At 70.6% G+C, this 115,343-nt stretch carries 81 protein-coding genes, 1 pseudogene and 1 CRISPR repeat array (1 of these 83 cut by a window edge); of the genes and pseudogenes, 36 read left to right on the top strand and 46 right to left on the bottom strand.

What is annotated here, in order from left to right; genetic code table 11:
• The 4 genes in view from C3V41_RS12215 to C3V41_RS12200 are tightly spaced (each overlapping or abutting the next) and all read left to right on the top strand, a layout consistent with a single transcriptional unit that may run on beyond the window.
• A protein-coding gene (locus C3V41_RS12215; protein ID WP_106110854.1) for a metal ABC transporter substrate-binding protein crosses the window boundary here: on the top strand, positions 1-955 show its 3' portion. 254 nt of this gene lie to the left of the window's left edge; 955 of the gene's 1,209 nt are visible here — the last part of the coding sequence; its start codon lies off the left edge, out of view; it ends in the stop codon at positions 953-955.
• A complete protein-coding gene (locus C3V41_RS12210) occupies positions 952-1,764 on the top strand; it encodes a metal ABC transporter ATP-binding protein (protein WP_106110478.1) in 813 nt (270 codons plus the stop codon). The genes C3V41_RS12215 and C3V41_RS12210 overlap by 4 nt, the downstream gene beginning before the upstream one ends.
• A complete protein-coding gene (locus C3V41_RS12205; protein WP_106110477.1) occupies positions 1,761-2,804 on the top strand; it encodes a metal ABC transporter permease in 1,044 nt (347 codons plus the stop codon). The genes C3V41_RS12210 and C3V41_RS12205 overlap by 4 nt, the downstream gene beginning before the upstream one ends.
• The gene (locus C3V41_RS12200) at positions 2,801-3,673 is read left to right on the top strand and encodes a metal ABC transporter permease (protein WP_106110476.1); all 873 of its coding nucleotides are present in this window, start codon (positions 2,801-2,803) and stop codon (positions 3,671-3,673) included. Before C3V41_RS12205 ends, C3V41_RS12200 begins: the two co-directional genes overlap by 4 nt.
• 103 nt (positions 3,674-3,776) lie before the next feature.
• Here the strand turns inward: C3V41_RS12200 and C3V41_RS12195 are convergent, their stop codons facing one another.
• Positions 3,777-5,516 carry a phospho-sugar mutase gene (locus C3V41_RS12195; protein ID WP_106110475.1) on the bottom strand — a complete coding sequence of 580 codons (1,740 nt, stop codon included), beginning with the start codon at positions 5,514-5,516 and terminating at the stop codon, positions 3,777-3,779.
• A gap of 246 nt (positions 5,517-5,762) precedes the next feature.
• Between C3V41_RS12195 and dapE the strand changes: the two genes are divergently transcribed.
• The 5 genes from dapE (at position 5,763) to C3V41_RS12170 (ending at position 12,458) form a co-directional block, all read left to right on the top strand.
• Positions 5,763-7,049 carry a succinyl-diaminopimelate desuccinylase gene (gene dapE, locus C3V41_RS12190; protein ID WP_106110853.1) on the top strand — a complete coding sequence of 429 codons (1,287 nt, stop codon included), beginning with the start codon at positions 5,763-5,765 and terminating at the stop codon, positions 7,047-7,049.
• A 162-nt stretch (positions 7,050-7,211) separates the two neighbouring features.
• A complete protein-coding gene (locus C3V41_RS12185) occupies positions 7,212-10,550 on the top strand; it encodes a UPF0182 family protein (protein WP_441299708.1) in 3,339 nt (1,112 codons plus the stop codon).
• Between the two features lie 101 nt (positions 10,551-10,651).
• A complete protein-coding gene (locus C3V41_RS12180; RefSeq protein WP_106110474.1) occupies positions 10,652-11,410 on the top strand; it encodes a TIGR00730 family Rossman fold protein in 759 nt (252 codons plus the stop codon).
• A 156-nt stretch (positions 11,411-11,566) separates the two neighbouring features.
• Positions 11,567-11,734 carry a DUF3117 domain-containing protein gene (locus tag C3V41_RS12175; protein WP_106110473.1) on the top strand — a complete coding sequence of 56 codons (168 nt, stop codon included), beginning with the start codon at positions 11,567-11,569 and terminating at the stop codon, positions 11,732-11,734.
• A gap of 145 nt (positions 11,735-11,879) precedes the next feature.
• Positions 11,880-12,458: a PPA1309 family protein gene (locus C3V41_RS12170; RefSeq protein ID WP_106110472.1), complete on the top strand. Its 579-nt coding sequence runs from the start codon at positions 11,880-11,882 to the stop codon at positions 12,456-12,458.
• 80 nt (positions 12,459-12,538) lie between these two features.
• On the opposite strand, the gene C3V41_RS12165 is transcribed toward C3V41_RS12170, so the two are convergent.
• Complete coding sequence (locus C3V41_RS12165; protein WP_106110471.1) at positions 12,539-13,969, bottom strand: zinc-dependent metalloprotease; 1,431 nt, start codon at positions 13,967-13,969, stop codon at positions 12,539-12,541.
• Positions 13,970-14,147: 178 nt separating this feature from the next.
• On the opposite strand from C3V41_RS12165, the gene C3V41_RS12160 reads away from it, so the two are divergent.
• The gene (locus C3V41_RS12160; RefSeq protein ID WP_246742011.1) at positions 14,148-15,335 is read left to right on the top strand and encodes a YlbL family protein; all 1,188 of its coding nucleotides are present in this window, start codon (positions 14,148-14,150) and stop codon (positions 15,333-15,335) included.
• A gap of 183 nt (positions 15,336-15,518) precedes the next feature.
• Positions 15,519-16,610 (top strand): thiamine biosynthesis protein ThiF, encoded by a 1,092-nt coding sequence (locus C3V41_RS12155; RefSeq protein WP_174714780.1) that lies wholly within the window; start codon positions 15,519-15,521, stop codon positions 16,608-16,610.
• Here the strand turns inward: C3V41_RS12155 and C3V41_RS12150 are convergent.
• Both C3V41_RS12150 and nudC read right to left on the bottom strand, forming a co-directional pair.
• Entirely contained in the window at positions 16,546-18,723 is a 2,178-nt protein-coding gene (locus C3V41_RS12150) for an ATP-dependent helicase (RefSeq protein ID WP_106110469.1), read from the bottom strand. The two genes, C3V41_RS12155 and C3V41_RS12150, sit on opposite strands and share 65 nt — an antisense overlap.
• A 169-nt stretch (positions 18,724-18,892) precedes the next feature.
• Positions 18,893-20,098: an NAD(+) diphosphatase gene (nudC, locus tag C3V41_RS12145; RefSeq protein ID WP_106110468.1), complete on the bottom strand. Its 1,206-nt coding sequence runs from the start codon at positions 20,096-20,098 to the stop codon at positions 18,893-18,895.
• Between the two features lie 35 nt (positions 20,099-20,133).
• Between nudC and C3V41_RS12140 the strand changes: the two genes are divergently transcribed.
• From C3V41_RS12140 to C3V41_RS14075, 10 genes and pseudogenes are all read left to right on the top strand, one after another.
• Complete coding sequence (locus tag C3V41_RS12140; RefSeq protein WP_106110467.1) at positions 20,134-21,471, top strand: cysteine desulfurase family protein; 1,338 nt, start codon at positions 20,134-20,136, stop codon at positions 21,469-21,471.
• A 731-nt stretch (positions 21,472-22,202) separates the two neighbouring features.
• Entirely contained in the window at positions 22,203-25,154 is a 2,952-nt protein-coding gene (locus C3V41_RS12135) for a CRISPR-associated helicase/endonuclease Cas3 (protein WP_106110466.1), read from the top strand.
• Positions 25,151-26,812 carry a type I-E CRISPR-associated protein Cse1/CasA gene (gene casA, locus C3V41_RS12130; RefSeq protein WP_106110465.1) on the top strand — a complete coding sequence of 554 codons (1,662 nt, stop codon included), beginning with the start codon at positions 25,151-25,153 and terminating at the stop codon, positions 26,810-26,812. The genes C3V41_RS12135 and casA overlap by 4 nt, the downstream gene beginning before the upstream one ends.
• Positions 26,813-26,898: 86 nt before the next feature.
• On the top strand, positions 26,899-27,492 hold the full coding sequence (gene casB / locus C3V41_RS12125; RefSeq protein ID WP_254423606.1) for a type I-E CRISPR-associated protein Cse2/CasB: 594 nt from the start codon (positions 26,899-26,901) through the stop codon (positions 27,490-27,492).
• 2 nt (positions 27,493-27,494) lie between these two features.
• The gene (gene cas7e / locus C3V41_RS12120) at positions 27,495-28,622 is read left to right on the top strand and encodes a type I-E CRISPR-associated protein Cas7/Cse4/CasC (RefSeq protein WP_106110463.1); all 1,128 of its coding nucleotides are present in this window, start codon (positions 27,495-27,497) and stop codon (positions 28,620-28,622) included.
• On the top strand, positions 28,622-29,380 hold the full coding sequence (cas5e, locus tag C3V41_RS12115; RefSeq protein WP_106110462.1) for a type I-E CRISPR-associated protein Cas5/CasD: 759 nt from the start codon (positions 28,622-28,624) through the stop codon (positions 29,378-29,380). The genes cas7e and cas5e overlap by 1 nt, the downstream gene beginning before the upstream one ends.
• Positions 29,371-30,057: a type I-E CRISPR-associated protein Cas6/Cse3/CasE gene (gene cas6e, locus C3V41_RS12110; protein WP_106110461.1), complete on the top strand. Its 687-nt coding sequence runs from the start codon at positions 29,371-29,373 to the stop codon at positions 30,055-30,057. The genes cas5e and cas6e overlap by 10 nt, the downstream gene beginning before the upstream one ends.
• A gap of 2 nt (positions 30,058-30,059) precedes the next feature.
• Positions 30,060-30,998, top strand: a complete 939-nt coding sequence (gene cas1e / locus C3V41_RS12105; protein ID WP_106110460.1) for a type I-E CRISPR-associated endonuclease Cas1e — start codon at positions 30,060-30,062, stop codon at positions 30,996-30,998.
• Positions 30,992-31,180, top strand: a pseudogene (cas2e, locus tag C3V41_RS14080) (type I-E CRISPR-associated endoribonuclease Cas2e); the annotation flags it as partial. The gene cas1e and the pseudogene cas2e, both read left to right, overlap by 7 nt.
• Before the next feature lie 66 nt (positions 31,181-31,246).
• A complete protein-coding gene (locus C3V41_RS14075) occupies positions 31,247-31,384 on the top strand; it encodes a hypothetical protein (RefSeq protein ID WP_246742298.1) in 138 nt (45 codons plus the stop codon).
• A gap of 56 nt (positions 31,385-31,440) precedes the next feature.
• Positions 31,441-44,590: direct repeats of the CRISPR family, unit length 28 nt; unit sequence GTAAACCCCGCACGCGCGGGGATGATCC.
• A gap of 1,845 nt (positions 44,591-46,435) precedes the next feature.
• Here C3V41_RS14075 and C3V41_RS12095 read toward each other — a convergent pair.
• The 18 genes from C3V41_RS12095 to C3V41_RS12010 form a co-directional block, all read right to left on the bottom strand.
• Positions 46,436-47,542 carry a polyprenyl synthetase family protein gene (locus C3V41_RS12095; RefSeq protein WP_106110458.1) on the bottom strand — a complete coding sequence of 369 codons (1,107 nt, stop codon included), beginning with the start codon at positions 47,540-47,542 and terminating at the stop codon, positions 46,436-46,438.
• Positions 47,539-49,128, bottom strand: a complete 1,590-nt coding sequence (nuoN, locus tag C3V41_RS12090; RefSeq protein WP_106110457.1) for an NADH-quinone oxidoreductase subunit NuoN — start codon at positions 49,126-49,128, stop codon at positions 47,539-47,541. The genes C3V41_RS12095 and nuoN overlap by 4 nt, the downstream gene beginning before the upstream one ends.
• On the bottom strand, positions 49,125-50,633 hold the full coding sequence (locus tag C3V41_RS12085; protein ID WP_106110456.1) for a complex I subunit 4 family protein: 1,509 nt from the start codon (positions 50,631-50,633) through the stop codon (positions 49,125-49,127). The genes nuoN and C3V41_RS12085 overlap by 4 nt, the downstream gene beginning before the upstream one ends.
• 17 nt (positions 50,634-50,650) lie before the next feature.
• Positions 50,651-52,657 (bottom strand): NADH-quinone oxidoreductase subunit L, encoded by a 2,007-nt coding sequence (gene nuoL, locus C3V41_RS12080; RefSeq protein WP_106110455.1) that lies wholly within the window; start codon positions 52,655-52,657, stop codon positions 50,651-50,653.
• A gap of 10 nt (positions 52,658-52,667) precedes the next feature.
• Positions 52,668-52,973 carry an NADH-quinone oxidoreductase subunit NuoK gene (gene nuoK, locus C3V41_RS12075; protein ID WP_106110454.1) on the bottom strand — a complete coding sequence of 102 codons (306 nt, stop codon included), beginning with the start codon at positions 52,971-52,973 and terminating at the stop codon, positions 52,668-52,670.
• Positions 52,970-53,938: an NADH-quinone oxidoreductase subunit J gene (locus C3V41_RS12070; protein ID WP_106110453.1), complete on the bottom strand. Its 969-nt coding sequence runs from the start codon at positions 53,936-53,938 to the stop codon at positions 52,970-52,972. The genes nuoK and C3V41_RS12070 overlap by 4 nt, the downstream gene beginning before the upstream one ends.
• Positions 53,935-54,603, bottom strand: coding sequence for an NADH-quinone oxidoreductase subunit NuoI (nuoI, locus tag C3V41_RS12065; protein ID WP_106110452.1), 669 nt, complete (start codon positions 54,601-54,603; stop codon positions 53,935-53,937). The genes C3V41_RS12070 and nuoI overlap by 4 nt, the downstream gene beginning before the upstream one ends.
• Complete coding sequence (gene nuoH / locus C3V41_RS12060; RefSeq protein WP_106110451.1) at positions 54,600-55,982, bottom strand: NADH-quinone oxidoreductase subunit NuoH; 1,383 nt, start codon at positions 55,980-55,982, stop codon at positions 54,600-54,602. Before nuoH ends, nuoI begins: the two co-directional genes overlap by 4 nt.
• Positions 55,979-58,693: an NADH-quinone oxidoreductase subunit G gene (locus C3V41_RS12055; protein WP_106110450.1), complete on the bottom strand. Its 2,715-nt coding sequence runs from the start codon at positions 58,691-58,693 to the stop codon at positions 55,979-55,981. The genes nuoH and C3V41_RS12055 overlap by 4 nt, the downstream gene beginning before the upstream one ends.
• Before the next feature lie 3 nt (positions 58,694-58,696).
• Positions 58,697-59,971: an NADH-quinone oxidoreductase subunit NuoF gene (nuoF, locus tag C3V41_RS12050; protein ID WP_165271662.1), complete on the bottom strand. Its 1,275-nt coding sequence runs from the start codon at positions 59,969-59,971 to the stop codon at positions 58,697-58,699.
• 71 nt (positions 59,972-60,042) lie between these two features.
• Positions 60,043-60,807: an NADH-quinone oxidoreductase subunit NuoE gene (nuoE, locus tag C3V41_RS12045; protein WP_106110448.1), complete on the bottom strand. Its 765-nt coding sequence runs from the start codon at positions 60,805-60,807 to the stop codon at positions 60,043-60,045.
• On the bottom strand, positions 60,807-62,192 hold the full coding sequence (locus C3V41_RS12040) for an NADH-quinone oxidoreductase subunit D (protein WP_106110447.1): 1,386 nt from the start codon (positions 62,190-62,192) through the stop codon (positions 60,807-60,809). The genes nuoE and C3V41_RS12040 overlap by 1 nt, the downstream gene beginning before the upstream one ends.
• Entirely contained in the window at positions 62,192-62,938 is a 747-nt protein-coding gene (locus C3V41_RS12035; protein WP_106110446.1) for an NADH-quinone oxidoreductase subunit C, read from the bottom strand. Before C3V41_RS12035 ends, C3V41_RS12040 begins: the two co-directional genes overlap by 1 nt.
• On the bottom strand, positions 62,935-63,528 hold the full coding sequence (locus tag C3V41_RS12030) for an NADH-quinone oxidoreductase subunit B (protein ID WP_246742274.1): 594 nt from the start codon (positions 63,526-63,528) through the stop codon (positions 62,935-62,937). Before C3V41_RS12030 ends, C3V41_RS12035 begins: the two co-directional genes overlap by 4 nt.
• 60 nt (positions 63,529-63,588) lie before the next feature.
• Positions 63,589-63,948 (bottom strand): NADH-quinone oxidoreductase subunit A, encoded by a 360-nt coding sequence (gene ndhC, locus C3V41_RS12025; protein WP_106110444.1) that lies wholly within the window; start codon positions 63,946-63,948, stop codon positions 63,589-63,591.
• Positions 63,945-65,195 carry a geranylgeranyl reductase family protein gene (locus C3V41_RS12020; protein WP_246742273.1) on the bottom strand — a complete coding sequence of 417 codons (1,251 nt, stop codon included), beginning with the start codon at positions 65,193-65,195 and terminating at the stop codon, positions 63,945-63,947. Before C3V41_RS12020 ends, ndhC begins: the two co-directional genes overlap by 4 nt.
• A 667-nt stretch (positions 65,196-65,862) precedes the next feature.
• Positions 65,863-66,510, bottom strand: coding sequence for a MarC family protein (locus C3V41_RS12015; RefSeq protein WP_106110442.1), 648 nt, complete (start codon positions 66,508-66,510; stop codon positions 65,863-65,865).
• 166 nt (positions 66,511-66,676) lie between these two features.
• The gene (locus C3V41_RS12010; protein WP_106110441.1) at positions 66,677-67,318 is read right to left on the bottom strand and encodes a MarC family protein; all 642 of its coding nucleotides are present in this window, start codon (positions 67,316-67,318) and stop codon (positions 66,677-66,679) included.
• Between the two features lie 248 nt (positions 67,319-67,566).
• Between C3V41_RS12010 and C3V41_RS12005 the strand changes: the two genes are divergently transcribed.
• Positions 67,567-69,270 (top strand): L-lactate permease, encoded by a 1,704-nt coding sequence (locus tag C3V41_RS12005; RefSeq protein ID WP_254423605.1) that lies wholly within the window; start codon positions 67,567-67,569, stop codon positions 69,268-69,270.
• Positions 69,271-69,684: 414 nt separating this feature from the next.
• Here C3V41_RS12005 and C3V41_RS12000 read toward each other — a convergent pair whose 3' ends face one another.
• Genes C3V41_RS12000 through C3V41_RS11985 form a run of 4 tightly spaced genes read right to left on the bottom strand, consistent with a single transcriptional unit; the run spans position 69,685 to position 73,298 of the window.
• Complete coding sequence (locus tag C3V41_RS12000; protein WP_106110439.1) at positions 69,685-70,956, bottom strand: ABC transporter permease; 1,272 nt, start codon at positions 70,954-70,956, stop codon at positions 69,685-69,687.
• A complete protein-coding gene (locus C3V41_RS11995) occupies positions 70,931-71,644 on the bottom strand; it encodes an ABC transporter ATP-binding protein (RefSeq protein ID WP_106110438.1) in 714 nt (237 codons plus the stop codon). The genes C3V41_RS12000 and C3V41_RS11995 overlap by 26 nt, the downstream gene beginning before the upstream one ends.
• The gene (locus C3V41_RS11990) at positions 71,641-72,774 is read right to left on the bottom strand and encodes an efflux RND transporter periplasmic adaptor subunit (RefSeq protein WP_106110437.1); all 1,134 of its coding nucleotides are present in this window, start codon (positions 72,772-72,774) and stop codon (positions 71,641-71,643) included. The genes C3V41_RS11995 and C3V41_RS11990 overlap by 4 nt, the downstream gene beginning before the upstream one ends.
• 59 nt (positions 72,775-72,833) lie before the next feature.
• Complete coding sequence (locus C3V41_RS11985; protein WP_106110436.1) at positions 72,834-73,298, bottom strand: hypothetical protein; 465 nt, start codon at positions 73,296-73,298, stop codon at positions 72,834-72,836.
• Between the two features lie 194 nt (positions 73,299-73,492).
• On the opposite strand from C3V41_RS11985, the gene C3V41_RS11980 reads away from it, so the two are divergent.
• From C3V41_RS11980 to C3V41_RS11945, 8 genes are all read left to right on the top strand, one after another.
• Positions 73,493-74,152 (top strand): response regulator transcription factor, encoded by a 660-nt coding sequence (locus tag C3V41_RS11980; RefSeq protein ID WP_106110435.1) that lies wholly within the window; start codon positions 73,493-73,495, stop codon positions 74,150-74,152.
• A gap of 86 nt (positions 74,153-74,238) precedes the next feature.
• Complete coding sequence (locus tag C3V41_RS11975) at positions 74,239-75,399, top strand: sensor histidine kinase (protein ID WP_106110851.1); 1,161 nt, start codon at positions 74,239-74,241, stop codon at positions 75,397-75,399.
• Between the two features lie 191 nt (positions 75,400-75,590).
• The gene (locus C3V41_RS11970; protein ID WP_106110434.1) at positions 75,591-76,394 is read left to right on the top strand and encodes a (Fe-S)-binding protein; all 804 of its coding nucleotides are present in this window, start codon (positions 75,591-75,593) and stop codon (positions 76,392-76,394) included.
• The gene (locus C3V41_RS11965) at positions 76,391-78,112 is read left to right on the top strand and encodes a LutB/LldF family L-lactate oxidation iron-sulfur protein (protein ID WP_106110433.1); all 1,722 of its coding nucleotides are present in this window, start codon (positions 76,391-76,393) and stop codon (positions 78,110-78,112) included. The genes C3V41_RS11970 and C3V41_RS11965 overlap by 4 nt, the downstream gene beginning before the upstream one ends.
• The gene (locus C3V41_RS11960; protein WP_106110432.1) at positions 78,112-78,762 is read left to right on the top strand and encodes a LutC/YkgG family protein; all 651 of its coding nucleotides are present in this window, start codon (positions 78,112-78,114) and stop codon (positions 78,760-78,762) included. The genes C3V41_RS11965 and C3V41_RS11960 overlap by 1 nt, the downstream gene beginning before the upstream one ends.
• Positions 78,763-79,364: 602 nt before the next feature.
• Positions 79,365-80,807, top strand: coding sequence for a mannitol dehydrogenase family protein (locus C3V41_RS11955; protein ID WP_106110431.1), 1,443 nt, complete (start codon positions 79,365-79,367; stop codon positions 80,805-80,807).
• Positions 80,808-81,220: 413 nt separating this feature from the next.
• On the top strand, positions 81,221-82,780 hold the full coding sequence (locus C3V41_RS11950) for a peptide MFS transporter (protein WP_106110430.1): 1,560 nt from the start codon (positions 81,221-81,223) through the stop codon (positions 82,778-82,780).
• Positions 82,781-83,026: 246 nt separating this feature from the next.
• On the top strand, positions 83,027-83,530 hold the full coding sequence (locus C3V41_RS11945; RefSeq protein ID WP_106110429.1) for a DivIVA domain-containing protein: 504 nt from the start codon (positions 83,027-83,029) through the stop codon (positions 83,528-83,530).
• A gap of 355 nt (positions 83,531-83,885) precedes the next feature.
• Here C3V41_RS11945 and C3V41_RS11940 read toward each other — a convergent pair whose 3' ends face one another.
• From C3V41_RS11940 to folP, 12 genes are all read right to left on the bottom strand, one after another.
• Positions 83,886-84,443, bottom strand: a complete 558-nt coding sequence (locus tag C3V41_RS11940; RefSeq protein WP_106110428.1) for an RNA 2'-phosphotransferase — start codon at positions 84,441-84,443, stop codon at positions 83,886-83,888.
• Between the two features lie 216 nt (positions 84,444-84,659).
• Positions 84,660-85,022, bottom strand: coding sequence for a cupin domain-containing protein (locus C3V41_RS11935; protein WP_106110427.1), 363 nt, complete (start codon positions 85,020-85,022; stop codon positions 84,660-84,662).
• A gap of 153 nt (positions 85,023-85,175) precedes the next feature.
• A complete protein-coding gene (locus C3V41_RS11930; RefSeq protein ID WP_254423604.1) occupies positions 85,176-86,840 on the bottom strand; it encodes a lysine--tRNA ligase in 1,665 nt (554 codons plus the stop codon).
• 246 nt (positions 86,841-87,086) lie between these two features.
• Positions 87,087-88,016: a hypothetical protein gene (locus C3V41_RS11925; protein ID WP_106110426.1), complete on the bottom strand. Its 930-nt coding sequence runs from the start codon at positions 88,014-88,016 to the stop codon at positions 87,087-87,089.
• Positions 88,017-88,596: 580 nt separating this feature from the next.
• Positions 88,597-89,043 carry an aspartate 1-decarboxylase gene (gene panD / locus C3V41_RS11920; protein ID WP_106110425.1) on the bottom strand — a complete coding sequence of 149 codons (447 nt, stop codon included), beginning with the start codon at positions 89,041-89,043 and terminating at the stop codon, positions 88,597-88,599.
• 50 nt (positions 89,044-89,093) lie between these two features.
• The gene (gene panC, locus C3V41_RS11915; RefSeq protein WP_254423603.1) at positions 89,094-90,227 is read right to left on the bottom strand and encodes a pantoate--beta-alanine ligase; all 1,134 of its coding nucleotides are present in this window, start codon (positions 90,225-90,227) and stop codon (positions 89,094-89,096) included.
• Between the two features lie 83 nt (positions 90,228-90,310).
• On the bottom strand, positions 90,311-91,186 hold the full coding sequence (locus tag C3V41_RS11910; protein WP_254423758.1) for a Rossmann-like and DUF2520 domain-containing protein: 876 nt from the start codon (positions 91,184-91,186) through the stop codon (positions 90,311-90,313).
• A 254-nt stretch (positions 91,187-91,440) separates the two neighbouring features.
• Complete coding sequence (locus C3V41_RS11905; RefSeq protein WP_106110424.1) at positions 91,441-93,465, bottom strand: PH domain-containing protein; 2,025 nt, start codon at positions 93,463-93,465, stop codon at positions 91,441-91,443.
• Positions 93,462-93,968 (bottom strand): PH domain-containing protein, encoded by a 507-nt coding sequence (locus C3V41_RS11900; protein ID WP_106110423.1) that lies wholly within the window; start codon positions 93,966-93,968, stop codon positions 93,462-93,464. Before C3V41_RS11900 ends, C3V41_RS11905 begins: the two co-directional genes overlap by 4 nt.
• A gap of 33 nt (positions 93,969-94,001) precedes the next feature.
• Positions 94,002-94,496: a DUF3180 family protein gene (locus C3V41_RS11895; protein WP_106110422.1), complete on the bottom strand. Its 495-nt coding sequence runs from the start codon at positions 94,494-94,496 to the stop codon at positions 94,002-94,004.
• Positions 94,496-97,228 carry a 2-amino-4-hydroxy-6-hydroxymethyldihydropteridine diphosphokinase gene (gene folK, locus C3V41_RS11890; RefSeq protein ID WP_106110421.1) on the bottom strand — a complete coding sequence of 911 codons (2,733 nt, stop codon included), beginning with the start codon at positions 97,226-97,228 and terminating at the stop codon, positions 94,496-94,498. Before folK ends, C3V41_RS11895 begins: the two co-directional genes overlap by 1 nt.
• Positions 97,225-98,022, bottom strand: a complete 798-nt coding sequence (gene folP, locus C3V41_RS11885; RefSeq protein ID WP_106110849.1) for a dihydropteroate synthase — start codon at positions 98,020-98,022, stop codon at positions 97,225-97,227. Before folP ends, folK begins: the two co-directional genes overlap by 4 nt.
• Before the next feature lie 368 nt (positions 98,023-98,390).
• Between folP and C3V41_RS11880 the strand changes: the two genes are divergently transcribed.
• Positions 98,391-99,338 carry an ABC transporter ATP-binding protein gene (locus C3V41_RS11880; protein WP_106110420.1) on the top strand — a complete coding sequence of 316 codons (948 nt, stop codon included), beginning with the start codon at positions 98,391-98,393 and terminating at the stop codon, positions 99,336-99,338.
• Complete coding sequence (locus C3V41_RS11875; protein ID WP_106110419.1) at positions 99,338-101,872, top strand: FtsX-like permease family protein; 2,535 nt, start codon at positions 99,338-99,340, stop codon at positions 101,870-101,872. The genes C3V41_RS11880 and C3V41_RS11875 overlap by 1 nt, the downstream gene beginning before the upstream one ends.
• Before the next feature lie 331 nt (positions 101,873-102,203).
• Here the strand turns inward: C3V41_RS11875 and C3V41_RS11870 are convergent, their stop codons facing one another.
• Positions 102,204-102,902 carry a response regulator gene (locus C3V41_RS11870; RefSeq protein WP_106110418.1) on the bottom strand — a complete coding sequence of 233 codons (699 nt, stop codon included), beginning with the start codon at positions 102,900-102,902 and terminating at the stop codon, positions 102,204-102,206.
• A 39-nt stretch (positions 102,903-102,941) separates the two neighbouring features.
• Here C3V41_RS11870 and C3V41_RS11865 point away from each other — a divergent pair, with 39 nt between their 5' ends.
• On the top strand, positions 102,942-104,276 hold the full coding sequence (locus C3V41_RS11865; RefSeq protein ID WP_129591613.1) for a sensor histidine kinase: 1,335 nt from the start codon (positions 102,942-102,944) through the stop codon (positions 104,274-104,276).
• 1,009 nt (positions 104,277-105,285) lie between these two features.
• Here C3V41_RS11865 and C3V41_RS11860 read toward each other — a convergent pair.
• From C3V41_RS11860 to C3V41_RS11840, 5 genes are all read right to left on the bottom strand, one after another.
• Entirely contained in the window at positions 105,286-105,957 is a 672-nt protein-coding gene (locus tag C3V41_RS11860; RefSeq protein WP_174714779.1) for an Imm5 family immunity protein, read from the bottom strand.
• A gap of 414 nt (positions 105,958-106,371) precedes the next feature.
• Positions 106,372-107,028: an Imm5 family immunity protein gene (locus tag C3V41_RS11855; protein WP_106110847.1), complete on the bottom strand. Its 657-nt coding sequence runs from the start codon at positions 107,026-107,028 to the stop codon at positions 106,372-106,374.
• Between the two features lie 224 nt (positions 107,029-107,252).
• Positions 107,253-107,909, bottom strand: coding sequence for an Imm5 family immunity protein (locus C3V41_RS11850; protein ID WP_106110846.1), 657 nt, complete (start codon positions 107,907-107,909; stop codon positions 107,253-107,255).
• Positions 107,910-108,384: 475 nt separating this feature from the next.
• Entirely contained in the window at positions 108,385-109,005 is a 621-nt protein-coding gene (locus tag C3V41_RS11845) for an Imm5 family immunity protein (protein WP_174714778.1), read from the bottom strand.
• A gap of 121 nt (positions 109,006-109,126) precedes the next feature.
• On the bottom strand, positions 109,127-109,798 hold the full coding sequence (locus tag C3V41_RS11840) for an Imm5 family immunity protein (RefSeq protein ID WP_174714777.1): 672 nt from the start codon (positions 109,796-109,798) through the stop codon (positions 109,127-109,129).
• A gap of 326 nt (positions 109,799-110,124) precedes the next feature.
• Here C3V41_RS11840 and C3V41_RS14470 point away from each other — a divergent pair, with 326 nt between their 5' ends.
• From C3V41_RS14470 to C3V41_RS11830, 3 genes are all read left to right on the top strand, one after another.
• Complete coding sequence (locus C3V41_RS14470; protein ID WP_368033300.1) at positions 110,125-110,424, top strand: hypothetical protein; 300 nt, start codon at positions 110,125-110,127, stop codon at positions 110,422-110,424.
• An 18-nt stretch (positions 110,425-110,442) separates the two neighbouring features.
• A complete protein-coding gene (locus C3V41_RS11835; protein WP_106110416.1) occupies positions 110,443-110,865 on the top strand; it encodes a hypothetical protein in 423 nt (140 codons plus the stop codon).
• 114 nt (positions 110,866-110,979) lie between these two features.
• Positions 110,980-111,645, top strand: coding sequence for an Imm5 family immunity protein (locus C3V41_RS11830; RefSeq protein ID WP_174714776.1), 666 nt, complete (start codon positions 110,980-110,982; stop codon positions 111,643-111,645).
• 879 nt (positions 111,646-112,524) lie between these two features.
• Here the strand turns inward: C3V41_RS11830 and folE are convergent.
• Both folE and ftsH read right to left on the bottom strand, forming a co-directional pair.
• The gene (folE, locus tag C3V41_RS11825) at positions 112,525-113,097 is read right to left on the bottom strand and encodes a GTP cyclohydrolase I FolE (RefSeq protein WP_106110415.1); all 573 of its coding nucleotides are present in this window, start codon (positions 113,095-113,097) and stop codon (positions 112,525-112,527) included.
• Positions 113,094-115,259: an ATP-dependent zinc metalloprotease FtsH gene (ftsH, locus tag C3V41_RS11820; RefSeq protein ID WP_106110414.1), complete on the bottom strand. Its 2,166-nt coding sequence runs from the start codon at positions 115,257-115,259 to the stop codon at positions 113,094-113,096. The genes folE and ftsH overlap by 4 nt, the downstream gene beginning before the upstream one ends.
• Positions 115,260-115,343: the final 84 nt, after the last annotated feature.

Here is a 115,343-nt window from a genome sequence, read left to right as displayed (position 1 = left end):
CACCGCCACGGCCTCCACCCACCTGGAGCTGACCTGCCTGCTGGCCCCCAACGCCTCGGCCCACGAGCACGAGATGACCGCGGCCCAGTCCAAGGCCCTGTCAGAGGCCGACCTCTTCCTGGTGTCCGGGGTGGACCTGGAGCACTTCCTGGACGACGCGGTGAGCTCCACCGGGTTCAAGGGCACCATGGTGGTCACCTCCGGCGTCTACGGCGCCGTCGATGTCGACGACCTGCAGGCCCAGCTCAAGAAGGAGGAGTCCCTGCCCTACAAGGTCGACCGGGGGACCAGCAAGGTCGACGTGGCCGCCTGGCCCTTCCCGCCCGAGGAGGGCCAGAGCGAGCCGGAGTTCCGCTTCGACCCGCACGTGTGGACCTCGCCCAAGAACGCCATCGTCCAGGTCACCAATATCGGCGCGGCCCTGGAGAAGGCGGCGCCCGCCAGCGCCGAGACCTTCCGCGCCCACACCGACGCCTACATCAAGCAGCTCACCGAGCTGGACGAGTGGGCCGCGACGGCCATGAGCTCCGTGCCCAAGGACAAGCGCGTCCTGTTCACCAGCCACGACGCCTTCGGCTACTTCTCCAAGGAGTTCGACGTCAAGTTCGAGGGCGCGGCCCTGTCCGACTTCAACGCCCAGGCCGACGCCACCGCCGAGAAGATCCAGGAGACCGCCGACAAGGTCAAGGCCTCCGGCGCCGTGGCCATCTTCGCCGAGAACTCCAACAACCCCAAGTCCGTGGAGAAGGTCGCCGAGGTCGCCGGCGTCAAGGCGGTCATCGGTGACGAGGCCCTCTACGGGGACTCCCTGGGCGAGCCCGGCTCCGACGGCGAGACCTACATCGGCTCCATCCTGCACAATGTCACCAACCTGACCAAGGCCTGGGACGGCACCGTCCCCGCGGTCCCCGAGTCCCTGAGCAAGTGGGCTCCGACCAGCTCGGACGTGAAGTGACCTCGGTCCCCACCACGACCACCGGTCCGGCCGGCCCCTCCAAGGCGCCGGCCGGACCGGTCGTGGACCTGCGTGACGCCTCCTTCGCCTACGGCACCACCACCGTCCTGACCGGCGTGACCGGGCAGGTGGGGGCGGGCCAGGCCCTGGCCCTGGTCGGGCCCAACGGTTCAGGCAAGACCACCCTCCTGCGCGCCCTGCTGGGCATGGTGCGGATCCCGTCCGGGCAGGTGCGGGTGGTCGGCGCCGCCCCCGGCCGCGCCCCCCGGGGCTCCCTGGGCTACGTCCCCCAGGTGGCCGACCTGGACCCCACCTTCCCGGTGACCGTGCGCGAGGTGGTCCAGATGGGCATGTACTCCCAGATGCGCCTCTGGCAGCGGGCGGGCTCGGTGCGCGCACGTGCCCAGAGCGCCCTGGAGGCCGTGGGCCTGGCGGACCGGGCCCTAGACCGCTTCGGCGACCTCTCCGGGGGCCAGCAGCAGCGCGTCCTGGTGGCCCGCTGCGTGGCCGCCCGCCCCCGCCTCATCCTGCTCGACGAGCCCTTCAACGGCCTGGACCAGCCCAACCGCGACGCCCTGCTGGACATTGTCGCCACCCTCAAGTCCCAGGGGACCGCCATTGTGGTCTCCACCCACGACCTGGTCCTGGCCAAGGTGGCCTGCGAGCAGGTGGCGCTCCTGGCCGGACGGCAGATCGCCTTCGGGCCGCGCGAGGAGGTCCTCGTCCCCGAGCTCGTCTCCCAGGCCTACGGGGGCTGGGGCGACGACAGCCTCGTGAGGCTGAGCCTGGGCGGGGGCGAGGGCGCATGAGCCTGGTCGGGAGCGTCAGCGCCCTGGTGGAGCAGCTGCGCCTGGCCTGCCTGCACGTCCCGGGGCTGAGCGCCTTCGCGGCCGCCCCCTACCTGTTCCGGCCCCTGCTCATGGTGGTCCTGCTGGGGGTCGTGGCCGGCGTCGTGGGGGTCCTGGTCAACCTGCGCTGCGCCGAGTTCAGCGCCGAGGCGCTGGTCCACGCCGTCTTCCCCGGGATCGTGGCGGGGGCGGTGTACGGCGGCATCAGGTACATTATCCCCACCGCCAGCGCGGTAGCCGTCGTCGCCGCCCTGGTACTGACCCTGGTCTCCCGGCGCGCCGCCCGCCGCTCCGCCTCCGAGGCGGGCACCGCCGTGGTCCTGACCAGCTTCTTCTCCCTGGGCATTATCCTGTCCCTGGCCAAGGGCGACATGTCCGGGCAGCTGGAGGCGCTCATGTTCGGACGGCTGCTGGAGGTCACCGACGAGCGCCTGGCACAGGCCCTCCTGGTGTGCCTGGTGGCCCTGGCGCTGGTGGCCCTGACCTGGAGGGGGCAGGTGGCCTACGCCTTTGACCGGACCGGGGCGCGGGCCAGCGGGCTGCACCTGCTGGGCCTGGACCTGGTGCTCAATATGGCGGTGGCCGCGGTGGTGGTCTCGGCCTCGACGGCGGTGGGGACCCTCATGGTGATCGGCTACCTCGTGGTCCCGGGGGCCACCGGGCGGGTCCTGGCCCGACAGGTGCGCACCATGGTGCTGACGGCGGTGGTCGTGGGCGTGGGCGGCGGCTACCTGGGGATGGCCCTCATGCTGGCCCCCTCCCCGCGCCCCGTCTCCCCCCAGGCCAGTGTGACCCTGTGCATGTGCGCCGTCCTCCTGGTGGCGGTCGCATCCAGGCGGGTACGGGCCCGCTGGGTGGGCAGGCGCCGGGCCCAGGTGGCAGCAGCCGGGAGGCACGGGGACACCACCCGGGACGCTAGCCGGGACACCACCCGGGCCACGGCGGAGAGCCGGGGCGAGCGTCTGGGGACTGACCCCGTGAGCGCGGGAGTAGCGTCATGAGGTCCAGCCCGAGCCTGTCCCTGCTCATGCTGCCGCTGGTCGAGGTCGTGCTCATGGGTCTGCTGGCCGGGCTCGTGGGGGCGGTGGCGCTGGTCCACCGGCGTATCTTCTTCACCGAGTCCCTCACCCACGCCACCTTCCCGGGGGCGATCCTGGGCGTGGTGGTCGCCTCCTGGTTCTCCCGGGCGGTCCTGGGGCAGCGGGCGGACTTCGAGCTGCTCAGTGTCATGGTCCTGGTCGGGGCGGCGCTCATGTGCCTGCCCATGACCTGGCTCATGCGCTGGCTCAGCCAGGTCCCGGGACTGTCCTCGCAGTCCGCGGCCGGGATCGTGCTGACCCTGGGGTTCGCCCTGGGGTACTTCCTGAACTCCTGGTTCAAGCCGCTGCCACTGAAGGTGGACTCCTTCCTGACCGGGTCGGTCCTCAACGTCGGGCTGGTGGACGTGGCCGCGGTGGCGGTGGTGCTGGTCGTGGCGGTGGCGGTCCTGGTGGTGGGAGGCCGGCGCCTGACCTTCTACAGCTTCGACGCCCTGGGCTACCGGGCCAGCGGCCTGTCCGCCACCTGGGCCGAGACGCTCATCCTGGGACTGGTGTGCGCCACGATCGTGGTCCTCATCCCGGCAGTGGGCACGATCCTGCCGATCGCGCTCATAGCGGCCCCCGCGGCCTCACTGGCTCCCAGCACGCGCTCGATCCGCCACCTGATGCTCGGCGCCCCGCTCCTGGGGGCGGCGACGGCGCTGGCCGGGCTGTGGCTGGGGGTCCACCTGAGCCTGTCCGTGGGCGGGGTCATCGCCACCGCCGCCGGGGTGGTCTACCTGCTGTCCGCGGGCGCGCGCTGGTGCGTCCGCCGATCCGCACGTCACTAGGCAGGCGTGCTCACGTCACTAGGCAGGCGTGCTGTGGCGCCACCGCGCCGCGGCACGCCTTGCCCCTGTGGCCTGGCCCCGTGGCCTGCCGGCCCTCCGGGGCTCAGATCCCCAGCACCCCGCGCAGGTCGGAGCGGATGGCGGCCAGGCGCTCACAGGCCGTGCGCCGGGCGACCTCCACCGGCTCGTCCACCGCCACCGGGACAATGACCTCGCAGTAGCACTTGAGCTTGGGCTCGGTGCCCGAGGGACGGACGATGACGCGGTCGTCGGCCGCGGTGAGCCACTCCAGGGCGTCAGTAGGGGGCAGGGTGCCGCCGTTGGAGTCACAGGCCCCGTCGAGCAGGTCCAGGCAGGACACCACCGGGGAGCCCGCCAGGGCGGCCGGGGACCCGCCGCCGCGCAGCCGGTCCATCATGGCCCGGATCTGGGCAGGGTCCTCGACCCGTACGGCCAGGGGGGCGGTGGCGTGCAGCCCGTGCATACGGGCCAGCTTGTCCAGCAGGTCGGTCACGCTGCGGCCCTGCTGCTTGAGGACGCTGGCCAGCACCGCCAGCCGCACGGCCGCGGAGATCCCGTCCTTGTCCCGCACGGCGTGGGGGTCCACGCAGTAGCCCAGGGCCTCCTCGTAGCCGAAGACGAGGCCCGGGACCCGCGAGATCCACTTGAAGCCGGTGAGGGTCTGACGGTAGTCCAGGCCGTGGGCCTGGGCGATACGCCGCAGGAGGCGGGAGGAGACCACCGAGGACGCCAGCACCCCCGACCCGGTGAAGGCAGCCAGTTCCGCGGCCTGCTCCCCCAGCAGGGCCCCGACCTCGTCACCGGTGAGCTGGCGCCACCCCCCGGTGGCGTGCCCGTCCGGCACGGCGGCCGCACAGCGGTCGGCGTCGGGGTCGTTGGCAATGACCAGGTCCGCCCCCACCGTGCGGGCCAGGTCCAGGGCCAGGTCCATGGCCCCGGGCTCCTCCGGGTTGGGGAAGGCCAGGGTCGGGAAGTCGGGGTCGGGCAGCTCCTGCTCGGCCACCGGGACGACGTCGGTGAACCCGGCCCGGGCCAGGGCCTGGCGGCACACCTGGCCGCCCACGCCGTGCATAGAGGTCAGGACGATGGTGAGGGGGGCGCACGCCCCCATGCGCCCGGCGCGTGAGGCGCGCTCCACGTACTCCTGGCGGATCCGCCCGGGCACGCTCTGCCAGCCCCCTCGCGGCATGGGGACGGTGCTCACGTCCCCGACGGCGTTGATCCGCTGGGAGATCCACTCGTCGTAGGGCGGCACGACCTGGGCGCCCTGGCCGGGGCCGCTGACCACGCGCCCGCCCAGGTAGACCTTGTAGCCGTTGTCCTGGGGCGGGTTGTGGGAGGCGGTGACCATGACCCCGGCGTCGGCCTTGAGACGGCGTACCGCGAAGGCGAGCACCGGGGTGGGACAGTGCCCGTCGAAGAGGAGGGCCCGCCCGCCCGCGCCGGTGACCACCGCGGCGGTGTCACGGGCGAACTGGGCCGAGTTGTGCCGCGCGTCGTAGCCGACGACCACCGTGAAGCCCTCCCCCAGGGTCTGGCGGAGGTAGGCGCACAACCCGGCGGCCGCCCGGATGACGGTGACCCGGTTCATGCGGTGCGGCCCGGCTCCGAGGCGCCCGCGCAGCCCGGCGGTGCCAAAGCGCAGGGAGCCGCTGAAGGCCTCCTCCAGGGCGGCCGTGGCCTGGGGCTCCCCGGCCTCGTGGCGGGTCAGGAGACCGGCGAGCTCGGCACAGGTGACCTGGTCGGGATCCTGGGCCATCCATGCGCGCGCGGCACGGGAGAGCTCGGCGGCCTGAGCCGTCAGGACGAGGGCTGGGGTCATACGGGCACGGTACCCGGCCCCAAACCCGGTATTCAGGTGTCGTGACGGCCATCATGGGTGGTTCAGGACACAGGTGTACCGGGGTGTCCCGGGTTCGCGCAGGTGCCTGAAACAGCCCTCTCAGGCACCTAGGACCTTAGACCCTTTGTCATGGTGCGCAGGTGCTGGTCCGTCCCCGCTCCCGGGCGGGCCCCCACCGGTCAGGCGGAGGACCCGTCCCCGCCCTCGGACCGTTACCCTGACCGCATGAGCGCCACCGACACCGCCGCACCCGTCCGCCTGCCGGACCTGGCCAGCCCCCCGGCCGACATCGCCCAGGCGCTGGTGGACGTCCCCAGCGTCTCGGGCTCGGAGGGGCCGCTGGCGGACGCCGTCGAGGCCGCCCTGAGGGACCTGGACCACCTGGAGGTGCTGCGTCACGGCAACACGGTGGTGGCCCGCACCCACCTGGGACGCCCTCAGCGCGTGGTGGTGGCCGGGCACCTGGACACCGTGCCCGTCTCGCTGCGGAGCCGCAACGTGCCCGGGCGGCGCGAGGAGCGTGACGGCCAGGAGGTTGTCTGGGGGCGCGGCAGCGTGGACATGAAGGGCGGGGTGGCCGTGGCCCTCCACCTGGCGGCCACTCTGACCCACCCGGGCAAGGACGTCACCTGGGTCCTGTACGACAACGAGGAGGTCGCCGCCCACCTCAACGGCCTGGGACGGGTCCTGGCGACCCACCCCGACTGGCTGGCGGGGGACCTGGCGGTGCTGGGGGAGCCCACGGCGTCCCGGATCGAGGGCGGCTGCAACGGGACCCTGCGCCTGGTCCTGGACGTGCGCGGGGTGACGGCGCACTCGGCCCGGGCCTGGCGGGGGGTCAACGCCGTCCACGCGGCGGCCCCCCTCATCCAGCGCGTCGCCACCGCCCCGGTCCACGAGGTGGAGGTGGAGGGGCTGGTCTTCCGGGAGTCCTTCTCCGTGGTCGGCATCCAGGGCGGTACCGCCGCGAACTCCGTGCCCGACGCCTGCCGCCTGACGGTGAACTACCGCTTCGCCCCGGACCTGACGGCCCTGGAGGCGCTGGAGCGGGCGCTACTGGTCCTGGCCGGGCACGACCCCGGGCCCCGGCCCGGCCGCCTGCCGGGCGGACGCCCGACGGCGCCCGCGGCCCAGGCGCTCCCGGGGCGGACGGGCACGATGCCGGGCACGGTGGAGGTCTCCAGCCCCGCGGCCCGCGCCGTCCTGGACGCCGCCCCGCCCCTGGTGGTAGGCGCCGCCCCGGTGGAGGTGGCCCTGGACGACCTGTGCGAGGGCGCCCGGCCGGGCCTGTCCTGCCCGTCGGCCAGGGAGCTGGTGGGCCTGGTGCGCGACCGCGGCGGCACCGTCGGCCCCAAGTACGGGTGGACCGACGTGGCCCGCTTCTCCGCCATCGGCGTCCCCGCCCTCAACCTGGGCCCGGGCGACCCCATGCTCTGCCACACCGACGACGAGCACTGCCCGGTGCACCAGATCCAGGACGTGGCCGAGATCCTGCGCAGCTGGCTGTCCTGAGCCCCGGAAGGCGGCGGGACACGCCCCGGGGGACACGCCCCGGTGAGGGACCTGACGCGAGCGGGTTTGGGGGCCGCCTGAGGCTGTGACACGATGGGGTGACCGACGCCTCGGCGCCGGAGCCCTGCGCGCCCGCGCACACCTGAGGACGGAGCAGCAATCGTGAGCACGAACGACGACAGCACCCCCGACGAGCCCGACGACGTCGCCCCCACCGACGGCGCCCCCGACCGCGGTTCCTCCACCCCCTCCCAGTCCGACAGCCGGGAGGACCGCGTCCGCTCCGGCTACGTGGGCCAGGGCGGCTCCTCCCGCACCCCCGGTGACCGGGACGCCTCCGGGGACGCCCCGGGGAGCCCGTCGGGGCGGGACGGCGGGCAGGACCCGCACCGACGCCCCGGCCCGGGCGGGGCGGGCCGCGCCCGCCCCGTGCGCGGGCGCACCAGCACCCCGGGCAGGCCCGCACCGGGCCAGGGGCGCGGCGGCGGGCAGGGGGCGGGAACGGCCCGGGACCGCTCCCGCCGTCCCGGTCCCCTGGTCATGACCCTGTCCATCCTGCTGGGGGTGGCCCTCCTCATCGGGGTGCTCTCCCAGACCTGGACCGAGGTCCTGTGGTTCAGCCAGCTGGGCTTCGCCCGCACCGTGTGGACCCGGTGGGGTACCTGTATCGCGCTGTTCCTGGGCGGGTTCCTGATTATGTCGGCGTCCGTCATGGTCGGCATGGTGCGCGCCTACACCACCCGGGAGGTCTTCGCCCCCACCGACGAGGCCTCACGCAACCTGGAGTCCTACCGCGCCACCATCGAGCCCGCACGCAGGCTCCTGACCTGGGGCATCCCCATTGCCCTGGGCCTGATCGGGGGCGCCGGGGACCTGACCCCGCACTGGCGGGAGGTCCTCCTGGCGCTCAACGCCCAGAGCTTCGGGACCGCGGACCCCCAGTTCGGGCTGGACGTCTCCTTCTACGTCTTCATCCTGCCGGCCCTGAGCCTGCTGAACGGCTTCCTCATGCGCGTGGTGATCTTCGCCGGGGTGGCCTCGGTGGTGGTGCACTACCTCTACGGCGGCATCTCGGTGACCCGCAACCCGCACTTCACCCGGGCCGCGCGCCGTCACCTCACCATTGTCCTGGCCCTGTTCTGCCTGCTCACGGCCCTGCGCTACTGGCTGCAGCGCTACGAGTCGCTGTACGCCTCGGACAGCAGCAAGTTCGACGGCGCCTCCTACACCGACGTCAACGCCTCCATCCCCGCCTACGCGATCCTGGCGGCCATCTCCGTGGCCATCGCCGTCATGTTCCTGGCGGCCCTGCGCACCAGCTCCTGGCGCCTGCCGGTGACCGGCGTGGTGGTCATGGTGGTCTCCACCCTCCTGGTGGGGGCCGCCTACCCGGTCGTCGTCCAGAAGTTCGTGGTGGAGCCCAACGCCCAGCGCGAGGAGGCCGCCTACATCGACCGCAATATCAGGGCCACCCGCACCGCCTACGGGCTCGACGACATCCAGGAGACCAGCTACTCGGCCACCACCACCGCCCAGGCGGGCCAGCTCAAGGCGGACGCCGAGTCCACCACCTCCATCCGCCTGCTGGACCCCAACCTGGTCTCCCCCACCTTCCGGCAGCTCCAGCAGAACAAGCAGTACTACTCCTTCGCCCCCACCCTGAACGTGGACCGCTACCAGGTGGACGGCAAGGGCCGTGACACCGTTATCGCGGTGCGCGAGCTCAACCTGGACGGCATCGGCGACAACCGGAGCTGGGTCAACGAGCACACCGTGTACACCCACGGCTACGGCGTCGTGACCGCCTACGGCAACACGGTGGCCTCCGGGGGCTACCCCTCCTTCTGGGAGGGCGGCATCCCCTCCACCGGCGACCTGGGCTCCTACGAGCCCCGCATCTACTTCGGTAAGTCCTCCCCCAGCTACTCCATCGTGGGCGGGGACGACGGCGGCACCCCCCGCGAGCTGGACTACCCCGACGACTCGGCGGACTCCGACCAGGTCAACACCACCTTCACCGGCAACGGCGGCCCCGACGTGGGCAACCCCTTCAACCGCCTCCTGTACGCCGTGAAGTTCCGGGAGATGAACATCCTGTTCTCCCAGGAGGTCCGTGACGGCTCCCAGATCCTCTACGACCGCGACCCCGCCCACCGCGTGGCCAAGGTGGCCCCCTGGCTGACCCTGGACGGCAACCCCTACCCCGCCGTCGTGGACGACGACGACGACCCCGCCACCCCCAAGCGGGTGAAGTGGATCCTGGACGGCTACACCACCTCCAACAGCTACCCCTACTCCCAGCACCAGTCCCTGGAGGACTCCGCCTCCGACGCCACCCACGCCGCGGGACTCCTGGGCGCCCCCAAGAAGTCCAACTACGTGCGCAACTCGGTCAAGGCGGTGGTGGACGCCTACGACGGCTCGGTGACCCTCTACCAGTGGGACGACCAGGACCCGGTCCTCAAGGCCTGGGAGTCGGTCTTCCCGGGGGCGGTCACCCCCATGAGCCAGATGAGCGCCGACCTCATGGCGCACATGCGCTACCCCGAGGACCTGTTCAAGGTCCAGCGCACCGTCCTGGCCAAGTACCACGTCACCGACCCGGCGGAGTTCTACTCCGAGAGCGACTTCTGGAAGGTCCCCGACGACCCCGCCAAGGACGGCAACAGCCCGCAGGCCCCCTACTACCTGACCCTGAAGATGCCCGACCAGCAGGTAGCCGCCTTCTCCCTGTCCAGCGTCTACATTATCGGCGGCAACACCGACCGCAACGTGCTCACCGGCTTCCTGGCGGTGGACTCCGAGACCTCCCCGGGCACCGGCGTACCCGGGCAGCGCAACCCCGACTACGGCCGGCTGCGCCTCCTGGAGCTGCCACGCTCCCTGTCCATCGCGGGCCCGGGACAGGTGCAGAACACCTTCAACTCCGACCCCACGGCCTCCCAGACCCTCAACCTGCTGAGCCAGCAGGGCTCACAGGTGATCAAGGGCAACCTGCTGACCCTGCCGGTGGGCGGGGGGCTGCTCTACGTCCAGCCGGTGTACGTCCAGTCCTCCACGGGCACGCAGTACCCGCTGCTGCGCAAGGTCCTGGTCTCCTTCGGTGACAAGGTGGGCTTCGCCGACACCCTGCGCGAGGCCCTGGACCAGGTCTTCGGGGGCGACTCGGGGGCCACCACCGGCGAGCAGGTGGTCGACGGCGACGCGGGCGCCGCCAACGGCACCTCCACCACCCCCCAGGACCCCGGGGCCACCCCGGCCAGCCCGACGCCGGGGGTCACCGCCGCCCCGACGTCCCAGCCCAGCGCCTCGACCAGCCCGACGTCGGGCACCGGCGACCCCCAGACGGATCTGAACACCGCCCTGGCTGACGCCAAGTCCGCCATGACCGACGCCGACACGGCCATGAAGGCCGGTGACTGGGCGGCCTACGGCAACGCCCAGAAGCGTCTCACCGACGCCATTAACCGGGCCGTTGACGCCCAGAGCCGCATGGGCTAGGAAGGACCCCGCCGTGAGGGCGTGCCACCTTATGTGGCACGCCCTCACCCTCCTGCCCGCTGCGCGAGCGCCCGTACCCGGCCGCGGCCATGATTGAGACCATGAACCGACGGAAGTCCTACCGCAAGGGCCCCGTGCTGCTGCGCGGCACCCAGATCCCCTCCCAGACCACCGACGAGGGCCTCCTGTCCCCTCACGACGGCACCGACTGGCTCCACGCGGACCCGTGGCGCGTCATGCGTATCCAGGCCGAGTTCGTCGCGGGCTTTGACGCCCTGGCCGAGCTGGGGCCCACCATCAGCGTCTTCGGATCGGCCCGCACCCAGCCCCAGGAGCCCGCCTACGCCCTGGCCGAGCAGATCGGGGCCGGCCTGGCCCGCGCGGGGTACGCGGTCATGACCGGGGGCGGCCCGGGGATGATGGAGGCCGCCAACAAGGGCGCCCACCAGGCCGGGGGCGTGGCCGTGGGCCTGGGGATCGAGCTCCCCCAGGAGCAGGGCATGAACGACTACGTGGACCTGGGCGTGAGCTTCCGCTACTTCTTCGCCCGTAAGACCATGTTCATCAAGTACTCCGACGGGTTCGTGGTCATGCCCGGCGGGTTCGGCACCCTGGACGAGCTCTTCGAGGCGGTCACCCTGGTCCAGACCCGCAAGGTCTCCTCCTTCCCGGTGGTCCTCGTGGGCCGCCGGTTCTGGTCGGGGCTGGTGGACTGGCTGCGTACCCACCTGGTGGAGGCGGGCACCATTAGCGCCCAGGACGTCGACCTGCTGCAGGTCGTGGACGACGCGCAGGAGGCCGTCCGGGCCGTGGTGACCGGGGCCCAGCACGTACACGCCTCCATGACCGGAAGGGGGTGAGCGCGGGGAGAACCGGGGCCGGGAGCGGCACGGCCGCGAACCACCCCTTAAGAGCGTGGAATGTACCACTGTCTCCCTGTGAAAACACACCGTATGGCGTAGAATATCTGCGGTCACGCGGTGAGGATCCGCGCCCATGCTAGGAAAGGGGAGCACATGGCCGCCATGAAGCCCAGGACAGGTGACGGGCCTCTTGAGGTCGTCAAGGAAGGACGCTCCATTATTATGCGGGTCCCGCTTGAGGGAGGTGGCCGGCTCGTCGTGGAGATCACCCCTGACGAGATCAAGGAGCTGAGCGCGGCCCTCGCCACCGTCAAGGTCTGATCCGTCCAGGGCTCGGCGCGCTTCCCACGCCGTCGCGGACGGGGGCCAGGCCCTGGCTCCCGTCCGTGCCGCACGCCCGCGTCGCACGACACCCCCCAGGCGTGCCGGGACTGCCCGCAGGCAGGTCTCAGGCACAATGTCGTGCATGTCTGAGACCTGCCCCTCCGGTATCCCCCACGTACGCTCCACCCGTACCGTCGCGCTGGCCCGTACCGTCCAGGAGCTGGAGGAGCACCAGTCCCACCGGGGGTGGGACGCGCCGGTGGCGGTCTTCGCCCTGGTCCGCACGGCCGACGCCCTGGAGGTCGACCCCGAGCTCGCCACCCTCCTGGACCCCGAGGCCCTGGAGCAGGCCCGCACCGACCCCGAGGCGCTGACCGCGATCGAGCAGGAGGGCCTGCCCGCGGCGGCGGGCCTGGAGGACCTGCTGTCCCAGCTCGCCTGGCCCGAGGGCGTGGACGGGGTGGCCGTGGCGGTGGAGCGGGTCATGCTCCCGCCCCGGGCCTCCCAGGACGCCGCCGCGATCACCGACGAGGCCGAGCGCGCGGCCTACCTGGCGGACCGCGCCGACAAGGACGACGTCCGCATTGTCGTCGGCGTGCTGCGGGGCGGGGAGACGTGGTGCGCACTGCGGACCCGCTCCCACGACTCCCCCGACGCCGTCGCCCAGGGGCCCCGGCTGGTACCGGGGCTGTCCACGGCCCTGGCCGCGACCCTGGTCTGAGGCGGCCGGCCCGCGGCTGGTGGAGCCCGCCAGGGGTGCCTGCGGGCGGCAGTGGCGAGCCTCCCCGGGGCCCGTGTCCCTTAGTCCCCCAGGCCCTCGGGCCGGTTCTCGTCGGCGTCCTTGGCGCCCTCGGCGTAGCCCAGCGTCCCGTCCAGGAGGGAGGCCAGGTCCGCGTCCACCTCGGAGTCCAGGTCCTGGGCGGCCCGGCGCATGGTGATAAAGCTCGTGGGGTCGGCCAGCTCCGCGGCCGTGGGCATGACGTCAGGGTGCTGCCAGAAGGCGTCACGCTCGGCGTCACCCACCTCCTGCCCCAGGTGGTGCCACAGGGCCGCCGCCTCACGTGCCAGGCGCGGCCGGAAGGTCAGGCCAATGAGCCGGGAGAAGACCTGCTCGGCCGGGCCTCCCTGGGCCCGACGGCGTCGGACCATCTCCGCCAGGGCCACCGCGTGGGGCAGGTGCGGGGCGGTGGCCCGTGCCGTGACCACCTCGACCCACCCCTCCACCAGGGCCAGCAGGGTCTCCAGACGCTCCAGGGCCTCCTTCTGGGCGTCGGTCTCCTGGGGGGCGAACATGCCCCCGGCCAGCGCCTCCCGCAGGGCCTCGGGGTCGGAGGGGTCGACCTGGGCGACGGCGGACTCCACGGCGGCGTTGTCAATGGTGATCTCGCGGGCGTAGGCCTCCACCGCGCCCAGGAGCTGGCCACGCAGCCAGGGGACCTGGGAGTAGAGGCGGGCCGCCGCCGCCTCGCGCACCGCCAGGAAGACGCGCACCTCCTCCTCGTCGGCCTCCAGCCCCTGGGCGAAGGCGCTGACGTTGGCGGGCACCAGGGCGGTCCCGGGCTCACGGGTCAGCGGCAGCCCCACGTCCGTGGAGGCCAGGGCCTCCCCGGCCAGCTCGCCAATGGCGTGGCCGAGCTGGAGGCCGAAGGCCGTGCCCGCCATGGAGCGCATAATGGAGCCCAGCGCCCCGAGCTGCTTGGCCTCGGCGCCCATGTCGGCGGGCAGGTCACGCATCTGGTGCTCCAGGGCCCCGGCCAGGGCGGCGGTGGCGGCGGCGGCCACGGGGGCGCACACGTCCTTCCACACCGGCAGGGTGCGCTCCACCCAGTCCCCGCGGCTCCAGGCCTCGCGCCTGCCGGGGGCCGGCATGAGGTCGGTGGCCGTGTCGAGCCAGAGGTCAGCCACCTGCAGGGCGCGGGTGGTGGCCTCGGCCTGGGCCGCGGTGACGGTGGGGTCGCCCTTGGAGCGGGCCTCGGTCAGGGCCAGGTCCCCTCCCATGGACCAGTTGACCGGCTCCCCGGCGGAGGAGGCGAACATCTGGGTGAGCTGGGAACGCACCGCCATGATCTGGCCCGGGCTGAGGCTGGTCAGGTCGCTGATGCCGCTGACCTGGGCGAGGGTCTGGGGGTCTACGCCGGAGGCGCGCAGGGCGTCGACGGCGTCACCTGCGGTCTGCGGGCCGAACAGGGAGGCCAGCAGCTCCTCCAGCTGGTCGAAGGGGTCCTCGCTCATGGGCTTCCTCTCAGGTGTGGCGCAGGGCCGGGACCTGCCTGCTGCGCGGTAAGACCTCATCGTGACACGGTTTGCTGGGGGTACGCTGTCAGGATGCCGACGGCGAACACCGGGCGGGCCGGTGCCTCGGTGCTCCCCCTCCTCGTGTCCTCCCAGGTGGGTGCCGCATGATGGGACGGTGAGCACCACGGAGCACCCAGCCGACACCTGCCCTCCCCCCGGCCCGCAGCCCCCCTCGCCCCTGCCGGCGCAGGAGACGGGTCAAGACGGGACCGCCCCCCGGAGCCGACGGCGTCGGGGGCCGGTCATTGCGGTCGCACTCATTGCGGTGACCCTCCTGGTGGTAGCCAGCGTCACCATCCCGGTCAACGTGGTCATTGAGGCCCCCGGCCCGACCTGGAACGTCCTGGCCGCCGGCGGTGAGGGCTCCGCCGACGTCCTGACCGTCTCCGGCGCACCGACCTACCAGGCCGACGGCGCCCTGCGCATGACCACGGTCTCGGTCAGCGGCTGCCCCGGCTACCCCGTCCACCTCGTGGACCTGGTGGGCGCGTGGCTCGACGACGAGGAGGAGATCCTGGACCGGGAGTCGGTCTGCCCCTCCAACCTCAGCCAGGAGCAGGTGGACCAGGCCAACCAGGCCCAGATGACCGGCTCCCAGGACGCCGCGGTGGTCGCCGCCCTCATGGAGACGGGCCTGGCCACGACCATGACGCTGACGATCTCGGGGGTGGCCCAGGAGCAGGCCGACAGCGGGCTCAAGGCCGGTGACGTGCTGGTCTCGGTCACGCCGTCGGGCGCGGCGACCACCACCATCACCACCTACACCGACCTGCGTACGCTCATGTCCTCCCTGGCCCCGGGCACGGAGGTCACCCTGGGGCTGCGCCGGGACGGGGCTGAGACCACCGCTACCGTGACCACCCTGGCGCCGCCGCAGGGCTCGGACCGCCAGGGCTCGCTCCTGGGCGTCTACCTGTCCGCCAGGGCGGACTCCGGGGTGGAGGTCAGCTTCGGGCTGGCGGACGTGGGCGGCCCGAGCGCCGGCATGATGTTCGCCCTGGGGATCGTGGACGAGGTCACCCCCGGCTCCCTGACCGGGGGGCAGGACGTGGCGGGCACCGGCACCATCGCGATCGACGGCACGGTGGGGCCGATCGGCGGGATCGCCCAGAAGATGGCCGGCGCCCGGCGGGCGGGCTCGCGCTACTTCCTGGCCCCGGCCGCCAACTGCCCGGAGGTGGTCGGGCACGTCCCCGCGGGCCTGGAGGTGGTCTCGGTGTCCACCCTCCACGAGGCGGTCACCGCCCTGAAAGGGATTGCCAGCGGTAGCACGAGCGACCTGCCTACCTGCGAGTCCCAGTAGGCGGGACACGGCACAGGCCAGTAGAGCAGGGCATGACACGTCTGCGAGCCGACCTTCAGACATCCTGCCGACACGGCTGAAAACCCAGCAGAATCTCCTCATGTGTGACACCCTTGATACAAGGTAAAACTGTCAAGCATGATCGAGAGGGTGTAGACAATGCACTATCGTGGTGGTGCGCCCGTGTTGTGGCGTAGTCCGGACACCATCCAGGTCGGCTCCTCACGAGGTACCGTGGTCTGCGGCCTGAGCGCCCGGGAGCAGCGTTTCCTCAGCTCCCTGCCGGAGTTCATCAGCCCCGAGAGCGTGCGCGCCGACGCCCGGGCCGCGGGGCTGACCACCGCCCAGGCCCGCAGCGTCCTGGGGCGCCTGCGACAGGTCGGGGCGCTGGTCCCCGGCCACCTGCCCACCGCCCAGGACGAGGTCTACTGGGAGCGCGTCGCGGACCTGCCCCAGGAGCGGACCCGGGCGCTGCGCCGCGGCGTCGTGGCCCTGGTGGGCAACGGCGGCCTGACCGGGCCCATTGCCCGCCTCCTGGCCCGCTGCGCGGTGGGCACCGTCCTCCTGAGGGACCCTACCGCCCAGGACCTGGTCAAGGAGCTGGAGGACCTGGGGGTCAGGACGACGACGCCGCGGCGCCTGCCCGACCTGGTCCTGACCGTGGAGGGGCAGGTCATTGACCCGTTGCGGGCCCGTCGGCTCAGCCAGCTGGCGCACCTGCCCGTGACCTGCGGCGAGACCGCCGTGCGGGTAGGGCCGCTCCTGGGGCCGCAGGCCAGCCTGTGCGTGACCTGCCTGGGTCTGTGGGAGCGCGAGGCCGATCCCGACTGGCCCAACCTGGCCACCCAGCTGCGGACGCTGCCCGCCCCCGTCATGGAGTCCCTCCTGAGCCAGCAGGCGGCGGCGCTGGCGGTGCGGGCGGCCACTGACGCCCTGACCGGCCGGGGACCCATCTGGCTGGGGCGCAGCGTGGAGCTCAGCGCCCTGGACCCGGTGGGGCTGGAGCGCCTGTGGGACCCGCACCCCGAGTGCGTGTGCAGCCAGGTCACCGAGGCCCCGCCCTCCGAGGCCCCCGACCCGGCGCCCGCGCAGCCGGGGGACCAGGAGGCCGAGGCCCCAGGCACGGCGCCCGGCACCGCCAGCGCACCGCCCGACGCCCCCGGCACGGTATCCGATGCCCCCGACGCGGTGCCCCCGACGGGGCCAGCTCTCAGTCCTGGGCCGGATGCTCCCGGAGCACCTTCAGCACAGCCGGGCCGTACTCCTGGAGCTTGACCGCGCCGACGCCCTTGACCGCGGCCAGGTGGGGCAGCGTCGTGGGCCGCATAATCGCGATCAGGCGCAGGGTGGAGTCGGAGAAGACGGTGAAGGCGGGCCTGGACCGCTCCTTGGCCACGCCTGCCCGCCAGGCCCGCAGCTCCTCGAACAAGGCCACGGTGGCCGGGTCGTTCTCGGCCTCGAAGTCCACGGCGGCCTGCCTGGCACGGCCCCTGGAGCCCGCCCCGGCGGTACCACGACCACGGGACCTGCTGGCGGGCGCGGGCCAGATGCCGTCCAGGAAGCGGGAGGGCTGGCGGGAGGCCCGCCCACCCGGGGTGCGGGCCCGGGCGTAGGAGATGACCAGGTGCTGGCGGGCGCGGGTGACGCCCACGTAGAGCAGGCGGCGCTCCTCCTCGACGGCGTCGGCCCCCTCGGCCAGGGATATGGGCAGCAGCCCCTCGCAGGCCCCTACCAGCAGGACGGCGTCCCACTCCAGGCCCTTGGAGGCGTGCAGGGAGGCCAGGGTGACACCCGCCACCGTGGGGGCGTTCTGAGCGGAGGCCCGCTCAGTGAGCTCAGTCACCAGGGCGTCCAGGTCGGAGCCCCGGCGCTCGGCCATCTGGTCAGCGAGCTCGACAATGGCGGCCAGGGACTCCCAGCGCTCACGCACGGCCCCCTGGGCGGCGGGCGGCTCGGCGTGCCAGCCCTCCCGGGCCAGGAAGGTGCGCACGTCGTCCCCCAGGTCCCCGGTCAGGGTGGCCCGCTCGGTGCGGGCCGCGGCCCGGAGCACCACCATGGCGCGCTTGACCTCCTCGCGCTCAAAGAAGCGCTCGCCCCCGCGTACCAGGTAGCCGATCCCGGCACGGGACAGGGCCTGCTCAATGGCCTCGGACTGGGAGTTGGTGCGGTACAGGACGGCGATCTCGCTCAGTGGCACGCCGCTGGAGCGCAGTCGCCGCACCTGGGCCACCACGCCCTGGGCCTCGGCGACGTCGTCGTCATAGGCCTGGTAGCGCACGGCGGGCCCGGCGGGACGCTGGGCCACGAGCTCGACGGCGCCGGCGGGCAGACGCAGCACCCCGCCCCGGCGTGAGCGCGCCAGGACCTGGTTGGCCAGGGAGACCACCTGGGGGGTGGAGCGGTAGTCGCGGCTCAGGCGTACCGTGCGGGCGCCGGCGTAGCGGGAGGCGAAGCCGGTGAGGAAGTCGGGGGTGGCCCCGGTGAAGGAGTAGATGGTCTGGGAGACGTCCCCCACCACGCACAGCTGGCGCCGCCGTCCCAGCCACAGGTCCAGCAGCCGCTGCTGGAGGGGGGAGACGTCCTGGTACTCGTCGACCACGAAGTGCTTGTACTGGCCACGCACCTGGGCGGCGACGTCCTCGCGGTCCAACAGGATACCGACCGTCAGGAGCAGGACGTCCTCGAAGTCAATGACGCCGCGCTCGCTCTTGGCCTCCTCGTAGGCGACCAGGACCTGGGCCACGGCGGCGGGCTCCATCCCGGCCACCCCGGTGCGGCCCGCGGCTGCGGACACCTGGACGTAGTCCTCGGGCAGGGTCATGGTGACCTTGGCCCACTCGACCTCGGCGGCCAGGTCGCGAATGAGGGCCCGGTCGGTGGACACGCCCAGGCGGCGGGCGGCCGCGCCCACGAGGGGGGCCTTGTGGGACTGGATCTCGGGACGGCGACCCCCGATGGCGGTGGGCCAGAAGTAGGTGAGCTGGCGCAGGGCGGCGGAGTGGAAGGTGCGGGCCTGCACCCCGGGGACGCCCAGGTCGGCCAGGCGCGAGCGCATCTCACCGGCGGCCCGGGCGGTGAAGGTCACGGCCAGGACCTGGGTGGGCTGGTAGGCGCCCACGGCCACCCCGTAGGCGATCCGGTAGGTGATGGCCCGGGTCTTACCGGTCCCGGCACCGGCCAGGACGCACAGGGGGCCCTCCAGGTGCTCGGCGACCTGCCGCTGGTCGGAGTCGAGGGCCTCCAGGAGCGCCTGGGCGTCCCATCTGGCAGCCGGCGTGGCAAAAGACGGCGGCGCGGGTGACGGCGGGGCGGACGGCGCGGGTGACGGCGGGGCGGACCGCGGTGCTGGGGCGGGTGGCGGCGGTGAGGATGTCGGAGGCTGGCTCATTAGGTCCAAGGGTGCCACGCCTGCCCGCCCTCCCGCCCCCTGCAGGACCCTGACGCCCTTCTCGGCCGGTCCCCGGCACCCCGCCCCCTGGTACTCCGGCGCCTCTGGCGTCAGGGACGCGCGCGCAGGCCCGAGGTCGGCGGGGCGGCCTGACCCGGCACCTCTGGCGTCAGGGGCGTTCGGGCTGGTCGTACCAGTCGTCAATGAGGACGCGGGCGATCGAGGTGCGTCCCGGCAGGACCACCTCCCTGCGGGCCACCGCCTCGGCGAGCTGGGCCCGGGTGAGCAGGCGGGCGCCGGTGACCTCGACGCCGTCGGGCCGGGGCAGGCCCTGACCGGGGACCAGGCGGGCCCGGTAGCCCAGCATGAGGGAGCGGGGGAAGGGCCAGGGCTGGGTGGCCACCTGCTCCACACGCCCTACCCGCAGCCCCGTCTCCTCCCAGACCTCCCGGGCCACGGCCGCCTCGGCGTCCTCCCCCGCCTCGACAAACCCGGCGACCACGGAGTACCTGCGCGCCTCCCAGGTGGCCCCGTGAACCAGCAGGAGGCGGTCGGCGTCGTCGGTGACGGCCATAATGACGGCCGGGTCGGTGCGGGGGAAGTGCGTGGCGGCGCAGCCCGGGCAGCGCCGCGCCCACCCGGCCTGGACGACCCGGGTGGGGGTCCCGCAGGCCGGGCAGTAGCGGGAGCGGTGGTGCCAGGCGGCCAGGGCCACCGCCGTGGTGGCCAGGCCCGCGTCGTGGGCGTCCATGTCCGCGCCCACCGCGCGCAGGGCCGCCAGGGGGTAGCGGGACAGGAGCCCGTCCAGGTCGGCGCGTCCCCCCTCGTCCTGCCGGTCCTGCCGGTCCGCGCCCCCGGGCAGGACGACGCCCACCCAGGACGTCCTCCCCGGCCCGGGTGCGGGTTGCTCCGGGGCCAGCTGGCTGGCACCCTGTGGGTCCGGGACCGGCTGGTCCGAGACGCGCTGCCTCAGGGCGGCCCCCGAGTCCTGCCTCGGCTGGCTGGCACCCCGCGGGGCGGGCCCGGGGACCTGGGGCGCCGGTGGGGCGCCGTCGTCGGGCTCACGCCCCAGGTAGAGCGCGGTCAGGTCCTCCGCCTTCAGGAGGTCGCCCAGGTCGGCGGCGACCAGGGGCGCCAGGCGTACACGCTCCGACGTCGCGGGGGCCGGGAGCAGGGCGTCCGGGGGCGTGAGCCCGTCCTGGGGCAGGTCGGCACCCAGGGGCACCGGTCCCGCCTGGACGGCCACGCGCCCGCGCGCATCGACGAGGACCACCCGGGTGGCCGGGTCCGCGGCCAGGTGGTCCAGGAGGTACGGCTCACCGCGCCGACCGGCGTCGCGGTCGGTGGCGGAGCGGGAGAGCGCGAGGTAGGGCATACACCCATCCTGCCACCGCGGCTACGATCCGCCCTGTGCGCACCTACCTGGACCACGCAGCCACGTCCCCGCTCCGGCCGGAGGTCGCCCAGCAGGTGGCGGCCGACCTCGCCGACAACCTGGGCGGCTGGGCCAACCCGGCGGCCACGCACGCCTCGGGGCGGCGCGTAGGGGCGGCGCTGGCCCGGGCCCGGGCGCGCCTGGCCACCGCCCTGGAGGTGGACCCCCACGAGGTGCTGCTGACCAGCGGCGGCACCGAGGCCGACGCGCTGGTCGTCTCCGGGCGGGTCCTGGCGGCGCGGGCCCAGGGGACGCGCAGGACCGTCACGCACACGGCAGCCGGCAGCCGAGCGCCTGGAACCCGTCACGAGGACCACCACGCGCCGGGTACGGGGAAGAGGCGGGTGCCCACGGGCAGCGGTGCCGGGGACTGCACCCCCCGGCTCGTCGTCTCCCCTACCGAGCACCCGGCCGTCCTGGACTCCGCCCGCACCGCCGTCGCCCACCTGGGGGCGGAGCTGGACCTGCTGGCGGTCGACGCCGCTGGCCGGGTGCTGCCCGGCTCCCTGGCCGAGGCGGTGTCCCCTGGTGGGAACCGTCCGTCTGCGGCCCTGGTGTCGGTCATGGCGGCCAATAACGAGACCGGCGTCCTGCAGGACGTCGGCGGACTCGTCCGGGTCGTCCGGGAGGCCACCGGGGCGCGTCGCCCCACGGACCCCGGCTACGTCCCCGTGCACTGTGACGCCGTCGCCGCCCTGGGCAAGGTGCCGGTGCGCTTTGGCGCCTGGGGTCTGGACGCCATGAGCGTCACCGGCCACAAGATCGGGGCGCCCGTGGGAACCGGGGCGCTGGTGGCCCGGCGTAACCTGACACTGGTGACGGCCACGGGCGGGGGCCGCCAGGAGCGGGGGATCCGCTCGGGCACGCAGGACGTCGTCGGGGCACGGGCCCTGGCGCTGGCCGTGGAGCTGGCGGTGGCCGAGCAGGTTGAGGAGTCACGCAGGCTGGAGGTGCTGCGCAGCAGGCTCCTGCAGGGGGCCTGCGCCCTGGAGGGGGTACACGCCACGCTCCCGGCCGACGCCCCCCACCTGCCCACCACGGCGCACCTGTGGTTCGAGGAGGTGGACACCGAGGCCCTGCTCATGGCCCTGGACATGGGCGGCGTGGACGTCTCAGCCGGTTCCGCCTGCCACGCGGGCGTCATCCGGCCCAGCCACGTGCTGGAGGCCATGGGCCTGGGCGAGGGCCCGGCACGCTCGACGCTGCGCTGCTCCATGGGCTGGTCCACCACCGCCGACGACGTCGAGCGGCTGCTCGACGTCCTGCCCGCGGCCCTGGACACCGCCCGCCGGGGGTACTCAGCCAGGCGGTGAGGCCGGACCAGGGATCCTCAACTTACTGAGATGAAGACCATAGTCTTTGACGTCCGTACAGAGGGGGCTCATGTCCTCCTCGTCCAGGGGGCCTCCGTCACCACCCGGCGACGGAGGCCCCCTGACCTGCGTGGACACCCCCGGCTGGTACGCCCGGGCACCCACTAGCTCCCCGCTCACGCGGGGCCAACGCGACGGCTAACCACCACACGGGGTCATCTCTGCTCACGCAGAGTCCGTACCGCCACGGCTCCATGCGTGCTAGCATAGCTCATGCCACGGCTAACCCACACACATTCAGCCCCGACAGTACCCGACTCGATCAGAAGAAGGAGGTGACCCGGGTGACATCAAAGGTGGCACCCACCAAGAAGAACAAGAACCATGATTCACAGCTCCTCGAAGTGCTTCGTCTTCTTGCAAGCTGCTTGAAGAGCGTAGCTATCATTATCTCCGCTTTCTTCTAGTTCGAGAAGACCGTCGCTGTCTGGGTGTTGGTGCAGCTGCCACTGCACCAACACCCAGGCTAGCCGCTTTCCGGCCCACCCCCAAGTCATGACGCCGCGTCCAGGAGCCGAAGCCGCACCATGAGCCTCCACCACGAACCATGGCTATCTCGTCAGCACGGAACACTGTTGATAACAGTTTGATCTCAACGGGCACCTCAGGGCGTGTTGCTGTGACTGGCGCGATAGCCTGGGCCAGCCCCCACGGAAGGAACCCCCGTCCCTATGGAACTGTCAGCTCGCGCCCAGCGCGTGTGGGCCAAGTCCGGCTACGACCCCGAGAGCAGGCGCTGGCTCCCGCTCTGGCTGCACCTGCTCGACTCCGCCACTCTCGCCGGGCACCTCGCCGAGCACTGGCTGGCGCCCACCGTCCAGGACCTCATTGAGCGCGAGTTCGCCGACTCAGCCTCAGGGCTGGCCCCGGTGGACGAGTTCTGCCTCCTGGCCTCCTGGACCACCGGCGTCCACGACGTCGGCAAGTGCACCCCGGCCTTCTCCTGCCAGGTCACGAGCCTGGACGACCGCATGGCGGAGGTGGGCCTGAGGCACGAGCACGTCGATATCAAGGAGCGTCGTAAGCTCCCCCACGCCCTGGCAGGCCACCTGATCCTGAGGTCCTGGCTCACGGGCGAGCACGGCTGGGCGCCTGGGGCGGCCCAGGCCCTGGCCTCCGTGGTCGGCGCCCACCACGGCATCCCGCCCACGAGGGCGGCCCTGACCAACGATCTCAGCGGGCACGAGCACCTCCTGGGTGACGAGGCGTGGGCCACCACCCAGCGTGAGCTCCTTGAGCTCGTGACAGCCCGCACCGGTGCGGGGCCCCTGCTGCCCGGCTGGGGGCGGCACCGCTGGTCCCAGCCCTTCCTGGTGGAGCTCTCGGGCCTGGTCATTGTGGCGGACTGGCTCGCCTCCACGGAGGCGTACTTCCCTCTTCTTCCCCTGGACGACGACGGACTGGACCACCTCTCCCCCGACGCCCACGCCGAACGGGTAGCCACCGGCCGGTCCCGCCTGGAGATTCCCGCTCCGTGGCACCCCCGTGACGAGGGCGCCGACCCCGACGTGCTGCTCACCCAGCGCTTTGAGCTACCCGGGGGAGCCCGGGCCACCGACGTGCAGGCACGCACCCTGGAGGCGGCCCGCACCATGGAGCTGCCGGGGATGCTCATTGTCGAGGAGTCCACAGGAGGCGGCAAGACCGAGGCCGCCCTCATGGCCGCCGAGGTGCTCGCCGCCCGGACCGGCCGGGCCGGGGTGCTCTTCGCCCTGCCCACCCAGGCGACCACGGACGCCATGTTCTCCCGTGAGCTGTCCTGGCTGGAGCGGATCGAGGAGGCCTACGCCGCCGGGGGCGCGCCGTCGGACTTTGCCGTCCAGCTCGTGCACGGTCGCGCCCGGCTCAATGAGGAGGCCCGGGTGCTGCGCAGGCGCGGCTACGAGATCCGCGACCGGCTCCTGGGGGCGCTCGGCGGACAGGCCGACTCCGTCCCGCGCCCCGCCGGGATCGGCTGGGACGAGGAGGAGGCCCGTACCAGCCGGACCGCCAGCACTAAGAGGCGCCGTCGGGCCGACCTGGCCATCCTGGCCTGGTTCAACGGGCGCAAGAAGACCATGCTCGCCGACTTCGTGGTCACCACCGTGGACCACCTGCTCTTTGAGGCCATGCGCGCCCCTCACCTGGCCATGCGGCACCTGGGGCTGAGCCGCAAGGTGGTCGTCGTGGACGAGGTGCACTCCTACTCCACCTACATGAACGTCTACCTGGACCGTGCCCTGACCTGGCTCGCCTCCTACGGCGTGCCGGTGGTGCTCCTGTCAGCCACCCTGTCCGAGGCGCGCTGCACCGCCCTGGTCGACGCCTACCGGCGCGGCCTGCGCCTGGCCGCGGGAGAGCAGGTCCCCAGGACCCCCACCCCCCAGGCCCTGCGCACGCCCTTCCCCTGCCTGGTCACCGCGGGGCGCGAGCGCACCGAGGTCACCGCGACGTCGGCCTCGGGGCGGCGCAGCACGGTGCACCTCAGGCGCCTGACCAAGGACGCCCTGGTCCCGCTCCTGACAGAGGCGCTGGCCGACGGCGGCTGCGCCCTGGTGGTGCGCAACACGGTGCGGCGCGCCCAGGAGACCTACGAGCTGCTGCGTGAGACCTTCGGTGAGGACGTGGGCCTCAACCACGCCCGCTTCACCATTGGGGACCGCCTGGCCAAGGACGCCGACCTGCTGCGCCGCTTCGGGCCGCCGCGCAGCCGCCCCGATCGGCCGCACCGGGCGGTCGTCGTGGCCACGCAGGTGGTGGAGCAGTCCCTGGACGTGGACTTCGACCTGCTGGTGAGCGACCTGGCCCCCATTGACCTGGTCCTTCAGCGCATGGGCCGGCTCCACCGCCACAACCGGCCTCGCCCGCCCCGGCTTGCCACCCCTACCTGCTACATCGACTACCTGCCCTCCACCACCTCTGACGACCCGGCCGTGGAGCCTGGCGCCAAGGCGATCTACGGGGAGCAGGACATGCTCATGAGCGCGGCCGCCCTGGACCGGGTGCTCGACGGCCTCGGGGTGGTCACCGTGCCCGACGACGTCCACGACCTCATTGAGGCCGTCTACGGAGCCGACGCCCCGGTACCACCCAAGTGGCGGGAGACTGTGTCCCAGGCCAGGGAGGCGTATGAGAAGGAGCGATCCGACAAGTTCAAATCGGCGCAGGGATTCCTTCTCGATGAGCCGAAGAAGTCGGGGAGGAGCACCTCACTGGTGGGCTGGCTGCACACGACCGCCTCGGACAACGAGGAGAAGGGTCGGGCCCAGGTGCGCGACGGCGAGGACTCCCTGGAGGTCATCCTCCTGGATCTGCACCGGGACGGTGGCCAGGAGGAGCCACGTACCCTGCCGTGCCGGCCTGGCGGCACGGTGCACATTATCCCGACCGACCGCGTCCCTGACCCGAAGGTCGTGCGCGCCATGGCCCTGTCCGCGGTGAGGCTGCCCGCGAGCCTGTCCAACGCGCGCGTCATCGACCAGGTCATTGACGAGCTGGAGCGGTGGGTCGTTCCTGCCTGGCAGGACGAGCCGCAGCTGCGCGGCCAGCTCTTCCTGGTCCTGGAGGACGGCCGGGCCCACCTGGGCGGCAAGACACTCGAGTACTCCCCCACCACCGGACTGAAGGAGATCAGCCCTCAATGACAATGGAAACACCCAGCTTTAACCTTCTTGACGAGCCCTGGATACGGGTGACCCGGCTCAACGGCACCCCTGACGAGGTCTCACTGCTGACCGTCTTCCGCGAGGCGGCGGACATTGCCGGCATCCACGGCGAGATCGCCAGCCAGGACGTGGCCATACTGCGCCTGCTGCTGGCAGTCTGCCACCGCGTCATGGACGGACCGGAGGACCTGGAGACCTGGGAGGAGTACTGGGACGCCCCCGGGACCCTGGGACGGGTCGCCGTCGCCTACCTGGAGGACTACCGGGACCGCTTTGACCTGCGCCACCCGGAGCACCCCTTCTTCCAGGTGGCAGGGATCCACGCCGCCTCCGGGAAGACCTCGAGCCTGGAGTCCCTCATTGCGGACGTCCCCAACGGGGATCCTTTCTTCACCACCCGGATCGCCCAGGGCCTGGAGTCCGTCAGCTGGTCGGAGGCGGCCCGGTGGCTGGTGCACGTCCACGCCTTCGACCCCTCCGGCATACGCACAGGCGCTGCCGGCGACCCTAAGGTCAAGGGAGGCAAGGGGTACCCCATTGGTCCCGGCTGGACGGGGCAGATCGGTGTCGTGTCCGTGACCGGGCAGGACCTGGAGCGCACCCTGCTGCTCAATACCGTCGTCTGCGAGGTGGCCGACGGCCTCGACGTGGACCCGGCCACGGACTTGCCCCCGTGGGAGTGCGAGCCGGACACCCCCGCGGGCTCGCTCACCCTGGAGCCCACCGGCCCGGTGTCCTGCTACACGTGGCAGACACGCCGCGTCCTCCTCCACGGCGATACCCGCGTCACCAGCCTGTTCCTGGGCAACGGGGACAAGGCGACCCCCCAGAACCGCTACCTGGTCGAGCCCATGACCGCATGGCGCTACTCCGAGCCGCAGACCAAGAAGCTCAAGGCCACCGTCTACATGCCCCGTAAGCTGCCCACGGACCGGGCCTTCTGGCGAGGGCTGTCCACGCTCGTCGCCCAGCTGAGCCCCCGGGTCACGGTCAAGGGTGCCGGTGAGGTACCCCGGTACCGCTCCCCCGGTGTCATCTCCTTCTACCAGGAGCTCATGCTCCAGGGCATTGTGCCACTGAGCGGTCTTATTCCCGTGCACGCCGTCGGCATGGAGTACGGGGCCCAGGAGGCGGTCGTCTCCGAGCTGGTCGACGACGCCTTGTCCCTGCCAGCCGGTCTGCTGGATCCGAGCAGCACGCGCCTGGTGGGGGTCGTCCACGACGCTATGGAGGAGACGGAAAGAGCTGCCTCCGCGCTGCGGAACCTGGCCGCGAACCTGGACAGGGCGTGCGGAGGGAGCCCGGACACGGCCACGGCCGCACGGGGCCGTGCCGGGGCCGCCTTCTACCAGGTGATTGACGAGCGCTTCCCCACCTGGCTGGCCTCCCTGGACGAGGCCGACCCCGCCGAGGCCCGCGATGAGTGGCGTGCCCTGCTGCGCTCCGAGGCCTGGAGGCAGCAGAAGGCACTCACCTCGGCCGTGCCCGACACCGCCTTTGCCGGGCGCGGTGAGGGCAAGGGGCGCATGGACGTGGGCCGCGCCCTGACCTACTTCCGTATCGCGCTCAAGAAGGCGATACCACCAGCCAAGTCGCAGGACGCACCCGTCGAGGACGGAGAAAGGACATCAGCATGACCGCAGCGGATACCAGGACACCTCCTGATTCGGGAGGCACCACCCAATCCCGACGACGTCCCTCCCTGGGGGCTACCGGCAGGCTCGTGAGCCAGCGTGTGAGCGGTAAGAACGGGCTGCAGAGTCGTTACCTGCATAACGAGGCTCAGGCCCGTGAGCAGATGGCGGCACTGCGCGGCGCCGTGACCCGGGAGCCCGGGGAGGTCCCCGCCACCTGGGCACTCACCCAGGTAAGGGTCCCCGACGACGCGGGTGACGCCCCCACCCGGGAGGAGATTGCCGTCCACACCGCCATGACCCTCTACGCCGTGCACCAGCAGTCCCGCACCGACCCCATGTTCCACCCCGGTAAGGGGCTGGGGCACGCCTCCCGAGAGCTGATCGGTCCTCCCGACCAGGAGAACCCGTCGGCCCGTAAGCGTTTTAACGCCCTGGTCACCTCCACCACCATTACCGAGCTGCGCCACCACCTACGAGACCTCGTCTCCCTGCTGCGGGCCCGGGGAATCACCCTGGACCACGCCATGCTCGCCGACGACATCGTCCGCTTCCAGCGTCCGGGCGGGGCCAAGGAGGTCCGCCTGGTCTGGGCCCGCCAGTACCACTTTATGTCCACGGCAGACGGCGCTGACTCAGCGTCCCGCACCGACCGCACTACCACACCAGAATCGGAGAACTGACTATGAGCACCTACGTCGATATCCACGTCATCCAGAACCTGCCTCCCTCCTGCGTCAACCGTGACGACTCAGGCTCCCCCAAGTCCGCCGTCTACGGGGGCGTACGCCGTCTACGGGTCTCCAGCCAGTCCTGGAAGCGGGCCACCCGCCTGTACTTCAACGACCTCCTGGACGCCAAGGACGTCGGCGTGCGCACCAAGCGGGTCGCCGAGCTGCTGGCCGCCCGGATCACCGAGGACGCCCCTGACCTCGCGGGGAACGCCACCAAGCTGGCCGAGGAGGTGTTCAAGACGGCCAGGATCAAGCTCTCGCCCCCACGCAACAAGAAGGACGCCCCTCCGGAGTCCGGCTACCTGCTGTTCCTGTCCACCAGCCAGGTAGAGCGACTGGCCGAGCTCGCGATCGCCTCGGCCCACAGCGGCGAGGCGCTGGACGCCAAGGCGGTCAAGAAGGTCTTCAAGGAGGCGCACGCCGTCGATATCGCCCTGTTCGGCCGTATGGTCGCCGACGACACCGACCTCAATGTCGACGCCGCCTGCCAGGTGGCCCACGCCATCTCCACGCACGCCGCGGAGAACGAGTACGACTTCTTCACCGCCGTGGACGACGAGAAGAACCGCTCCGAGGAGGAGGACGCCGGCGCCGGCATGATGGGCACGGTCGAGTTCTCCTCGGCCACCATGTACCGCTACGCCACCGTCAACGTGGACCTGCTGCGGCACAACCTCGGGGACAGTGAGGCCACGCTGCGGGCGCTGGAGGTCTTTGTCCGGGGCTTCTGCCTGTCCATGCCCACCGGTAAGCAGAACACCTTCGCCAACCGGACCGTGCCTGAGACCGTCGTCGTGACCGTGCGCGAGGACCAGCCCGTCTCCCTGGTGGGGGCCTTCGAGGAGGCGGTTCCGGCACAGGGCGCCCACGGCTACGTGGCCCGCTCCGTGGAGGCGCTGGCCCGGCACGCGGCGACGATCGAGGACAACTACGGCCTGGAGCCGCTGCGCAGCTTCGTGGTCGCGCTCACGGACAGTGACGCCGTGACCTCGCTCGGGGAGCGCGTGTCCTTCACCGACCTGCCGGCGCAGGTCCGCGAGGCCGTGTCCCCGCGCCTGCCCGGTCAGGAGCAGGCCTAATGGCCGTCCTCCTCCTACGACTCGCGGGCCCCATGCAGGCGTGGGGGGTGAGGTCCCGGTTCACGGTGCGCTCCACCGAGCTCGCACCGACCAAGAGCGGGGTGATCGGCATGCTGGCGGCCGCCGTCGGACGACGCAGAACGGACCCGATCGAGGACCTTATCAAGCTGCGTTTCGGGGTGCGCAAGGACCAGCCCGGCACCGTCATCCGGGACTTCCACACCGCACACACCCTGGACGGCAGGAGCTCCATGCCCCTGTCGAACCGCTACTACCTGGCCGACGCCGTCTTCCTCGCCGGAATTGAGGGCGACAAGGCGCTCCTGGAGGGCATTGACGAGGCCCTGCGGCACCCGGCCTTCCCGCTGTACCTGGGTCGCCGCTCCTGCCCGCCCGCCCTCCCGGTGTCCCTGGGGCTGCGGGAGGCGGCGCTGCTGAAGGCGCTGCGGGCTGAGCCGTGGCAGGCCTCGGACTGGTTCCGCCGCCGTCATGACGATGGTCTCAGCACGGAGATCCTCATTGACCAGGAGGTCGTACCAGCTGAGCAGCGTTCCGGCGGGGTCCGGGGCAGTCAGGACGTCCCGGTGTCCTTTGATCCTCGGCGCCGCGACTACGGATTCCGGGAGGTCGAGCGGATCATGGTACAGGTAGGGGACTCAGGGGCGGAGGCGTACAGGTCCACGTCCGTCGACGCCCACGACCCCATGGCTGAGCTGGCCGGGCCAACCGGACTGGAGGGGATGGGCTGGTGTTTCTGACAAAGATCGACCTGGACCCGACCCGCCGGGCGACCCGCAGGTACCTGGGCTCACCACAGGTCATGCACGCCGTCGTCATGAAGGCCACCAAGGGCGGCCAGGGCGAGGGGCCCGGCCGTGTCCTGTGGCGGGTTGACCAGGGCGTGACGACGTCGCTGTACCTGCTCTCCCCCTCGGAGCCCGACTGCACCCAGCTCGTGACCGAGGCGGGCGCGGCCGGCACGCAGGCACGGACCCTGGACTACTCACCGCTCCTGGACCGGCTGGCACCCGGACAGCTCTGGGCCTTCCGCCTGACGGCGAACCCCTCCTACTCGTCCCCACGGGGACCGGGGGTCCGCGGCAAGAGGTACGGGCACGTCACCGTCGAGCAGCAGCGGCAGTGGCTCGTCTCCCGCACCGCGGGTTACGGGTTCGAGCTCGTGCCCGTTGCTGATACGGACCCGGACCGCGCCGACTCCGTGGTGGTGGTGGTACGCCGGGAGCGTCCGGTCTTCAACCGGAACCGCCCCAATGAGGGAGGGCACGACCGGGTCACCATTAACAGGACCGTCTACGAGGGAGTGCTGCACGTCACTGACGCGGAGGTGCTGCGCCGCGTCCTCGTGACCGGGATCGGCCGGTCCAAAGCCTACGGCTGCGGACTCATGACGCTCGCCCGGGTGAGGCGGGGCTGAGGATGGCCAGGATGCTGCCGGTCCCCGTGACGGCGCTGCCCCGGGTACAGGACCGAATGTCCTTCCTCTACCTGGAGCACTGCGTCGTCCACCGGGAGGATGGTGCCCTGACCGCCCGCAACGAGCAGGGCACCGTCCACGTCCCGGCAGCATCTCTGGTCGCCGTCCTCCTCGGACCGGGGACGTCTGTGAGCCACCAGGCCATGAGCCTGCTCGGCGAGTGCGGGACGACGGCGGTCTGGGTGGGTGAGCGCGGTGTGCGCTACTACGCGCACGGCCGGTCCCTGGCCACCTCCACACGTCTGCTCGTGGCGCAGGCGTCCCGGGTCTCCTCACCTCAGAAGCGGCTGCGTGTGGCACGTGAGATGTACTGCATGCGCTTCGCCGGGGAGGACGTGGACGGGCTGACCATGCAGCAGCTCAGGGGCCGGGAGGGCGCCCGGGTCCGGGAGGTGTACCGGAGGAACTCGCGCAGGACGGGGGTGGCGTGGACACGACGCGACTACCGTCCTGACGACTTCGAGGCCTCGGACCCGATCAACCAGGCCCTGTCGGCCGCGCACGCGGCCCTGTACGGCGTCGTCCACGGAGTCATTGTCTCCTTGGGGTGCTCGCCGGGGCTCGGCTTCGTCCACACGGGGCACGAACGGTCCTTCGTGTACGACGTCGCGGACCTGTACAAGGCCGAGACGACGATCCCGATCGCCTTCGACGTCGTCGCCGAGGGGATGGAGGATCTCACCGGGACGACTCGGCGGCGCGTGAGGGACAGGATCTTCGAGCTCAAGGTTATTGAGCGGACGGTCCGGGACATCTACCGGCTTCTTGAGGTCGAGGAGACTGAGGACCTGGGCGTCAACGTGGTCTCACTGTGGGACTACCAGCGGCAGTCTGTTGCCGGCGGCGCGAACTACGCCGAGGAGGATGCAGGAGGATGGTAGTTCTCATTCTCTCGGCAGCACCAGCGTCACTACGCGGGACTGTTACCCGGTGGCTCCTAGAAGTGTCATCCGGAGTGTTTGTTGGCCGTCTTTCGGCTCGTGTGCGTGAGCAGTTGTGGGAGCTGGTTCACGCCTACATTGGCGAGGGGCGCGCGCTACTGATCTGGACGGTGCGTTCCGAACAGCACTTCGCAGTCTCGTCGCTAGGCTACGATCGTGAGCCGGTTGACATTGAGGGGTGCCTGGTGATGAGGACGCCCTACCAGCAGATCGAGGGGGCACGGGCGGTCCCGGGCTCGGTCAAGCCGCCCAGGGAGTCGTGGTCCATCGCGGCTCGACGGCGGCGCTACCGCAACTCTGCCGAGCGGGCACTAGGTCAGCAGTGAAGGAAACCGGGGGGTGGTAGACTCCAGGACCGTTGGGATTCCAAGGATCGCCAAGTGTAAACCCCGCACGCGCGGGGATGATCCCTCCTGAATGCGGCCGCTAATTCGCTTATCGAAGTAAACCCCGCACGCGCGGGGATGATCCTGGCTCAGGGTCACCAAGGACGCCTACATGGGAGTAAACCCCGCACGCGCGGGGATGATCCCGGAGTAGTGTCCTGGCTCACCAACCCAGATTCGTAAACCCCGCACGCGCGGGGATGATCCTATGATTCTTATCCACATGGAGAAGGAGATTATGTAAACCCCGCACGCGCGGGGATGATCCCCAGACACGCGGCTGGACACCCGCCACCATCGAGTAAACCCCGCACGCGCGGGGATGATCCGTGGTTTTGGGTTGATTTTCCAAGATTTCTGTCGTAAACCCCGCACGCGCGGGGATGATCCTCCCGTCGTCACAGGCACCCTAGCAACGGCCACGTAAACCCCGCACGCGCGGGGATGATCCCGTCAATCATGAACAGCCCAAGGCCGTCGGAAAGTAAACCCCGCACGCGCGGGGATGATCCCGCGCCCGCCGCGCCCGCAGAGACCGCGCAGCGTAAACCCCGCACGCGCGGGGATGATCCCGTAGCCACCCTAACAACTGCCACTGACATCGCGTAAACCCCGCACGCGCGGGGATGATCCGTGAGGCCAAGGCGGCCCCACGGGAAACCGTGGGTAAACCCCGCACGCGCGGGGATGATCCCCCCCTCGTCAAGCGCTCCCTGGTGATCGTGGAGTAAACCCCGCACGCGCGGGGATGATCCGGTCTCTCAGAAACGCTCACAGCGTCTCTGAGAGGTAAACCCCGCACGCGCGGGGATGATCCGCAGTACTTGAGCATGGCCGGCTTCGCCCTGAGGTAAACCCCGCACGCGCGGGGATGATCCCGATCACCCTCTACCGGACCCTCAGGCCCGGGCGTAAACCCCGCACGCGCGGGGATGATCCCGCGGAAGCCACCAAGGTGAACTATCTGACTTGGTAAACCCCGCACGCGCGGGGATGATCCCTACCGCATGAGAAATTGAGAGTCATCTACACCGTAAACCCCGCACGCGCGGGGATGATCCGATAGTCGACAATAAAACTACCGTCAAACGCCAGTAAACCCCGCACGCGCGGGGATGATCCTGACGGGTTCTGGCATGTTAATATTCCGGATCTGTAAACCCCGCACGCGCGGGGATGATCCTGCCGCGGCAAGAGCGTCAACGTCCATCGCCGCGTAAACCCCGCACGCGCGGGGATGATCCGGAGGTGCGGCTCATGGGCCGCACCGTCGCCCGGTAAACCCCGCACGCGCGGGGATGATCCGGGCACCAGAGCCCGACCGACCTACCACAAGGAGTAAACCCCGCACGCGCGGGGATGATCCGAACCCCGGCAGCACGTGCAGTTTGGCGACCAAGTAAACCCCGCACGCGCGGGGATGATCCCGATACTGTTATGGGGATGATGCGAACCGCCTTGTAAACCCCGCACGCGCGGGGATGATCCGGTTTACTCCAATGGCTACTGACATTTCTACTGAGTAAACCCCGCACGCGCGGGGATGATCCCTGAAGCACGTCCATCACCGGGACCACGCCCCCGTAAACCCCGCACGCGCGGGGATGATCCGTGAGCCATGACCTCCGCGTCGTACAGGCCCGTGTAAACCCCGCACGCGCGGGGATGATCCCTTTATTGGGAGGATTCTGGTGAGGTATTCTGAGTAAACCCCGCACGCGCGGGGATGATCCCCCACGGGCGTGTGATGGTGCACATAGCGGTGTGTAAACCCCGCACGCGCGGGGATGATCCCCCTGCCATAAACTTCGGCAATAGCCTTGGACGGTAAACCCCGCACGCGCGGGGATGATCCTATTAAGCAGTGTCTGCCGGTAGGACATGAGAAGTAAACCCCGCACGCGCGGGGATGATCCTACGGGCCACCCACAATGCCAAGCCTAGAAGCCGTAAACCCCGCACGCGCGGGGATGATCCCAAGGCAGAAGTCGCTTCCCCCAGGGTACAGTCGTAAACCCCGCACGCGCGGGGATGATCCGAGCCTCCCTCTCTCCGTCCTCATGGAGGTGTGCGTAAACCCCGCACGCGCGGGGATGATCCCGACTTCTTCGGCACCACCACCGCCGGGCTGGAGTAAACCCCGCACGCGCGGGGATGATCCGGGCGCCCTCACGGCCCGAGGGTGGACCATAGCGTAAACCCCGCACGCGCGGGGATGATCCGTTCCTCGACCAGGCCACCGTCGGCGGCATCAGGTAAACCCCGCACGCGCGGGGATGATCCGCCCTGCACGCCATGGCCCCGGCGGGAGGCGTGGTAAACCCCGCACGCGCGGGGATGATCCGCTCCCGATCGGGGTCGGGGCGGCGTCTATCCAGTAAACCCCGCACGCGCGGGGATGATCCCGCCCACGGCACCCACCTGAGGGACGACCTGGAGTAAACCCCGCACGCGCGGGGATGATCCCGCCAATATCCGGGCCGGCTACGTCTACGTAATGTAAACCCCGCACGCGCGGGGATGATCCCGCAGCCGGCAATATTCTCACAGGTCTCGCCACGTAAACCCCGCACGCGCGGGGATGATCCGGTCCCCGAGCCGTCGTTGCCCCCGTAGACGGGTAAACCCCGCACGCGCGGGGATGATCCGACGCTTACTACTCTCATAGGCGAGAGAAAGCGGTAAACCCCGCACGCGCGGGGATGATCCTGTTTGACGAATTTATCATCGGAAAAGGTTCTCGTAAACCCCGCACGCGCGGGGATGATCCCTGGGACGAGTTTCTCGCTACTACGTCGCTCTTTGTAAACCCCGCACGCGCGGGGATGATCCTGGCGTGTTTCATCTGGTCAAAATCGATTGGGTGTAAACCCCGCACGCGCGGGGATGATCCGGAGGCCGCGCTTAAACTCGGCCAGAGGATTCTGTAAACCCCGCACGCGCGGGGATGATCCCTGGTGCCCGAGAGAGTCCCAGGAGGGGTCATCGTAAACCCCGCACGCGCGGGGATGATCCATTCTCACTACTGGCGCCGGGAATGTCGGCCGCGTAAACCCCGCACGCGCGGGGATGATCCGCCCCGTGTCAGGTTTTCCCGGCTCAGGTGGTTGTAAACCCCGCACGCGCGGGGATGATCCATCGAGTGCCGGCCAGAGATGAGCTCGGGGGACTGTAAACCCCGCACGCGCGGGGATGATCCGAGTGGAAGTGCGAAGGAATTCCAGGCTTCGAAGTAAACCCCGCACGCGCGGGGATGATCCCCGTGCTACAAAGAACCGCTGTAAGCCAAAATAGTAAACCCCGCACGCGCGGGGATGATCCAGATTCCTCTCCCTGTCGCTCAGATTCCGAAGGCGTAAACCCCGCACGCGCGGGGATGATCCGCGACGCCACGGCGGTAATGGGCTCACTCATAAGTAAACCCCGCACGCGCGGGGATGATCCCAATAATGAACTGGGGGTCAGACGGCCTACCCCGTAAACCCCGCACGCGCGGGGATGATCCGCGACGCCACGGCGGTAATGGGCTCACTCATAAGTAAACCCCGCACGCGCGGGGATGATCCCTACGCGACAAGCGCCGCCGACAGCAAGAGCGTGTAAACCCCGCACGCGCGGGGATGATCCTCACCTGGCAATCAATGTGATTGCCTTCCTTAGGTAAACCCCGCACGCGCGGGGATGATCCTCCAATCCACAAGACGCAAAAAAGCTCTTCAGAGTAAACCCCGCACGCGCGGGGATGATCCCTCCTCCTCGGCCACGGTGCAGTAGCCGTGGTCGTAAACCCCGCACGCGCGGGGATGATCCGCGTACCCACGGCCCACGTCACCCCGACCCGACGTAAACCCCGCACGCGCGGGGATGATCCGACACCACCATGGACACCGACCCCACCACCCGGGTAAACCCCGCACGCGCGGGGATGATCCCCGCGCGGCCCCGTCGGCGTCCGCCAGGACCTGGTAAACCCCGCACGCGCGGGGATGATCCCCTGAACGAGAACTCTAATTCCTCCCTCACCGAGTAAACCCCGCACGCGCGGGGATGATCCGCCACCACACAAAACCCGAGCAATCCGTGACACGTAAACCCCGCACGCGCGGGGATGATCCTCGTTTCGCGTGGGACGGGATGCCCCCGGAGATGTAAACCCCGCACGCGCGGGGATGATCCACGTTCGGGGAACGTCCTGCCCGTGCCCATTTTGTAAACCCCGCACGCGCGGGGATGATCCCAGGCTTGGAGACCATGTCCCGAAGACGCTTCGGTAAACCCCGCACGCGCGGGGATGATCCCGACACTGTTATGGGGATGATGCGCACGGCCTTGTAAACCCCGCACGCGCGGGGATGATCCCCATAGCTTCCTCCGAGTGGCGGGCACCACATGGTAAACCCCGCACGCGCGGGGATGATCCGACACTTGCCGAGGACGCCAGCGACCGCGCCACGTAAACCCCGCACGCGCGGGGATGATCCTCCCGATGCCGGCCGGATTGCCTCCTGGGCCGGGTAAACCCCGCACGCGCGGGGATGATCCTCATCCCGGTTAGGCGTCGTCTCAAAATCCGCCGTAAACCCCGCACGCGCGGGGATGATCCGGACGCCTATATGGGAGCAGTCACCGTCACCGAGTAAACCCCGCACGCGCGGGGATGATCCGCGTTTCTGGCGGCCAACTCCATTCACCCCCACGTAAACCCCGCACGCGCGGGGATGATCCGGTGGTGCGCTGTTTCAGTTCTGTTTTGTAGCGGTAAACCCCGCACGCGCGGGGATGATCCCACCGGCAGCAACAAATCGAATACCGATTCGATGTAAACCCCGCACGCGCGGGGATGATCCTGATGTGATGGTGGGCACGAAGATGTGACCCCCGTAAACCCCGCACGCGCGGGGATGATCCTACCGCTCATGACGCCACCGAAAGCCGCCGACAGTAAACCCCGCACGCGCGGGGATGATCCCACGCCGGTGGGGGTCATGCCCCGCCGCGTGGCGTAAACCCCGCACGCGCGGGGATGATCCCGATTCTCTTCGATGCGCTTCTCCGTAACTACAGTAAACCCCGCACGCGCGGGGATGATCCCTCACCAATTCTCTTGCGTGCGCCGGAATTAATGTAAACCCCGCACGCGCGGGGATGATCCCCAGCCCGTGGTGTTTTCGGTTGGTCCCATATCGTAAACCCCGCACGCGCGGGGATGATCCTCGTTGAAAACCGAGCATTCGTTGTTCAGGTAGGTAAACCCCGCACGCGCGGGGATGATCCAAAAGTCCAAGAATGGGCTTCAACGCCACGATTGTAAACCCCGCACGCGCGGGGATGATCCGCCGGGCACCGAAGTGCCCGGCATCACACCTCAGTAAACCCCGCACGCGCGGGGATGATCCTATCTGTGCGAATGCGTTTCGCGTGCGTGGCGTGTAAACCCCGCACGCGCGGGGATGATCCTGAGGCCGGCGACAGTGTCCCAATCCCCCGAGCGTAAACCCCGCACGCGCGGGGATGATCCCGGGGACCGCTTCTGGTGGGATGCGGGGGAGAAGTAAACCCCGCACGCGCGGGGATGATCCCCTCTTTAACGAGGTCCTCGACGACGCCATCGCGTAAACCCCGCACGCGCGGGGATGATCCGGGGCCGACAGGCGGCGCATGCCCCTCCCGCTGAGTAAACCCCGCACGCGCGGGGATGATCCCGTCGACACCACCACGACCGATGCCGAGGCCAAGTAAACCCCGCACGCGCGGGGATGATCCCGATCACCCTCTACCGGACCCTCAGGCCCGGGGTAAACCCCGCACGCGCGGGGATGATCCGCCCTCATCCACGCAATGAAAGCCCGCGCCGAGGTAAACCCCGCACGCGCGGGGATGATCCCTAGACCTCACGTCAACATCATGAGTCCCGAAAGTAAACCCCGCACGCGCGGGGATGATCCGACGGGGTACGTGACACGCGCCGACGGCTTTATGTAAACCCCGCACGCGCGGGGATGATCCAACTGTCTCAGTGAGGATGACGCCTCCTGGGACGTAAACCCCGCACGCGCGGGGATGATCCTCCCGTCAGCACTCTTAGAAATCCACCGAACTTGTAAACCCCGCACGCGCGGGGATGATCCGTCCGTGCCCGGCGTGTTGATGGATGCTTTTGGGTAAACCCCGCACGCGCGGGGATGATCCTGGGGCTGACAGGTAGTCGGAGGTGTCTGACTGGTAAACCCCGCACGCGCGGGGATGATCCCACCCCCACCACAGCACACCCCGAAAAACGCGCGTAAACCCCGCACGCGCGGGGATGATCCCTCACCGACCGAGTAGCCGGTACACGCCCGGAGTAAACCCCGCACGCGCGGGGATGATCCCATGCCAGAAACCATCATTCTTCTCATACTCAGGTAAACCCCGCACGCGCGGGGATGATCCGGCATGCATTATCGCTACACTCGCCGCCGTAGAGTAAACCCCGCACGCGCGGGGATGATCCGGGAATCCCGGGCCTTGACGGCGCTGACATGGCGTAAACCCCGCACGCGCGGGGATGATCCCGCCCCAAAAAGGAATCATTGCACTCCTACGGGGTAAACCCCGCACGCGCGGGGATGATCCGAAGTGTCTGCCGGTAGGACATGAGAAGCTGGCGTAAACCCCGCACGCGCGGGGATGATCCTAGTCTACATTATCACTCTTAAGGTCACGGTTAGTAAACCCCGCACGCGCGGGGATGATCCTTCGCCCACCACCATCATATCTATATTAAGAAGGTAAACCCCGCACGCGCGGGGATGATCCTTCTCAGGGTCAAGCCGCCCGTATCCCTGTGAGGTAAACCCCGCACGCGCGGGGATGATCCCCATTCCACGGCATTTCCACATCCGACGTAGCGGTAAACCCCGCACGCGCGGGGATGATCCCTGCGTTTTCCGACTTCGTGGCGTCGGTAACGGGTAAACCCCGCACGCGCGGGGATGATCCTTGAATGCCGACCGGAGATGAGCGACGGCGACTGTAAACCCCGCACGCGCGGGGATGATCCGGCATCCGCGGCTAACATCCTCGCAACGGCCTCGTAAACCCCGCACGCGCGGGGATGATCCTTCCCCGCCGTCAGACGGCTCGGAGGTGGGCGGGTAAACCCCGCACGCGCGGGGATGATCCCTTGCCCCCCGCGTCCTTCGTGGAGGACTTGATGTAAACCCCGCACGCGCGGGGATGATCCCTACTCCGGGGTCCCGGCCGGGCACCGGATCCCGTAAACCCCGCACGCGCGGGGATGATCCTGTGAATGTGGTGCTGGCGTGGACGGCGGTCTTGTAAACCCCGCACGCGCGGGGATGATCCCGCGGTGACGGACAGGCCCTCGTGGTCCAGCAGGTAAACCCCGCACGCGCGGGGATGATCCGTGGTACAAACCCAAGCACTTCCCGGCCGCGAGGTAAACCCCGCACGCGCGGGGATGATCCGTCGGGTCGCCGTGACGCCGATCACGCACGCAGGTAAACCCCGCACGCGCGGGGATGATCCCGCCTCGCTGGCCTCAGTGATCTCGGTCTCAGTGTAAACCCCGCACGCGCGGGGATGATCCCCCCCTCACGGTGCACGCCGCGCGCGTACCGTGCGTAAACCCCGCACGCGCGGGGATGATCCCGCCTCGCTGGCCTCAGTGATCTCGGTCTCAGTGTAAACCCCGCACGCGCGGGGATGATCCCCCCCTCACGGTGCACGCCGCGCGCGTACCGTGCGTAAACCCCGCACGCGCGGGGATGATCCGCCATTCTAACCATCATCAAGATCCGGCAGGAAGTAAACCCCGCACGCGCGGGGATGATCCGGGGGCCGCTCAGCGCCTTCCCCTTCGACCGGGGTAAACCCCGCACGCGCGGGGATGATCCCGATCACCCTCTACCGGACCCTCAGGCCCAGGCGTAAACCCCGCACGCGCGGGGATGATCCCTGTTCCCTCGGCGACCTCGCGGATCGATTTCCGTAAACCCCGCACGCGCGGGGATGATCCCGCTGACGAGCCTCCCGGACATGATCGTAGCAAGTAAACCCCGCACGCGCGGGGATGATCCGCCCGGGAAAGGCCACCAGCGGCCCCGCCAGCGGTAAACCCCGCACGCGCGGGGATGATCCGTTGTGGACGTGTGACGCCGATCACGCACGCAGGTAAACCCCGCACGCGCGGGGATGATCCGTCGGGTCGCCGTGACGCTGGTCACGGTGCCCGGTAAACCCCGCACGCGCGGGGATGATCCCCGTATGATCCCCGAGATCACCAAGATGACAGGGTAAACCCCGCACGCGCGGGGATGATCCCCGGTCCTCCCTACCACGCCCCGTATCCACCCAGTAAACCCCGCACGCGCGGGGATGATCCGTTGTTGACCACTGTGGCCCGCAGCACATCGTCGTAAACCCCGCACGCGCGGGGATGATCCTCCAATCCACACGAGCAAAAATAAGCGGACCGAGTAAACCCCGCACGCGCGGGGATGATCCCCCCCTCGTCAAGCGCTCCCTGGTGATCGTGGAGTAAACCCCGCACGCGCGGGGATGATCCGGGCCGTCACCACCGGCGCTTGCGCGGGCACCGGTAAACCCCGCACGCGCGGGGATGATCCTTCTCCGGCGTAATGCTGGGCGTACCCCTGAGCAGTAAACCCCGCACGCGCGGGGATGATCCGCGGTTTTAGGTTGATTTTTCGGGATTCTCCTAGTAAACCCCGCACGCGCGGGGATGATCCCGCCTCCACCGTCGGGTCCTGGGGGGCGTCGCCGTAAACCCCGCACGCGCGGGGATGATCCGGCGTCGTCGCTGAGCGCGGGCTGACCGTAGTCGTAAACCCCGCACGCGCGGGGATGATCCGGCAGCTGTGAGGCTCCAGAGAATCGGTATCGGGTAAACCCCGCACGCGCGGGGATGATCCGGCGTCGTCGCTGAGCGCGGGCTGACCGTAGTCGTAAACCCCGCACGCGCGGGGATGATCCGGCAGCTGTGAGGCTCCAGAGAATCGGTATCGGGTAAACCCCGCACGCGCGGGGATGATCCGGCAGCTGTGAGGCTCCAGAGAATCGGTATCGGGTAAACCCCGCACGCGCGGGGATGATCCCGCTGTAGGCGCTTCTGGAAGAGGGCTTCTGTCGTAAACCCCGCACGCGCGGGGATGATCCGGACGCCCAGGCCCAGCAGGCCGCGACCCTGGCGTAAACCCCGCACGCGCGGGGATGATCCCTACGCCCTAGAAAGCGAGAAACGCCAGCCCTTGTAAACCCCGCACGCGCGGGGATGATCCAGGGGGACACATGACGACGGAAAGCCGCTCAGAGTAAACCCCGCACGCGCGGGGATGATCCGTCGGCCGAGCGGATGCCAAAGCACTCATGAACGTAAACCCCGCACGCGCGGGGATGATCCCGCGTGGGGCGCGGTCACGAAGACCGCTATGGCGTAAACCCCGCACGCGCGGGGATGATCCAACTTAGGTAAACCTAACCCACCCATAACCCTTGTAAACCCCGCACGCGCGGGGATGATCCGGACTTCTCCCGCCGCCGGACGTCATCATCACCGTAAACCCCGCACGCGCGGGGATGATCCTGGATAACCACGCGCTTCTACGGATGGACGGACGTAAACCCCGCACGCGCGGGGATGATCCCCGCCCACGACGACCATACGACCGCGCCACGCGTAAACCCCGCACGCGCGGGGATGATCCCGGCCCCCAGCCCGAAAGGGCATCCCCGCTCACGTAAACCCCGCACGCGCGGGGATGATCCGACAACCTTGCCGTCGGCGTCGGTGATGACGCCGTAAACCCCGCACGCGCGGGGATGATCCCGTGCCCGACAAGGAGTAGTTTTGGCTGTTAACGTAAACCCCGCGTGTGCGGGGATGATCCGGGTAGCACAATTCGACAACCTTAAGATTCGTGGTAAACCCCGCGTGTGCGGGGATGATCCTAAGCGAAAGTGCCCATTACCGAGCGTGCGAGTGTAAACCCCGCGTGTGCGGGGATGATCCTGTGGGCGGTAGCAGTGAGGCGTCTAGTAGTGAGTAAACCCCGCGTGTGCGGGGATGATCCTGTATGATCGGAAATCCTGAGGTCCGTCGGTGGGTAAACCCCGCGTGTGCGGGGATGATCCTACCCTGTCAACTGGGGTGAACGCTGCGGGCAAGTAAACCCCGCGTGTGCGGGGATGATCCGCCGCTCAGAGACGCTCACAGCGCCCCTGAGCGGTAAACCCCGCGTGTGCGGGGATGATCCGGCGACCGAGCGCCTCCGCCTGGACCACCTCCTGTAAACCCCGCGTGTGCGGGGATGATCCCGTCCTCAAGATCGTCCGGGAGACCGGCGACGAGTAAACCCCGCGTGTGCGGGGATGATCCCCCGTTTTTTATGACCTCTGATGAGGCCTCGCGGTAAACCCCGCGTGTGCGGGGATGATCCCCACCTAACCCCCACAGGGCCACACACGACGGCGTAAACCCCGCGTGTGCGGGGATGATCCCCCCAACACACCCCCACCAAACTTAGGTAAACCGTAAACCCCGCGTGTGCGGGGATGATCCCATGCGGCGCATGCGGGCTGAGTCCGTGCGCGTGTAAACCCCGCGTGTGCGGGGATGATCCTCAGTGGCCACGTGACGCCAGTCACGCGGTCACGTAAACCCCGCGTGTGCGGGGATGATCCTCAGCTGGCCCACGTGCAGTGGCACAGTGGCCTGTAAACCCCGCGTGTGCGGGGATGATCCTTTACATCACGCCCCAGCACCAGGCGTCGCCCAGTAAACCCCGCGTGTGCGGGGATGATCCGCCAGCCAAACTTAAGTATTCCCGGGGGGGCTTGTAAACCCCGCGTGTGCGGGGATGATCCCCGGCGGCCCCACGCGTCACAGTGCTCGCTCAGGTAAACCCCGCGTGTGCGGGGATGATCCGTCAGGTCGCCGTGACGCTGGTCACGGTGGCCGGTAAACCCCGCGTGTGCGGGGATGATCCGTCAGGTCGCCGTGACGCTGGTCACGGTGGCCGGTAAACCCCGCGTGTGCGGGGATGATCCGCTGGTGCGGTACGCGACAGACTACCTGGTGTCGTAAACCCCGCGTGTGCGGGGATGATCCGGCCGTGCGGGCGGCCCTGGGGGAGCTGGAGGCGTAAACCCCGCGTGTGCGGGGATGATCCCCGAGAGCCTGGGGTGTGGGCGCGGGCGGGAGGGGTAAACCCCGCGTGTGCGGGGATGATCCCAGGGTCTCCCACATGTACGAGCCCACCGACCGGTAAACCCCGCGTGTGCGGGGATGATCCCGGTGATCGTCGGGTCGGGGTCGCCCGGGCCGCGTAAACCCCGCGTGTGCGGGGATGATCCCAGCCCAAGGCCGTCGGAAACGCCACCGACGGCGTAAACCCCGCGTGTGCGGGGATGATCCCACCCATAACTATACACACTCTAGTGAGTATGGGTAAACCCCGCGTGTGCGGGGATGATCCGCCAGAGCCACCATGCTCAACCACGCCCTCGAAGTAAACCCCGCGTGTGCGGGGATGATCCCCCCCGTGCCGCCTCATGGGAGGCCGCATGGCTGTAAACCCCGCGTGTGCGGGGATGATCCGTCCTACATGCCCCAGGGCAACATGTTAGAGTGGTAAACCCCGCGTGTGCGGGGATGATCCGAGGGCTTCCCGCCACTAAGACACCCCCGCATAGTAAACCCCGCGTGTGCGGGGATGATCCTGGATTACTCGCATCAACAATCGAAATCCCCCTGTAAACCCCGCGTGTGCGGGGATGATCCGGCGGCCACTCCCAGGTACCGCTTGGGTTGGGGGTAAACCCCGCGTGTGCGGGGATGATCCATCCCGCCACCCCGACCATAAAACGTTGAAATTGTAAACCCCGCGTGTGCGGGGATGATCCGATCCGGCAGGAACTGGCCAAGGGCAAGCGGTCGTAAACCCCGCGTGTGCGGGGATGATCCGTTCGGCCGACGACTGAGGCTGCGCTCTTGATCGTAAACCCCGCGTGTGCGGGGATGATCCCCGTGGGGCCACCCCTCCCTCGACCACCAACCGGTAAACCCCGCGTGTGCGGGGATGATCCCGCGGGGTCAACGGACGACTCGTGGGCCTACAGGTAAACCCCGCGTGTGCGGGGATGATCCCAGGCGACAAACCCCGGAATCCCGTCGTCACAAGTAAACCCCGCGTGTGCGGGGATGATCCCAGGCGACAAACCCCGGAATCCCGTCGTCACAAGTAAACCCCGCGTGTGCGGGGATGATCCCCGTGGGGCCACCCCCCACCTCCCTCAACCACCGTAAACCCCGCGTGTGCGGGGATGATCCCTGGTCGCCCGACGCCAGCCCGGCCGGGGCGAGGTAAACCCCGCGTGTGCGGGGATGATCCCCAGTGGCCACGTGACGCCAGTCACGCGGTCACGTAAACCCCGCGTGTGCGGGGATGATCCAGAAGGGTGAGCCTACTCACATGAGGTGCGTCTGGTAAACCCCGCGTGTGCGGGGATGATCCCAAGGTGCTGGATCTGCTGACTGCCGTAGTCAGGTAAACCCCGCGTGTGCGGGGATGATCCGGGTGGCGCGACATGGACGGGGGCTGGCAGGGGGTAAACCCCGCGCATGCGGGGATGATCCGGTGGTGGCGGCCGAGGCCGCCGTGGCCGCCGCGTAAACCCCGCGCGTGCGGGGATGATCCCCTCCGCTTCCCGTCGGAGTCGTAGCGGGAGGCGTAAACCCCGCGCACGCGGGGATGATCCGGAGGTGCGGGGCTGATGGCCAAGAGCGTCACCGTAAACCCCGCGCATGCGGGGATGATCCGACCAGCCAGTGGCCGCGCCCGTCGTGGACGGCGTAAACCCCGCGTGTGCGGGGATGATCCCATGGACTTGATGCCGTCGAGCAGGCCACGGATGTAAACCCCGCGTGTGCGGGGATGATCCGGAAAAACGCCATGCTCGTCACCCTTGAGCAGGGTAAACCCTGCGTGTGCGGGGATGATCCGTTCTCGGTCGTGAGCTTACCCTGACCGGCGGTGTAAACCCCGCACGCGCGGGGATGATCCGACGGGGTCGGAGTTCTACCACGCCCCGGTAAAGTAAACCCCGCGCGAGTGGGGATGATTCCCGTTCCCAGGGCATTGCATAGGGCCAGTCACGCATCACAGGACTCCAAGCTGCACTGGTTCTTACATACCTCATTAATCCTTGTACCGCCATTCTTCCGAACACCGAGATACCCGCATGGTTCCGAAGCCTTCCGGTCCTCCTCTGCAAGAAATAACGCAACATGCAAGAACTAGTGCTGCCCAGACGGTGGTCGTGACCCTCAAGACCTATCCCCGTAAGAGGTGCAGGCAATACCGTAAGGACGCCTGAACGGCGACAGGACTTGGAATTAGCCCGGCTACCTCCATAGCACGAGCAAGACAGGATCTAGTTGCGTGCTTATTCCGTCTGCGCCGCATGTCTAGGATGCGGTGGCCAGCAGCCTCCGTCGGGCCGGCTGGCGGTCACGGGCGCTAGCGCCAGCCGGACCTGCTGGCGGTTACGGGCAGGCTGTCAGCTGGCCCGGCTGGCGGAGTTGCACATTTTTTTTACAATCGGCGATCAGTAAACGGCGGGATCATGCGGATCCACCCATCGGCCTGGGACCGGGAACCAGGATGAATGTGCAACGGCGCCCACGTTGCACATTCATCCTGCTCACCTCCGCCCCCCGGGGCGGAAAAACGTTGGAATCACGCCACCGGCCCGACCAGCACCCCAGGATGAATGTGCAACACCGCCACCCAGGCCCCCGACGAACGCCCCACCGGCAGCCACCACGGCCTCCCACCCAGCAGCCGCCGCCCCCAGCCCCGCACTACCAGCGGACACCCCGACAGGGAGGCTGACCCTGACGGCCTGACCCCGGCCCCGACCCACACAACCAGCGGACACCCCACGTAGCGGCACAGGGCCAGCCGGTGAGAGGCCAGCCCCCACGCAACTGGCAGGCACCCCGACAGGGAGGCTGACCCTGAGGACCTGACCCCGGCCCCGACCCCCGCAACCAGCAGGCGCCCCCACGTAACGGCACGGGGACCAGCCGATGAGGGGCTGGCCCCCACGCCACCAGCAGACACCCCACGGCCCTGGAGGGCTGGCCTCCGGCCCTGGCCCCACACGCAGCTGGCGGGCACGACCTCACCATAAATAACCGCTGACGGGCGCTCCCCCACCCCCCACGCAGCTGGCGAGCGGCGCCCCTGCCGCCAGCTGCCCAGCGGAAGAGGCCCCTCGCCCCCACGCAGCTGGCGGGCACACGGTGGCGGATAAGTTCGAGAAGCCTGTCGTACGGCCGGCCCCACACGCAGCTGGCGGGCACGACCGCCCGGCCGAGTCCCGGCCGGGGGTGCAGCCCCCGCCCCCACGCAGCTGGCAGGCACCTCGACCGGAAGGCTGACCTTGACGGCCTGACCTCGGCCCCGACCCCTGCAACCAGACCCTGCCCTGCTCACGCCAGGCAGGCCCTGACCTCCACGCAACCAGACTCTGCCCTGCCCGCGCTATATTCCGCCACCGTGCGCGCCCTGAGTGCGTCCGGACCTACACGGCGTGGTGGCCCGCCCGGCGAGCATCTCGCGGCGCGCCCTGAGTACGTCCGGACCTACGGGCAGGGATATACGGCAAACTGGTCTCGACCGTGGCAGGGGCCCAACGCCCGCCAGGCGGCCTGCACCAGGCCGGAGCAAACTGGTCTCGACCGTGGCAGAGGACCAACTCGCGGCCCCCGCCAGGTCCAGCTGCTCGGCCATGGTGACCACGACGCCGTCGAGGACGCGGCCCCCGCCAGGTCCACAGCTCACCGCAGGTGGCGTGCCGTCGTCAGCTGGGTCCTGAGCCCAGCCCCTGCCCCGTCCGGTTCACCCCCGCGAGTCCAATGACCACCGCTTCGCACAAGTCCGGACTACCCGACGACACCCCGACTCAGGCTGCCCGGTCCACCAGCAGGTGGGCGAACTGCTCCATGGCGTCCCGGACCACCCGGGCCCGTTCACCGGCCTCGGCCAGGGCGCTCTGAGCACCCTGGGCCTGAATGCTGTCACCTGTCAGGCGCTCACGTGTCCCGGCCAGGGTGGCCTCCTCCAGGCCCTCCAGGGCGGCGACAGCCTCACGCGCCCAGCTAAGGGCCATCTGACGGGTACGAGCCAGCACCGGGTGCTCACGCAACCGGGCCACCACCCCGGCCAGCACGACGTCGTCGCACAGGTCCATGGTGGACAGGGCGGACAGGATGGACTGCCCGGCGGCGTCGAGCTCTCCGGCGGCCAGTGCCTGGCGCAGGAGCAGCACCGGCATGGTCTCCACCCCCTCACGCAGGTCGGTCCCCGGGGTCTTGCCGGTCGTCGCCGAGTCACTGGTGAGGTCAATGACGTCGTCAGCCAGCTGGAAGGCGACGCCGATCTTCTCCCCGAAGTCCTGCACGAGCGCCTCCACACCCGCCCCGGCGCGCGTGAGCATGGCGCCGTACCGTGCGGAGACGGCGGTCAGGGAACCGGTCTTGTCCGCCAGGACCTGGATGTAGTGCTCCACCGGGTCGCTGGCGGCCGGACGGGGCAGGGTCTCGTGAAGCTGGCCCATGCACAGGCGCTCAAAGGTACGGGCGTGGGCCAGCACCGCCTCGGGCCCCAGGGCCGCCACGAGCTGGGAGGCCCGCGCCACCAGGACGTCGCCGGTGAGGATGGCGGCGGAGTTGCCCCACACCGTCTGGGCGCTGGGGGCCCCACGACGCAGAGGCGCCTCGTCCATGACGTCGTCGTGGTAGAGGGTGGCGATGTGGGTGAGCTCGACGGCGACACCGGCATCGCGCACCTGCTCACCAGCAGCCAGCACCGGGTCGCCCAGCTGGGCGGTGAGCAGGGTCAGGGTGGGGCGCAGACGCTTGCCGCCCGCCGCAGCCAGGTGGGACGTGGGCGGGTTAATGGTCTCGTCCGCGCTGCTGACCACCTCCAGCAGGCGGGTCTCCACGGCCTCAAGGGCCTCAGAGATCCGACCTTCGATCTGAGGCGCGTCCAGGGTCAGCGTGGCGGTCACGAGATGAGCATAGCGGCCTGGAGGAGGGTCTCCAGAACCGCCTGGGGCAGGACCCCCATTGTGACCGTGAGAAGCGCAGCCAGACCGATCGCCGCCATGCTCAGGCCGGTCGAGCCGACCACTACGACGTCCTGGTCCTCGGGGTCATGGAAGAACATGAGCACGATCAGACGCATGTAGAAGAAGGCGGTAGCGACCGAGGAGGCCACAGCGACGACCACGATCCAGGTGGCCCCGGCGCCCACACCCGCCAGGAAGACTATGAACTTCCCCATGAACCCCGCCGTGAGCGGGATACCGGCCAGGGACAGCAGGAAGACCGCCATGGCCCCGGCCAGCCACGGGCTGCGGCGTGCCAGGCCCCGGTAGGCCCCCAGACCGGTGGCCTCGGCCCCGGCGGCACCGGCTACCCCGACGCCCCCGCCGTGGTAGGTGCGTACCAGGGTGACCACCCCGAAAGCGCCGACCGTGGCCACGCCGTAAGCCAGGGCGTAGAAGACCAGGCCGACGACAGCTACCTGGTCGAGGGCCGTGACGGCAATGAGCATGTAGCCCGCGTGGGCAATAGCCGAGTAGGCCAGCAGGCGCTTGACGTCCTTCTGGACGACACCGACCACGGTCCCCACGAGCATGGTCAGGACGGCCAGCGCCCACAGCACGGGCTTGAGGTCGTCCACCACCAGGTAGCCGATCCTGAGGGAGAAGCGCAGCAGGGCCAGGAAGGCGGTGGCCTTGACCCCCGCGGCCATGAGCCCGGTCACCGGGGTGGGCGCCCCCTGGTAGACGTCCGGGCTCCAGGCGTGGAAGGGCACTACCGCCACCTTGAACAGCAGGCCGACCGTCACCAGCGTGATACCGGCCAGGGACATCCAGCCCCCCTGCGCCTGCCTCATGGCGGCACTGATCGTGGCGTAGTCCACGCTCCCGGCGACGCCGTAGAGCAGGGCCGCCCCCATGAGCAGCAGCGCTGAGGCGAAGGCTCCCAGGACGAGGTACTTCAGGGCCGCCTCCTGGCTCAGCAGACGACGGTGGCGGGCCGTGGCCGCCAGGACGTACAGGGGCAGGGAGACCATCTCCAGGGTGACGAAGAGGCTAATGAGGTCGCCCACCGCCGGGAAGAGCATCATGCCCGCCAAGCAGAAGAGCGCCAGGGGGAAGACCTCCGTGGTGGTCCACCCGGCGCGGGTGGACTCTGACTCCTCGGCGCTTCCGGGGCGGTCGGCCGCCTGGGCGGCGAAGGCGCCGTCACCGACGGTGGTGCGGTCGGCCATGACCAGCAGCGCGAGGAAGCCGATGACCAGCAGGACGCCCTGGGCGACGACGGACAGGCCGTCCTCCACCTCCCCCAGGCCGGAGGGGCGCACAGCAGCGCGTCCGGCAAGGAGCGGGTCCCGCAGGGCCACCCAGCGCACCGCCAGGACGACCCCGGAGGCCAGGAGTGCCAGCAGGCTCAGGACGGTCTGGGTGACCTGACGCGCCCGGCGCGGCACGAAGGCCTCCACGAGGACACCCAACAGGCCTGCGCCCAGGATAATGAGGACCGGGCCCAGACCGGCCCAGTTAATGACCGGGGCGGTGAAGCTCACTGGAGGCTCCCTTCCGTGACGGTGGCGACCTGCTCGGCGATACCGTCGAGCGTGTCCACCAGGGCCGCGGGCGCCAGGCCCAGGGCCAGCATGGCGGCGATAATCGGGACGAGCACGAGCCTCTCGCGGCCGTCCAGGTCCGGGCTGCCCACGCGCGCGGCAGCGGGGGCCCCGGTAAAGACCCGCTGGTAGGGCAGCAGAAGGTAGACGGCGGCAATGACGACGCCGGCGACCGCCCCCACCCCCAGGGCGGTGGAGACGGAGAAGGTACCGGTGAGCACCATCCACTCGGGGACGAAGCCGCTCAGCCCGGGCAGGGCGATACCGGACAGGCCCGAGACCAGGAAGGTCCCCGCCACCAGCGGCATGACCCGCCCTATGCCGCCGAGCTCACTGACGCGCACGGTACCGGTACGCCGGGCCATGAACCCGGTGACCAGGTAGAGACCGGCGATGGACAGCCCGTGCGCCACCATGTAGACCATGGCGCCGGCGGCTGCCACGCGGCTGCCCACGAATATCCCGAGGACCATAAATCCGAAGTGGCTCACAGAGGTGTAGGAGATGAGCCGGTAGAGATGGTCCTGGCCGACGGCGGCCAGACCGCCGTAGACGATGCTGACCACCGCCAGGACGCAGACGGCGGGAGCCGCCCACCGGGACGCCTCCGGGAAGACGGGCAGCAGGACGGCGACCATGCCGTAGGTGCCGATCTTGTCCAGGACCCCGATGAGCAGCACGGAGGTACCCGGGGTGGCCTGCTCGGCGGCGTCGGGAAGCCAGGTGTGCAACGGCACCACAGGGGCCTTGACGGCCAGGGCGGCGAGGATGCTCAGGAATATCCAGCGGCTCACGGCCGGTGAGGCTGACATGCTGTGGGCCAGGCTGGAGTAGAGGTAGGTCTGGGTGCCGTTGTGGGCGTAGACGAACAGGGCTATGACGCCCACCAGCATGACCAGGCCCCCGGCCAGGGAGTACAGGAGGAACTTCAGGGCGGCACGACGTCTGCCCGCCCCCCCGAACACCCCGATGAGGAAGTACACCGGGACGAGCATGGCCTCGAAGCACAGGTAGAACAGGAACAGGTCGCGGGCGGTGAAGATGACGACGACGAAGGCCTCCAGGACCAGGACCAGGCTGGTGAACAGGCCCTGCCGGTGGGCGGGGACCTCCCCCCAGGAGGCCAGGAGGACCAGGGGTACCAGGAAGGTCGCCAGGAGCAGCATCGCCAGGCTCAGCCCGGTGGCCCCCAGCGCCCAGGAGACCCCGATGAGCGGGATCCAGGGACGGGTCTCGGCCAGCTGGACGGCCGCCCCCTGGCCGGCGTCGAACTCGCAGGCGGCGGCCACGCCCAGGGCGAACTCGGCCACGGAGAACACGAGCCCCAGGGCGCGGGCCCGGCGGCGCAGGGGGGCCACGGCCCCCACGACCAGCGCCCCGGCCAGGGGCAGGAGCACCATGAGGGTGAGAACCGGGAAGGAGGCTGCCACGGTGGTGTCGGTCATGTCGGTTACCTGTCCTCTCAGAACCTGCTGGCCAGGACGGCGACGAGAACCAGGAGCGTACCGACCAGCATGTAGCCGGCGTAGGAGCGCACGTACCCGGACTGGGTGCGGCCCACCAGGCGCCCGCAGGCGGCGGTGGCGGCGGCCAGGCCCTCCACCGCGCCGTCGACGACGTAGCGGTCGGTGGCGGTCACGGCCGCCACCAGCCCCTGACCGGGCCGCATGGCGACGGCCTCGTTGAGGGCGTCCTGGTACATGTCGTGGCGGGCCGCCTCCACCAGGGCCGGGCCGGGCCGGGCCACCACAGGCACCTGGTGACGCACGTACACGAGCCAGGCCGCCACCACGCCCAGTACCACCAGGGCCAGGGTGGCTCCCATAATGACCTCTGCCGCCAGCACCGGCTCGCCGTGCTCGACGTGGCCGGTGACCGGCTCCAGCCAGGTGGTGAAGCGGTCGCCTACGGCCAGCAGCCCGCCCAGGGCCAGGGAGAAGACGGACAGGACGACCAGCGGGACGGTCATCAGGGGCCCTGACTCGTGGGGGTGGACGGGCCCCTCCGGGTCGGCCTTGGTGGTCCAGCGCGGGGTGCCGTGGAAGATCATGAAGAAGAGGCGGGACATGTAGAAGGAGGTCAGGCCCGCGCCCAGCAGGGCGACGCCCCCCAGGATCCAGGGCCGGGCCCCCTGGCCGGTGAAGGCGGCCTCGATAATCCTGTCCTTGGACCAGAAGCCGGAGAGGGGCGGGACGCCCAGGATGGCCAGCCAGCCGATCCCCATGGTCACCCAGGTGACCGGCATGGCCCGGCGCAGTCCCCCGAAGCGACGCATGTTCACCTGGTCGCCCATGGCGTGCATGACGCTGCCGGCCCCCAGGAACAGCTGGGCCTTGAAGAAGCCGTGGGTCAGCAGGTGGAAGACGGCGAAGGCGTAGCCGACCGGCCCCAGTCCCGCACCCAGCATCATGTAGCCGATCTGGCTCATGGTGGAGGCGGCCAGGACCTTCTTCATGTCGTCCTTGGCGGACCCGATGACCGCCCCCAGGACCAGGGTGACGGCGCCGACGACGGCCACCGCCAGCTGGGCGTCGGGGGCGGCCTGGTAGACCGCGCCGGAGCGCACCATGAGGTAGACGCCGGCGGTGACCATGGTGGCGGCGTGGATGAGGGCGGAGACCGGGGTGGGCCCGGCCATGGCGTCACCCAGCCAGGCCTGGAGGGGGAACTGGGCGGACTTGCCGCAGGCGGCCACCAGGAGGAAGAAGCCCGTGGCGGTGGCCCAGCCCGGTGACAGGGCGCCGTGCGAGGCCCGGCCCAGGACGTCGGTGAAGCTCACCGAGCCCACCCGGGCCACCATGGCCATCATGGCCAGGAGCAGGCCGACGTCGCCCACACGGTTCATAATGAAGGCCTTCTTGGCGGCGGTGGCGTTGGAGGTGCTGGCGTCCTTGAGCGCGTCGGGAGCGTCGGCGTCGGCCGTGTTCCAGAAGCCGATGAGCAGGTAGGAGGCCAGGCCCACGCCCTCCCAGCCCACGAAGAGCACCACGTAGGAGTCGCCCAGGACCAGGGTGAGCATGGCCGCGACGAACAGGTTCAGGTAGGCGAAGAAGCGGCGCCGGTCGCGGTCGTGGGCCATGTAGGCCACGGAGTACAGGTGGATGAGGAAACCCACAAAGGTGACCAGGGCCACGAAGGTCAGGGAGAGCGGGTCGATACGCAGCCCGACGCGCACCTCCAGGTCCCCCACGCCGAACCAGCGCCACAGGCTCAGGTCCATGGTGCGCTGGTCGGCGGGCAGCCCCAGGACCTGGGCCAGGACCGCCCCGCCCAGGCAGGCGTCCAGGAGGGCGGCGGCCAGGCCCACCCAGTGCCCCCAGGCGTCGGTACGGCGCCCGCCCAGCAGCAGGAGCGCGGCGGAGAGCGCGGGCACGGCGACAAGGAGCCAGGCCCAGGCGGCCGGCCCGGTAGGGGCCGTCGACGCGGGGGCGGGGGCCAGGAGCGCGGCGAGAGACGGTGCGGTGGTCATGCCAGTCCCCTCAGCTCTTGAGCAGGTTGGTCTCGTCCACGGACGTCGACCTGCGGGTACGGAAGATGGACACCACGATGCTCAGCCCCACGACGACCTCGGCGGCGGCCACCACCATGACGAAGAAGGCGAAGATCTGCCCGGTGAGGTTGCCGTGCAGGCGGGAGAAGGTCACGAGCACCAGGTTGACGGCGTTGAGCATGAGCTCCACGCCCATGAGCTCGATAATCGCGTTGCGCCGTAGCAGGACGGTCAGGGCCCCCAGGGTGAACAGGACCATGGCCAGGACGACGTAGGCGGAGATCGGCAGAGTCACGTGAGCTCCTCCTTCGGGGCGGGCGCGGGGGCGGTGGCACCGGGCTGGGTGCCGGCACCGGGCAGGAGGGGCTGGACGACCACGGGCGCGGCGGCACCGGGCATGGCAGGCATACCGGAACGGGGCACCGCCTGGTCGCGCGCGGCGAGGGCGCCGTCGACCTGGGTGCCGGTCCCCGGGGAGACCTGGCTGACGTCCAGGTCCTGGCCGCGCACCACCAGGGGGCGGGGCACGGAGGCCTCCACGGCCTGTCCGGAGGCGTCCAGGGCGGGCGCGGCGGCAGAGTTGGTGGCGGCGTAGACCCCGGGCGCAGGCCTCTGGCCGGGGTGGACCCCCTTGGTGGCGTAGGCGCGCATGCGCTCCTCGGCCTGCTCACGCTGGGTACGTACCCCGCGCAGCCGCTGACGGTGGGTCAGGGTCAGGGCCCCCAGGGCGGCCACCACCAGGAGGATGCCAGTGAGCTCCATGGTGACCACGTAGTTGCCCAGCAGCACCTCCGCCAGGGCGGCGGGGGTCGCGGCCTCGCCGTCGAGCAGGCCGGCGGCGCCGGGGAAGACGGTGGCGCAGACGACGGCGGCCAGCACCGCCACCAGGCCCCCGCCAGCCAGGAGCGCCACGGGGGTGGGCACGCCCCGGGAGCCCGCGACCGGCTCCTCCCCGCCGACCCCGACGAGCATAATGACGAACAGGACCAGGGTCATGACGGCGCCGGTGTAGACCACGACCTGCGTCATCCCCAGGAAGGACGCCTCGTTGGCCAGGTAGAGGACGGCCAGGCCGATCATAATGCCGATCATATTGACGGCCGCGGACACGGCCCGCCGGGCGGTCAGGACGCCCAGGGCGCAGACCACCGTGACCAGGGAGACGACACAGAACAGGATCGTCTCGCCGGTGGAGACGGTACCGGCGTTCGTCAGGGTGGCGGGGGCGGCCAGGGCGCCGCCCGAGGTCAGGGCCGTCATGAGCGGGTCTCCTTCACGGCCGTGCCCACCGGGCGGGCGGAGGAGAGCGTGGGGTCCTGGGGGCGGTGGGAACGCACCCAGTCCACCTGCGCCCGGGTGGGGCCGGTGACCTTCCCGCGGTAGTAGTCGGCGTCCTCGGTGCCCTCGACCATGGGGTGGGGGGCGGCCAGGGCACCGGGGGGCACGGGGGCCAGCAGGTCCTCCTTCTCGTAGACCAGGCCGGTGCGGGTGGGGCCGACGAGCTCGTCGATCTCGTGGGTCATGGTCAGGGCCCGGGTGGGGCAGGCCTCGATGCACATGCCGCAGAAGATGCAGCGCAGGTAGTTGATCTGGTAGACCCGCCCGTAGCGCTCACCGGGCGAGTACTGCTCGTCCGGGGCGTTGGAGGCGGCCTCGACGTAGATGGCGTCGGCCGGGCAGGCCCAGGCGCACAGCTCGCAGCCAATGCACTTCTCCAGGCCGTCGTCATAGCGGTTGAGCTGGTGGCGCCCGTGGTAGCGGGGCATGAGGACCGGCTTCTCGAACGGGTACTGCTCGGTGACCGTGGGCCGGAACATGGAGGAGATGGTCACCCCGTAGCCGGCGACGGGGGCCAGGAAGGAGCCCAGGGCCCCGGGGTCCTCACGCAGCCACTGGTCGTGGTCGGCACCGGTGCTGCTGGTCATCGGTTCCCTCCTTCAGTCGGGGCGGTGCCCGGATCGGCAGGCAGAAAGGCCCCGGCGCCAGCGCGCCGGGAGCGCGGGGAGGGCGGCAGGACCTGCCCGGGCAGCGGCGGGACGGGGAAGCCTCCGGCGAAGGCGTCCAGGACCTGCCCGGGGGCCACGAGCTCACCGGGACCGCTACCGGGAGGGGAGGGGGCCTCCTCGCTCCCGCGCTCGGGCACGAGCACGAGGACCGCCGTGACGACCAGGAACACGGCCGCCAGGACAAGGAGCAGGGTACGGGGCTGGGTGCCGGAGAAGGTCCTCACGCCGGTGACGACACTGACCATGACGAACCAGGTCAGGGCCGCGGGGATCAGGACCTTCCAGCCCAGCTTCATAAAGTGGTCGTAGCGGATACGCACCAGGGTGCCACGGGTCCAGATCATGGCGAACATGACCGCCCAGATCTTGGCCACGAACCACAGGACGGGCCACCAGCCCTCATTGGCCCCGGGCCAGAACGAGGCGATGACGAAGGAACGCCAACCCCCCAGGAAGAGGGTGACGCACACGGCCGAGACATTGAACATATTGATGTACTCGGCCAGGAAGTACCAGGCGAACTTCATGGAGGAGTACTCCACCATGTGCCCGGCCACGAGCTCGCCCTCGGCCTCGGGCAGGTCGAAGGGCAGGCGGTTGACCTCGCCGACCATGGAGACGACGTAGATGACGAAGCTGGGCATCATGGCCACCGCCCACCACATACGGGTCTGGGCGCCCACGATCCCGGAGGTGGACATGGTGCCCGAGGCCAGGAAGACCGTGAGGACGGACAGGCTCATGGCCAGCTCGTAGGAGATGACCTGCGCGGCGCTGCGCACCGCCCCCAGCAGCGGGTAGGTGGAGTGGGCCGACCAGCCGCCCAGGATAATCCCGTAGACCCCGAACGCGGTAATGGCCAGGACGTAGAGGACCGCGACGGGGAAGTCGGTCAGCTGCAGGGGCGTGGAGTGCCCGAGGACACTGACGTTGGGACCGAACGGGATAACCGCGTAGACCATGAAGGCGCTGAACGCGGCGATAACGGGTGCCAGCAGGTAGACGGTCTTCTCCGCCCCCTTGAGCCAGAAGTCCTCCTTCATAATGAGCTTGGCGGCGTCGGCGAACGCCTGGAACAGGCCGAAGGGGCCGTTGACGTTGGGCCCGGGGCGGGTCTGCATACGCGCCAGGCCACGGCGCTCCACCCACAGGACCAGGATGACGCTGGCAATGAGGAAGACGACGATGAAGACCGCCTTGACGAGGGTCAGCCACCAGGTCTCGGCGGAGAAGTCGGCTACCACGCCCCCGCTCAGGGGCAGGGGGCCGACGGGGGCCGCAAGGGTTACCGGGTTCACCGGACCACCTCCGAGGGGGTTGAGGGGCTGGGTCGGGACACGCCCACCACCGAGCCGTGGCGGGCGCCCAGGGTCTGGTGCACGGTGGAGCCAGGTGAGCACTCGGGCAGCCACACGACGCCGTCGGCCACGCCTCCTACGACCGCGGGCAGGGTGACGGAGCCGGTGGACGTGGACACGGTCAGGCTCTCCCCCGCACCCAGCGACAGGCTCGTCGCAATGTCCGTACCCACCCTGACCACGGGGGCCTTGGCGGTGGCGGCGAGGAAGGGCTCGCCGTCCTGGAGGCGGCCGGCGTCGAGCAGGGGCTTGTGGGTGGCCAGCAGGGCACGCAGCCCGACGCCGTTCCAGACGTCCTGGCCGCCGGCCCCGCCCCCGTAGCCTCCCGGCCCCGCCTGCCCGGCCGGGGCCAGCGGGGTACGCGGCCCGGTCCACAGCCCCAGGGCGGCGAGAGCGGCGTGGAGGGCCGTCAGGTCGTCCACGCCCAGGTCGTGGCCCATCTGGCGGGCCAGGAGGCCCAGGACCTGACGGTCGGTGCGGGCCCGGGAGACGTGGGCCTGGCCGAAGGGGCGCACCCGCCCCTCCCAGTTGACGAAGGTGCCGTTCTTCTCCACGGCCGGGGCCACGGGCAGGACGACGTCGGCGTACCGGCTGACCTCGCTGCGGCGCACCTCGAGCTGGACCACGGTGCCCACCCGGGACAGGGCGGTGCGGGCCAGGGCCGGGTCGGGCAGGTCGCGCAGGTCCACACCGCCTACCAGCAGGCCCGCCAGCTCCCCTCGCGCCGCGGCGGCCAGGATCTCCTCCGCCGTCCGGCCGGGTGCGGCAGGGAGGTGCCTGCCGGGGCCCAGTCCCCAGGCCCGCTCCACCTGGGCGCGGGCCGCGGGGTCGGAGACGGGGCGGCCCCCGGGCAGCAGGCCGGGCAGCAGTCCCGCCTCGACGCCGCCGCGCTCGCCGCTGCGGCGCGGCACCCAGGCCAGGCGGGCGCCGGTAGTGGTGACCAGGGCGTCCACGGCGCCCAGCAGCCCGGGGACGGCGGCAGCGCGCTCACCGACCAGGACGCTGGCGCCCGGGGCGCCCAGGGCCTCCACCAGTGCCGGGTGGGTGCGTGCCAGGTCGGCCACGGCGTCGGCCTCCTGGCCCGGGAGGGTCAGGACGACCTGGGCGTCGAGCTTGGTCGAGCCCGCTGAGCGCAGGGTGGTGACGGTGGCCACGCGCGTTCCCCCGGCGCGCACCGCCTTGCGTAGGCGCAGGAAGAGGGCGCCGCACTCGTCCTCCGGTTCCAGGGCCACCAGGAGCACCTGACCGGCCCGCTCCAGGGAGGTGTAGGTCACACCCAGGCCGGTGCCAGCCACCCGGGCGGCCAGGAAGGCATCCTCCTGGGGGCCGGTCGGGCGCGTCCGCTGGTCAATGTCGTTGGTGCCCAGCACGGTGCGGGCGAACCGGGACCAGGCCCAGGCGTCCTCCAGGGTCAGGCGCCCGCCGGGCAGGAGCCCCACCCCGCCGTCAGCGGCGTGCCCCAGGGCGGAGGCGGCCAGGTCCAGGGCCTCGGGCCAGGAGGCGGTGACGAGCTCACCGGTGTCCTCGTCACGTACCAGGGGGCTGGTGAGCCGGTCGGGCAGGCGGGACCAGGCGAAGCCGAACCGGTCCTTGTCGGTGATCCACTCCTCGTTGACCTCGGGGTCGTTGCCGGCCAGGTGGCGCAGGACGACACCGCGGCGCATGTCCACGCGGACGGCCGAGCCGGAGGCGTCCTGCTCGGTGACGGAGTCGGTGGAGACCAGGTCCACGGGGCGGGCCCGGAAGCGGTAGCGGGCGCTGGTCAGGGCCCCTACCGGGCAGATCTGGATAATGTTGCCCGAGAAGTAGGAGGCGAAGGGGCGTCCGGAGACGTCGAGCTCCTCCCCGGCCGGCCCGGTGGCCAGGCCGTCCACGACGCCCGGCTCCCCCCCGGGCCCGGCGTGCTCGGCCTCGGGCACCAGCCCGGCCCCGCCACGGATCTCGGCCACCGCCAGCCCCCGGGCCGCGGCCTGCTCGGCGCCCCCGGCGTAGTCCAGCACCCCGGCGTCAAAGCGTCCGATCTGCTCGGAGTACAGCCCACCGGTGACCTCGCCGCCGACGTGCCCGCCGCCGCGCCCCTGGAGGGCGATAAAGCGGTCCCCGGCGACCTGGTCGGCGAAGCGCACGCAGCGCTGGCACAGGATGCACCGGTCGCGGTCCAGCAGGACGTTGCTGGTCAGGCGCAGCGGCTTGGGGAAGGTGCGCTTGACGTCGGTGAAGCGGGTGGCGCTCTGGGCCCCGGAGGCCATGAGCTCCAGGGCCTGGTTCTGCAGCGGGCACTCCCCGCCCTTGTCGCACACCGGGCAGTCCAAGGGGTGGTTGATCAGGAGGAACTCCATGGTCCCGGCCTGGGCCCGGGCGGCCACCTGGCTGGTGGCCTGGGTGGAGATCTCCATGCCCTCCACGGCGGTCATGGCGCAGGAGGGCTGGGGCTTGGGCATGGGGCGCACGACGCCGTCGCGCCCGGGCATGGCCACCTCCACCAGGCACTGGCGGCAGTTGGCGCTGGGGGCCAGCAGCGGGTGGTCGCAGAAGCGGGGGATGCGCACCCCCACCTGCTCGGCGGCCCGGATGAGGAGGGTGCCCTTCTCGACGGCCACGGGCAGGCCGTCAATAGTCATATTGACCAGCTGGGTCGTTGCAGTCGTCATGGCTCACCGTGCGCTTTCAACAATGGCAGAGGCCGCGTAGGGGAAGAGCTCGGCGGCGGGGGTGGTGTACCCGGCCTCGAACTCCGCGCGGAACCGCTTGATGCCGCTCAGGACGGGGGTGGCGGAGGCGTCGCCCAGGGCGCAGAAGGAGCGCCCGGCGATATTGGAGGCGATGGACTCCAGCTTCTCCACGTCCCCGGGCAGCCCCTGCCCCGCCTCCAGGCGCGCCATGATCTGACGCATCCAGTAGGTGCCCTCCCGGCAGGGGGTGCACTTGCCGCAGGACTCGTGCTGGTAGAACTCCGTCCAGCGGGCCACCACGCGCACCGCCGAGACGGTCTCGTCAAAGACCTGCAGGGCACGGGTGCCCAGCATGGAACCGGCCGCCCCGACCGACTCGTAGTCCAGGGGGACGTCAAGCTCCTCAGGGCCGAGGATCGGGGTGGAGGAGCCCCCCGGCACCCAGAACTTCAGCTGGTGCCCGGGGCGGATCCCGCCGGCCAAGGAGATGAGCTGGCGCATGGTGATGCCGAAGGGGGCCTCGAACTGGCCGGGGTGGGCCACGTGCCCGGTGACGGAGAAGATCCCGTGGCCCTTGGAGCGCTCGGTGCCCATGGCGTTGTACCAGCTGGCGCCGCGGGCCAGGATGGCGGGCACGGAGGCGATGGTCTCCACGTTGTTAATGACCGTAGGACGCCCGTACAGGCCGGCCACGGCGGGGAAGGGCGGCTTGAGGCGGGGGTGTCCGCGGCGCCCCTCCAGGGAGTCGAGCAGCGCGGTCTCCTCCCCGCAGATGTAGGCCCCGGCACCGGCGTGGGCGGTGATACGCAGCCGCTGGCGGCCGTCCAGGCCGAAGCCGGTGTCCAGGTACCCGGCGTCGGCGGCCTCGCGCACGGCCGCCAGGAGGCGGCGGTAGACCTGGACGACCTCCCCGCGCAGGTAGATAAAGGCGTGGTCGCAGCCGATGGCCCGGGAGGTGATGGCCACGCCCTCAATGAGGGCCTGGGGGTTGGCCATCATGGTGGGGATGTCCTTGCAGGTGCCGGGCTCGGACTCGTCGGCGTTGACCACCAGGTAGCGGGGCAGGCCGTCGGGGGCGGGCAGGAAGGACCACTTCAGGCCCGTGGGGAAGCCGGCACCTCCGCGCCCCCGCAGGCCCGAGGCCTTGACCAGGGCCACCAGGTCGGCCTGGCTCATGGTCAGGGCCCGTTCCAGGCCCTGGTACCCACCGTGGTCCAGGTAGGACTCCAGGGTCCAGGAGCGCTCCTTGTCCCACATGTCGGTCAGGACCGGGGTCAGGGTGCCCGGGGCGGTGAAGGAGGGCCCCGGCCCGGTGACGTCGGTGGCGCTCACTGCCGCTCCTCCCTGGGTGCGGTCCAGCCGTTGTCACGGGCCAGGCGCAGGCCCCGCAGGCTGGGGCCGCCGGCGCCCACGCCCTGGTCGGCCCGGCCGTCCTCGAAGCCGGCCAGGAGGCGCTCGTTGTCGCGGAAGGTCGGCAGGGTCTCGGGGCCGCGGGTGGGGGCCACCTCCTCGCCGCGCTCCAGGCGCCGCACCAGGTCGACGGCGCTGGCGGGGGTCTGGTTGTCGAAGAACTCCCAGTTGACCATGACCACCGGGGCGTAGTCGCAGGCGGCGTTGCACTCAATGCGCTCCAGGGAGATGCGGCCGTCCTCGCTGGTCTCGTCGTTGCCCAGGCCGGTGGCGGCGCTGACGGCCTCCCAGACCTGGTCCCCGCCCATGACGGCGCACAGGGCGTTGGTGCACACGCCCACGTGGTACTCCCCCACCGGGTGGCGCCGGAACTGGCTGTAGAAGGTGGCCACGGCACTGACCTCGGTGCGGGTCAGGCCCAGGACCAGGGCGCACAGGGCGATACCGCGGGGGGAGACGTAGCCGTCCACGCTCTGGATGAGGTGGAGCATGGGGATGAGGGCGCTGCGGGAGTGCCCCGCCGGGTAGCGTCCGCAGATCTCGGCGATGTCGGCCTCCAGGCGGTGGGCGGTCTCGCCCTCGTAGCCGACGGCGGCCGCAGGTCCCGGGGCGGGCTGCACCGCCTGGGGGTCGATCGCGACACCGTCAGCCGCCGGTACAGGGGTGCTGGTTGTGGTGCTCATCAGCGGTCCACGCCTCCCAGGACGGGGTCGATGGAGGCCAGGGAGGGGACCAGGTCGGCGAGCATGCCGCCCTGCCCCATCATGGCCAGGGACTGCAGGTTGGAGAAGGAGGGGTCGCGGAAGTGGACCCGGTAGGGCCGGGTGCCGCCGTCGGACACGGCGTGGACGCCCAGGACCCCCTTGGCGTGCTCCACGGTCTGGTACACCTGCCCGGCGGGCACGTGGAACCCCTGGGTCACCAGCTTGAAGTGGTGGATGAGGGACTCCATGGAGGTGCCCATGATCTCGCGCACGTGCTCCAGGGACTGGCCCTGGCCGTCGCTGGCAATGGCCATGCGGGCGGGCCAGGCGATAGTGGGGTCGGCCACCATCGTCGTATTAGAGGGATGCTTTCCACGAGCTGTAATATCGTCCAGTCTCTCCAGGCACTGGGAGACAATCTTCAAGCTCTGGTAGCACTCGTCAAAGCGGACGGCCAGGCGGTTGTAGCAGTCGGAGCGGTCGTAGACGGGGACCTCGAAGTCGTAGGTCTCGTAGCCGCAGTAGGGGCGGATCCTGCGCATGTCCAGCGGGTAGCCGGCGGCGCGCACGCAGGGGCCGGTCAGGCCCAGGGCCATGGCCCCCGCCAGGCTGACCTCCCCCACGCCCACGAACCGGGAGCGCAGGATGGGGTTGGCCATGAGCAGGGACTCCAGCTCGTGCACGTCGTTCCTGATGCTGGGCATGACCGAGCGCACGAAGTCGGTCAGGCCCTCGGGCAGGTCCTGGGCCAGGCCGCCGGGGCGCACGTAGGCGTGGTTCATGCGCAGCCCCGAGACCATCTCGTAGACGCGCAGGATGTTCTCCCGCCCCCTGAAGGAGATGGTCATGAGCGTGGTGCCGCCCATCTCGTTGCCGCCGGACCCGATGGCCACCAGGTGGGAGGCGATCCGGCCCAGCTCCATGAGCAGCACCCGGGCGACAGTGGCCTTCTCGGGGATCTCCTCGGTGACCCCCAGGAGCTTCTCCACCGCCAGGGCGTAGGCGACCTCCTGGAAGAAGGGGGCCACGTAGTCCATGCGGGTCACGAAGGTCTCGCCCTGGGTCCAGGTGCGGTACTCCATGTTCTTCTCAATGCCCGTGTGCAGGTAGCCGGTGCCCACCCGCACGTCGGTGACCCTCTCGCCGTCGAGCTCGACGACGAGGCGGAGCACCCCGTGGGTGGAGGGGTGGACCGGCCCCATATTGACCACGATGCGGTCGTTGCGCAGGCGGTCGGCCTCGTCGCGCGCGGCGACGGCGGCCACGACCTCGTCCCAGTCCCCGCCGGCCAGCGTGTACTGGGGGGCGCCGTCGGCCAGGTCCTCGGTGGCGGGGCCGGAGGCCCGGAGGGTGTCGGCAGTCATTAGCGGTACGACCTCCGGGTGTCGGCGGGCGGGGTGGCGGCGCCCTTGTACTCCACGGGGATGCCGCCCAGGGGGTAGTCCTTGCGCTGGGGGTGGCCCACCCAGTCGTCGGGCATGGCGGAGCGGGTGAGGTTGGGGTGGCCGTCGAAGACGATGCCCATGAGGTCCCAGGTCTCGCGCTCGTGCCAGTCGTTGCCGGGGTAGAGGGGGACCAGGGAGGGTACGTGCGGGTCGGAGACGGGGCAGGTGGTCTCCAGGCGCAGGGCCCACCCGCCGTGGGTGAGGCTGAGCAGCTCGGTGCAGGCGTGGAGCTCGCGGCCCAGGTCCTCGGGGTAGTGCACGCCGCTGACCCCCAGACACAGCTCGAAACGCAGGTCCTGGTCGTCACGCAGGGGGCGGGCCACGTCCAGCAGGTGCTCGCGGGTGACGAACAGGGTGAGCTCGTCGTGCTCGACGACGACCTTCTCAATGGCGGCGGCCGGGTCCACCCCCGCGGCGGCCAGGTCCTCGATGAGGGCGTCCACGACCGCGTCGAACCAGGAGCCGTAGGGGCGCACCGCGGCCGGGGCCAGGGTGACCACCTGGCGCTGGAGCCCGTAGCCGGTGGTGTCCCCGGCGTCGGGGGCGCCGAACTGGCCGACGTGGTGGGCCACGACCTCCAGGCGCAGCTCGGGACGCACGGGGGTGCCGGCGACCTCCGGGACGGCCCCGGCGGGGCCGACGGCGTCAGGGGCGGTGCCGCTCATGCGAGCAGTCCCTTCATCTCGTGCACGGGGGCGGCGGCCAGGGCGGCGGCCTCCACGGCCCGGGCGATCTCCTCGCGGTGGCCGAAGACGGTCTTGCGCTCCACCAGGCGGGTGAGCTCGAGCATGGCGTTAATGAGCATCTCGGGGCGGGGCGGGCAGCCGGGCAGGTAGATGTCCACCGGGACAATGTGGTCGCACCCCTGGACGATTGCGTAGTTGTTGAACATGCCGCCGCTCGAGGCGCAGGCCCCCATGGAGATGACCCACTTGGGCTCGGGCATGGAGTCGTAGACGTTGCGCACGATGGGGGCCATCTTGTGGGAGACGCGGCCCGAGACGATCATGACGTCGGCGTGGCGGGGCGAGGCGCGGAAGACCTCCCAGCCGAAGCGGGCCATGTCGAAGCGGGGCGTGCCGGTGGCCATCATCTCAATGGCGCAGCAGGCCAGGCCCATGGTCACCGGCCACAGGGAGCGGGCCTGGGCCAGCCCGGTGACCTTCTCCACGCTGGTGAGCAGGAAGCCGGCGCCGTCCACCGACTGCTCGGCGGCGAGCTGGAGGTCGTCGCGCTTGGAGGGGATGCTACGCATCTTCTCGCGGTATGCGCGGTACTCGGAGGTGCTCATGGTGTGTCCTTGAGATTCTTGCGTTCAGTCCCAGTCCAGGGCGCCGCGGCGCCACTCCAGGACGTAGGGCACCGTGATAATGGCGATGAACAGCAGGGCCGCGCCCAGGCCGAAGACGCCCAGGCGCCCGAAGGCCGTGACCCAGGGGTAGAGGAAGACCACCTCGACGTCGAAGACGATAAAGGTCATGCCCACCAGGTAGAAGGCCACGGGGAAGCGTCCGTGCTCGGTGTTGGCCGGGGTGGGGTCGATACCGCACTCGTAGTTGGCGACCTTGACCCGGTTGCGCCGGGTGGGGCTGACGACGGCGCTCAGGGTCAGGCCGCCCACGGCCACGAGCAGGGCCAGGCCCGCCATAATGAGCAGGGGCACGTAGGGGTTCATGCTGCCGGCACCATCCTTGTCAGGAGCTGGATGAGGTGGTCGAGCCTGTCGCCGCCGTGACGCTCCCACCCGTCGGACAGGAGCTTGGTGACGAGCTTCATGAGGTTCCTGCGGGGCAGCCCGTAGCGGGTGCAGATCCGCATGACCTCGGGGTGCTCAATGAGGGAGACGAAGACGCGCCCCAGGGTGTAGTAGCCGCCGAGCTCGCGGGAGACGGCCACGGGGTACTGGGCGAGGGCCTGCTCGCGTCCGCCCCGGGTGGAGCGCACGGCGGCCTGGGCCGCGGCCTGGGCGGCCAGGCGCCCGGACATGAGGGCCTGGGCGATCCCCTCGCCGTTGAACGGGGAGACCATGCCCCCGGCGTCGCCCAGGAGCATGAGCCCGTCGGCGTAGTGGGGCTTGCGGTTGAAGGCCATGGGCAGGGCGGCGCTGGCCAGCCGCCCGACCTGGTTGTCGGGGGTGAAGCCCCAGGAGCAGGGGACGTTGTCCATCCACCGGGCGAAGACCTCCCGGTAGTTCATGGCGTGGGAGGTGGCCGTGGAGCTCACCGAGCCGAGCCCGACGTTGACCAGCCCCTCCCCCACGCTCCAGATCCAGCCGTAGCCGGGCAGGAGGTCAGAGTCCCCGGGACGGCCGTCCCACAGCTCCAGGCGCGACTCCATCCAGGGGTCACGGGCCCGCGGGGAGCGGAAGTAGGCGCGTACGGCCACGCCCATGGGGCGGCGCTCGTCACGGGTGCGCCCGACGGCGGTGGCCAGGCGGGCCGAGACCCCGCCGGCGTCAATGACCAGGGGGGCGGTGATCGTGGCCGGGCCGGTGAGGCCGGGCTCGGCCACGCGGGCGGTGGGCCGGGCCTCCACCCCGGTCACGCGCCCGGTGGCGCTGGTGACCGGGCCGGTGACGCTGACCCCGGTCAGGAGTCGTGCGCCGCGGGCGGCGGCGTGCTCGGCGAGCTCACGGTCCAGGAGGGCACGACGTCGGGCCATGCCGTAGGAGGGGAAGGACGCCTGCTCGGGCCAGGGGAAGTGGAGGAGGTGGCCGCCGCCTATGACGCGCAGGCCCTTGTTGCGCTGCCAACCGGTGGTGTCCACCCCCAAAAGGGCGAGCTCGCGTACGGCAGAGGGGGTCAGGCCGTCGCCGCAGACCTTGTCCCGGCCGAGCTCGTGCCTCTCCACCAGGACGACGTCCAGGCCCAGGGTGGCCAGGTGGCAGGCGGCCGAGGACCCGGCCGGGCCGGCACCGACCACGACGACGTCCGCGTCGAGCCTGGCGCCCCGGACGGCAGGGGCGGAGCCTCGAGCGGCGGGGGCGGAGGGGCCGGGGGTGCGGGCGGCCTGACGGGAACTGGAGGACCGGTGCACGCCGGGGCCTGCGGGACCGGCGGCCCGGTGCGGGGCCGGGGACGCGAGCGGGTCCGCCGTCGGGTGGGTGCCGGAGCACGTAGCCGGTCTGGCCTGATCTGCCACAGGCACCTCCTTAAGTCATTGTGTTGAGCCGCAGCTGCGCGGTCAGGGCCTCCGGGGCGCGGGGTCCTGCGGCGACTGTACCCAGGGCCTCACCGGGGCCTGACCAAGGGCGTCCTGCGCCTGGTTTTGACTGTCCTGTCAGTGTAAGGCCTGCGGGCGCCGTAGAACGGCACTAAGCGGAGGTACGGTATTTAGGAAGCGTCTGCCTCACCTAATTTGCCTGCGGTCAGGAGGCGGCACGGGGTGGGGTCGCCTTCCCCGGGCGGGCCGTCCCCCGGTGGGTCGCCAGCCCGCTGGCTGCCTCGCTCCTCCTGGGCGGTGCGCTTCTGGGAGTCGCGCTCCCGGCCCACTGGCTGCCCGCCACCGCCTACCTACCACCGCCTGCCGCACCGCATATAGGGCACCCCCGGCCCACTGACCGCCGCGCGCCGCCCGCCAGATGGGACCCTCAGGCGATCCCCGGGAAGAGGACGGTCAGCCCCGAGGCCATCATGGCCACGGCAATGGACAGCAGGATCATGCCCATGAGCCGGGTCATGACCATGCGCAGGCTCAGGGACAGGTGCTGCCCGATCTGCGCGGCAAAGAAGAGAACCACCGCCAGGACGACCAGGACCAGGGCGATGGCGGCGACCACCGCCACGTGGCCGCCCAGCCCCTGGGCCTGCGCGTCCATGACAATGATCGTGGTGATCGTCCCGGGCCCCACCACCACGGGGAAGGCCATGGGGAAGAAGGAGACGTCGGAGGCCGGGTCGTGGGCGTGCTCCTCCTGCTCGCTGCGCTCACGCCGGGAGCCCTCGTGGGCGGCGAACCCGGCGCCCGAGAGCATGGACAGGCCGATGGTCAGCAGCACCAGTCCCCCGGCCACCCGGAAGTGGTCCACGCTGACCCCGAAGAAGCGCAGGACCGATGTCCCTGTCGCCAGGAAGACCGCGCAGATGACCGCGGAGTACCCGGCGATCCTCAGGGCGGTGCGGCGCTGGCTGGCGACGCTCCGCCCGGTCGTGAGGGACAGGAACAGGGGGAGGTGCGCGAAGGGGTTCATGATCGCGAAGAGGGCGCCGAAGGCCTTAATGAGAAGGGCGGTATCCACAAGTACTCATTATCGCGCCTGCCAGCCCGGCCCAACGGGCTGGCCCCGCGCTACCTCCCTGGGTGCACGAGCAGCCCCCACCGGCCCGGCGCCGTCAGGCACCGCGCGTTCCGTCAGGAACGACCACGGCACCCGACGGGGCCATCCGTCCGGCTGTCCGGCCGTCTCAGACCCACCCCGGGAAGAGCGTCGTCAGGCCGGCCGCCATCATGGACACGGCAATGGACAGCAGGATCATGCCCATGAGCCGGGTCATGATCGTGCGCAGGGTCAGGGACATGTGGTGACCGATCTGCGCGGAGAAGAAGAGCACCACGCCCAGGAGCACGAGCACGGCGGCCAGCGCCAGGCCCACGGTCAGCCGGCCGCCCAGCCCCTGGGCGTGGGCGTCCATGACAATGATGGTGGCGATCGTGCCGGGCCCGACGAGCATGGGGAAGGTCAGGGGGTAGAAGGCGACGTCGCTGGCAGCGGCACGGTCGGACTGCTGCCGCTTCTCCCCCTTGGTGCCCTCGTGGGCGGTGGAGCCCTTACCGGAGAGCATACCTAAGGAGATAATAAGGAGTACCAGACCACCGGCCACCCGGAAGTCGTCCACGCTCACACCGAACATCTTCAGGAAAGCGCTCCCAGTGCCGAGGATAACAATGCACATAATGGCGCAGAACATGACCACGCGCATAGCGGTGCGACGCTGGGTGGCAGCCTCCTGGTTGGCGGTCAGGCTCAGGAAGAGCGGCAGGTTCACAAAGGGGTTCATAATCGCGAAGAAGGCCGTCAGGGCCTTGACCAGAAGAGCAACGTCCATACCTCCGATGGTCCCACTTTCCCGCACCCGGCACCGTGTCCCCGCAATGAGAAATAGGGACTCACACGCCGTCCCGGACCCGCCCGAGCGTACCCGCCCGGGTCGGGCACGACGGCGCCCACGGCCACGGCGGGACCGCCGGCCGCTCCGGACGCCCGCCCCGGCCCCACCGCGTCGGCAGACGTGCTTACACTGTGTCATGATGTGCCTCGCACACTCGACCCGCTGAGCAAGGACGCCCCTGACCCATGCCTCTGACGCCGATGACGCCGTTGACACCGTTGCTGGCCCTGACGGCCCCCGCCACCTCCTTCACCCCCTCCACGACCGCCGTCGGCGGGAACGTCTACCTCACCGCCCTGGTGGGCCTGGCCCCCCTGGTGGCCTTCTTCGTGCTCATGGGGGTGGTCAAGCTCAAGACGCACTGGTGCTCCCTGGTCAGCCTGGGCCTGGCCGCACTCCTGGCGGTGGCCCTGTTCCACATGCCGGTGGGCATGACCGTCATGAGCGGGGCCCAGGGCGCCGTCATGGGCCTGGTCCCGATCGTCTACATCATTGTCGCGGCGGTGTGGCTGTACAACCTCACCGACGTCTCCGGACGCAGCGCCGACCTGCGGGCGGTGTTCAACGTGATCGGCAAGGGCGACGTGCGCGCCCAGGCCCTCATAGTGGCCTTCTCCTTCTGCGGCCTGCTGGAGGGGCTGGCCGGCTTCGGGGCGCCGGTGGCGATCGCCGCCGCCATGGTCGCGGCCCTGGGGCTGCCCAGGATCAAGTCCGCCGTCGTGGTCATGGTGGGCAACGCGATCAACGTGGGCTTCGGCGCCATGTCCATCCCCGTCACCACCGCCGCCAGGCTCGGCGGGGCCGAGCCGGTGACGGTCGCGGCCACCATGGGGCACCTGACCTGGGTCTTCTGCGCCTTTATCCCGCTGGTGCTGCTGTTCGTCCTCGACGGCCTGCGCGGCGTGAGGCAGCTGTGGCCGCTGGCGGTGGTGTCGGGCCTGGCCACGGGGGCCGGGCACTTCGTGACGCCGTCGGTCTCCTACGAGCTCACCGCGGTGCTGGCCTCCCTGCTGGGCCTGGCCGCCAGCTACGTCTTCCTGCTGGTGTGGACCCCGACCACGCCCCGGGAGTACCGCTCCCAGGTGGACGCCGCGGACGTGCCCACCCCCGAGCGCGTGGTCCTGGCCCTGCTGCCCTACGTGCTGGTGGTGGCCATGATCGCCGTCACCAAGCTGTGGAAGGTGGGGTTCGACCTCAGCCAGGTCCTCAGCGGCACGGACGTCAAGATCCGGTGGCCCGGCGTCTACGGCGACCTGCTCAACGCCGGGGGCGAGCCCTCCGCCAGCGCGGTCTACACCCTCCAGATCCTGTCCAACCCGGGCACCTGGATCTTTGCCACCGGGGTGGTCGTCACCGTGGTGTACGCGGCACGCTCGGTGCCCGGGAGGTTCGAGATGAGCCTGGGACAAGGGCTGCGGACCCTGGCCAGTACCTGCTACAACCTGCGCCTGGCGGTACTGACCATTGTCAGCGTCATGGCGCTGGCCTACGTCATGAACTTCTCCGGTCAGACCAGCGCCATCGGTGCGGCCCTGGCGGCCACGGGCGCCGCCTACGCCTTCCTCTCCCCGGTCCTGGGGTGGATCGGGACGGCGGTGGCCGGGTCGGCCACGAGCGCGGGCGCCCTGTTCGCCAACCTCCAGGCGACGGCGGCCGCCGGGGCCGGGCTCGACCCCAATGTGCTCCTGGCGGCCAACACCATCGGCGGCGGCATCGGCAAGGTCGTCTCCCCACAGAACCTGGCCATTGCCACCACCGCCGTGGACGCCCCGGGGCAGGACGCCGAGCTGCTGCGCCGGGCCGCCCCGTACTCCCTCGGCCTGCTGCTGGCCCTGTGCAGCCTGGTCCTGGTCGCCTCCCAGGGCTGGCTGGGCAACTACCTGCCGTAACTGGACCGGGCGGGCAGGGTACTGCCACGCCCCCTCCCCGCCGCCGAGCAGCCCGGCCAAACTGGCCCGGGCCAGCAGGTGGGCCGCCACCAGTCAGCGCCAGCGGGCACGCCCCCGTTCTCGTGAGCAACAAGTACCGTTCTCACGATGAACAAGTACCGTTCTCACGACCAATAAGTACCGTTCTCACGGTATGGGGTGGGCGGGAGGGGCGGGGCTGGGGAGCACGACGGCGGGGCCCCGTACCACCCACAGTACGGGACCCCGCGCGCTGCCCGGCGCCACCTGGGGCCAACCCACCACCTCGGTCCCGGGCCCCACCGGCCCGGTCCCGGCCCCACGCCCCACCACCTGGTCCTGGGATCCACCACCTGCTGCCAGCCCCAGGACGCTACCGGCTCCGACGCCCCTGCCCTACTGGGCGTTGAGCGCCGCGGTGGGCGGGGTACGCGAGGCCCGCACCGCCGGGTACACCCCGGCCAGGGCACCAATGACGATCGTCACCCCCAGGCCCCCCGCGACGGCTATCACGGGCACGGTCAACGGCCAGTCGTTGGCGGCCGACATCCCGGCCGTCACCCCGATGCCGATGACGCAGCCCAGGGCCCCTCCCAGGGAGGCCAGCAGCAGCGCCTCACTCATGAACTGCACCAGGATGTGGCGGCGCATCGCCCCCAGGGAGCGGCGCAGGCCGATCTCCCGCCGGCGCTCCAGCACCGAGATGATCATGGTGTTGGCCACCCCGATACCGCCCACGAGCAGGGCGATCGAGCCCACCCCCAGCAGCAGGGTGGTAAAGGCCTTGTCGGCGGCGTTCTTGGCCTCCAGCGCGTCGGAGGGACGCGAGACCTTGACCTCGTTAGGGGCCTGCGGTGAGATCGACGGCGCCAGGAGGTCGCGCACGGAGGCCACCGACTTGTCCTGGATGCGCGTGTACACGGTGGTCGGCTTGGAGTCGTAGCCCAGCAGCGAGGTGGCCGCCTGCTTGCCGACCAGTGCGGCCGAGTCCAGGTCGGGGGCCAGGACCACCGGCTTGAGGATGCCCACGACGGTGAACCACTTCCCGCCGATCCACACCTGCGTCCCCGGCGAGACCACGCCCAGGCGCTGGGCGGCGGCGGCACCGAGCACGGTGGCCGGGTACTGGCTGGTGGCCTGGTTGAGCCACGTCCCCTTGTCCACCTCGCCCGCCACGACGTCCAGGAGCGACTGGTCGGCCACCATGGTGGACAGGCCCCCGGAGGCGTTCTTGTCAATGAGCGGGGTGCGGTACACCAGGGAGTTCTTGATCAGCCCGGTGCTGGAGGCCTGCTCCACCTGGTTAATGAGACGCACCTTGCCCACGGAGTCCTCGGGCAGGGAGCTCTTGTTGCCGAACAGGTCCTGCCCTGCGCTGGCCGTCAGCAGGTTGGTGCCCAGGGAGTCCAGCTGGGCGGAGAGCTGGGCCCGGCTGGAGGCGGAGATCCCCACCACCGCGATCATGGCGGCAATGCCGATGGCGATCCCCAGGGCGGACAGGAAGGCGCGGGTGGGCCGGGCCCTGATGCCGGTGGCCCCCAGGCGCAGCACGTCCCCCAGCCGCAGCCGCGAGCGCCGCAGCGCCCCGCCCCGGCGTCGGGCCGACGCCGCCCGCTGGGCCGCCGTGGACTCCTTCCCCTTGTCAGACGCTGGCGTAGACGTCGTCATGGACGATCTCCTCCTCACGGGAGTCACCGACAACGCGCCCGTCACGGATGGCGATCTGCCGGGGCAGCTTGGCGGCGAGCTCATTGTCGTGGGTGATGACGATAACGGTGGTCCCCTGGCGGTGGAGCTCGTGGAGGAGCTCGACGATCGAGGCCCCGGAGGCCGAGTCCAGGTTGCCCGTGGGCTCGTCGGCCAGCAGCAGCGGGGGGTCGCCCACCACCGCCCGGGCAATGGCCACGCGCTGTCGCTCACCACCGCTCATCTGGTGGGGGCGGTGGTCCAGGCGGTGCCCCAGGCCCACCCGTTCCAGGGCGGAGCGGGCGCGCCGCCTCCGCTCGGAGCGGGGTACCCCGTTGTAGAGCAGGCCGTCGGCCACGTTGTCCACCGCGTTGACGCCGTCGGCCAGGTGGAACTGCTGGAAGACGAAGCCGATGCGGTTGGCGCGCAGGGCCGAGAGCCGGGTGTCGCCCAGGCTGCCCACGTCCACGCCGTCGATCTCGACGGTGCCCGAGCTGGGGCGGTCCAGGGTGCCAATGAGGTTGAGGAGCGTGGACTTGCCGCTCCCCGAGGGCCCCACGATGGCGACGAACTCCCCGTAGTCCACGTCCAGGCTCACGCCGGCGCAGGCGGCCACCGGCGGCTGGCCGTAGGTGCGGCGCACGTCGCGCAGAGACAGGATGCGGCTCATGTCTGCGGCACCACCACTCGCTGGCCCTCGGAGAGGCCCTCCCCGGAGATCTCCACACGTCCGCCGGCGAACAGCCCGAGGGTCACGGGCACCTTGCGGGTGGTCCCGTCGTCCTCCACGACCTCGACGCCGTACTGGTCGGGGCTCAGGGCCAGGAGCGCCCCCACCGGTACCGAGAGCACGTTCTCGCGCTTCTCGCTGGGCAGGGCCACGGTGACCGAGGCCTCCTGGAAGTTGGCGGCGGCGGAGGCGTCGGTGAGGGTGATCGTAATGGGGATGACCCGCTCCTTGGTCTCGCTCGAGCCGGTGGACTTCTCGGTGGGGGTGCCCACGGCCGTGATGGTGCCGGGGGTGGTGGTGGCGTCGGGCAGCTTGACGGTGACGGTCGAGCCGACGACGGCGAGCTTCTGGTCGCCGAGCTTGACGTTGGCGTCAATGACCTGGGTGGTGCTGGTGACGTCGTAGAGGTCGGTGCCGTCGGCCACGCGGTCCCCGACCCGTGCCGCGACCGAGCCCACGCGCAGGTCCCCGGAGGAGAAGACCATCTGGCCCAGGGGGATGGTCCCGGTGCGGGCCAGGCCGACGTCCTTCTGCCACTTGACGATGGCGCTGGTGGTGGCCCAGGTGAAGCGGTCGTCGGGCTCGTAGTCGAAGTAGCCCATGCCCTTCAGGAGGGTCTCCAGCTGGCGGACGTCCTCGCCCCGCTCCATGCCGATCTCGAAGGTCCTCCAGGCCGGCAGGGAGCCGTGCATGAGGTAGGCGACGCGGTCACCGGTGCGGTAGAGCACGTCGCCCTGTGTCAGGACGGTGCCGGAGGCGGGCAGCTGGATGAGGATGCCATCAAAGCCCGCCTTGAGCTTGTGGGCGTCGGAGAAGCGCAGGGTCCCCGACACGGTGGTCTCCCCCTGGAGGGTGCCGCGGGTGATGGTGTCCGTGGCACCGGTGAAGGCCGCCGTCGTAGGAGCCTGCTTGGCGGCGAACGGGCCTGCCTGGGTCACGAAGACGGTGGCTCCCGCGCCCGCGGCCAGGACGGCAGCGGCCCCGACGGCCAGGAAGGAGCGGCGTGAGGTGGGGCGGGCCAGGGCCACGGCGCCGTCGTCCTCCAGCGAGGAGGCGGTGATCTCATCCATCTTGGTACCTGTTCTGTGGTGTGCTTCCGGGGTCGCTCCGTGCTTCCTGCGCAGCCTCATCACTTGCCCCCGTTCAGGGAGGAGAAGCACTTCTGCATGGTGGCCTGGGGGATGTTGCCGTTGAGCTGGATCCCCTGGCCGGCGCTGGGGTCGGGCACGTCGTAGCCCTCCTTGCGCAGGCACTGTGCGGCCTTGACCAGCTCGTCCTGGACCCCGGGCTGGGCCAGGTCGTTGCCGCCGTCGCCACCGGGCAGGCCGACCGTCTTCTCGCACTCCCTGGCCACCGACTCGGAGCCGTCGGGGATACTGATGCTGCCGGTGCTGTCAGGGTCGGGGACGTCCACGCCCTTGTCCCGCATGCACTGGGCGATCTTGAGCAGGTACTCATCGGCCTTGACGGTGGCCGACGCCGAGGCCTGGCCGGAGGCCTTGTCCGAGGAGTCCGAGCAGCCGGCCAGCAGGCCGACGGCGCAGACCGCGGAGGCCAGGAGAGCCACGACCTTGGTGCCCTGGGTCTTCTTCACAGTGTGTGTTCCTCTCAGAATCCGGTGGGGCGCGGACGCACCCCCTGGTGTCGGGCACCAGGCAACCGGAGCCGGTGTTGCCGGAGCGTTCAGGAATTCGCTTATGTTTCAGCAACATCGTCGAGGTCCAGGGTGTATCCTTCCCGGACGGTCCGGGACGGCCTCGGGCCTGTGGCAGCAAGGGGGACGAGGGCGTGCGGGTGCTGGTCGTGGAGGATGAGGAGTACCTTGCCGAGGCGATCGCCACCGGGCTGCGGCGCGAGGCGATGGCGGTGGACACCGTGGGGGACGGGGCCAGCGCCCTGGAGCAGATCACCACCAACGACTACGACATCGTGGTGCTGGACCGGGATCTGCCGGTCGTCCACGGCGACGAGGTGTGCCGCACCATAGTACGTGATTATCCCCATACGCGAGTGCTCATGCTCACTGCCTCCCGGACCCTGGACGCCCGTGTGGACGGCTTCGAGCTGGGGGCGGACGACTACCTGACCAAGCCCTTCGAGTTCCCTGAGCTGGTGGCCCGGCTGCGGGCCCTGGGGCGGCGCAGCCAGCCCGCCCGGACCCCGGTGATCGAGGCCCACGGGGTGCGCCTGGACCCCTTCAGGCGGGAGGTGTACCGCAACGGGCGGTTCGTCCGGCTCAGCCCCAAGGAGTTCGCCGTCCTCCAGGTGCTCATGGAGGCCGACGGCGGGGTCCTCAGCGCCGAGACCCTGCTGGAGAAGGCCTGGGACGCCAACGCCGACCCGTTCACCAACTCCACCCGGGTGACCATCTCCCACCTGCGCCGCAAGCTCGGTGAGCCCTGGGTGATCCAGACGGTCCCCGGTGCCGGCTACAGGTTCAGCGCGTGAGGGACTCCGGGGCCACGACGCGCCGACGCACCGGGCGCACCCAGCCCGACGCCGGGCTGCACCGGCCGCGCCGCCTGGGGATCCGCATGCGCCTGACCCTGACCTACGCCGGCCTGGTGACCACCTCGGGGACCGTGCTCATTGCCATGGTCTACCTCTACACCCGCCTGGTCACCTTCAATATCCAGTTCGACCTGCCCGCCCAGGGCGCGGGCACCGCCCCGACGTCGGGCATGCAGATCAAGGTCCCCAGCGAGGCGACCCGGGTGGACACCAACCTGCTCGACCTGCTGACCAGCGTGCTGCGCTCGGCCGTCGTGGCCCTGGTGCTGCTGGCGGTCGTCTCGGGGACGGTGGGCTGGGTGCTGGCCGGCCGTATGCTGCGGCCGCTGTCCTCCATGAACGCCGTGGCCAACCGTGCCGCCTCGGGCGACCTCAGCCAGCGCCTGGCCCTGTCCGGGCCGCGTGACGAGATCCACGACCTGGCGGACACCTTTGACCGCATGCTGGACTCCCTGGAGCGCTCCTTCGCCGCGCACCGCCGGTTCGCCGCCAACGCCTCCCACGAGCTGCGCACGCCCCTGGCCACCACCCAGACCATGATCGACGTGGCCCTGGCCGACCCCGACGCCTCGGTGGAGGACCTGCGGGCCCTCATGAGGCGCGTGTGGAGGACCAACCGCGCCAACGTGGAGACGATCGACGCCCTGCTGGACCTGGCCGACGCCCAGTCCGGGAACCTGGCCCACGAGGAGGTGGACCTGGAGGCCGTGGTGCTCGCCGAGCTGGCGGCGCTCGCCCCCCAGGCCGACGAGCACGACGTGAGCGTGCACCACCACCTGGGCGCCGCCGTCCTCCACGGCGACCCGGTGCTGCTGCGCCAGGCCGTCTCCAACCTGCTGCGCAACGCGGTGCGCTACAACATCCCCGCTGGCCGGGTCGAGGTCGCCCTGTCCCAGGAGGCGGACGCCGTCCGCCTGAGCATCCGCAACGACGGCCCGGTAGTGCCCGCCGACAAGCTGGACTCCCTGCGCGAACCCTTCGTGCGCGGGGAGGGCCGGGGGCGGACCCGCGGGTCGGGCCACGGCCTGGGCCTGGCCATTGTCTCGGCCGTCGCCCTGGCCCACCACGGGACCCTGGACCTGCGTGCCAACCCGGGCGGGGGGCTGACGGCCGTCCTGGCCCTGCCGGTACCGGGCCCGGTCCCCAGCGCGGGGGACGGTAGGCAAAAGCACACGACGTCGTGACGCAAAAACTGTCCGCCTAGCGTCCTGCCGCCCCTCGCGCGCCCCGGGCCCAGGGCCCGGGATCCCCGTTATCTCGCCGGTCTGCGCCCCTCTGCCCCGGGGCGAGGGGGCGTGCGCCGGGAACCGGTGGCCGGCATCGGTACCGTGCTGGCACCAGACCTGCAACGCCGTCGTTGAAATGAGGCTCGACCGTGCGAATCGCACTCTTCGCGACCTGTATCGGGGACACCATGTTCCCGCAGGCGCCGCAGGCCACCGTGACCCTCCTGGAGAGGCTCGGCCACGAGGTCGTCTTCCCCGAGGGGCAGGTGTGCTGCGGCCAGATGCATGCCAACACCGGGTACTTCGAGAAGGCCGCCCAGCTCATCCGCAACCACGTGCGGACCTTCTCCCCCGTGCTCGACGGGCAGTGGGACGCCATTGTGGTCCCCTCGGGCTCGTGCACCGGCGCCACCCGCCATGAGCAGGCCCTGGTGGCCGAGCACGTGGGCGACACCGCCCTGGCCCGCCGCGCCACCCAGGTGGCGGCCCGTACCTACGACCTCACCGAGCTCCTGGTGGACGTCCTGGGGGTGGTCGACGTCGGCGCCTACTTCCCCCACCGGGTCACCTACCACCCGACCTGCCACTCCCTGCGCATTACCAAGGTGGGCGACCGCCCCTACCGGCTGCTTAAGGCCGTGGAGGGCATCGACCTGGCCCCGCTGCCCGAGGAGAAGGTCTGCTGCGGGTTCGGCGGGACCTTCTCCATGAAGAACTCCGAGACCTCCACCGCCATGCTGGCCGACAAGGTGTCCAACGTCATGTCCACCCGCGCCGAGGTCCTGGTGACCGGCGACTACTCCTGCCTCATGCACATTGGCGGAGGCCTGTCCCGGCTCAACTCCGGGGTGCGCATTATGCACCTGGCCGAGATCCTGGCCTCGACCAAGGACGCCCCCTTCAACGGCTTCCAGTCCTTCGCGCCCTCCGCCCAGGAGGCGGTCATCCGATGAGCCTGACATTCCTGGGCATGCCCCGCACCGCCGCCAAGACCGAGGCCCTGGACCCCGCCGCCCACACCGGGGGCTGGCGCACCACCGTGGTCCAGCCCCGCGACACCCTGCGCTGGGGCCACACCTTCCCCCAGGGCGCCCACAAGACCCTGGCCAACACCCAGATGCGCCGCAACCTGGGCCACGCCACCCGCACCATCCGGGCCAAGCGGGACCTGCGCGTGGCCGAGATGCCGGACTGGGAGGACCTGCGCGAGGCGGCCAGCGCCGTGAAGAACGAGGTCATGAGCAACCTGCCCGAGCTGCTGGAGCGCTTCGAGGCCAATGTCACGGCCCGCGGCGGGATCGTCCACTGGGCCCGCGACGCCGCCGAGGCCAACCGGATCGTGGCCTCGATCATTGAGTCCAAGGGCGTGGACGAGGTCGTCAAGATCAAGTCCATGGCCACCCAGGAGACCAACCTCAACGAGTACCTGGCCGACCGGGGCGTCCACGCCCACGAGACCGACCTGGCCGAGATGATCGTCCAGCTCGCCGACGACATGCCCTCCCACATCGTGGTCCCCGCCATCCACCGCAACCGCGCCGAGGTGCGGGGCATCTTCCTGGACCGCATGGACGACGCCCCCGCGGACCTGTCCGAGGACCCCCGCGAGCTCACCGCCGCCGCCCGCGCCCACCTACGCCACAAGTTCCTCCACGCCTCCGTGGCCGTCTCGGGCACCAACATGGGCGTGGCCGAGACCGGGACCGTCTCGATCTTCGAGTCCGAGGGCAACGGGCGCATGTGCCTGACCCTGCCGGACACGCTCATCACCCTCATGGGGATCGAGAAGCTGGTACCCCGCTTCCAGGACGTGGAGATCTTCTCCCAGCTCCTGCCGCGCAGCGCCACCGGGGAGCGTATGAACCCCTACACCTCCATGTGGACCGGCGTCACCCCCGGTGACGGCCCCCAGGAGTTCCACCTGATCCTCATGGACAACGGGCGCACCAAGGCCCTGGCCGACCCCATCGGGCGCGAGGCCCTGCACTGCATCCGCTGCGGGGCCTGCATGAACATCTGCCCCGTCTACCAGCACACCGGCGGGCACGCCTACGGCTCGGTCTACCCCGGGCCCATCGGGGCCGCCCTGACCCCCCAGCTCACCCAGGGGCTGGCCGACGACGACCCGGTCCACACCCTGCCCTTCGCCTCCTCCCTGTGCGGGGCCTGCGGGGAGGCCTGCCCGGTCAAGATCGACATCCCCACCATCCTCATCCACCTGCGTGCCCGCAGCGTGGACGTCAAGCGCAAGGTGGTCCCGGACATGTGGGACCTGGCCATGGGCACCACCGCCCCGGTCATGAGCAGCGGGCGGCTGTGGTCCGCCGCCGCCCAGGCCGTCAAGGCCACCCGCCTGGTGGGCCGCAGCGGCCGGATCGGGGCCCTGCCCTTCCCCGCCTCCATGTGGACGGTGTCACGCGACATCCCGGCGCCCCCGGCGGAGAACTTCCGTGACTGGTGGAGGCGCACCCACGGCCCCGGGGCCGCTGGTAGTACCGCCTCCGGGACCGCGCCGGGGGCCGGGGCCGCACCGGCAGGGGCCGGGACCGTACCGGCGGCCGCTGGCGGTACCACCTCCGGGACCGCGCCGGGGGCCGCTGCTGGCGCTCCCACCGTCACCAGGGGCGCCAAGGGCGCGACCGCCACCACCCGCACCAAGAAGGAGGACTGATGGACGCCCGTACCGCCGTCCTGGCCCGTGCCCGTGACGCGATCTCCCGCTCCCAGCGGGGACCCGCCCGCCCCGTGCCGCGTAACTACACCCGCGTGGGCGCCCACGCCCCGGGCTCTGAGGCCGTCGTGGCCGACATGGTGGACAAGCTGGAGGACTACGACGCCGTCGTGAGGGTGGAGCCCACGGAGCAGGGCGTCCTGGACGCCATTGACGCCCTCCTGGGTAGCGCCCGGGTCGTGGTGGTGCCCTCCGGGCTGCCCCAGGCCTACAAGGACGCCGCCGCCCGGGGCGGGCGCACCCTGCGCCAGGACTCCCGTGAGGCGCCTGTGCCCACCCTGGAGCTGGACCAGGTCGACGCCGTGGTGACCTGCTCACGGGTCGGTATCTCCATCTCGGGCACGATCGTGCTCGACGGCGAGCCCGACCAGGGGCGTCGGGCCATTAGCCTGGTGCCCGACAGGCACGTGGTGGTCCTGGAGCGCCAGATGGTGGTCCCCACCGTCCCCCAGGCGGTGGACGTGCTCGGGGCGCACCCCACACGCCCCATGACCTGGGTGGCGGGCCCCTCGGCCACCAGCGACATTGAGCTCGTGCGCGTCAACGGCGTGCACGGCCCGCGCCACCTGGGCGTGGTCGTCGCCCACTAGCCCCACCACTCCCCCACCGCGAGAACGGTACTTATTCCTCGCGAGAACGGTACTTGTTCGCCGTGAGAACGGACCACGCCCGTCTGCGGGTGCGGCTGCCGGCCGTGACGGGTGAGCCGGGCGGCGCGGTGGTGGGACCGGGCCGGGGCGCCGGGCAGGCAGGCCCGCATTGCACCCGTGCCGCCAGCCCGTGCCACCAGCCAGGGCAGGCAGGGCAGGTGGCCAGGTCGCTGACGTCCTGCGTGCCCGTCCAGGACGCCGCCCGGGCAGGCGGGGCAAGCAGGTAGTCCAGGGTCCGCGCCTGCCGGCCGCCACCAGCCCGGGCAGGCGGGGCAGGCGGGACCTTCCGCCTGCCTGACCTACGTGGCAAGGCCCGGGCAGGCGGGGCAGACGCAGGTACTCCGGGCAGGCCAGCCGGAAGGCGGCGACCCGCGACCCGGGGAGTCCGGGACTGCCAGCCCCCGGGCGCCGGCCCAGGAGTGCGGCGACCCGCGCCGCCTCGTCCGGGCCTCGACGGCTGTGGGACAGGTGGCGCACAATAGATATGACAGTCGTCACGGCTGCCGTGTCCACGCCCCCCGACGCAGCTGAAAGGCCTGACCATGACCACCTCACTGGCCAGCTCCCCCCTGGCCCCCACCTACGACCGCTCCGCCATGACCACCGGCATCGTCCACATGGGGGTCGGCGGCTTCCACCGCGCCCACCAGGCCATGTACCTTGACCGCCTCATGCGTGACGGCAAGGCCCTGGACTGGGGCATCTGCGGCGTCGGCCTCATGCCCGGGGACGCGCGCATGCGCGACGCCCTGGCAGGCCAGGACCACCTCTACTCCCTGACCCTCAAGCACCCCGACGGCCACCACGAGACCACGGTCATCGGCTCCATCCACGACTACCGCTTCGCCCCTGAGGACCGCCAGGGCGTGCTGGAGGTCATGACCGCCCCGACCACCCGCATTGTCTCCCTGACCGTCACCGAGGGCGGCTACAACACCGACGACGCCACCGGGGCCTTCCGCACCGGCTCCGACGGCGCCCGCCACGACGCCGCCAGCCCCCACGAGCCCACCACCGCCTTCGGCTACATCGTCGAGGCCCTGAGGCGGCGCCGGGCGGAGGGCACCGCCCCCTTCACGGTCATGAGCTGCGACAACCTGCCGGGCAACGGGAAGGTCGCCCGCACCGCCGTCGTGGGCCAGGCCCGCATGAGCGACCCCGAGCTGGCCGACTGGATCGAGGCCAACGTCTCCTTCCCCAACTGCATGGTGGACCGCATCACCCCGGTGACGACCCCGGCGGACATCGAGCAGGTCACCGCCGAGCTCGGGGTGGAGGACGCCTGGCCGGTGGTGTGCGAGCCCTTCACCCAGTGGGTGCTCGAGGACGCCTTCCCCACCGGGCGCCCGCCCCTGGAGGAGGTCGGGGTGCAGATGGTCGACGACGTCGTCCCCTACGAGCTCATGAAGCTGCGGCTGCTCAACGCCTCCCACCAGGCCCTGGCCCACTGGGGGCGGCTGCTGGGCATTGAGTACGCCCACGAGGCGGCCGCCGACCCCGAGATCGCCGCCTGGACCCGCGCCTTCCTCACCCGGGAGGCGCGCCCGCGGCTGCTGGCGGTGCCCGGCATCGACCTCGACCGGTACGTGGACACGCTCTTTGAGCGCTTTACCAACGCCGCGATCGCCGACACCCTGGCGCGCCTGGCCTTCTTCGCCCCCTCCGGCATGCCCAAGTTCGTCCTGCCGACCGTACGCGCCAACCTGGAGGCGGACGGCCCCATCCGCCTGGGGACGGCCATGTGCGCCGCCTGGTCGCTGGGCGTGCTCGGCACCGACGAGAACGGCGCGGCCATCCCCGTGGTGGACGACCTGCGCCCCTTCGCGCAGGCCCAGGCCGACGGCGAGGCCACCGGCTTCATCGGCAACAAGGAGGTCTTCGGGGACCTGGCGGACGACGAGCGCTTTGCCTCCACCTACGCCCAGGAGCTGGCGGCCCTGCGCGAGCAGGGGGTGCGGGCGCGCCTGAGGGCCCTGGCCGAGTAGGCCTGAGCTGGCGGGGACGGGGCGGGCTCCGGGGAGCCCCGGCCGGGCGCGCCTGAGCCAGTGGGCCGACGGCCGCGCCCCCGGGCCGTGTCCCCCAGCGCGTCCCCCGGCCGTGTCCTGGCGGGCCGACGTCGGCCACCGACCCGCCAGGGCACAAAGGCAGGCGACCGAGCCCGTCCTGCCCGAGGGGACAACCCACCGACCCGCCAGGGCGCGGAGGCAGGGGGCGCCCTCACCCGAGACTCACCCGGTCCCACGCCCTGTCACGCCCTGCCGCGCCCTGGACGGGACGAGGCACGCCCCAGACGGGAGGAGGGGGGCGCGCCCAGCGTCTCCAGGGTAGGCTTCCCTAACGTCGCTGGCCTGAATCAACAGGCATGCTCTAGCAGACGCTCTAGCAGGAAGAGGGACCCATGAGGCGCACCCCAACCACCGTCAACAGTACCGATGACGAACCTGTCAGAACCAGTATGTGGAAACCCGCCACCCTGCGCACCACCCCCTCCAAGGAGGACCGCGGGCTGCTGGGCCACCCCAGGGGCCTGCCCTGGATGCTCAACGTCGAGATGTGGGAGCGCTTCTCCTACTACGGGATGCGCGCCATCCTGCTGTACTTCATTACCGCCGCGGTCGAGGACGGCGGGCTGGGGATCGACGACAACACCGGGACCATTATTATGGCGGTATACGGGGCCGCCGTATTCCTCCTGGCAATTCCTGGCGGAATATTCGCCGACCGCGTGATCGGCCCCTGGCCCTCCACCCTGTACGGCGGCGTCGTGATTATGGCGGGGCACGTGTGTCTTTCCGTCCCGGTCAATGCCATGGCCTGGGTAGGCATTGTCCTGGTGGCCATTGGCACCGGCTTTATCAAACCCAACCTCTCCACGATCGTCGGAGGCCTGTACGACTCCGACGACCCGCGCCGCGACGCGGGATTCCAGCTGTTTTACATGTCCGTCAACATTGGCTCCTTCGCATCGCCGCTGGTCACCAGCTGGCTCAAGAACCACTACGGCTACCACGCGGGATTCATGGCGGCCGCCGTCGGCATGGCCCTGGCCCTGGTCGCCTTCGTCTACGGGCGCAGCAAGCTCTCCGCCTTCGCCTTTAACGTACCCAACCCGCTCCGCCCCGAGGAGCGCAACCGCCTGCTCGTCATGAGCGGGGCCGGGATCGCGGCGGTCGTCCTGGTGACCTGGGTCCTGAACATCTTCCTCCACTCCCTGCCGGACGCCATTACCTACATGGTCTTCGCAATCGCCCTGGGGGCCTCGATCGCCTACTTCACCCTCATGTTCCGCTCCCCCAAGGTCACCAGCACCGAGCGCGTCCACCTGCGCGCCTATATCGCCCTGTGGGTCGGCGCGGTGCTGTTCTTCACCATCTTCGAGCAGGCCTCGGGCAAGATGGCGGTATTCGCCCAGAAGAACACCGACGGGACCACTCCCTTCGGCTGGGTCCTCAGCCCGGAGGCCTACCAGTCCGTCAACCCGGCCGCGATTATCGTGCTGGCCCCGCTGGTCGGGTGGTTCTTCGCCCGACGCCTCGGCCGCTCCATCCCCACGGTGGTCAAGTTCGCCACCGCCGTGCTCATTGTGGGCGTCTCCGCCCTGGTCACCGGCTACGGCTTCCAGCTCTGGACGGGCGGGGAGAACCTGGCGCCGTGGTGGTTCCTGGCGCTGGTGTTCGTGATCCAGACCGTGGGCGAGCTGTTCCTCTCCCCGGTGGGCCTGGCCACCACCACCGCGCTGGCCCCCAAGCAGTTCGCCTCCCAGGCAATGGTGCTGTGGCTGCTGGCCATCTCCACGGGCCAGGGGCTGGCTGGCGTCGTCATCGCCAACACCAAGGAGGTCAGCGACGCGGTGTACTTCTACGGCCTGGGCGCGGTCACCATCGTGGTGGCGCTCGGCGTGTTCGCCGTCGCCCCCTGGACGCAGAGGCAGATGGCTGACATTGACGCCAGCCGGTAGCCTCCCCGCGCCGAGCCCGACCTCTGGTGGCGGCGCCCGTTCTCGTCAGGGCGTCAGAAGCCTCCTGGCGCCGAGCCCGACGCCTGCGGGACTAGCCTCACGCCCGTCCCACCGGCGCTGAGCTCGACGTCGGTGGGACGGGCGCGTAAGGACGCCCGGCGGGCCGTCTCCACCGTCTCGGTCAGCACCTGAGTTACCCTGGTGTAACCGGCGCCACGACGCCGACAGAGAGGAAAGGTGCAGACAATGGCACAGCTGAGCGCTGAGGACGTGACGAGCCAGAAATTCAAGGCGACCAGGTTCCGCGAGGGCTACGACCAGGACGAGGTCGACGAGTTCCTGGAGGAGGTGACCGGCACCCTGCGCACCTGGGAGAGCCTGTCCGACGCGCTGGCCTCCGGGAAGAGCGTGGACGTGCGGACGGCCTGGTCCCAGGGGCAGGTCACCTCGGCCATGGTCACCGGCAGCCGCTTCCGGGCGACCCGACGCCACGAGGGGTACTCCCAGCCGGAGGTAGACACCTTCCTCGACGACCTGGCCGAGACCCTGTACACCTGGGAGAAGTGGGCCGCCAGCAACCTCAGCGGTGACGGGGGCGGCGCCCAGGCCGGGGCCGCGACGGCACCGGGGGCCGCGGTGGCCCCGGGGGGCGAGCACGACCAGTACGTTGCCGGGCTGGAGCAGGAGAACGCCCGCCTGCGCAACGAGCTCGCCGCCGCCCGGCAGCGCCTGGCGCAGGCCGGTCTTTAAGGCCCCGGGGCCGCCCGGCCCGGCAAGCGTCCCCGGGTCTGAGGCGGCTCGCACCCGCTCTCCCAGGACGGCTCGGCAACCGTCCCACCGTCCCCGGGGCCTGAAGGACCCGCCGGGAGGTGCGCACGCCCCGGGTGCGCGCCCCGGCTCTCGCCCGGTGCCTGACGCCGGGAGGTGCGCGCCCCGGATCCCGGTGCCCGCGGCGGTCGCGTGCCCGTTCTCACGAACAATAAGTACCGTTCTCGCGGCAAACAAGTACCGTTCTCGCGACGAATAAGTACCGTTCTCGCGGTGGGTGGGTGGGTGGGGAGGGCTGCTGGTGGGCGGGCCCTGACCCCTGCCTCGCCCGCCTGGCTCACTCCTGGACGAAGACGCTCAGGTAGGCGGGCGGTACCTCGTCGGCCATCCAGATGCGCTCGCTGCCCGGGTAGAACTCGATGCCGTGGGCGTGCGCGGCCGCGGCGTCCACCTGCAGGATCATGGGGGTGGGGGAGTGACGTGACCCGACGGCGGTGGCCATCTCCACGTCGGCGGACATGTGCACCTTCTGGCGGGCCATGGGCAGCAGGCCCCTGGCCAGCACCAGGCCGACCTTGGCCGGGGAGGTGCCGTGGTAGAGGACGTCGGGCGGGACGGCGGCCCGGTACTCGATCCGCACGTCGACCGTGTGGCCGTACAGCGCCCGGATACGGCCGTCGCGGATCTCGTGGCGCTGCTTGCTCGCCGTGGCGACAGCCTGCTCGACGTCGGCGGCGGTGACGTCACGCCGCCCACGGGTACGCCGCAGGGCGGCCACCATGTCCTTGAGGTCCACCCACCCCTCGGGATCGAGCGTCAGCCCGTAGTAGCCCGGGTCGTGGCGGAGCGCGTGCGACAGCACCCGACTGATCCCGGTGAGCCTGCGTTCATCCATGGCAGCCGATCCTACCGAGTCACGGCAGGGACCGCATGGCGAGCCGCTCGGCCCCGGTAGCGGCCCCGGTACGGTGGAGGACGCCCCCGCTGGGCCGGGATCGGTAGCCGTGGGCCACGGAGACGCCCCCACTGGGCCGGGATCGAGGCCGACCCGGCCCGAGCGGCCCCGGTGCGGTGGGGGGTGTCCGCTACGGGACGCCCCCACCGGGCCCGGTCACGCGCTGGCGGCACCCTGCTTCAGCCCGACGAGGCTGAAGCGTGCAGCACTCACCGAGCGGCCGCCGTGCCTGGCGCCGGTCGCCATGTAGGCCACGTCGCCAGCACTCAGCTCGTGCTCAATGCCGTCGATAAAGAACCTGATCGTGCCCTCGAGCACGTGCAGGACCGTCGGCATGGGCGAGGGCTCCTCCTCGTGGATCAGCTGGTCGGCGCCGAGGACGAACTCGACGACGACGAGCAGCTCGTTGTTGACGACCTCACGGACCTTCTTCTCACCCGCGGTCATCGGGAAGTCGGCAGACAGGCCGGTGTGGACGCTGGAGTCACGCGCGGAACTCGTGGTCTCGCTAATGGTCATACCGCTATCTCCTCACGTAGCACGGTTCACCCCGCCGGACGCTCCCGCCCGGCAGGGTGAACATAGCCCACGCTTTCTTCCGGTTCAAGCCTTGTTTATTCAGGCCTCGTTCACTACGCTACGGGCCCCGGATCCCGGTGCCGCGCCGTCGTCTCAGGAGCGCTTGACCAGCGGGAAGGTGATGGTCTCGCGGATGCCCTGGCCGGTGAGGGCCATGAGCAGGCGGTCAATGCCCATGCCCATGCCGCCGCAGGGCGGGAAGCCCTGCTCCATGGCCACCAGGAAGTCCTCGTCCAGCACCATGGCCTCGGGGTCGCCGTTGGCGGCGGCCAGGGCCTGGGCCTCGAAGCGCTCGCGCTGGACCACGGGGTCGGCCAGCTCGGAGTATGCGGTGGCCGTCTCGAAGCCGCGCACGTACAGGTCCCACTTCTCGGTCAGCCCCGGGCGCGAGCGGTGGTAGCGGGTCAGCGGGGAGGTGTCCTCGGGGAAGTCGTAGACGAAGGTCGGGGCCCACAGCTTGCTGCCCACCAGCTCCTCGAAGATGTCCTCCACGACCTTGCCGGCCACGGCGTAGTCGTCCACCTCCAGGCCGATCCGCTCGGCGTGGGCCACCAACTGCTCGCGCGGGGTGTCCACCGTGACCTCCTCCCCCAGGGCCTGGGAGACGGAGGTGTAGAGGTCGATCTTGTCCCACTGCCCGGACAGGTCGTACTCGGTGCCGTCGGCCAGGGTCACCACCTCGCCGCCCTCAGGCAGGCCGAAGGCGTCGCGCGCGGCCTGCTGGACCAGGTCGCGGGTCAGCTCGGCCATGCCGTCGTAGTCGGAGTAGGCCTCGTAGGCCTCCAGGGCGGTGAACTCCGGGGAGTGGGAGGAATCGGCGCCCTCGTTGCGGAAGTTGCGGTTGATCTCGAAGACGCGGTCCACGCCCCCCACCACGGCGCGCTTAAGGTAGATCTCCGTGGCAATGCGCAGGTAGAGGTCCATGTCGAAGGCGTTCATGTGGGTGATGAACGGGCGGGCGGCGGCCCCACCGTGGATGACCTGGAGCATGGGGGTCTCCAGCTCCAGGTAGTCACGGCGGTGGAAGTTGTCGCGCAGGGAGCGTACGACGGCGGCGCGGGTGCGCACCATGTCGCGGGCGGCCGGGCGGGTGAGCAGGTCCAGCTCACGACGGCGCACGCGCGCCTCCTCCGAGAGCGTCACCGCCTCACCGGCCTCGTTGGTCCAGGTCTTGGGCAGGGGGCGCAGGGCCTTGGAGGCAATGCGCCAGGCAGGGACGGCGACGTCGTCGTCCCCGGCGTCGGCGGGAGCCACGCCCTGGCGCAGGACGGGCTCGGCCATGACCGACAGCTCCCCGCGGCGTGAGCAGATGACGCGGCCGTGGACGAAGAGGTGATCGCCCAGGTCCACGTCCGTCTTGAAGGCGGCCAGCGCGGTGTGCCCGTGCGCGGGCAGGGCCTTGGCCGACAGCATGGCCTGGAGGGTGGTGCCCGCGCCGTCGGCCAGGGTGACGAAGCACAGGCGGCCGGTGTTGCGCAGGAAGACCACGCGCCCGGCCACGCCGACGACGTCGTCGGTCTCCTGGCCGGCCTGAAGGTGGCCGTAGGCCTCGCGCACGGCGGCGATCGTGGTGGTGACGGGGACGGATACGGGGTAGGGGTCCCAGCCCTCGTCGCGCAGGCGCTGACGCTTGTCCGCGCGTACCTGGAACTGCTCACCCGGGCCCGGGTCGGCCCTGGGTGTCCTGGCGTTGCTCGGGGGCTCGGGGGCAGGGCCCTGGTTGACGGTGTCGGGAGCGGGAACGGGTGCATGAGTCACGCGCGCGAGTCTATCCGCGCCTCCCCCGGTGGTCGGGAGGCGGGGCGCAGGGTGCTCCTCACCTCACGGCCCCGGGCAGGTCCCGGCCTCCGCCCGCGCACCACCTTTACGGTCTCCCCGAGCCCGGGCGGGGGTCATCCGCGCGCAGTACCAGGGCACGGTCTCCTCAGGCCTGGGCGGTGGCGCCTTCGGAATCTGCGCCACGGGAAGCGGGACTCGACGGTCTCCCCGAGCCCGGGTGGGGGCTCACCCGGTGCTGGGCGCACCCTGCGACGGCGCACCCGGCCCCTCCAGGGTCTGCCGCACCGCGAGCGCCACCTTGCCGACCACGACCTCGTCGGCCGGGACGCCGGGGCGCTCCGGGTCGGCGACGACCAGGCGCATCTCAGGGGCCCGGAACACGACCCCTCCCCCGGGGCCGGGAACCATCTGCCCCAGGTAGCCGCCGGCGGCGGCGTCCAAGGCGGCCACGCGCCGGGTGTCCCCGCTCAGGAGCGCATCGGCCAGCTCCCCGGCATCCAGCCCCGTCTCGAGCGCGACCTGCTGGGCGCAGGCGGTCAGATCCTCGGGACCGTCCTCCCAGCGCCGTTCGGCCTCCAGGCTCCCGACGGCCTGAGGGTACAGGAGGCTGGGGTGGGCGACTGCCAGGCCGGGAACCGTCGGCCCCGGCTGCCGCTCGCCGATGCGGGGGTCGGGGACGTGGAGGTCGGGGACGCGGGGGTCGGGCAGGAGGCGGGAACGGACCCGGGCGCCGTCGGCGTCGCACAGGACGGTACCCACGCCGGCACCGGGACGCACGCTCACGGTGTGGCACGTGACGACGAGGGACACCTTGTCCGTCATAGGGGCGCCGTCGGTCCCCACCGGCTGGGGCCCCAGGTAGAAGGCGGGGAAGGTCAGGGTGGTGTCCTCGTTAAGCTGCCTGAGCATGAGGCGCTGTGCCGGGGTCATGGAACTGGCACGGAGCTTCGAGGCGCTCCGGTACACCCAGACGGCCATGACCAGCACGACGACCGCCGGCACCCCCAGGACGATCGCCTGGGAGACACCGACCATCTCACCCCTCTCCACCCGGACCACGAGGTAGCGCAGGCCCGCGGCCACGAGCACCAGCGGGCCGAACACGACGACCAGGAGCAGAGCGGTCCGCAGCGCGGCGTGTTTCCTGTGCGCCATTGCGGTTCCTCCGGAGTGTCACGGTCAGGACGTTGCGGGGGCAGTGGCGGACGCCCCTGGGAGCAGTCTAGGCACGGTGGCGTCCCTGAGCGGAAGGCCCCGGCACAGTCCCCCATGCGGGGAGCTCGTGGACACGTGGACGTGAGCACGCTGGCCAGCGACCGCAGCCCCCTGCGGGGGATCGTGCGCACCATCCAGATCAGTAGCGCGCCCCTCACGCAGTCCCCCCTGCGGGGGATCGTGCCCGGCGTACAGGTCGGCTCACCGCAAAGCCGCCGCAGTCCCCCTGCGGGGGCTCGTAGTCCTGCGCCTGACGTACGAGGACGTCATGACCGGGCGGGAGCCCGTCCTGGCCCTCATTGCGGCCGCCCTTGACGGAGTTGCACATTCATCCTCGGTCCCCTGACAAGCAGTTGGCGGATTCTCAACGTTTTCTCCGTACGGGGGGCCCGCCGCACGCAGATGAATGTGCAACAGCGTCCTCGTTGCACATTCATCCTGTCAGAGAGCCCGCCTCCCAATCGCGGATCCGCATGATCTCGCCATTTTATGATCGAGGATTGTAAAAAGAATGTGCAACTCAGCCGCCCAGGGGCAGTCCGGAGGACCGCAGCCCCTGGAGGCGGGCGGCGTCGGAGCCCAGGGGGACCTGACCGGGCTCGCTGCCCCGTTCCACGACCCGGTTGTCCGCGTCCACGAAGACCACGTGGGGCCGGTAGGTGCGGGCCTCGGCGTCCGACATCTGGGAGTAGGCAATGAGGATGACGACGTCGCCCGGGCTCACCAGGTGCGCGGCGGCGCCGTTGACGCAGATCCGCCCCGACCCGCGCTCACCGGGGATGACGTAGGTGGACAGGCGGCTGCCGTTGGTGCAGTCGCAGATATCGACGCGCTCACCCGGCAGGAGGTCGGCGGCGTCGAGGAGGTCGGCGTCCACGGTGATGGAACCGACGTAGTGCAGGTCGGCCTGGGTCACAGTGGCACGGTGGATCTTGGACGTCATCATCGTCCGCAGTCGTGAGCTCATCGCGGCCCAGGGTAGGCAGGGCCCTGACCCACGGCAACGTGAGAGGGCACTCAGTACAGCACCACCAGGGCGTTGTCAATGAGGCGGGTGCTGCCGACCCGGGCGGCCAGCGCCAGGAGGGCGGTGCGCCCTGCACCAGCACTGACCTCCCGCCCAGGGTCGTCCCCGGCCTCCGGACCTACCCCGGTCTGCCCGCGGCCCCGGTCGTCCTGGCGGAGGCCATCATCCAGGGAGGCCTCCCGCCCTGCACCGGCACTGACCTCCCGCCCAGGGTCTTCCCCGGCCCCTGGCTCGTCCCCGGTCTGTCCGGTACCAGCCCCCGGCTCTGCCGGCGCGACCTGGGGGGCCGCGGGCAGTCCCAACCCGGCGTCGGCAAGATCCACGAAGGAGTCCGGGTCCACCAGGGCCACGTAGTCGACCTCCACCCCGTCGGCACCGCCCAGGACGGCCAGCGCCGCCTGACGGACCCCGGCGCCGTCGGCCCCGCCCGCCGCCGCCCGGCTGCCGGCCGCCAGCGCCCGGGACAGGGCGAGGGCCTGCTGACGCTGGGTGCCGCTGAGGTAGACGTTGCGCGAGCTCATGGCCAGGCCGTCGGCCTCGCGGCGGATGTCCACCGGGACGACCTCGACCGGGACGGCGAGGTCGCGCACCATGGCACGCACAATGGCGAGCTGCTGGGCGTCCTTGCGGCCGAACAAAGCCCACCTGGGGGCCGTCAGGTGCAGCAGGGCGAGCACCACCTGGCACACGCCGGCGAAGTGGGTGGGGCGGGTGCGGCCCTCCAGGACGGTGGCCACGGGGCCGGGGTCAACGCGCACAGCCGGCTGGCCCCCGGGGTACATGACCTCGGGGGTGGGGGCGAACACGAGCAGGCGTCCCACCACCAGCGCGCCGTCCGGGCCGGTCAGGGCGTCGCCGAGGGCCTGGACGTCGGCCTGGAGGGTGCGCGGGTAGGCGTCCAGGTCCTCCCCGGCGGCGAACTGGAGCGGGTTGACGAAGATGGTGACGACCACGGTGCCGTGGGCGCCGACACGGCGGGCGGCCTCGGCCACCAGGTCGAGGTGCCCCTGGTGGAGGGCCCCCATGGTCATGACGACGGCGCGGGGGCCGGGGGCCGCGGCGAGCGCGTCGGCGAGCTCAGGGCGGGAACGGGTCAGGGTGACGGGGACGCAGGTGGAGGCCATGGCCCCAACGCTAGTCCTGTCCCGGGCACGTCCGGCCCTCGAGGTACGCCCCACCCCGGCCGGCAGACCTCGGGAACAGCCCCTCAGCAGTCCCCCAACACCTCACGCAGGGCGGCGGCCTGCTCGGGCCCCAGGCGCCCCACGCGCCGTTCCAGGGTGGCGCGCGCCAGCACCCGGTAGGACTCCACGACGTCGCCCAGTCCTGTCCCCGTCCCGTCGTCCAGCCCTGCCAGGGTATCCAGGTGCACGCGCACCGTCCCCGCGTCCCCCCGGGCCACCGGGCCGGTCAGGGCGGCGTCGGCCCCCTCCGACAGCGCCCGCTCCAGGGCGGCGGTCAGCAGGGGGCGCAGCACCTGCCCGCCGTCGTCCACCCCGGCGGCCGCGAGCACCCGCACCGCCTGGCCCACGAGGGTGACCAGGTGGTTGGCCCCGTGGGTCAGGGCGGCGTGGTAGGCCGGGCGGGCGGACTCCTCCAGGACGAAGGGCTCTCCCCCGAGCTCGACGGCCAGGGCCTGGGCTATGGGCAGGGCGACGGCGGGGGCCGTGACGGCCATGGGGCAGCCGACCAGCCGAGGCAGGTCCATGCTCATCCCCGAGAAGGTCATGGCCGGGTGGACGGCGAGCGGGATGGCTCCGCAGCGCGCGGCAGGCTCCAGCACCCTGACGCCGTAGCGCCCGGAGGTGTGGACCACGATCTGCCCGGCCTGCCAGCGCCCCAGGTCGGCCAGCCCCCGCACCAGCGGCGCCAGGGCGTCGTCGGGGACGGCCAGGAGCACCAGCTCACAGCGCTCGAGGATCTCCTCGACCTCAAGTCGGGGGACACCGGGCAGGAGCGTCTCGGCGCGCTCGCGGGAGGCCTGGGAGACGGCGTGGACGCCAATGACCTGGTGGTCCACGGCGCGCAGGGCGGAGCCGAGGACGGCGCCTACCTTGCCCGCGCTCACGACCCCCACCCCCAGACGACCCGGTCGCCTGCCCGGGGCGGCGGGAGCGGGGCAGTCCGGGGCGGCGGGAGCGGGGCAGTCCGGGGCGGCGGGGCTGGGCTGGTCAGCGAGGCGGCCCGGGGCGGCAGAACCGAGCTGGTCAGCAGGGCGGCCCAGATTGGCAGGAGCAGGACGGCCCAGGTCAGCGGAGCGACCCGGGCTGGCGGGACCGGGGCGGCCCGGGCTGCTGGCGGGCCGGTCAGGACGGTCAGGACGGTGGTCGGGCTCGCTCACGGCGTGATCGTCTCACGTCCCGGGCGCCGGGACACTCCCGCCACCTCGCCGGTCCAGGGAGCGGTCCCGGCGGCGCGCTCCAGCCAGCGGTCAAGGTGCTCCTGCTCGCGGCGCTCCAGGGCACGGCGCGCCACCATCTCACCCGTGCGGGCGGCGTCGGCCTGGTCCATCCTGCGCACCAGGCAGCCCATGAGGCTGGTCGCGTCGACCATATTGAGCAGCACCCCCGCCAGCCCCAGGCGGCGGGCAACCGGCCCCTGACGCAGGCGCAGGGACTGGATCCGCGGGTAGGGCACCACCGTGACGCGGCGTCGCCAGCGGCCCCGGCGGATGATGACGCAGGTGCTGGTGAGCGCCACCGCCTGGCACCTCCACCCCAGGGGTGCCAGCCAGCGGGAGCGGCGAGGGGCGCAGGCGGTCCACCCGGGCTCCGGGGTGCCCGTGGGCGAGCCCCGGCCGTCCAGGGCGGAGGCGAGCAGGCGGTCCGGGCAGTCCACTCCCAGGTCGGGGACCACGAGCCACAGGGCCCGCAGGGCGTCGGTGCGGGTGCCGACGGGGAGCAGGCGGCTGGCCTGGGAGCGCACGTCGTCACCGCCCTCGCCCTCCCGCCCGGCGAGCATGACCCGTACACCCCACCAGTCCCTGGACCGCCACAGGATATTGCGTGAGAGCTCGACGGCGTGGACGCGCCCGGGCGGCAGGGTGACCGAGACGGCGTCGGTCAGCCCGTAGCGCAGGCGGATCCCGGCGGGGGTGGCGCAGGCGCGGAAGCCCCAGCCTGAGCGCAGGCGTTTCCAGGCGTAGGAGAGGTAGCCCACGAGCCCGGAGACAATGACGAGTACCTGCCCGATCCCGCCTCCTGGGGCGCCAGCGTGGCCGGTCGCGGACTCGATCACGCTGACGACCACCAGGAGGAGGCCACCGACAGCGCCCGAGAGGACGCCGATGCTGCGCAGGAGGGAGCCAATGAGGATCCTGGGCTCGACGTGGTAGAGGTCGTGCTCCTCCACCCTCCCTACACCGTCGGGGCGCACCGGGGCCGCGAGCGCGTCGGCAAAGCCGAGTGGAGCGGGTGAGGCGGGCAGGGTGGGCGGGGTAGATGAGGCGGATGTTACAGGTGAGATGGGTGAGGTAGACGAGGTGGATGGGGCGGGTGGGATAGTCGAAGTGGATGGAGCACCCAGAATAGGCGAGATGGGTGAAGCAGACGAAGCAGGAGAGGCGGACGAGGTAAATGAGGCAGACGGGACGGATGGGACGGGTGAGACCGAGAGGGCGGGAGCCTCGGGGGCTCCGGGCACCTCGGCAAGGGCCCCGCTGGTGGTCACAGACTCGCTGGCGGTCACAGGCCCACTAGCGGTCACAGCCTCGTCAGTGGCCACAGGCTCGCTGGCAGCAATAGGCCCGCCAATGGTCACAGGCTCGCTGGCACCGCCAGTCCCACCAGCAGCCAGGCGCAGTATCTCCTCACGCAGGGCCGTCAGCTCACGTGAGGGCAGGTAGCCGATGGTGACGTGGGAGTCCGCGCCGCCGACGACCTCCAGGGTGAGCCTGCCCAGGCCCAGGAGGCGTCCGACCAGGGGGTGGACCACGTCGACGGACTGGATCCGTACCAGGCGGGCCACGCGCAGGCGACGCACGAGGACGCCGGTGCGGTAGTAGACGGCGTCGGCGTCCACGGCGTAGCGGCGGGTCCACCACACGGCGACCTGGAAACCGGTCCAGGCCAGCAGGACGACCCCGGTTACTATGACGGCCCTGGTCAGCACCCCGTCGTCCAGGAGGTTGAGGCCGTGCTCGCGGGCGGCGTGGTAGATGTCCCGGACCTGGTCGAGGTTGTTCACGGCACCCACGGCGACAACGGCCACGAGCGTGTGCCAGGTCTCCAGCAGGAGGCTCACGGGGTGGACCCGGTGCCAGGTCAGGTGCCCAGGCAGGCGGATCTGCCGTGCGAACCGGCTGGTCCGCCCGGGTTGTCCGTCTGCTGGCACGACGGCGTCGGGGGCTGCTGGGTCGTTCACAGCCCGGCCATCCGCTGCTCGCCGCGCTCGGCCAGGATCCGGCGCAGGTGCTCGGCCTCGGCGGCCGGGAGCCCGTTAATGGTGGCGTCAGTGGACACCGAGGCCGTGTGGAGGCGGACCTTGGCGATCCCGTAGTGGGCGGCCAGGGGCCCCTGGCTGGTGTCCACGAACTGCATGCGCCCGTAGGGGACGACCGACAGGGTGCGGAACATGACGCCGTGACGCCACAGGAGGTGGTCCTCGCCCAGGGCGTAGCCCATGGCCCTGACCTGGCGGGGGACGAGCCAGGTCAGCCACGCGGACCCGACGAGCGCGGCCACGCCCCCCAGGTGGAACCAGGGGCTCAGGAGCACGCCGGGCACCGCCAGGCCGGCCGCGAGGACCACGCCGCCGGCCCAGGCGCCAATGAGCCTGACGGTCACGAGCCGGGGTGAGACGGGGCAGAAGGTGACGCCCGGGGGCGCAAAGGGGTCGGGCGACGTCGCTGTAGCGGTCTGGCTCATAGGACCTCTTCTCTTCCCTCACGGGGGGACGGGTCAGGCGGCGGCGCTCCCGGGCGGGAGGGAGTGCGGGCCGTGGTCCTGGGCGTCGTCGTCGGACTCGTCAATGGCGCACCAGTGCTCCACGAGCAGACCGGTGCCCAGCCACAGGACGCAGGCCGCCACGCAGCCGCCCGCGCTCCACGTCAGGCCCGTCATGGCGGGCGTCCCGCGGTGGACCAGGGCACACACCAGCGCCCCGGCGTAGAGCCCGCCGAGCGCGGCCGCGCCCAGGCTGGAGGACTGGGCCGCCAGGGCGGTCATGGCGGCGCCCGTCGGGGTCATCCAGGTGGGCTCGTGCGCACGCAGCCTCCTGACGCCACGCCCTGCCACCAGGACGACGAGCGTCATGACGAGGACCGCCGCCCCGCCCCAGAGGCTGACTGCCGGGACCCACCCGTGGTGGCGCAGGCTCAGGTCGTACCCGGCGCCGGAGAGGACCGCCAGGAGGAGGAAGCACGCGAGGAGGGTGGTCCACCGCGTGCGGTGCATCAGGACGACCGCCCGTCCCGGCCCAGGACGTCGTTCCACCCCAGGGGCTCGGACCACGAGCCGGACCGGCTGTCGGGGAACAGGGAGCCGATGCCGTCACGCCGCTCCTGGGTACGCCCCTGGGGGGCGGCCTCCGCGACGCCGGCGGCACCAGGGGCACCAGCCCCGTCAGCGGGCACGGGCTCGGCACCGGAGGCGAACTCGGCACCGGAGGCGAACTCGGCACCGGGGGCGAGCTCGGCGCTGTGGGCGGAGCGGGGGCTACGGGCCGACCTGGCGCTGCGAGCGGAGCGGGAGGAGGACTGGGCGACGGGGGGCAGGGAGGCGGAGGTGCTCCACGGCTCGGCGGGTGCGGCGGGCTCCTCCTGCCAGGCCTCCTGCGCCCCGGCGTCCTGTGGAGCGGCCTCAGGCAGCGGGTGCCCGGCGTCAGGGGCGGGCTCCTCTGGGTCCTGCTCCGCGGAACCGGTGGGCGGGGCCACGTACTGACCCGTGGGCAGGGCCGGGAGGTGGTCGGACTCCAGCCAGTCCAGGGCCAGCCAGCGCAGGCCGTCCCGGTCGGGGGCGACGTCGGCCAGGGCGGCGACGGACTGGCCGTTGATCTCGCCGAAGGGGTCGGCCTCGGCCCAGGGGGCCAGGACGAAGGCCCGCTGGGCGGCCAGCGGGTGCGGGATCGTCAGCTCGGGGTCGTCGGAGGTCATCTCGCCGTAGGTGATAATGTCCGCGTCCAGGGTGCGCGGTCCCTTGGGCTCGGTGCGCAGCCTCCCGGCGGCGTCCTCCAGCTGGTGGCAGACCTGCAGGAGGTCGCGCGGGGACAGGGTGGTGTCCGCCAGGACCACCGTGTTGAGGAAGTCGGGCTGGGAGGGGCTGCCCTCCTCCAGCACCGCGGCCGAGCGCGCCAGGGGCGCCACCTGGGTGACGGTGATGCCCGGGGTGTTGCGCAGGGTGGCGACGGCGGTCCTCAGGGCGATCACGACGGTGCCGACGTTGCCGCCCAGGCCGATGACGACGGGGACGGGGCGCGCAGGGGCCTGTCCCAGGACGTCAATGGACGCCTCCGCCAGGTCGGTCGGGGAGTCGAAGGGCTCCACGGGGCGCTGGGGCAGGTCCCCGGAGCCCGAGGGGTCGACTGCCGCGGCCGGGTCGGTCGGGGCCGCCATGGAGTCCACGGCGGAGGGCGCCGAGGGGCTCCACGGCCGGTGGGCCGGGGCGTCAGGCTGTGGGGTGGGGACCATCTCCGGGCCCAGCACCACCGGGACCGAGGCGTCCTGCTGCGGCGTCGGATCCAGGGCGTGGGCCCCGGAGCGGGGGACGTCCTGCGCGACGGGCTCGGGGAGGGCCTGGGGCCCGGGCTCGGGCTCCCAGGGCTCCCCGCCGCGGTGGGACCCGGGGGCCTGCGGCCCGCTGGGGGCGGACGCGGCCGTCTGCGGCCGGGGCTCGCCGCCAAGAGTCCCGCCAGGGGTCCCGGCGGGGCCCGCTCCGAGGGGCTCGTCGGGCGTCACCGCCCGGGCCGGGGTGCCCTCGCCCAGGACGGCGTCCAGGGCGACCTCGTCCCTGACGCGGCCAGCCCGCTCAGGGACCGGGGTGCCCCCGGCCTCCTGGGGGTGCTCGGACCACCCGACCGGCTCGGCGGAGGAGGCGGAGACCGAGGCAGAGGACGCCGGGGTGTAGGAGTGCTGGTGGGGGCCCTGGTCCACGGGCTCCTCGGAGGCGGTCGGGGCCGGGTCCCCGGCCCGGTCCTGCTCGGGACGCCCCGGGGACGGGGCGCGCCCCAGGACGTCCGAGGCACCCGGGTGCGCGCCCCCCGTCGCCGGGGAGGGGGTGACCGGGGAGAGCCCGGCCTGCCAGGGCAGCTCGGCGGAGGAGGCCGAGGCGGGCTCGGTGGCCACCAGGTGGTCCTCACGGAACATGGGCGGCACAATGCCGTCCGCCGCGGCCGCGCTGGTGGTGGGCTCCTGGGTGGAGGAGGCGAACAGGGCCCAGGCGGGGCTCTGGTCGTCCCAGGAGTCAGGTGCCGGTGCCGAGGACGCCGGCTCCTGGTCCAGCCCCCGCGACCGGCCGGCGTCGGCGCCCCCGGCCAGGGAGCGCGGGCCAGTGGCCGCGACGGAGGACGAGCCCCCGGGGAGGATGTCGGCGGCGGAGTCCGCGGCCGCGACCACGGAGTGGGCGGGGTCGACAAAGGGGGTGACCAGGTCGTCCTCACGCCCCGAGGCGGGCCGGGAGGCCGGTGCGTCCGCACGCCCCACCGGCTCCTCACGTCCTGCCGGGGCCGGGCGCCCGGCCTGCCCGCGTGCCGGCAGGGCCTCGCGCCCGCCCAGGGCGCCCGGGCCCTCGGGGCGGGGCTCGCTGGTCACGCCCTGGCGGGTGATGGTGACGCAGACGTCGTCGAAGGCCACGTCCAGGGGCGCCTGGGGCTTGTGGACGCTGACCTCCACCTGGAGCACGCGGGGGAAGGCCAGGACCACGTCGGCAATGCGTTCGGCCAGGGTCTCGACGAGGTTGACGCTCTCCCCGGTAATGACCTCCACGACGGCGTCGGCCACGGCGGCGTAGTCCACGGCGTCGTCCAGGTCGTCGGTCACGGAGGCCACGACGGTCCCGCGCGGGCCCAGGTCCATGGTGACGTCGGCCAGGAAGAGCTGCCCCTCCTCCTTCTCAAAGGGCAGGACACCGTGGAAACCACGGGCTGACAGACCGGTCAGGCGGATCCGGTCAGGGGCGGTGGTGCTGCTCATCGGTGGTCCTTCCATAGGGAGGCGGTGCGGACGGCGTCCAGGTTGGACGGGATCTCGTGGACCCTGACGGCCCACGCGCCCGCGCTGGCGGCCAGGGCGGTGGTTGCGGCGGTGACGGAGTCACGCGCCAGGGGGTCGGTGGCCCGGGCCGGGTCGGCGGCCAGGGCCAGGAAACGCTTGCGGGAGGCCCCCACGAGGACCGGCAGGCCCAGGTCCTGGGCGAGGCGGCCGGTGGAGCGCAGCAGCTCCCAGGACTGGGGGTGGGTCTTGGCGAAGCCGAGCCCGGGGTCGATGACGACCTGGTGACGGGCCACCCCGGCGGACACGAGCCCGTCCAGGCGCTGGGCCAGTTCGGCCTCCACCCCGGCCAGGACGCCCCGGGGGTAGTCGGTGAGGCGGTCCATGGTCCCGGGGTCGCCGCGCCAGTGCTGGCAGACGTAGACCACGCCGGTGGAGGCCACGACGTCGTACATGCCCGGGTCGGCCAGGCCCCCCGAGACGTCGTTGACCACCAGGGCCCCGGCGCGGACGGCGGCCGCGGCGGTGGCGGCGTGGACGGTGTCCACGCTCACCACGACGCCCTGGGCGGCCAGGGCCTCCACGACGGGGAGGACGCGCTCCTGCTCGGTGTCGGGGGTGACGCGCTCGGCACCCGGCCGGGTGGACTCGCCCCCGACGTCGAGCAGGTCGGCGCCCTGGTCCAGCAGGGTGCGGGCGTGGGCGAGGGCGGCGTCGGGGGCCAGCCAGCGGCCGCCGTCGGAGAAGGAGTCCGGGGTGACGTTGATGACGCCCATGACCAGGGTGCGGTCGGTGGGCAGCGTGCTCGGCAGCGGCGCCGGGCGTGGGGGGGCGGGCACAGTCACGTACCCAGACTATCGGGATGCCTGAAGGAATGCTGGGACTGGTCTGCCGTCTCCTCGCCGGGAGCAAGGAAACAGAGGCTATAAACACATACTAAAATAATCTAGCATATAACAAAGCTATTGTTTGACGCTGCCTTATTCGTCGTCCCGAGGTGGAGACGGCCGGGGGCCTCCGCCTTTAGGGGGACGCACGGGCGGGAACGACGACGTTCGGAGCGTTCCCGCCCCGGGGCGGCGCCCCTAGCGTCAGGGGCGTGGGGAGCACCCGCAACCAGCCCAGAGCCTTAAGGAGGCCACGCATGGTCCGCCACGACCAGTACCCCGCCGCACCCGCGGCAGACGCCGCGAGGGGCGTACCGGCCCCTGCCGCACCGCCCGTCCCGAGGACGGCGCCCGCCGCCCCGTCCGCCCCGGGCCCCACCGCCCCAATCCCTGGCACCCCGGGCACGCCCGCCGTGGCCGCCATTGGGCTGACCAAGGTCTACGGCTCGGGACAGGCCCGCGTGACCGCCCTGGACGGGGTGAGCCTGAGCGTTCCCACCGGCCAGTTCGTCGCCGTCATGGGGCCCTCGGGGAGCGGCAAGTCCACCCTCCTGCACTGCCTGGCCGGCCTGGACGCCCCCACCTCCGGGCGCGTCCTCATCGCCGGGGCCGACCTGACGGGCATGGACGACAGGCAGCTGACCGACGTGCGCCGTGACCAGCTGGGGTTCGTCTTCCAGTCCTTCAACCTCCTGCCCACCCTGACCGCCGAGGAGAACATCCTCCTGCCCCTGCGCCTGGCCCACCGCAGGCCGCAGCCTCAGTGGTGGGACGCCGTCGTCTCCGCCCTGGGGATCGGGGACCGCCTGACCCACCGCCCCACCGAGCTCTCCGGCGGCCAGCAGCAGCGGGTCGCCGTGGCCCGCGCCCTCATCGGCCGCCCGGCGGTGGTCTTCGCCGACGAGCCCACCGGCGCCCTGGACACCGCCTCGGCCGCCTCCCTGTTGGAGACCCTGGCCCGCATGTGCGCCGAGCTCGGCCAGACCGTCGTCATGGTCACCCACGACGAGAACGCCGCGGCCGCCACCAGCCGTGTTATCCGCCTGCGCGACGGGCACGTCGTGGGCGACGCCCCCGTGCACCACCCGGCCGGCACCCACGCCGCCCCGGGGACCGCCCACACCACCCCGGACGCCCCGGCGTCCCCAGGGCCTCTGCCCACCCGCCCGGGGACCGGGCGCGCCAGCGGGACGGGGGCCCGCTGATGCCCGCCCTGCTTGATGTGCGCCGCACCGCCGCCGCCCTGGTGGCCGTGGCCATGAGCACCGCCCTCATTGCCCTCGCCCTGGTGGTCTCCGGCTCCATGCGCACCCAGATGCAGGCTGGCGCCCGCCTGTCCGTGGGCGGGGCCGACGTCGTGGTCGCCAGCCACCGCGGGTCGGACCCGTCCCAGGGCCCGCTCGACGACGCCCTGGCGGCGAGGGTCTCCGCCCTGGACGGCGTCGCCTCCGTGCGCGGCACCCACTGGGATGTCGTTGAGCTGGACCTGCCCAGCCAGCTCGCGAACGCCATGGGGGCGACGTTGGCCGCCCAGGACGTGCCCACCCTCAGCGCCTACACCACCCTGGTCTCCGGCCGCCTGCCCACCGCCACCGGCGAGGTCGCCATCGACGCCACCCTGGCCGAGCAGCAGGGGCTGGGCGTGGGGGACACCATCCGCCTCAGGAACAGGCCCCAGGACCGCCACGGCGCCAGCAGCACCAAGGGCACCGACGACGCCGGCAGCCCCAGCAGCGCCGTCCACTCCAGCCCGACCGTCGTCGGCATTATCTCCCCCGGGGCCGACACGGGCCTGGAGGACCTCCCCAAGGTCTACGCCACCGCCGACCAGCTGGCGGCCATGGGCGCGAGGACCGACTACGACAGGCTGTACGTGACCAGCCGGCCGGGGACGGACACCAGCGACCTGCACGAGGAGGTCGCCCGGACCGTCCACGCCGTCCAGTCCGACGCCATTGTGCAGGACGCCGACGAGGTCATCGCCCGGCGCGCCGTCTCCTCCACCGGGGGCGGCACCACGATCGTCGTGGTCCTCAACCTGCTGGCGCCGGTGTGCGCCCTGGTGGCCGGGATCGTCATTGCCACCACCTTCACCACCCTGGTGGCCCGCCAGAACCGGGTAATCGGCCTGCTGCGCTGCGTGGGCGCCAGCAGGCGCCAGGTACGCCTGGCCGTCCTGCGCACGGCCCTGCTCACCGGCCTGGTCGGCTCCACCACCGGCACCGCGGCCGGGGCCGCCGGAGCCGCAGCCCTCATCCACTCGGGGGTTGTGCCGGGGCTGAAGGCCGACAACCTCACCGTCTCCCCCACCTCCCTGCTCGCCGCCGTGGCAGCCGGCACGCTGGTGACCCTCGTATCCGTCCTGCGACCCGCGGGCCGGGCCACCCGCGTCTCCCCGCTGATCGCCCTGACCGGCACCACCGCGGCCCCCGGGCGGACCGGTCGCGCCCACAGGTGGGCCGCCGTCACCGGCCTGGTCGTGATGGTCGGCGGCGCCGCCGTCACCGTCATGGGGACCCTCGCCCACGACCTCTACCTGACGGTCGGGGGCGGCGTGCTGGTCGCCCTCGGGGTCCTGGCGGCCCTGCCCCTGCTCATGACCGCCGTCGTGGGCCTTATCGGGCGCCTGGGTGCCTCGGGCCGCTACCCCGTCCTCCACCTGGCCGCCCGCAACCTGGTCCGCAACCCCGGCCGCTCCACGGCCACCGCCGCCACCCTCCTCATCGGGGTCATGGTGGGCTCGGCCCTGGCGGTCAGCCTGTTCTCCTTCAGCTCCTCCTTCCAGGCCGTCCTGGCCCAGAGCTCACCGGTCGATATCACAGTCCTCGGGGTGACCCCGCAGACGGACACCGCCGCACTGACCTCCACCATCCAGGGGGTCGACGGCGTGCAGTCCACCACCGTTGTCCCCCTGATGGACCTCACCCAGACCGCGGACGGCCGGAGCACGCAGACCCAGGTCATCGCCGTGGACACCAAGGCGGTCACCCCCGTGGTGCGCTCCACCAAGGGTCTGGAGGACCTGGACGACTCCACCCTCATTGTCGGCCAGATCTACGACGTCCCCGACGGCACCAGGGTCACCCTCACCGGGCCGGGTGGCAGCGTGGAGCTGACCGCCCGGGTGCGGGAGGGCTGGGGCGCGGCCGTCACCACCGCCACCGCCGCGCGCCTGACCGGCGGCCAGGCCACCGACGCCATTATGTGGGTACGCACCACCGACGAGGGCTCCGCCCAGGCGCAGGCGGTCGAGACCGCCGTCCGCCAGGCCGTGCGCGGCCAGGACCTCATGGTCAACGGGAGCGCCGCGGGACGCAGTACCTTCAGCGCCACGCTCAACCAGATCGTGGCCGTCACCGCCCTGGTCATGGGCTCGGCCCTGGTGATCGCCCTGAGTGGCCTGGCCAACACCACGGACGTGAGCGTCCTGGAGCGCACCCGCGAGATCGGCGTCCTGCGCGCCACCGGCACCCGGCGCGGCGGGATCCGGCGCCTGATCACCACCGAGGCCACGCTCCTGGCCGGCGTGGGCGGCGTCCTGGGGATGGTGACCGGGACTGCCCTGGGCGCGGCGTGCACGCTCGCGGCCCTGGGCGACGGCGGGGTCAGCGTCGCCGTCCCCTACCTGCCTCTGGCCGGGATCCTGGCCGTCACGCTGGCAGTCGGCGTGCTGGCCTCCGTGCGGCCCGCCGGGCGCGCCGCCGCCGTGACCCCGGTGACCGCCCTGGCGGCCGACTGAGGGAGAGAAGACCGTGCCCCGCCTGCTCGATATGCGCCGCGCCGTCACCCTGGCGGTGGCAGCTCACCCGACCGACATGCCAGACGGACGTCGCCGCCCTGGCCGCCCTGGCGGTGGAGTGATGGCGGGCAGGAGCGCTGGGGGCCCGCACCGTCCTGTCCTCGTGCCGGCACCCGGTGCGCGGCCAGGTGGTGGGCGGGGCACCGCCAGCCCTGGTGGGCAGGGCGGTACCGCGCCTGGTAGGCAGGAAGGCGTCGGCCCTGGTGAACGGGGCACCGCCAACCCTGGCAGGCAGGGAGCTGCCGGACCTGGTGGGCAGGGCACCGCCAGCTCAGGCGGCCTCCCGCTCCCGGTGGACGGCCACCACCAGCTTGAGGCGGGAGGTCGTGCCGTACTTGCGCATGAGGTGGGAGACGTGGGTCTTGACGGTGGACTCGGCCACAAAGAGCTGGGCGGCGATCTCGGCGTTGGAGTAGCCCTCGCACAGCAGGGCCAGGACGGACTGCTCGGCCTGGGTCAGGTCGGTGCGTCGGCTGGTGCGTACCGGGCGCAGGTGGTGGGCCACGAGCCGGGAGGCGGTGGCCGGGGAGATGGTGGTGCCGCCGTCGGCGGCGGCCAGGACCGCCCGGACGATCTCCTCGGGGGCGGAGTCCTTCAGGAGGAAGCCGTTGGCGGCCTGGGACAGGGCGGTGAGCATGGCCTCGTCGTCGTCGAAGGAGGTGAGCATGACCACGGCCGTCCCGGGGTGGCGGGAGCGCACGCGCGTGAGCAGCTCCAGCCCGTCCATGCCGGGCATGCGCACGTCGGTGAGCAGGACGTGCACGGGCACCGTGCGCAGGAAGGCGAGGGCGTCGGCGGCCCGGTTGAAGGTGGAGGCGACCTCGATGCGGGGGGAGGAGGACAGGTAGGCGCGCAGGGCGGTGAGCACGAAGGGGTCGTCGTCGACGAGTGCCACCCGGACAACCTGAGCGGCAGGGACGTCAGAGGGCACGGCCCCGGGAGGGGACTCAGGTGGGGACGTGGGGAACATGGCAGGATGCTACCGACTCTGAGCAGGAAGGAGGGGACCGTGCGACGAGCGCCCCGGGGCCCGGCCCGTACCCCCTGCCCCTGGGCTGCACGGACCACAGCCGCCTTGCAGGCCGTCACCGGCTCCCGGGCCACGAGCGGTCCTGCCGCCTACGGCGTCAGTGGCTCCCAGTCCCAGGGCCCAGACCGCACCGGCGTCGTCCGGGGCCTCGGCATGCTCCTGCGCAGCTCCTGCTTCGACACCTGGTCCCCCAGGGGCCGCACCCACCTGCTGTGCCTGGCCTGCGCGGCCCTGTTCACGCTGTTCAGCATGATGTCCATGCACCCGCTGGGCTCACGGGCAATCCCCTACGAGCTGGCCGGGGGCGTGGGGCTGGCGCTGCTGAGCACGTGCCCCCTGGTGGGCAGCGCGGTGGAGCTCCTGGCGGCCTGCGGCTTCTGCGTCACCATGGTCACCGACGAGCCCGTCGGGATCGCCCTCGTCCTGGGGCCGTGGCTGTGCGCCAGCGTGCTCCTGACCCGCGGCTTCAACCGCCTGGCGGCCTACGGCCTGGTGGTCATGACCATTGTGGTCCTCTTCCTCTCGCTCCGTCTGGCGGGGACGGAGAACTACACAGAGGTCCCGTTCATGGTGTACCTCATAGGAGCTGCCTTCCTCATTGGAGCTGAGCTCATACGCCGCCCACGCGAGCAGGCTGACACGGTGGCCGCGCGCTACCAGGCCGACCTGGAGCGTCAGCGTCTGCTGGTGGTCTCCGAGCTGCACGACACGGTGGTGCGTGACCTGACCCGGGCGGTCATGACCGCTGAGCAGGCCCGCCTGGCCCACCCCGGGCAGAGCCCGCTGGCCGACGAGCTGGGGGCCATGACGCTGGCGGTGCGCACGGCCGTCGAGCAGCTGAGGTCCAGCCTGCGGGCCATGAACGACGCCGGCGGGGGCGGGCTCGACGTCCTGGCGTCCTCGGCCCCCCGGCCCCTGGAGGAGTCCCTGGTCCAGGCCGTGCAGGTCCTGGCCGGGCGGGGGACGGTGCTGGAGGTCCGCGGCCTGGAGTTCCTGGAGCGTCAGGAGGTCAGCCCCGGGGTCCGTCAGCAGCTGGTACGGGTGCTCAACGAGCTGGTGAGCAATATGACCAAGTACGCGGCGGCGTCGAGCACCGCCCGCCTGGAGCTGGACAGCGACGGCCACAGCCTGGAGGCCATGGTCACCAACGCCGTGGCCGAGGACGTGGCGGACGGCCGGGAGGCGGTACTGTCCTCCGGCCTGGGCCTGGAGGGGGCCCGACGCCGGGTAGAGGCGCTAGGGGGCACCCTGAGCGCGTCGGGTGGGGCCGGGCGCTGGACGGTGGTCCTGAGCGTGCCGCTACAGGCCCGGTAGGGGCCACCGGCCTGCTGCTGGTGTCCTGCTGTTGGTGCACCCGTGGCGCGGGGTTTACCCCGTGCCCGACCCCGCGTCGGCGTGCGTCGCGGGATCATCCCCGCGCGTGCGGGCTATTGGTGCACTCGTGGCGGGGGCTGCGGCTCGCTAGCGCCACAATCTTCGCAATATTACTGGTTGGTGCGCCCGTGGCTCCTGCTATTGGCGCACCTGTAGCGCGGGCGGGTGGTTAGGAGGTGCTCCCTTGCTCCCTGGGCGGGCTGGTGCTCCCCGCCGGCCGCCGCGCCAGCCCCCTCCCCCACCAGGTGCCCCTGGGTGAGCTGTTGCTCCGCCCAACCGCCCCCGGCATGTCGTCGCCATCTACAGGTGCTCCGCGGCGGACTGGTGCTCCTACAAATACTGTCTGTCAGGAGGCGGCGGCCTGTCCTGCTTGCGGGAGGACCGGAGGTTATGCACGGCCTTGAGGCACCGGAGTCTGGTTCTGTCGCAATCTGAGGATCAGAACCGGACCCACCCCACTCTCATCTTTGTACACTTAATGTCCATGCAGGTCAGAGCCTCGGACCTCAGGACGGCCATGAGTGCCTACTGCTCTGATCCTCAGATTGCGACACGCACACGGATCCAGTCCACCGGACGGTCGGAAGATCATCCAGGATGTCGCATTAAGCACTCAGATTTGCGCCGCGAGCACCCGGTCCGTACCACGAGCACCCAGATCCGTGCCGCGCGCGAGACCCTGGCGCAGCCTTCCTCGTTTCACTTGCGTCAGAGAATTACTCTGTGCGCGCCCCCGCGTAATGGTCACCGTCCGCACTGGCGTAGCCAGGGAGGTGGCCTATTCCCCGCAACCAGGTCATATTCCAGGCGGCTCCGGGCGGTCTCCCGGGGTCGCGGTGGGTGTGGGGTGTGGCCTGCTGGGGGCGACGGATCGGGTCGTGAGGTCGGGGCGGTGGGGTATTTACGAGTGCTGGTCTCTTGTCACCCGGCTGGCTCATTGGGTTAGTTCTCAGGTGGCCAGGGTGGTGGGGATGGCCTTGTCGAAGTACCAGGTCCAGAAGGCGCGGCGTGCGGGGACGTCGGTCAGCTCGAGCGGCTGCCAGTTCAGAGCGCCAGCAGCAGCGCTCGCGCAGCTGTAGCTCGACTCAAGGGTGTCCGGGAGGAGCTCGTCATCATCGACCATGTCGTCATACTCCTCCCACAGGTCCATATCAGGATCACGGTGACAGGCAGAGAAGACCGTGAGAGAGGCAGCATCGGCAACAAGTGACGCGACGTTCTTGATCGAGTTCGGTTTGGTGGTGCTAGCATCCATTTCTAGCTCGACGTCGTCTGAAGCGGCCTCGTCAATCACGTCAGCAAGGAGCGTTCCAGCCGTCATTCTTGCCTGGTTTATGTCTGTTTCTCTCCTGTCCATGAGGTCCTGGGTGAGGGCGATCATGTCCTCGACCCTCTGGTCGTCGGGGAAGCCTTGGTACCAGACGGGTAGGACGTGCCGGACGCAGGCCATCTTCAGTCTGATGCGGTGCTGGTAGGAGACCTCGTCGTCATCGGGGTCGAGCATGGCCCGCCAGATGCGCTTGCGCGTGGGCAGGGACAGGATGCCCTTGGCGTTCCCGGGGTCGGCCAGCTCGGCCCGAGCGGACCGGATCTCCTGGTCCACCGCGGTCATATCGATCATGAGGGGATTGTCTCCCACGCGCCCGGGTGGGGCAAGGACTGTCCCACGGTCCGGACGGTCTTGGTGCGGCCGCCTGGGCTGCCTAGGCCGCACACGCAGGCACGGGGGACAGGGTCACTGGCGCTGGCGGGGGCGTAGGGGACGGCCGCCGCACGCGCAGGCACAGGGAACGGGGACCTCCTCTTTGTTGTGCTGATGCTGGTGGGACACGGCCCCAGGCTCCCGCGCCATGGGCGCACCTACTCCTAAACACGCGCACCCACCACACTCAGCCAGGTCTTTGCGCCAGGTGGGCGCACTAGTCCGGTTGCGCTGGTGCTGGCGGGGGCGGAGAGGCACGGTACAACGCATTGTTGTAACTTAACCCGCATGAGGTTGTATCGGCGCGGGTGAGGACGCGGTGACCGAGCGCCCTCAGGTGGCCAGGACGGCGGGGATGGCCTCGTCGAGGTACCAGGCCCAGAAGGCGCGGCGCGCTGGGACGTCGGCCTGCTCGACCGGCATCCAGTTCAGGGCACCGGCAGCAGCACTCGCACAGCTGTAACTCGACTCAAGCGAGTCCGGGAGCAGCTCGTCGTCATCAGTGAGGTCATCATCCTCTTCCAAGGTGTCATAGTCAGGGTTACGACTGCAGGCTTCTGTTGCCATCAGTGAGGCGGCGTCGGCAACAAAAGAGGCTATCTCCTTGGTGACCTCCGGCTTCAGCACGTCGGGTTCCACCTCTGTGGCACTTGCGTTTACGTCATCGATTACGCCAACAAGCAGGCTCTCGGCGTACTCCTGGGCCTGGTCCGTATCTGTTATGCGTCGGTCCATGAGGTCCTGGGTGAGGGCGATCATCTCCTCGACCCTCTGGTCGTCGGGGAATCCGCGATACCAGACGGGTAGGACGTGCCGGACGCAGGCCATCTTGAGCCTGATACGGTGCTGGTAGGAGACCTCGTCGTCATCGGGGTCGAGCATGGCACGCCAGATCCTCACCCTGGTCGGTAGCGATAGGATCCCTTTGGTATTCCCGGCATCGGCCAGCTCAGCCCGCGCCGCCCGGATCTCACGATCCACGGCCTCCATGTTAATCACAGGGACAATTGTCTCTCACAGCCCAAGGCAGGGTCAAGGACTGTCCCACAGTCCGGACGATATTCCTTGGAGCCACCCACGTCGTACACGCAGGCAAAACGGGAGCAGACCGCCTCCTGGTTGTGCTAATGCTGGCGGGATGTAGCCTCAGGTTCCTGCGCCAGGCGGACGTACCACTGCACCGGTGCTGGCGGGACGTGGCGACCGACCGGTCCTCAGGTGGCCAGGACGGTGGGGATGGCCTTGTCGAGGTACCAGGTCCAGAAGGCGCGGCGTGCTGGGACGTCGGTCTGTTCGAGTGGCTGCCAGTTCAGGGCGCCAGCGGCGGCGCTGGCGCAGCTGTAGCTGGACTCGAGTGTGTCGGGAAGCATCTCGTCGTCGTCGACCATGTCGTCGAACTCCTCCCACAGGTCCATGTCAGGGTCACGGTGACAGGCCGAGACGACCATGAGCGAGGCGGCGTCGGCGACAAGCGATGAGATGTCTTTGACCGGGTCTGTCCTCGTGACATCGGTTCCCGGCTCCAGCTCGTCTGACTCCGCGGCGCTGATAGCACTGGAGAGGAAGGTCTCGGCGTCCTCCTGGGCCTGATCAATATCTGTTATGCGTCGGTCCATGAGGTCCTGGGCAAGGGCGATCATCTCCTCGACCCGTTGATCCCCGGGGAATCCGCGGTACCAGACGGGCAGGACGTGTCGGACGCAGGCTATCTTGAGTCTGACGCGGTGCTGGTAGGAGACCTCGTCGTCATGGGGGTCGAGCATGGCCCGCCAGATCCGCTTGCGCGTGGGCAGGGACAGGATGCCCTTCACGTTACCGGCATCGGCCAGCTCGGCCCGTGCCGCCCGGATCTCACGGTCCACAGCATCCATGTCAATCACAAGGAGGATTGTTCCCCACGCGCCTGGGTGGGGCAAGAAGTGTCCCACGGTCCGGACGGTCTTGGTGCGGCCGCCTGGTCTACCTGTGGACTACCTGGGCCGCACACGCAGGTAGAACGGGGCGGACCGCAGGGCTTTGGCTCGTAGGTGGTACGGAGCCGCACACGCGGTCACAGGGAACGGGAGCCTCCTCCTGGTTGTGCTACTGCTGGTGGGACGCGGTCCCAGGCTCCCACGCCATGGGCGCACCGCCGCTGAGAGTAGATCGCTACAATGTCCCTGCCCCAGGCCTCTGCATTAGGTGGGCGCATCACTCCGTTGCGCCGCTGCTGGCGGGGGTGCAGCGGCGGCGTGGGCGGCCTGCGTTGTACCGGCGTGGGCGGAGAGCGCGGTACAACGCATTGTTGTAACTTAACCCGCATGAGGTTGTACCGGCACGGGTGAGGACGTGGCGACCGACCGATCCTCAGGTAGCCAGGACGGCGGGGATGGCCTCGTCGAGGTACCAGGTCCAGAAGGCGCGGCGTGCTGGGACGTCGGTCTGCTCGAGCGGCTGCCAGTTCAGGGCACCGGCAGCTGCACTGGCACAGCTGTAGCTCGACTCAAGGCAGTCAGAGAGCAGATCGTCGTCATCTGTCGCTCTGCCTACGGTGTCGTAATCGGGGTCGCGGTAGCAGGCTGATGTGACCATATGCGCGGAGGCGTCGGCGACGAAGACAGCAGGCTGTGTGATACTGTTAAAGTCCTCTACCTCACAGTAGATGTTGTTGGTTAGGCCGTCAGCCCAGTCCTCAGCATCAACAGGATCTACCTGGTGATTCATAAGCTGCTGGGCAAGAGAGATCATCTTCTCAACTCGTTGGTCTTCAGGAAAGGCCCGGTACCAAAGACGGTGGACGTGTCGGACGCAGGCGATCTTGAGCCTGATGCGGTGCTGGTAAGAAGTCTCGTCGTCTGCGGGGTCGAGCATGGCACGCCAGATCCGCCTACGCGTAGACAGGGACAGGATCCCCTTGGCATTCCCGGGGGCGGCCAGCTCGGCCCGAGCGGCCCGGATCTCACGATCCACCGCGGTCATATCGATCATGGGGAGGATTATCCTCTGCTACCTGAGAAGGGTCAACAAGGCAGCTCGTGGTGCCGGGCGGCTTAGCCGCCCAGTACCACGACAAGGATATACGGCCCGCTGGGTAAGAGGTAACCAGGTCTCAGGTGGCCAGGGTGGTGGGGATGGCCTTGTCGAGGTACCAGGTCCAGAAGGCGCGGCGTGCTGGGACGTCGGTCTGCTCGAGCGGCTGCCAGTTCAGGGCGCCAGCGGCGGCGCTCGCGCAGCTGTAGCTGGACTCGAGGGTGTCGGGAAGCATCTCGTCGTCGTCGACCATGTCGTCGCACTCCTCCCACAGATCCATGTCAGGATCACGGTGACAGGCCGAGAAGACCATGAGCGAGGCAGCGTTGGCGACGAGAGCTGAGACGTCTTTGACCGGGTCCGGGTAGATCACGCTTTCGCCCGGTTCTGGGTCGGTAGTGTCTGGTTCTGCGTCGCTAATGGCGTTGGAGAGGAATATTCCAGCCGTCATTCTTGCCTGGTCTATATCCGTTGTGCGTCGGTCCATGAGGTCCTGGGCGAGGGTAATCATCTCCTCGACCCTCTGGTCGCCGGGGAATCCGCGGTACCAGACGGGTAGGACGTGCCGGACGCAGGCGATCTTCAGCCTGACGCGGTGCTGGTAGGAGAGCTCGTCGTCATCGGGGTCGAGCATGGCCCGCCAGATCCGCTTGCGCATGGGCAGGGACAGGATCCCCTTGGCGTTCCCGGGGTCGGCCAGCTCGGCCCGAGCCGCCCGGACCTCACGGTCCACGGCCTCCATATCGATCATGATTGAACTCTCCTTAGTCTTGTCTTCAGTCAGGCGTGACAGCTCTACCGTAACACGTCCGTCCAGGGTCCGTCTACGACCTGGGCAGTTTTGTCACGGCCCCGTCAGAGTGGAAGATCCAGGTCCAACTAGGGTCAGCAACATACCAGTCTCTCCCCTGGTACTGAGCAAGTTTAGAAAAGTACTTTTGATAGTCGTTACAGACATTTTTTAACACTCCAATGGCAGGTATTTTTGCCGCGATAGACAATTGTCGCTCTGCGTGACATGTATAAAATCTCCCAACGGCCGTTGAGCGGAGGCTCGTCTCCGATGATGGTAAGGAGATCTTTGCCGACGCCGTCACTCCGGACGAGAGCGCCTACATCGCCTGGGCCGCTAAACACTCCGGCAGCGGGCGCGGATCCCTGTATGAGGGGAATGCCTCGCCCAAACTTCAAAACATACTTATGTCCGGCTTCGATAAAGAGACGAAAAGATATCGAGCGATGGTCGAATCTAGCGGCAACCCTGTGAACCGCCTCATGCTAGCCACCAACACGCCCGAAGCACAAGCATATCTCTACCAGCGAGCACTAGAGGCTCTGGACGGTAAGATACCTTTTGAGGTACGATTTACACCATAGCGAGAAAGGATGACTGTTATGGGCGTGAACTACGTGGTCCTTGCCGTCAGGTCCGAGGACTTCATCTTTGGCGCCGACATCTTCGTGCGCGAGGCGCAGAAGAGGTGGCCAGGGTGCGAGGTCTTCGACGCAAATCGAAGTAAAGATAGTCAGACTACGCTTGTTCAGGTGGAGCTGCAAGACGAACCTCCATTCTCTATAGATCACTTCCTTAACAATCGAATGGTCTCGACTGACGGGACCCCTGACCAGGCGGCCGAGGTGGCGGCCTGGGTGCGTCAGGCGAACCCGGACCCGGGCCTCGTCCTGTGGTTCGTAGACGACTCCTTCTCCGGGCACACCGTCCTGTACCCCGGTATCACCCCGGAGCAGATCACCGCGAACTGGGTCGACCACTCCGAGCACGACCCCTACACCGAGTACCCCGACTACTTCAACTAGGACTATCCGGAACTTGCTCTTTATGTGCCTGCGTTAGACGAGCATCTTCGCTGGGACCAGGCCCCAGGAAGGAAGACCTTGACCCCACCGGGAGCGTGGGGGACAATCCTCCCCATGATCGATATGGAGGCCGTGGACCGTGAGGTCCGGGCGGCTCGGGCCGAGCTGGCCGACCCCGGGAACGCCAAGGGGATCCTGTCCCTGCCCACGCGCAAGCGGATCTGGCGGGCCATGCTCGACCCCGATGACGACGAGCTCTCCTACCAGCACCGCGTCAGGCTGAAGATCGCCTGCGTCCGGCACGTCCTACCCGTCTGGTACCGCGGATTCCCCGGCGACCAGAGGGTCGAGGAGATGATCACCCTCACCCAGGACCTCATGGACAGGAGGGAAACAGACACGGACCAGGCCCAGGAGGACGCCGAGAGCCTGCTTGTTGGCGTAATCGATGACGTAAACGCAAGTGCTACAGAGGTGGAACCCGGACTATTGAAGCCAGATGCTACCAAGGAAGCCTCTTCCTTTGTCGCCGACGCCGCCTCCATGATGACTATCTCGGCCTGTTATCGTGACCCCGATTACGACACCGCCGAGGAGAGTGACGACATTACTGATGACGACGAATTGCTGCCAGACTCTCTTGACGAAAGCTACAGCTGCGCCAGTGCTGCTGCCGGTGCCCTGAACTGGCAGCCGGCCGAGCAGACCGACGTCCCCGCACGCCGCGCCTTCTGGACCTGGTACCTCAACGAGGCCATCCCCACCGTCCTGGCCACCTGAGAACCAGTTCGGTCACCGCCCCCGCCAGCACCGGCGCAACGGAGTGGTACGCTCGCCTAATGCAAAGGCCTAGGGCACGGGCATTGTGGCGATCTACTCTCAGCGTCGGTGCGCCCACTAATGCAGGGGTCTGGGGCCATCAAACAAACCAGGGCAATCCGTCACACGGTGCGCCCACCTGGCGCAAGGGCCTGGGGAAAACCATAAGAAGGAAGACATGGTTGAGTAGGCACACCCACCTGGTGCAGGAGCCTGGGACCATGCCCCGTCAGCAGTAGCACAAACCAGAAGAATATCCCCGTCCCCCGTTCTGCCTGCGTGTGCGGCTCTCCTCAGGCGCTCCCAGCAGGAGGTGCGCCTGACCATCCCCCGTTTTCTGTCTGCGTGTGCGGCGGTCGTCCCTTACGACCCCGCCAGCGCCAGTGACCCCGTCCCCCGTGCCTACGTGTGCGGCCCGGATCGCCTGGGCGCGTAGCCTGCGCAAGCCGTGCCGTCCCCCGTGCCTACGTATGCGGCCCAGGTAGCCCACAGGTAACCCAGGCGGCCGCACGAAACCCGCCCCGGCACCACGACCTCCCCCGTCGCCCCCAAGGCCTGTCACACGTAACAGAACATTTTGTGCACAGGGGAACGTTTTGCGCAGAAAGCAACCTGGATTGGTTACCTTCTGCACAATCGGTTACCCTGTGCACAAAATGTTCCCCCACGCGCAAAATGTTCCTCTGTGCGCAGGACGCCTCCCCACACAAGAACATCCTCGCCCACAGAACATCCCTGCCCACCACGTCCGCCGGGAGCCAGCCCCGGACCAGCCCCGGACCAGGCCCCCAGCCCCGCGCCCAGGGCCACCACCTCACACGAGACTCAGGAGCGCGAGACTCAGGACCGCCTCCCCATAATGAGGCTCATGGCCTCCGCGCGGGTAGCGGACTTACGCATAATCCCACGCACGGCGGAGGTCACCGTATTGGCGCCGGGCTTGCGTACGCCCCGCATGGACATGCACAGGTGCTCGGCCTCCACCACCACCAGGGCCCCCCGGCACCCCAGGCGTCCCACCAGGGCGTCAGCCACCTGGGCGGTCAGGCGCTCCTGCACCTGGGGCCGGCGGGCGTAGCCGTCCACGAGCCGGGCGAGCTTGCTCAGGCCGGTGACGCGCCCGTCCTCCCCTGGGATATAGGCCAGGTGGGCCATCCCGTGGAAGGGCAGGAGGTGGTGCTCGCACACCGAGTACATGGGGACGTCGCGCACCAGGACCATCTCCTCGTGGCCGACGTCGAACACCCGCTCCAGGTGCGCGGCCGGGTCCTGCCCCAGGCCAGAGAACATCTCCGCGTAGGCGCGGGCCATGCGCTCGGGGGTCTCGCGCAGCCCGTCACGCTCCGGGTCCTCGCCAATGGCCACCAGGAGGTCGTACACGGCCCGGCGCACGCCCTCGGCGTCATAGGTCATGCCTGCTCCGGGGCGGCGGCGACGTTACGCGGGGAGTCGGCCTCGCCAGCCAGGGAGCCGGCAGCGGGGACAGCGTAACCGAGCCCGCTGCCAGCAGGACGCCTCGGTGAGGCCGCGTCGGCCTGGCGGGCGGCGGTGAAGGAGCCGGTCAGCTCCTCACCGGCCACCAGCTCCTCGTCGGCGCTCCACAGGGGCCGGGGCGGCTGCCTGACCACGGGGGCGAAGATCGCCTCCAGATCCTTCTCCAGGAGGGTCTCCTTGGCCAGGAGCTGGCTGGCCAGCTCCTCCAGGACGGCGCGGTTGCGGGTGAGGATCTCCCAGGCCTCCCGGTGGGCGGCGTCCAGCAGGGCGCGCACCTCGGCGTCGACCCTCCCGGCCACGGCCTCGGAGTAGTCACGCCCGCCCGAGCCCAGGCCGTAGGGGTTGTCCGGCTCGGTGGTGCCCAGGCGGACCGCTCCCACGCTGGCGCTCATGCCGTAGTCGGTGACCATCTTGCGGGCGGTGGCGGTGGCCTTCTCAATGTCGTTGGAGGCCCCCGTGGTGGGGTCGCGGAAGACGATCTCCTCCGCGGCCCGCCCGCCCATGGCGTACACCAGCTGGTCCAGCAGCTCGTTGCGGGTGGTGGAGTACTTGTCGTCGCTGGGCATGACCATGGTGTAGCCCAGGGCCTTGCCGCGCGGCAGGATGGTGACCTTGGTGACCGGGTCGGAGTAGGCCCCGGCGGCCGCGCACAGGGCGTGCCCGGCCTCGTGGTAGGCGGTGACCGCCTTCTCGTGCTCGTTCATGACCCGGGTGCGCTTCTGGGGGCCGGCAATGACCCGGTCAATGGCCTCGTCCAGGGCCCGGTTGTCAATGAGCTGGGCGTTGGAGCGGGCGGTGAGCAGGGCCGCCTCGTTGAGGACGTTGGCCAGGTCCGCGCCGGTGAAGCCGGGGGTGCGCTTGGCCACCAGGTCCAGGTCGACGTCGCGGGTCATGGGCTTGCCCTTGGCGTGGACGCGCAGGATGGCGGCGCGCCCGGCCATGTCCGGGGCCTCGACGGAGATCTGCCGGTCAAAGCGCCCGGGGCGCAGCAGGGCCTGGTCCAGCACGTCGGGGCGGTTGGTGGCGGCAATGAGGATGACGTTGGTGGTGGCGTCAAAGCCGTCCATCTCCACCAGGAGCTGGTTGAGGGTCTGCTCGCGCTCGTCGTGGCCCCCGCCCATACCGGATCCGCGGTGGCGTCCGACGGCGTCGATCTCGTCCACGAAGATAATCGCGGGGGCGTTCTCCTTGGCCTGCTCAAACAGGTCGCGCACGCGCGAGGCCCCCACGCCCACGAACATCTCCACGAACTCCGAGCCGCTCATGGAGAAGAAGGGCACGCTGGCCTCCCCGGCCACGGCCCGCGCCAGGAGGGTCTTACCGGTGCCGGGAGGCCCGTAGAGCAGGACCCCCTTGGGGATCTTGGCGCCCACGGCCTGGAACTTCTCCGGCTCGGAGAGGAACTCACGGATCTCCTGGAGCTCCTCGACGGCCTCGTCCTCCCCGGCGACGTCCGCGAAGGTGACGTCGGGCATCTCCTTCTCCCCCACCTTGGCCTTGGAGCGGCCGAAGCCCAGGGCTCCCCCGGCGCCGCCCTGCATGCGTCCCAGGAGCCACCACATGAGGCCCAGGAACAGGACCATGGGCAGCAGGAGCTGGAGCGTGGAGCCCCACCAGCTGGAGGTGGGCACCACCGAGTTGTAGCCACCGGACGGGTTGGCGGCCTGGACGAGCTCATCGACCTGCTTGGCCTGGGCGGAGGTGTAGACGAACTGGACCTTGGTGCCGATCTCCTGGTCGGCCTGCCCCTCCTTCTTGGCCTTGAGGGTGTAGGGCTCGGTGAGATCCAGCTCCACGCGCTGGGTGCCGTCGATGACGGTCACGGACTTGACGGTGGAGGCGCTGTTCTTGAGGATATCCAGGCCGTCGGAGGTGTCCACGCTGCGGTAGCCGCTCATGGCGCTCAGCAGGCTCCAGGCCAGGACGGCCAGCAGGACGAAGGGCAGGACCCAGGTCAGCGGGTTGCCCAGGGGGCCGCTCGCCAGACCCTTCTTACGGCCCTTGGGGCCCTGGCCCTTGGCGCCCCCCTTGTCCGGGTGGCCGGAGGGGCGGCTCTGACGAGGCCGACCAGTGTGGTTCATGCGAGGTATCCCTTCACGCGTTGCTGACCCGACGGTAGCCGATACGGCGACCCGCGTTCGCCCCCGCTGCCCCCTCGTTCGCGC

The sequence above is a fragment of the Actinomyces sp. oral taxon 897 genome, assembly GCF_002999235.1.
In the GTDB taxonomy this organism is placed as follows: Bacteria; Actinomycetota; Actinomycetes; order Actinomycetales; family Actinomycetaceae; genus Actinomyces.
The sequence above is the reverse complement of the archived record's forward strand: the minus strand, read 5'-3'. Positions and strand labels throughout refer to the sequence as shown.

Bases quoted from the DNA above. Each gene is read 5' to 3' on its own strand.
- C3V41_RS14075 (WP_246742298.1), top strand. From the start codon at position 31,247: ATGAGGACGCCCTACCAGCAGATCGAGGGGGCACGGGCGGTCCCGGGC.
- C3V41_RS12165 (WP_106110471.1), bottom strand. From the start codon at position 13,969: ATGAGCGAGGACCCCTTCGACCAGCTGGAGGAGCTGCTGGCCTCCCTG.
- nuoF (WP_165271662.1), bottom strand. From the start codon at position 59,971: ATGTGGGACAAGGAGCGCTCCTGGACCCTGGAGTCCTACCTGGACCAC.
- C3V41_RS11860 (WP_174714779.1), bottom strand. From the start codon at position 105,957: ATGATCGATATGACCGCGGTGGACCAGGAGATCCGGTCCGCTCGGGCC.
- C3V41_RS11895 (WP_106110422.1), bottom strand. From the start codon at position 94,496: ATGCACCGCACGCGGTGGACCACCCTCCTCGCGTGCTTCCTCCTCCTG.
- C3V41_RS11830 (WP_174714776.1), top strand. From the start codon at position 110,980: ATGATCGATATGGAGGCCGTGGACCGTGAGGTCCGGGCGGCTCGGGCC.
- C3V41_RS11880 (WP_106110420.1), top strand. From the start codon at position 98,391: ATGGTCCGCCACGACCAGTACCCCGCCGCACCCGCGGCAGACGCCGCG.
- C3V41_RS12030 (WP_246742274.1), bottom strand. From the start codon at position 63,528: ATGCGTAGCATCCCCTCCAAGCGCGACGACCTCCAGCTCGCCGCCGAG.
- folE (WP_106110415.1), bottom strand. From the start codon at position 113,097: ATGACCTATGACGCCGAGGGCGTGCGCCGGGCCGTGTACGACCTCCTG.
- C3V41_RS11855 (WP_106110847.1), bottom strand. From the start codon at position 107,028: ATGGAGGCCGTGGATCGTGAGATCCGGGCGGCGCGGGCTGAGCTGGCC.
- cas5e (WP_106110462.1), top strand. From the start codon at position 28,622: ATGGCCGTCCTCCTCCTACGACTCGCGGGCCCCATGCAGGCGTGGGGG.
- C3V41_RS12200 (WP_106110476.1), top strand. From the start codon at position 2,801: ATGAGGTCCAGCCCGAGCCTGTCCCTGCTCATGCTGCCGCTGGTCGAG.
- C3V41_RS12180 (WP_106110474.1), top strand. From the start codon at position 10,652: ATGAACCGACGGAAGTCCTACCGCAAGGGCCCCGTGCTGCTGCGCGGC.
- C3V41_RS11845 (WP_174714778.1), bottom strand. From the start codon at position 109,005: ATGATCGATATGACCGCGGTGGATCGTGAGATCCGGGCCGCTCGGGCC.
- C3V41_RS11955 (WP_106110431.1), top strand. From the start codon at position 79,365: ATGACCACCTCACTGGCCAGCTCCCCCCTGGCCCCCACCTACGACCGC.
- cas7e (WP_106110463.1), top strand. From the start codon at position 27,495: ATGAGCACCTACGTCGATATCCACGTCATCCAGAACCTGCCTCCCTCC.
- C3V41_RS12085 (WP_106110456.1), bottom strand. From the start codon at position 50,633: ATGACCGACACCACCGTGGCAGCCTCCTTCCCGGTTCTCACCCTCATG.
- C3V41_RS12135 (WP_106110466.1), top strand. From the start codon at position 22,203: ATGGAACTGTCAGCTCGCGCCCAGCGCGTGTGGGCCAAGTCCGGCTAC.
- C3V41_RS11960 (WP_106110432.1), top strand. From the start codon at position 78,112: ATGGACGCCCGTACCGCCGTCCTGGCCCGTGCCCGTGACGCGATCTCC.
- C3V41_RS11940 (WP_106110428.1), bottom strand. From the start codon at position 84,443: ATGGATGAACGCAGGCTCACCGGGATCAGTCGGGTGCTGTCGCACGCG.
- C3V41_RS11965 (WP_106110433.1), top strand. From the start codon at position 76,391: ATGAGCCTGACATTCCTGGGCATGCCCCGCACCGCCGCCAAGACCGAG.
- C3V41_RS11925 (WP_106110426.1), bottom strand. From the start codon at position 88,016: ATGGCGCACAGGAAACACGCCGCGCTGCGGACCGCTCTGCTCCTGGTC.
- C3V41_RS11950 (WP_106110430.1), top strand. From the start codon at position 81,221: ATGAGGCGCACCCCAACCACCGTCAACAGTACCGATGACGAACCTGTC.
- ftsH (WP_106110414.1), bottom strand. From the start codon at position 115,259: ATGAACCACACTGGTCGGCCTCGTCAGAGCCGCCCCTCCGGCCACCCG.
- dapE (WP_106110853.1), top strand. From the start codon at position 5,763: ATGAGCGCCACCGACACCGCCGCACCCGTCCGCCTGCCGGACCTGGCC.
- C3V41_RS12150 (WP_106110469.1), bottom strand. From the start codon at position 18,723: ATGAGCCAGCCTCCGACATCCTCACCGCCGCCACCCGCCCCAGCACCG.
- C3V41_RS11840 (WP_174714777.1), bottom strand. From the start codon at position 109,798: ATGATCGATATGGAGGCCGTGGACCGTGAGGTCCGGGCGGCTCGGGCC.
- C3V41_RS11990 (WP_106110437.1), bottom strand. From the start codon at position 72,774: ATGGATGAGATCACCGCCTCCTCGCTGGAGGACGACGGCGCCGTGGCC.
- C3V41_RS11875 (WP_106110419.1), top strand. From the start codon at position 99,338: ATGCCCGCCCTGCTTGATGTGCGCCGCACCGCCGCCGCCCTGGTGGCC.
- C3V41_RS11870 (WP_106110418.1), bottom strand. From the start codon at position 102,902: ATGTTCCCCACGTCCCCACCTGAGTCCCCTCCCGGGGCCGTGCCCTCT.
- nuoI (WP_106110452.1), bottom strand. From the start codon at position 54,603: ATGACCAGCAGCACCGGTGCCGACCACGACCAGTGGCTGCGTGAGGAC.
- casA (WP_106110465.1), top strand. From the start codon at position 25,151: ATGACAATGGAAACACCCAGCTTTAACCTTCTTGACGAGCCCTGGATA.
- C3V41_RS12070 (WP_106110453.1), bottom strand. From the start codon at position 53,938: ATGACGGCCCTGACCTCGGGCGGCGCCCTGGCCGCCCCCGCCACCCTG.
- ndhC (WP_106110444.1), bottom strand. From the start codon at position 63,948: ATGAACCCCTACGTGCCCCTGCTCATTATGGCGGGCCTGGCCCTGCTC.
- C3V41_RS12005 (WP_254423605.1), top strand. From the start codon at position 67,567: ATGCCTCTGACGCCGATGACGCCGTTGACACCGTTGCTGGCCCTGACG.
- C3V41_RS11900 (WP_106110423.1), bottom strand. From the start codon at position 93,968: ATGAGCCAGACCGCTACAGCGACGTCGCCCGACCCCTTTGCGCCCCCG.
- C3V41_RS11850 (WP_106110846.1), bottom strand. From the start codon at position 107,909: ATGGATGCTGTGGACCGTGAGATCCGGGCGGCACGGGCCGAGCTGGCC.
- C3V41_RS11935 (WP_106110427.1), bottom strand. From the start codon at position 85,022: ATGACCATTAGCGAGACCACGAGTTCCGCGCGTGACTCCAGCGTCCAC.
- panC (WP_254423603.1), bottom strand. From the start codon at position 90,227: ATGGCCTCCACCTGCGTCCCCGTCACCCTGACCCGTTCCCGCCCTGAG.
- C3V41_RS11975 (WP_106110851.1), top strand. From the start codon at position 74,239: ATGCGCCTGACCCTGACCTACGCCGGCCTGGTGACCACCTCGGGGACC.
- nudC (WP_106110468.1), bottom strand. From the start codon at position 20,098: ATGCCCTACCTCGCGCTCTCCCGCTCCGCCACCGACCGCGACGCCGGT.
- folP (WP_106110849.1), bottom strand. From the start codon at position 98,022: ATGGGCGTCATCAACGTCACCCCGGACTCCTTCTCCGACGGCGGCCGC.
- C3V41_RS12040 (WP_106110447.1), bottom strand. From the start codon at position 62,192: ATGACTGCCGACACCCTCCGGGCCTCCGGCCCCGCCACCGAGGACCTG.
- C3V41_RS12175 (WP_106110473.1), top strand. From the start codon at position 11,567: ATGGCCGCCATGAAGCCCAGGACAGGTGACGGGCCTCTTGAGGTCGTC.
- C3V41_RS12000 (WP_106110439.1), bottom strand. From the start codon at position 70,956: ATGACGACGTCTACGCCAGCGTCTGACAAGGGGAAGGAGTCCACGGCG.
- nuoE (WP_106110448.1), bottom strand. From the start codon at position 60,807: ATGAGCACCACAACCAGCACCCCTGTACCGGCGGCTGACGGTGTCGCG.
- C3V41_RS12035 (WP_106110446.1), bottom strand. From the start codon at position 62,938: ATGAGCGGCACCGCCCCTGACGCCGTCGGCCCCGCCGGGGCCGTCCCG.
- C3V41_RS11945 (WP_106110429.1), top strand. From the start codon at position 83,027: ATGGCACAGCTGAGCGCTGAGGACGTGACGAGCCAGAAATTCAAGGCG.
- nuoL (WP_106110455.1), bottom strand. From the start codon at position 52,657: ATGACCACCGCACCGTCTCTCGCCGCGCTCCTGGCCCCCGCCCCCGCG.
- C3V41_RS12205 (WP_106110477.1), top strand. From the start codon at position 1,761: ATGAGCCTGGTCGGGAGCGTCAGCGCCCTGGTGGAGCAGCTGCGCCTG.
- panD (WP_106110425.1), bottom strand. From the start codon at position 89,043: ATGAGCTCACGACTGCGGACGATGATGACGTCCAAGATCCACCGTGCC.
- C3V41_RS12195 (WP_106110475.1), bottom strand. From the start codon at position 5,516: ATGACCCCAGCCCTCGTCCTGACGGCTCAGGCCGCCGAGCTCTCCCGT.
- C3V41_RS12170 (WP_106110472.1), top strand. From the start codon at position 11,880: ATGTCTGAGACCTGCCCCTCCGGTATCCCCCACGTACGCTCCACCCGT.
- C3V41_RS11995 (WP_106110438.1), bottom strand. From the start codon at position 71,644: ATGAGCCGCATCCTGTCTCTGCGCGACGTGCGCCGCACCTACGGCCAG.
- cas1e (WP_106110460.1), top strand. From the start codon at position 30,060: ATGGCCAGGATGCTGCCGGTCCCCGTGACGGCGCTGCCCCGGGTACAG.
- C3V41_RS11835 (WP_106110416.1), top strand. From the start codon at position 110,443: ATGGGCGTGAACTACGTGGTCCTTGCCGTCAGGTCCGAGGACTTCATC.
- folK (WP_106110421.1), bottom strand. From the start codon at position 97,228: ATGAGCAGCACCACCGCCCCTGACCGGATCCGCCTGACCGGTCTGTCA.
- C3V41_RS12055 (WP_106110450.1), bottom strand. From the start codon at position 58,693: ATGACGACTGCAACGACCCAGCTGGTCAATATGACTATTGACGGCCTG.
- C3V41_RS12010 (WP_106110441.1), bottom strand. From the start codon at position 67,318: ATGGACGTTGCTCTTCTGGTCAAGGCCCTGACGGCCTTCTTCGCGATT.